The sequence below is a fragment of the Flavobacterium sp. T12S277 genome (assembly GCF_048514875.1).
GTDB lineage: Bacteria > Bacteroidota > Bacteroidia > Flavobacteriales > Flavobacteriaceae > Flavobacterium.
The window spans coordinates 1-115,343 of sequence record NZ_JBLYEG010000002.1; the positions used below are offsets into that span (position 1 = coordinate 1).

Genomic DNA, 115,343 nt, shown 5'->3' on the forward strand with positions numbered 1-115,343 from the left:
GTTTTTAATCGTTAATTAACCACAAAACCTGGTGGTCAATTTGCTCCGGAATCAGGTGGTCAGTTTGCTCCGGAACGGGTGGTCAATTTACTCCGGAATTAGGTGGTCAAATTGACCGGTTTTTCCACATTATCTCTTATTAAAAATCTAGGTTATGTTTAAAAATTAAAGTGGTAACCTGTGTCTATTTTTGGCTAATTTATTTTACAAAATAATTATTCTTTAAATACTTTATTAAAGTGTATATTATAATTATTGAAAAGCATAATACGCTTAAAATTAATAAGTAGTTAGTTAATTTGCTCTCTATTTCAAACATTTTTGAAATAAAAAAAATCGCTATTGATAACGTGCCGATTATTCTCAAAAATAATCTTATTCGTTTTTGATTTTTATTCATAATAAAAAATTATTGGTTTCTTGGTGTGTTTTGATCGTCATTCCCACGCGGTCCCATATATGGTTCTTGCCAAATTTGCATTGTAGGACTTCCTCCAAACTTATTTGTTTTGACATATCCAGTGTATGACACAGAGTTTGTACTATTAAGGGTAAATGAACCTATGCCTATTGAAGTCGAAAATTGACCAATTGCTTCGAAAACTATCATATTGCCATAGGTAGTTATATTTACTGCTGTCTGGGAGTAATCTCCCGCCATATCATAACCATATTTGTATGTTGTTACAGATGATTCACTAACATTACCATTAGCATCTAGATTATAATCGATTCTAACAGCGATATTTGCTGCAGGAAAACTGTTGTCAAAATAAAGTGTAGAGGAATATTTGTATGGCGGATCATCACTAGTATCAGCATTTTTACTAGTTTTGTTGTTTTTTAAATTGTCCTGCAATATTTTTTTCCATTTCTGAGATCCTAAATCGTCTATCGTAGAAATATCATTTGAGCTTTTCATTTTAGAGGTCTCAAAATTAGTTTTAAGTGATTTTAATGTAGTTTCTAATTCTGCTAAACTTGATGTCTTATAAATTGGTTTCTGATTATTTGCTTTCTTGCTATTTGAGTTTTCTAAAGTGTATCCATAAGTGTCAGCTAAAATCTTAATTTGGTTATCTGAATTTATTTGTTTCTCGGTATTTTCTATTTGGTTGTCGCTATCGCAACTTGTTAAAGTAGCAACTAGAATGAGAACTAGAAGAAATAGGGGTTTTTTCATAAAATTGATATTTTTTTTTGTATTGAGTAACTGTAGATTCATTAAAAAAGTTTTTTAAGTTAAAGTTATAAGTTGCTCAAAAGTAAGAATTTTTTAATAAAAAAGAATAATTAAAATAGATAATGATTACAATAAGAATAAATTATCGCTACATTAAAAAGAAGTTATTAGTGGATAGTAAACGGCAACAAAAACGGCAACAAAAAAATAAAAAGCCTGTAAACGTTGAGTTTACAGGCTTTTTTGTGGAGTCGCCGGGATGATGCTGGCGATAAGTTCGATAGTAGGAGGTTTAAATGGCCCCATTGCACAACTGATAGAATTTGTCAGAGAGCTTCAGGATGCTAAAATATCACTGGCCAGATTATCTGAAATTCATGAGAAAGAAGACGAAGCACAACAGGAAGTCCATCAGACCAGTGATGTTCCTTACGATTCAGACATCGATATCCATAATCTTTCCTATCACTATTTAGGTTCCGATATTCCTGTTTTGGAGGATTTAACATTGAAAATTCCCGCGAATAAAGTCACTGCAATAGTAGGTGTCAGCGGAAGCAGAAAAACAACCCTGATGAAACTCCTCCTTAAATTCTATGAACCTGAAAAGGGAGAGATAAACATTGGAAATGCACAACTGAAAAATATTTCTCAACGAGCGTGGCGATCGAATATTGGGGCTGTTATGCAGGAAGGTTTTATTTTTAGTGATACTATTGCCAATAATATTGCGATTGGTATTGACAAGGTCGATAAAGAAAGTTTAGTTTATGCTGCTGATGTTGCGAATATAAAAGAATATATAAGCGGTTTACCGTTAGGTTACAATACAAAAATTGGCGCTGAGGGATTAGGAATGAGCACGGGGCAAAAGCAGCGTTTGTTAATTGCAAGAGCAGTTTATAAAAACCCGGAAATTTTGTTTTTTGACGAAGCTACATCAGCTTTGGATGCGAATAATGAAAAAGAAATAATGCAAAAGCTGGATATTTTCTTTAAAGATAAAACGGTAGTAGTTATTGCACACCGCTTAAGTACCGTTATGAATGCCGATCAAACTGTGGTTTTAGACAAAGGGAAAATCATCGAAATTGGCAGTCATTCTGTGCTGGTACAGCAAAAAGGGAATTATTTTGAACTGGTTAAAAATCAATTACAATTAGGAAATTAAGTCATGGCGGAAGATACTACATTCGAACTAAGAAGTGAAGAAATTCAGGACATTCTCACCAAAGTACCGCATTGGATGATACGTTGGGAACCGTTTTGATATTCGTCATCATTTTTATGCTTTTTTTATGTCCTGGTTTATCAAATATCCGGATGTTGTTAATACCGAAATTGTAATTACTACCAATATTCCGCCAAAGAAAATAGTCTCTAAGTCTTCAGGACGTATTGAAGCAATTCTGGTAAAAGACAAATCTGTTGTTTCAAAAAATACTACACTTGCCATTATCGAAAATACGGCCAACTACAATGATGTTTTTTTGCTAAAAAAGATCGTTGAAGAATATAATATCAATAATCCGAAGAAAGCCTTTCCTTTTGAATTGTTGAAAAACGCACAATTGGGTGAGATCGAAAGTGCTTTTGCTGTTTTTCAGAAAGATTATCAGGCTGAACAATTAAATAAAGACTTGCAGCCTTTTGCTGTTGAAAACAGAGCTCAGGTTTCTGAAAAGGTTCAGATTAAAGAAAGACTGGAAATTTTGCAACAGCAAAAAGTAATTAACGAAAGCGAATTACAGCTTCAGAAAAATGAAATTGCAAGATTTGAAACGCTATTCAATAAAGGAATCAATTTCTGCACAGGAGATGGAAGCCAAAAAACTGGGATTTCTTCAGGCACAAAAGAATTACAAAAGCCTCCTGTCTTCTATTTCTCAGCTAAAGTCAGCTTTGATTGATAACTCTAAGTTAAGTCAGAACTCGCAAATTAGTGGTACTAAAGAAGAAGTTACATTAGGAAGGAATATGGCACAGTCTTTTTATCAGCTCAAAAAAGTAATAAAAGATTGGGAGCTGGCCTATACTTTAAGATCATCGGTGAGCGGAGTGGTTACTTTTTTGCAGGTTTGGACAGAGAATCAGACAATTAATGTTGGCGATAATGTCTTTTCGATTATTCCCGATACTAAGAATGGATTTGTTGGAAAAGTAAAGGCTCCGGCTTTAAATTCCGGAAAAATAAAAGTGGGCCAAAAGGTAAACATCAGACTGGCAAATTTCCCCGACAGAGAATTCGGGGTGTTAAAATGAAAGATCCGCAATATTTCTCTTGTCCCTGATAAAGATGGAAATTTACTGTTGGATGTAGCACTTCCAAACGGATTGGAGATCTCCTATAAGAAAAAAATCATATTTCAGCAGGAAATGAAAGGAAACGCCGAAATCGTAACCGAAGATTTGCGTTTAATCGAGAGAATCTTGTATCAGTTTAAAAGTATTTTTGAGCAAGTTTAGAATTTCAGATGGTAGTGTCTCACTAACTGTGTAAGTTAAAAAAATGATGGGGTTATTAAACCACCATCATTTGCTTTCTATTGAGTTTACATAGGCTTTTTTCATAAGTTTTTTAGTTTCTTTATTGTTATTATCATACATATACTCCCAAGCTTTTCTTATCCTATCATTTTGAATTTGTTGCATTTCAATTTCTTTATTATTATCGTTATAATGTATTCCCCATCTGTAAAGATTGCTTAGGGCTACCATTATAGCAAGCCATAAAAACCACCTACTAAAAACAATTTTATAAAACAGTTTTGCATCCTGTTCAGGAAAGAACAAAATCTGGAATTTCCTAACGATACTTTTTGGTTGCCTACCAATCATATATTTTATGTCTAAAAACCCTTTTTGAAGAATAGCCTCAATTTGCTTAATATCCAATTGTTCTGAAACATTTTTTTCTATTTTATGTTCCTTTTTAGACGCATCGATTTTATTCTCTACGTTTTTAACTGCAGTAATAAGCACCTCAATATGCTGATTATTTGTTTTCTGTTCCAGTGTAAATTCCTCCAGTACTAATTGTAATGTCTCTCTTTCTATATGACCTTTGTCTGTATTTGAATTTGTTTCCATATTTTTTATTTTTTAATATCATCTCCTTAATACTGATTTCTTCTTTTTCTTTTGAGGAATTCTCTGTAATTCCGGATCGATATAATCCGGCTCATATTCAGGATTCATTAATTGTCCTATAACTCCTAAAACCTCTTTAACAACTGTTTCTCCTGGTCTTTCTAAACTATAGCTTTGCTTTTCTTTGTTTTGTTTTTCAGTGTTAAAAGAATTAGATACTGACTGAATATCTCTGCCATAATTTTTTTCTTTACCAGCATTTTTCATGACATACTGTTGTTTCTGATGCAATATCTTTTCAATTTTCATCAATGAAAAACCAACTTCGCTTCCTTTTATTTTTACTTTTTTATCATCTATAAAAGAAATCCCCCTGCCCTTAAGAACTTTATAACCCAACTCCCGCATATGTCTTTCAAATGCTAAATAGGAACTGGCATACTTTAATGTCTGTTGAATATCTGCTTTTATTTTTTCTTTTCTACTGTCATGACGAGGCAATAACCTGTCTTTAGGGGACAGGAATGCTCTTGGGCTTAATACTTCCTGAAGACCGTATTTCTTCTCAAGACGACGACAAAGTTCAGCCATGCGTTTATAGCTATTGCTATCATTGGCAACTTTGCCGTCAAATCCAACACGATTGGCTGCAATATGAATGTGTTGCTCTTTGGTATCCTTATGCAGTACACAGATATATTGGTTGTCTGCTATACCAAACTCCTTAGCGCATTCCCTACCAACTTCTCTTAATTGTTCTTTGGTCAATGTATCTTCTGGGGCTAAACGTAAAGTCAGATGCAACATTGGTTTTTCAACACGCCTGCTTAATTTCCTAACATCCTTAAACTGTCCAGTAAGCTCATATTTGTTTCCGAAGCATTTATTATATTCTAATACTTCTGCACGCTCTTTATGCTGCAAATGGTCTTGCATTGCAAGTGCAAGCTTTTTCTCGTCGGACAATTCTCTTTTATCTTCCAGACAGTAGCTAATGCAATGGTAAAAAGAGCGGCCTATACTTACATGACCTATCATGACATAAAGTTTTTAATTTGGACAGCAAGATCTTTAACCTGACCTGACTGCACTTTTAATTCTGCCCGTTCAAGCGGGCTTAATTCATCATTGCTATTTCTCTTTTTAGCTATTTGATTCAGGTTGGCTGCCATGTGGTTGAGTACTCCGGTAAAGCTTAGGATTTCTTTCGGAAGGGCTTTATTTCTGTAATCAATCTCTGACGTTAATCCGATTTCACGAAGATATTCGGAAACGCTAAGATTTAATTTTTTGGCTTTGGCTTCAATTATTTTGCGCTCGTAGAGCGTACATTTAATTGCCATAAGCTGATCTCTTTTTACAGCCTTTTTGGGTCTTCCTCCTCTGTTCTTTTTTATTTCTTTCTCTTCCATAGTCTCTTATCATTTATTTTTTGAATGCGGATGCATGAAAAAAATCCCTCTCAACGAATGCGGCAGCATGAGGGGAGCCAGCGTTTTGGTTTTACCAAAACATAGCTGGCTACCACTCGGACGTTATATAGATCGCCTAAAACTATGACCTCGATTAACTTGCTGTTTCTGATTTAACCATTCATTTAAATCTTTCTTTTGCTCATATAAAAAACTTTGGTCGGTATATTTTGTAGAATCTCTTTGGAGGGCTTCACGAGTAAATTTCAAACCTCCGGAATCTCTGTCTAAATAAAGATCGACTCTCTCATGTTTTTCCATTAACTGTACCGACTTGTTAAAAAAAGATAGTGAATTAAGTATCAAGGAATTTGTTTGTAGGTTAACCGATTTTTGATTCATCATTTTATAAGAGAGATAATCAAAAAAGCCTTCAAAAACAACAACTGATTTTGCTTGGTTATCTATGAAAGTGATATCTTTTGGTGAGCTGCTACCCTTAAAATTTTCATTTCGGAGTTCATACCCTCCTGAAATATTCTGAAATCCAATTGCAGTATGCTTTCGATTATTTAAATAAAAATCAATCTCTTTACAATAGTGTCTTGCAATCTCTTGTGAAATGCTTCGTTTATCTAAATAATCCAGTAGTGCTTTACTTTCCAATGTGCGTACATCAACAATGACAATTTTATCAAGGGGATTATCTTTCTTTTCATTTGCAATTCTTGAATTTGAAAACTGTCGTTTGTCATTCTTAGATGACAAACTTACACCGGAGGAAATACTGTTACCATTTAAAAGTTGTAAAAATTCAGAAACAGTGCATCTAAAATATTCAATCCCAAAATCGACTACATTTCCTCCTTTGCCTATTCCATGGTCATACCATGAATTTAATTTTTGATTCACTTTAAAAGAGGGTGTGTTTTCATTTCTGAATGGCGATAGATACCAATAATCCTGATTTTTTATTTTTAATGGCTCATATCCTAGTGTTTCAAGATACTCGACTAAATCAATTTGATTTGCAATTTTACAATTGAACTTTTCCATAAGTGTTTTTTTTAATAAATCTTCAATTTGATTTTGTGCAAGTCTGTTTTTTGCTAATGAAAAAAGAATTATATTTTTTGCTTTTTTTTGATATTTTGATGCAAATTCCACATAATCCATTGATTATATTAAGATTACACTGCATCAATAGCTACATCAGTGCATCACTTTATTTTTGTCCTGCATCAGTTTTGCATCAAAAAAGAGTCTTTTTTAGTTTGATGCAAGCTTTGATGCAGATCTATTTAACTCAATTACAAGACTTTATACTAATTTTGCATCAAAGCATCAAATATTTTATAATACAAAATCTTTTTAATGGTATAAAAACGCCCTCTTCGATCTACTTTTACGTATTCACCATGCGACAATAATTCAATTCCACAATAAGACTTCGTATTGTCTTCGGGTGTAAAACCCCATCGTTTGAGAATATTTCTTATTTCATTAGCAGAAATATTTATTCTGTTATTTTGCTTCCTCAGTAGAATAAAAATATCATTAGGAGCTAATTTCAACTCATCCTCATCCATTTTCTCAAAACATTCATGTATCAATTCAAGAATAAGTATTTCTTCTTTATTTCGATTTACAAGCTTTAATAAGGAAGCTGTCATAATCTGTTCGGGTTTAAACCACATTCTTGTTTTTTGTTGAGAAAAATAATTTCTCATTTGCAGGTACTTTAAGAAATACGGAATTTCTTTGTTCAGTTTTTTAAGAAAAAATACATCTTCTGTATTTATAGTACATATTTTACGAATCCAAAAACGGATTTCTTCTTCATCTATTTGAATAAAATTATCTTCATTATTAGAACAAAGAATAAATTTTGCAAAGAATTCAATTTCTTGTCGATCCTTTCCTTTTGCTTCTATTTTATCTTTGTCAGTTGTAGAAAGATACTTCAATCGTTCTGTAATCTCCTTTTTATCAAAAAAGACTTCATCAATCGCTACGAGCAACATACTTGCCCAATCAGAATTAAACTGCGAACCAAATGAATCGCCTTTTATGTAAGTCATATTCATTCCAAAAATTGCTTTCAACCACTTTATAAAAGAGCTTTTTCCTGTCGATCGCTCTTTACTTACTAAACAAAGAATTGGCAATGTTTGCGTAGGTTTTTCATATAAAATTTTTATATAGTCTAAGCCTAATTGCGTTTGGTCTCCAAAAATATGTTGAATAAATTGTAATGAATTTGGAATCAATTTTTCGAGTTCATGAATTGAAAATTCCTTAGAGATCGGTTGGCTAGGGAGTTCATGATAGGTATTATAGAAATCATCTACAATTTGCTCGTAACCAAAATGATTAGGAATACAGCAAAATCCATCTAATTTAAGTATGCTATTCAAAAATGATTTTCCATGATCTGAAATGATTGTTTCACGATTCCACCGAACCATTACTTTTACTTTATCGCCAGAGATTAAAGGTTTATCAATAATTTTGAAATAGGAAGTCCCTACTCTGATATAAGGAATATCTAAGTCCATAAGATTCAAATTATAATCCTTACAATCTTGTCATAAGAATTTGATTAAAAAATAAAAGATTTTTATGCGTTCATTTTACGGAAGTTGAACGCCTTATTTTTTCCACAAAGTAGCATTTGTGTTCTCAAGATCTTCAGAAGTACTAATGATTTCTCCGTTTAAATAATCAAGAAGATCTGCTTTTCGAAAATAGATTTTCTTTTGACCTTTTTTCTTGGAATATCTAATCTTTCGTTGGTGGGTAAGCTGATAAATGTATTTGACCTCTATAGATAAAAACTCGGCAGCTTCTTCAGAGGAATAAACATCTTTACTATTTAAAGATAGTTTCATTAATGCCTTTTTAATAAACGCATCTTGTTTCTTTGCTAGTTCCATTACGATCAATTCCAATCGATCAATTTTGGAAGTAAAATTGCTTGCATCCATGTTTCTAATTTTTAAATTATGAAACAAGTTTACGGAGGTTTGGCTATGTAAAAAATCGTGTAAAAACAATTTACATATTTAAAATAACTAATAATAATAAATTCTCAAACAGAACAAATCACTTTAGCTTATTTTATCTTTAAAAAACATATTTGAGTAATCAAATATTACATAGCGATCAAGGCAATTTTTCAAATAATCGTGTAAAATCGTTCATGTGTAAAATTTTATCTCCCTCATTTATTGTAATATACTTATTCAAAAAATCAATAATTTTGGTGTTTGTTTTATCTTTAATATGAGAATTCCAATTTTTTTGAATATTGAAAAGTGATGTCAATATTTCAATTATGTTCTGTTTTGAATTTCTTTTATTATTTATTTTTATTAAAATTGACCCTTCTTTTATTTCTATTCCATTGCATAACTTATAAAGATTTTCAATTGAAGAACTATCTCGAAAAATATTAATATACTTCTCTATTACTAAATCAAACTCCCTTCGATGAACCTGCTTAATAATATCTCCATTGGTCAAATTTATGGCATCTTTAAAATTCACACCATTCTGATTCATTGATCCAATTACATCACTTTCTTCAAAAACAACTTCTCTTTGTTTAAATATTTCGCTAGGGTTTTCAAGACAATCTTTTACTATTTTAAAAATACTGCTAGGTGTTTTTATTTCAAACATATAAAACAATAGAAACTGGGTAAAAACAAGCAAAAAGAGATTTAATAAGATTTTGTAAGTTTCTAAAACACTCAAAACTTCTTTACCAAGAAAGACTCCTAATAAAAATGATAAAAGAAAAATTAAAACCAAGATCAACAACCTACTTTTATTGATTCCTACATAATATCTAAATTTCTCTTCAAAATATAAATTTACAAATAGAGGTTTAACTATGAAAAACAATCTAAAAAGCAGATATACAGGAACAACAATTCTCGCAAAAATTAGAATAAATGACAAGATGTAGGTATAAATGGTCATATTATAATTAATTAAGTTATATAAAAGTAAACAAAACTAATTGATTATAAAACAATTGATGTTCGTCAAATGCTCGTCATAAGAAAATAAAAAAGCCTTTACATCACTGTAAAGGCTTGATTTTATTAGTGGTCCCACCTGGGCTCGAACCAGGGACCACCTGATTATGAGTCAGGTGCTCTAACCAGCTGAGCTATAGGACCGGTTTGAGGATGCAATATTACTACTATTTTTCATTCACTCCAAATATTTTGGGAGATGATTTGTATTTAATTTCAAACAACACCCTATGTTTCTTGAAACACAATTGATTTTCAACCGCTTATTTCCAATCCAAAAAAGATTTTTTTTTATCTAATTTCCTGGCAAAGCTCCACCAAAACACCATTTGTATTCTTTGGATGTAAAAAAACCACCAACTTATTGTCGGCACCTTTCTTCGGAACGTCATTAATCAACACAAAACCTTCATTTTTCAATCGGGCAATTTCGGCATGAATGTCTTCGACATCAAAAGCGATATGGTGAATCCCTTCTCCCTTTTTCTCCAAAAACTTCGCAATTGGACTTTCCGGATTGGTTGCCACCAAAAGCTCAATTTTGTTGGTTCCGGTTTGGAAAAACGAAGTTAAAACCCCCTCACTCTCTACCGATTCCATTTTATAAGACGGAACTCCTAATAATTTTTCGAACAGCACATTGGCATCTTCCATATTCTTCACCGCGATTCCGATATGCTCAATTTTATTTACCATAACCTCTAAAATTTAATTCCAATTATTGATTTACATACGTATTAAAGTAACCACATTCAGCAATAACATCCTGATAGTACTTCGTATCCGAATAGTCTTTTTTCAAGGCTTTAAAACCGCTCCAGGCAAGAAAATTAATTTTGTCCTCGTCGGCTTCCCACCAGTTTTTAAGATTGTTGTACTTGTTATTATAGTATTCGTTACGCTCACATTTTGCCAGCATATAAATACATTTTGCTTTTTGCTCTTTTGTGGTTGCCGCTTCCAGTGCTTTTTGATAGTACATTTTAGGAAGATCGCAATTGGTAATCATTCGCTTCATTGAATCTCTAAACGAATACGGACTTGAACCATAGCCCACAATAGTCGTTTCATAAAAAGTTCTCGCGTTTCCAAAATGGGTAATGTTGTAAAAGGCATTCCCCAGCAACAAACTATTGGTGTACACCTCTTCTTTTTGAGCCAGCTTGTCCTGCATGGCTTTAATAGTATTCAGAAACTCAATTTGAGAATATTTCTTTTTCTGATTCGCCGTATGATCACAATCGTGACAGTCTTTGATGTTTCCATTAAACGGATTCCCTAAGAAAACCGCATACTGCACAGAATCTGCCTGTTGAATAAATGTGATTGCCTCAGCAATTTTATTTTTGTACGTCGCCTGAACAGCCTGAAAACTATTGATATCTTTTAATTTCAGATAATAAATTCCTACTCCGATCTTCTCTATCTCAGATTTGTTGGACTTGGCCAAAAATGCTTTCATGTCGAGTAAATTCTTTTCGTTGTCATAATAAGCATTTCCTCCACCCCAATAATAAGAATTAGAATGCGAATCACCACCAAACAATTCTACCATCACCGGATTTGATTTTCCTCTGTACAACGTAGCCAGATAATTTTTACTCCATTGCGCTGCATTTTGATAACGAAACTCCTGTCCTTTATAGGTTTTAGGAAGCTCCTGATACAGCCAGTTCAAATCGGCCAGAATCGTCTTTTCATTTTTATCGGTAAGCTTATCAATTTTGCTCAGATTGTTTACAAAACGAAGCAACCTCAACTGATAGCTTGCCAATTCTGTTTTAGGCATTGTCTTCTCTGCTTTATTAAGATTGCTATCGGCCGCAGCATAATCTCCTTTTAAGGTTTGCAAATACCCCAATGAAATATCCCATAAATAAGGCTTCTCTGTATTTCCGGCAGCTGCAATTTTTGCTACCAAATCAAAAGCTTTCGTTTTAATCACGGCTTTATTGGCCTCCCTGTTTTCTACAATGGTCTGCTTTACCGCTGGTGCGTTGTAGTCGTCAGAATTGGTTTTTACTTCAAACGAATTATTAATATCCTGCTCCTGTTGGTTCACCAATCGCGTTAACAGGTAATTCAAATGTTCGCTTTTGGGATCTAAGTCGTAGATTTTTGCGATTGCTTCCGCCTCATCTTTATAAAAACCATGAACGGCCCAAAGTGCTGCTTTTTCTTTATTGTTTTTAGCCATCGCCAGTGACTTAATCCAATCGGCATCGTTTTTCGGTTTAAAACAATAAGCCGTAACCGTTCGCAATTGCGGACATTTATCAAACACTTTTGCGTACAAATAATTAGAGGTTGCAAACTTATTTTGCTGATGATGAACTCCGGCCACATACGAAAGCGCACGATAGTACAATACATTTTTAGGAACCGAAGCTTCGGTTTTATTAAAAAATTCAATTGTTTTTTTCTTATTGCTGCTATAAAAATAAGCCTTCGCAGTAAGAAACCAATACCTGTTTTTCAAAAACGGATCGGCAGTTGTATTGTACACATTTTCAATGGACTGAATCATTTTCAGATCTTTAAACGTTTTTGCCACAGCCGGATCGTAACTCCAGTAATCTTCACCAATAGAAACGGTTTCGATTTTTTGCGCCAGATACAAAAACTCTATAAAACTCTTAATTTTAGCCTCTTTCAGGTTGATTTTTTTCCCCCATTTCAAAGAGGTCTGATTTTCTTTCTTGTTCTTATAAAAAACATGAAGCTGTGTAATATCGGCTTTATTTTGAGCCGTTTTTTTCTCTGAAGAATACATCGGTGTTTTCTCTCCAATTAAAAAATAATTGACTGTTGCAGTATCTGCCTTGCCTTTTAAATAAGTCTCCCAATCGGATTTTATATCTTCATTAAATCTGGAATTATGCTCAGTATCAAAACCAATTCCATAAAAAATATCACCCGATAAGAAAAGCGGGGCATACGATTTATCTGCAAAAGCTTCAGGTGTAAAATTGGAATTGTAACCAAAAAAGTCCCAATCATCCCCGCCTCCACAGGCATAGATTATCCCATATACAAAAAGTAAAGCGGCACTAGAAACAAGAAACAACTTGTTCAAAAATATTCTTTTCATAGTTTTTTAAATTGAATTCGTCTAAATCGTAAAATATAATTTCTTTTGGCTTTTGAGCTACATTTTCTTCCAGCTCTTCTGCCATTTGTTTTAAATCTTCTGCTGCAATCGCCTCTATTTTCAACAGATCATTTTCTTCGTAAAATACTCCGTTTTTATAATTGGATTTTTTTACTTTAAAAAAGATCTTGCTCAACTGCTGAAAATTTGGATCGCTTTTAAGTTCGCTCACATTCATTTTGGATCGCAAACCAATCACTCTTTGGTTCCGGATGTGCACTCCCCAGGAATATATTGGCAAAGCAAAATCAAGGTGCAGCGGGTAATTTTTAAGGCTCTTCAAATACCGTGCAGCGATTTTCTGATCGTATATCGAGTTTAGCGAATCGGGAGCAATGGATCCCATATTGTAATACATCAAAACTCCGGAATCCACATTCGGGATTTTGGTTTTCTTAAAATATTTTACCTGATGCAAACGAATTGTAGCCGAAAGTTTTTGCTTTGAAAGTTCTTTTACACGCTCTATAAACTTAAGGTAGTTGTCTTTGCTCTTCAACGTCCAGTCACAATCGATTTGAATTTCATGAGAGGCGATTTTATTCTTTGTATTGATTTCTTCTACCAGATGAACTGTTTTTTGAGCCAAATCATTAACATCAAGACGAGGCATAGACATCACTTTGTTTTGAATAAAAACTACCGGAACGACTTCAAAAGCTTTGATATTTTCCTGAAAGCGAATAGGACTTAACGGAATAGGTTCCTGCGTTTGAGGATGCAGGCCAATATCAAAATACCGGATATAAAGTTTACTAACATCATTATCCTTCAACAGCTGTTTTTCTGTTTCAGATAGTTTCAGGATGGTTTTCCAATAATAAAAAGCAACAATTGGCTTTTCATTTTTACTGCAGGAAATCAGAAAAAAAATCAGGAAACCAATAAAAAATCTTTTTATCAAAACTCAGGAGAAATTATATTTGAACCCAAAAGTAAGAAATTATATGCTGTTATGGTCTTGAAATTTCAAAAAAACAGCAATTGGCGAAAGCTGTAAATCCTAATAAATGGATAAAAAATTTCAATTAAAGCAAATATAATCGTTATTTTGTGCTATTAAATTTTAGAAACCGTTATGTTGAAAAACAACCTCAGATATATTGCATTTTTATTGGTCTTTTTTATGTTGAGCTGTGCCAAACGAGGCAGCATTACCGGTGGCCTAAAAGACACTCTGGCTCCCGTTTTAAGATACAGTTCGCCTAAAAATTTCAGTACTAATTTTACAGGAAATGAAATTATTCTGGGATTTGATGAGTACGTAAAACTTAAAAACCTCAACAAACAGCTTATTATTTCACCTCCGATGAAACGTGAGCCGTTAATTTTACCCACTACTGCCAGCAAAGTAATCACTATCAAAATAAAAGATACTTTACAGCCTAACACGACTTACAGTTTTAACTTCGGACAAAGTATTGCAGACAATAATGAAGGGAATTCTATGAACCAGTTTAAATATGTTTTCTCGACAGGACCCCATATTGACTCACTTTCGATAGGCGGACAAATTAAAGATGCGTATGAAAAAAACGTTGATAATTTTGTTTCGGTAATGCTGTATGAAGTCAATGATACTTATAAAGATTCTTTGATTTACAAACAGAGTCCACGTTACATCACCAACACTCTGGACAGTTTGCGTACTTTTAAATTAGAAAATTTAAAGGCCGGAAAATACCTGTTAGTAGCCCTGAAAGACAAAGGAAACAACAACAGATACAACCCTAAAGACGACAAAATCGGGTTTATCAAACATTATATCACCGTTCCGAACGACACTATTTTTGAGCTCGAATTGTTCAAGGAAACACTTCCTTTTAAAGCAGTAAAACCCATACAGGCATCGGGAAATAAACTCTATCTTCCTTATGAGGGCAAACAAAATTTTAAACTTTCCAAACCAAAAGTTGTCCTGAAACATGGCAATGAAACTTTGGAAACGATTGTTACGGCTCTTCCTAAAAAAGATTCGTTACAAATTTGGTACAAACCTTTAAAAGCAGATTCTTTAGCTGTAGAAGTAAGCAAAGAAAAATACAACAAGAGGTTTAGTTTAAAAGTGAAAGACCAAAAGAAAGACACGTTAAACATAACTGCTGTACAAAACGGAACCATCAATTTCAGGGATCGTTTTACCTTAGAATCGGCCACGCCACTGGTAAAGTTTGACAAAGCAAAAATCCAACTGACCAATAAAGATTCACTTGGGGTAGCTTTCACCACAGAATATGATGAATTTGAACAAAAGTTCTATGTTGATTTCAAAAAAGAACCTCTTGAAAAATACACTATGACCTTTTTACCGGGCGCACTGACTGATTTTTATGACAAATCGAACGACACCCTGTCTATCAAACTAAGCACAAAAGAACCTGCCGATTACGGGAATCTTGTTTTGAACCTGCAGAATGTAAAACGTTTTCCAATTATAATCGAAGCTACTAACGCAAAAGGCGATGTGGTATATGCCAGCGATTACTCGGAAGGCAAAACTAAAATTGAATTTAACTTATTGGTGCCTGATAAATTTACAATTCGAATAATCTACGACGACAATAAGAACAAAATTTACGATTCGGGAGATTTCCTAAATAAAAAATATGCCGAAGAAGTGTTCTATTTCCAAACCAGTGTAGACGTCCGAACCAACTGGGATGTCGATCAGGCCATTGATTTAAGTGTTCCGTACAATCCTGAAGTGGAGAAAAAACAAATCGAGAAAAAGAAAAAAGAGGAAGAGAAGAAAAGAAAAGCATTCTAGATTTTAATCCCTGAGTACCGCGCTATGGAAAACGATTTGGTTGAAAAAGAAAACTGGCTGAAAAGAAACTGGAAATGGTTTTTACCCTCCACTCTTTTCTGTATCCTTTTGATAGCGCTTTTGGCCAGCTCAACTTCTAAAGAAGGCATAACCGATATCGCTCAGGCCTATTCAGACCAGCTGCTTTTTGAAAAGGCAATTGATAAGGCCAATGAGAATCCAAACACTCTTGAAAACATAGGAAAAATTGAGCCACTCGACAAACTCGCTATCCTCGAAGGAAACATCGTTTATTCGAACAACCACAATACAGTCAACTTGTCTGTGAGGATTAAAGGAACCAAAAAGAAGGGCAAGCTAGACATAGCTGCCGTTAAAAAAGGAGCAGAATGGGAATACAAAAAAATTACTATCCGCACTAAAAACCCCGAAAATGAAATCGTAATCTTAGACGAGCTTCAAAAATAATCTTTACAATTAGCTTTAAAAATCAATACTAAACTGGTCTTTATCGCTTAAAAAATCGAGTTTTTTTCGGGTTTCCAACATCACATTTTTATCCAGTTCAACCACAAAAACAGCTTCGGTTTCCTGTGGCTCCAGAATGTAATTTCCTAAAAAATCAATCGCTTGTGAGTGTCCGATATGCTCGTAATTATTGGCATCCAAACCTACGCGATTAACTCCAACCACATAACTTAGATTTTCGATCGCACGCGCTTTAAGCAAAGCATCCCAGGCATTGGTTCTTACTTTTGGCCAGTTGGCCACATACAGCAACAAATCATAGTTCTCGACATTTCTGGCAAATACCGGAAATCTCAAGTCATAACAAACCTGCAAACAAATCTTCCAACCGAGATATTCTACAATTACTTTTTCGTTTCCGCTGGTATAGAACTGATCTTCTCCTGCAAGTGAAAACAAATGACGCTTGTTGTAATACTGAATTTCGCCTGACGGAAAAACAAATACCATCCGATTGTAATACTTCTCATTTTCAACAACAACCAGACTTCCCGCGATAGCAACATTTTTCGTTCTCGCCAAAGACTGGATCCACGAAATAGTCTCCCCCTGCATCGTTTCGGCAACTGCAGCGGCGTTCATCGTAAATCCCGTTGAAAACATTTCCGGCAACACGATCAAATGGACTTCGGAATCGATTTGATTGATTTTGGACTCAAACTGCTTTTTATTTTCTAAAGCATTTTCCCAATAAAGATCTGATTGTATAAGTGCGATTTTCATAAAGTAAAAATACTTTTTTTTAAACAAAATGCCCAATTAAGATTTAGGTTTCAAAAAATTCAGGCCAAAGAGCCGCAAACCCAGTAAATATCGGATTTTTCAGAATAAAAAAACATTATCTGAAAAAATTATGCGAAAATATTGCACAAATTATGCAAAAATATTGCTATCAATGAATATAATTTATATATATTTGACCGCTGATTAAAAAACACAACATCCTAAAAAACACTTAATTATGAAAAAACTCCCAATTTCAAAGGGCGCACCGCCACCACTATTTCTGACAAAACTCAACAACTGCAATGCAATAAAAAAGCAAAAAACTAAAATACCATAAACCTATCCGCCATTTTTTTAAGTGTAGTACTAAAATTACAATCAAAACTAAACCACTAGTAAAAGTACCACATTTCCGTTTGCAATAATTCGTCGTCAGGAAACGAATTAAAGCTCCTTCACTTTTCACTTTTCGGTGAAAGCAATAAAAAACAACCAATCATTAACCCTCAACTAACTAAAAACCACAAAAGAATGAAACAAACTATTTTATTATTTATGTTCTTTTTTACGCTGCAGGTCACACTGGCGCAAGTAAAAACAATCAAAGGAACAGTTACCGACACTAACGGCATATCGATACCCGGAGCATCGGTAACCATAAAAGACGAAAGAAAAGGCACCACTACCGATTTTGACGGTAAATTCACTATTGATGTAGAAAAAGGAAAAACCTTAGCCATTTCGTTCTTAGGACTAGAAACACAAAATATTCTTATAGGCGACTCCAACACTGTTACTGTAAAATTAAAAGAAGCTGCTGCTACAGCACTTTCGGGAGTTGTCGTTACCGCATTAGGCATAAAAAGAGAAAGAAAAGAACTGGGTTATTCCTTTCAGGACGTAAAAGGAAAAGATTTGGCCGACAACCCTACCTTAAGTGTCGCTCAATCTTTATACGGAAAAGTAGCAGGGGTTAACATTTCTCAAACCACAGGAGGTTTTGGGGGTAGTTCCCGTATTGTGATCAGAGGAAACCGATCGATTAGCGGTGACAACCAGCCTTTATTTGTGGTTGACGGTGTTACTTTAGGAAATACCGGACTGGCCGCAATAACCGATTCTAAATCGGGACGATATTCAGAAGGGGCCGACAATGGAGACGGGTTATCGAGTTTAAATATGGATGATATCGAAAACATTTCGGTACTAAAAGGAGGAGCCGCAAGTGCGCTTTACGGCGAACGTGGCGCCAATGGAGTTATCGTTATTACCACCAAAAAGGGAAAAAGAAGCTCTTTAAAAGCCGAATATAACGGCACAACTACCTTTGACCAAATCAATACAACGTATAAAGATTTCCAAAGAGAATATGGCACAGGATCCAACGGAGTACTTCCAAATCCAAATGACATTGCGAATGGAAAAAATGCCACTACCAGTGCTTGGGGACCAAAATTCGGGTCGGCCGGCAACACTACAACAAGAATTTTTGACGGCTCTTACAAACCTTATGAAAATGTAAAAGACAACATTAAAGATTTTTTCAGAACCGGAGTAAGCGTAAACAACAGCTTTAGTTTATCAGGAGGAGGGGACAACACCAGCTTTAGATTAAATTACTCTAATCTTGATGCTACTGACATCGTTCCTAAAAGCGGCCTGAAAAGAAACACTTTCACATTAGGGGTTAACTCTCAAATACAAAAGCTAACACTAGATGCTAAATTTAGCTATGTTACAGAAAACACCGACAACAGACCTTCTTTATCAGACGATGCCGGAAATCTCGGATTATCTGTAGCCGCCATAGCCCCAAACATTGATCAGGCCTGGTTAAAAAATTATGAAGATCCAAATGGCGTATATTACCCATGGAACGCAGACGCCAACAGGTTAAATCCTTATTTTGTTATAAACGAAAATAAAAATGAAACCAAAAAGAACAGAATACTGGGTAATTTCAGTGCCACCTATGCCCTTACCAGCTGGTTAAGCGCTACCGCAAGAGCCGGAATCGACCGCTTTACATTTGAAAGTTCCGATTTTGTCAACGCCGGAAGCACCTGGTTATCCAGACAAAACGGATCTTTAATAAACAGCAACACTACCTTTCAGGAATACAATACAGAAGCCTTATTGAACGCTCAAAAATCGTTTGGCGATTTTAACGTAACCTTTGGTGTTGGAGCCAATCAAAGAAATTCTCAAAGAATCGTTTCCGGAGTTGCGCTTACAGACATGATTACCAACGGAATCAACAAACAAGCCAACTTCCAGTCCAGCATTCTAAATCCGAAAACAAACGACGAAATTCTGGTACGCTCTGTATACTCGTATTTAAGAACCAACTACAAAAATTATTTGTTTTTAGATTTCACCGGGCGTAACGACTGGAATTCAACCTTAGCCTCGGCCGTGAGCTCCTCTAACAACAATAATTACTCTTACTTTTATCCTTCGGTATCTTCCAGCTTTATCTTTACGGATGGTTTCGATATTAAAAGTGATGTTTTAACTTTTGGAAAAATCAGAGCTTCCTGGGCAGGAACCGCAAAAGCACTGGAAACACCATACAGCACAGCACTTAATTACAACATACAAACGAAACCGCTTTTAGGAAACCCCATAGGTTCAGTAGCCAACAGTATCATTCCAAACAACACCTTAAAGCCAGAATTCACGACAAGCTACGAAGCGGGAGTTGACTTAGGTTTTTTCAAAAACCGTTTACAACTTGATTTATCTTATTATTATACCAAAACAAAAAACCAGTTAATTGTATTAAATACTTCACAAACTTCAGGTTTTGTTGGCGCCAATGCCAATGCGGGTACCGTTGAAAACCAAGGTTTCGAAGCCTTAATAACCGCCGGAATTTTCAGAAACCCGGAAGGATTCAATTGGGACATTACCTTAAACTTTGCAAAAAACGAAAACAAACTACTGGAATTAACCGACAAAACCGACCTTCAAGTGATCTCGAATGCACGATGGGCCGGAGCACAAATTGTGGCCAAAGTAGGAGAAAGTTCTACGGAAATCTACGGAAGAAAATTCCAAAGATCGCCTGATGGCCAAGTAATCATAGGAGCAAACGGGCTTCCACTGTTAACCGATGGCTATGAAAGCTTAGGAAAAACCGCCCCAGACTGGATTGGAGGCGTTACCAATGAGTTTTCTTATAAAGGAATTAGTCTTAGAGCCAATTTCGACATGAAATTTGGAGGCAAAGTATACTCTATGACCAATGCTTATGCAGCCTACAATGGACTATCAGACGAAACTATTGAAGGCAGAGATGGATATAATGCCTGGGTTGCCGCACAACTTGCAGCTGGAAAAACGCTAAATGAAATAGGGCAATTAACCCCAACCGCCGGACTTATTGTAGAAGGTGTAACTGAAATCAAAGACGGTAGCGGTAATGTAACCGGATACCAGAACAACACACGTTATGTTAACCCTCAAACGTATTGGAGAAGTCTGTATGGAGATAATACTACACCGGAACCTTTTGTTTACGATGCTTCTTACGTTAAACTTAGAGAAGCCTCTATAGGTTACGATTTTCCTAAAAAGTGGTTAAAAGGAACCGGACTTGACCGATTTAAATTTTCGGTAATTGGTAGAAACCTGTGGAATATCTATTCTAAAGTTCCAAACATCGATCCGGAATCTACTTACACTAACGGAAATGGACAAGGCTTTGAATACGGTTCTTTGCCTTATCGAAGATCTTATGGTTTTAATCTACAATTATCCTTCTAACCCTCAAATTTGATTCAAATGAAAAAATATATAGTACAATTAACAAAATATACGCTCGGTGCCATAGTACTCCTTAGCACAACTAATTGTGCCGACGACGAACTTTTCAGGGAAACCAATACCAATCCTGAATCATTCGTAACCATAGCTCCTTCAGCACAATTAACCGGTGTTGAAGCTTCCTTCTCAGGTGCAATCTTCGAACAATGGAGAGCCAATCTTATTTACGGAGAAGGATTCATTCAGCATCTTGGGGCTGCCTGGGCAACAGCAACTTTTGGTTCTTTTTACGCAAGCAGCACCGAATACCAGGGAGCGCTTTGGAATGCAAATTATGGCGGCGGACTGATACGCAACGTTATAGACCTCAATGAAAGAACCAATGGGAAAGCAGAGTTCACCAACCTAAATGCAGTCGCAAAAACATTGAAAGTTATGGCTTTTCAACGTCTGACAGATTTATACGGAGACGTTCCTTACTCAGAAGCCGGTTTGGGGTACTACCAAAATATCTTCTATCCGAAATACGACAGTCAAAAAGATATTTACACTGACTTTTTTAAAGTTTTGGATGAGGCTTATAATCAAATACAATCCGGAACCGATCCCATAAAAGGAGATATATTTTATGCAGGGGATGTCTCTAAATGGAAAAAAATGATCAGCTCCTTAAGACTGCGCTGCGCGATGCGAATTTCAAAAGTAGATCCTGCCCTCGCCAAAGAGCAAATTCAAAAAGCAGTTGCAAATGGTATCTTCACAAGCAACGATGACAATTGTTATATGAAACACGACGCCACTCTTCCGGAAACAGTCGGAGCGGTGAACAACGGTAACGGACTGTCTCATGCCTTAAAAGGCAACGAACTAACAGACCGTCCTACTACCACCCTATTTGATGCATTGGGAGACGATCCGAGAAAAAAAATATGGTTCTTACCTGCTCCTAACGGTAATTATGTGGCTATTAATCCGAACATGTACGGCTACAATTTCCCAGGCGGAGGCGGTAATATTTCAAGATTGCAGCCCTATTTATACGAGAACAGTGCTCCATACCTGCATCTTACTTATTCAGAAACACAACTGCTTTTGGCAGAAGCTTCTTTTAGAAATCTCTATACAGGCGACACCAAAAATCTTTACAAAAAAGGAATTGAAGCCGGAATCAGACAATGGGTTATTTTTAAAGACGCTTCCATTATCGACAACAATGCCATTACCGCCTTCTTAGCGACAAAAAACCTGACTCCCGGAAAAGAGCTGGAGGAAATTGCCACACAACAATGGCTTACTTTATTTTTAAACGGAATGGAAGCTTACAGCAATCACAGGCGAACAAACTTTCCGGTTTTGGTCAAAATAACAAATGTAGGATCAACCACAAACGGAGTTATGCCTACCAGAATGCCTTACCCTCCTGAAGAATCCACAAGTAACAAAGAGAATTATTTAGCGGCAGGTGCCAAATACAACAATAACAGCTGGCTTGCTAAAGTTTGGTGGGATGTAGATTAAACTGCTAAATTGCATCAAACACAAATCCTTTCATGTTGACCATAATACCATTCGTAATTCATATTGAATTATGGATGGTATTTTTTTAGGCTTTCGCGATCCAAAACGAACTGAATTCCCCAAGCGGCTTATTCTAAAAATACGAATTTTAAGATTAAAACCCGTTCCTTCCGGAAAAGCTTATTCTGCAAAAATTTCTCAAAACACCTTTAGAAACCTCATTTCTTTTGGATTATAAAAATACTTTAGAAAAAAATATTGCAAAAAAAATGCACTTTGTGCAAAAAAAATGCAAACGAATGAAAATAATATATATATTTGATCGCCAATAAAACCAAAATAAAACATGAAAACCAAAGTATTATGAAAACAAAGCTAATTTCATTAGTATTTATTGGGGGAGTAATCTTCTCAGCAAATGCAAAAGAAGCTGCAATTAAAACGCATCTTTTTGAACAAAAAAGCAGTCAGATTGAAATTTCAGGCCAAATCATTGGTCAGGATGATGGAATGCCAATTGCCGGAGCAACAATTTATGCTAAAGGCAATAACAAAATAGCAACGATAACAGATGAAACCGGAAAATTCAAACTAAATGTTCCGGAAAACGAAACTCACATTGTTGTTTCTTATATGGGTTACGCTACATTAGAATACAAACTGGATCAGGTTAAAGATTTAATCATAAGCATGAAACCTGCTGAAAATGTATTGGATCAGGTTTTAGTAACTGCACTGGGAGTTAAAAAAAGCACAAAAGCAATTTCCTATGCGGTAACCGAACTTAAAGGAACTGAATTTACAAAAGCCAAAGAAACGAATATCACCAATGCCCTGGCAGGAAAAATTGCCGGTGTAAACGTGAGCGGTACTGCAACAGGGCCAACCGGATCTACCAGAGTAGTCATTCGTGGAAATGGTTCCTTAAACGGAAACAATCAGCCTATGTATGTGGTAAACGACCTTCCAATCGACAATACACAACTGAATTTACCGGGTACCGGAAATGCACCGGGATCACCAAGAATTAACGTAGACCGAGGTGATGGAACTTCTGTTATCAATCCTGACGACATCAAAAGCATCACCGTATTAAAAGGAGGAACCGCTGCCGCACTATACGGTGCAAATGCAGCAAATGGTGTGATCTTAATTCAAACTAAAAGAGGATCTGCTCAAAAAGGAATTGGTGCAGAATACAACACTTCTTTTACTTTTGAAACTCCGGCTATTAAACCGGACTGGCAATATGAGTATGGCGCAGGAGCTTTGGGTAAAAAACCTACCACACAAGCGGAAGCAATAGAATTTGGACGCTGGTCATGGGGAGCCAAAATGGACGGAACAGACGTGGTTCAATTTGACGGAGTAAAAAGACCTTACTCTCCTCAAAAAGACAACATTAAAAACTTCTACCAAACCGGAACTACTTTTATCAACTCTCTTGCTTTATCAGGAGGAAGCGACAAAGCAGCCGGACGTCTATCGTTCATGAATATGGATAATCAGGGTATTGTACCTAATTCCTCTTTCAACCGAAAAAGTGTCAACATTGCCGGTAATGTTAACTTAACTGACTGGTTAAAATTTGACGTTGTCGCACAATACAATATCGACAAAACAGAGAACAGAACAACAGTTTCTGATGCTGAAGCCAATCCAAACTGGGCAACTTATATGATCTCCAATACGGTCGACATCCGAAATCTTGCTCCGGGTTATAATGCAAATGGTGTTGAAATTCCATGGAATCCTGTTGCAGTAGCCACCAATCCATATTTTGCCGTTAACAAGATTAAAAACAACGACACCAAAAACCGTTTTATCGGAATGCTGAATGTAAAAGTAAATTTTACTCCTGAATTATTCCTTCAGGGAAGAATCGGACAAGATTACACCAATTATGATTTTTACGGATACATTCCTAAAACGACTTTAAACAATCCTGTTGGAAACGGACAGGGTTCTAAAGTAAAATTATCGAACCTAAATTCTGAAGCCATTCTGAACTACACCAAGAAAAACATTTACAAAGATTTCTCTTTAAACGCTTTACTTGGAGTCAATTCCCGTACCAATATAAGAGACGAAGTTAGAATAGACGGATCTAATTTTATATTAGACGACTTCTACTCTTTAACCAACTTAGCCACTATAACCTACAGCTATCCTTACGGAAAAACAAAAACAAACTCGGTATACGCTGCCGCAGATTTAGATTATAAAAACATTGTTTTCTTAAACTTCACAGGACGTCAGGATTGGTTCTCGACCCTTTCAAAAGAAAACAACACGATCTTTTATCCATCAGTAGGTACAAGTGTTATCCTATCTGATATTGTTACAATGCCGCAATGGATTTCATTCAGCAAAGTAAGAGCTTCCTGGGCACAAGTTGGAGGAGCTACTCCGGACCCGTATGCCTTAAACCAATCTTATTCTATGATTCAGGGCGGACATCTAGGTCAGCAACTACAAAGTACAACAGGTTCAAGAGTTCCAAATTCTACTTTAAGTCCGTTAACTTCAACAACTGTAGAGATCGGAACAGACATGGGCTTTTTTAACAATCGCTTAAATCTTGATTTTGCATGGTACAACCGTGAAACTACAAATGACATTGTAGAAACGACTATCTCTAATGCATCGGGAGCAAGAACAGCTTTACTGAACCTTGGAAAAATGAAAAATACCGGAGTGGAACTTTTAGTGAGCGGAAAAATCATTAACAACGATAAATTCTCATGGGAAGCCAGCATCAACGGATCCTATAACAAAAACACAGTTGAATCGCTTACAGGCCAATTGAACTCCCTTACGATGGCAACTTCTGTAAACGGATATGTGACCATCAATAGCGATGTAAACCGTCCGTACAGTATCATCAAAGGTTACAAACCACTTAAAGACGCCAATGGAAATACGGTATATAATGTAAGCAGCAGTAACGCTGCAACTGTAGCACAGGGTCCGCTTGAAGAATTGGGTCAGGGTGTTCATCCGTGGTCAGCTGGTATCAGCAATGAATTCAAATACAAATCAGTATCCTTCAGCTTTTTAATTGACGGAAAATTCGGTGGAGATTTATACTCCGGAACAGACTTATACGGAACTCGTATGGGACTAACCAAACTTACGCTGGAAGGTCGTGAAAACGGATTGCCAATCTCAGGTGTTGACACTAAAGGAAATCCTGTAAATATGACAATCGCACCTGAAAACTTAAGAACGTACTACGATGGTTTAAGAAACATCTCTTCTTATTTCGTTTACGATGCCAGTTTTGTAAAATTAAGACAGGTAATTATTGGTTATCAGCTGCCAATTGAAAAATTTGGATTTTTATCCAAACTTCAGGGAGCCTCTGTTTCTTTTATCGCAAGAAACCTGTTTATCCTTTACAAGAAAACACCTAACGTAGATCCTGAATCTGTATTTAGTGCCGGAAACGCACAGGGTATAGAACAATTTGGAGTACCTAGAACAAGAAGTTTCGGACTAAGTTTAAACGTTAAATTTTAAAGAACAAAATCATGAAAAAGAGAAGCATTTTATATATGGCAGGGATACTTTTAGGAAGTATGACCGCCTGCACCAAAGATTTTGAAGAAATCAACACCAACCCCAATTCTGTCGAAGTACCCAACGCTAACTTTATTTTTAGTCAGTCACAGCTTGACGGTGTAAGCAACAACTACTTTTTTACAAATGTGCTGCAATGCGGAGGTATGATGCAACATTATGCGACCTATAAAGAAGCATCGGGTGTTGGAGACAAATACTTAAACAACGAATCTTACTATTCGGCTTACTTCAACAGAGGTTATCCAACCGCGGTCAATGAAATTCAAACGGTAATTAACACTTTAAAGGACAATCCGGTGGAGAGCAACAAACTCAACATCGCAAGAATCTGGAAAGCGTACATCTACCACCGTATGACCGATTTATATGGAGATGTTCCGTATACCGAGGCAGCAAAAGCCTACACTAACGAACATTTTCTTCCAAAATACGACAGTCAGGAATTGATATATAAAGATTTATTAAAAGAACTGGATGAAGCAGCAGCAGCATTAGACCCTGCTAAGGCAAGTTTTGGCAAAGCCGATTTTATCTATGAAGGTAATATCGCCAAATGGAAAAAATTCTCTTACTCTTTAATGCTTCGTCTGGGTTTACGACTTTCAAAAGTTGATCCTGCCTTATCTAAAACCTGGGTAACAAAAGCCATTACTGGTGGAGTAATCGTAAACGGAACTGACAATGCGCTTATTAAATACACGGATGGCCCAAATGATTTCAACAGAAATCCTGCCGGTATTGACTCCAGAAGTCTTGACTTTGCGAAAGATTCCTTTGGACAAAAAAATACAGAAGGCGGAAAACTAGCCAAAACTTTTATCGATGTACTAAAAACTACAGCCGATCCAAGACTTAGTGTTTATTCAGGAGTTTGGCAGGGGACCGTACAAAATTCTGATCCTGCTGTACAAAAAGGTTTTCCTAACGGAACCAAAACGGCTCCGTCTCCGGCAGAACAAGGTACTTACTCTGAGCCTAACCAAAGTACCGTATTCAGATATGACGCTCCGATGATAATCCTGAGTAATGCCGAGACCAACCTTTACCTGGCCGAAGCAGCCATAAGAGGATGGTACACCGCTGAAACCGATAAAGATTTATACGAGAAAGCGGTAAAAGCATCTTTCCTGAACATGGGAATTTACGGTGCCGCCTATGCCATTACCGATGCAACTCCTTACCTAACGTTGAACCCTTATAATGTGGCGGGAACTTTTGATCAAAAAATGAGTCAAATACACAGCCAGATCTGGATAGCGCTGTTTGTAGACGAACAGGAAATTTATGCCAACTGGAGAAGAACCGGATACCCTGCATTAGTCCCGATAAACTTCCCTGGAAATGTTACAAACGGAACCATTCCAAGACGTATCAAATACCCTGTAAGCGAATATTCAGTGAATTCAAGTAACTTAGCTGAAGCGATAAAACGTCAGGGTGCTGATGCTTTTACAACAAGAATCTGGTGGGATAAATAAAAACAATAACCGTTGATACAATTCATTTAAACACATAGAGGCATAGCTCCTGCAATCCTGAAAAGGAGTTCCACTTGCAGTAACACTAGTCACTATGTGTTTGATAAAATGTATACGAATTACTCGCAACGGAGTTAATAATACAAATAGATAAATGAGCATTTTAATTCTTACGGCATGCATTGCGTTTTTAATCATCCAGATCGCCTGGCTTAAAATCAATCCGTTTATTGCCTTTATCATTACAGCTTTATTAGCGGGCCTTTTTTTAGGCCTGCCGATAAACACTTTGTCACAAACGGTACAAAAAGGACTGGGCGAAATGTTAGGATCTATTACGCTGATTATTGTTTTCGGAACCTGTATTGGTAAACTTACCGTTTCATCAGGCGCTGCCAATGTCATTGCCAAAACTGTTATGGGATGGACGGGTAAAAAATACGTTCGCCTTGGCTTAATGATTACCGGATTTATTGTTGGGATACCTCTATTTTATAGTGTTGGTTTTGTTTTGTTAGTACCCTTAATCTTCTCAGTAGCCCACCAATTTAAACTGTCAAAAGTATATCTCGGTATTCCAATGCTGGCGTCGCTTTCAGTAGCACACGGTTTCTTACCCCCACATCCGTCTCCAATGGCTTTAAGCAGCATTTTTAATGCCGATATCGGACTCGTTTTAGTCTACGGAATTATCATTGCGATTCCAACCATTTTTATTGCAGGTTTGTTGTTTTCGAATTTACTCAAAAACATCAAAACCGAATCAGATCACGAGATTTTAAATGTCGAAGAAATCGCAAACGAAGGCAAACTTCCCAGCTTTTCCCTTAGTCTGTTCTCCGCTTTATTTCCGGTTTTTGCTTTAACACTGACTTCGATATTGCCTATGATTTCTAAAAATGAAACCTTAGCGGATATCTGCAAAACAATTGGAGAACCCAGTATAATCATGCTGATTTCTTTATTGATCTGTACCTATACCTTAGGGATCCGAATGAACCGAAGCATCAGTTCGGTAATGGACGACTACGCCATTGCCATAAAAGACGTTGCCTTAATTGTTCTGATTGTTGGAGGAGCCGGCGGTCTGAAAGAAGTAATGATTGTAAGCGGCGTAAACGAAACCATCGTTGCAGCTTTAACACAAATAAACATTCATCCTTATTTATTGGCCTGGATGATGGCGGCGATTATTCGCGTTTGTGTAGGCTCGGCGACAGCGGCAGGACTAATGACCGCCAGTGTTTTACTCCCGTTATTACAATCAACCGGACTTGATCCCAACTTATTGGTTCTGTCTGTTGGAGCAGGAAGTTTAATGTGCTCACACGTAAACGACCCAAGCTTCTGGATGTTCAAAGAATATTTTAACATCAGCCTGAAAGATACTTTTAAATCATGGACCGTTATGGAATCCTTAGTATCTGTTTTAGGAATCATTTTCGTTTTTATTTTAAACTCTATAATACATTAATATCATGAATTTATTACCACAAGAAAAATTTGAAACACTTGGTTTGTCTCTTCCACCGGCGCCTCAGCCTTTGGGTATTTACAAACCCTATTTGGTTGATGGTAAATATTTATACCTTTCAGGTCACGGGCCTGTTAGAGACGATAAATCCCTGATCATTGGCCGAATTGGCGATGACATGGACATCGAAGAAGGAAAATTAGCAGCAAGACAAGTCGGATTAACAATGCTTTCTACAATTGTAACCAATTTTGGAAGTCTGAACAAAGTAAAAAAAGTGATAAAAGTACTCGGAATGGTGAATTGCAATGGCGATTTCCTGAGACATCCCTATGTAATAAACGGCTGTAGTGAATTATTTGCCGAAGTCTGGGGACAGGAAAACGGAATCGGAGTAAGAAGTGCTGTAGGTATGGGATCTTTACCGGACAATATCCCTGTTGAAGTAGAAGCCGTTTTCGAATTATATTAAAAAAGTTATGCCACAGATTTAGCCGATTAAAATGATTTTTTTTCGCCACGAATTCACTAATTCACTAATTTCATCTCTACAGGAATAAATTAAAAATTCGTGAATTCCCGGCTGAAAAAATTTAACCGTAACTTTAATGAATCCTTGAAATCCATATAAGCTGTGGCAAAAAAACATTAAAAATGAATACAAATACCTCACAAACCAGAATTGCAACCTTTGGAGAATTATTACTCCGAATGAATGTTGCAGACGGAAACCGATTTACGCAGGCCAATGAAATAAAAATTTACGTTGGCGGTGCCGAAGCAAATGTTTGTGTTTTACTTTCCCAACTCGGCATACCTACCGACTACATTACCCGATTACCTCAAAACGACTTAGCACAACTGGCCCTGAATGAACTTCACAAATACAAAGTAAACACCTCGAAATGTGTTTACGGCGGCGAACGTTTGGGATTGTATTTTGTCGAAGCCGGCAATCAAATCAGGCAATCACAGGTAATTTACGACCGAAGCAATTCGTCTTTTTCTACCATCCAAAAAGATCAGATTAACTGGGAGCTGGCTTTAGCCGATGTAAACCATTTTCACTGGTCCGGAATAAGTCCGGGAGTTTCGGAGGAAGCAGCTCAGGTTTGTAAAGAAGCTATTTTGGCTGCGCATCAAAAAGGGCTTCCAATTTCTTCCGATTTTAACTACCGCTCTAAATTATGGCAATACGGAAAACATCCGTCTGAGATCATGCCCGATTTGCTGCAATACAGCACCATTACCGTTGCTGATTTAGATGCGATTGAAATTTATTTCGGAATAAAAACAGACCCAAAAGAAGCTGATGCCGATCGTTTTCAAAAAACATTCGAATTGTTAAAAGCAAAAATGCCATTCCTAAAAACACTGGCAATGAGTTTCAGGAAGTCAGACGGACCGGCGCATTTATACAAAGGATTACTGATTCACGAAGGCAACTTTTATCAGACACCCGAACACAAAATACACGTCGTAACAGACCAAATTGGTTCCGGAGACGCCTTCAACGCAGGGTTATTGTACGGATTGACCCATAAATTATCCGGTCAGGAATGCATCGAATGGGCAACTGCCTGCGGTGTAATCAAACAAAGTATTCATGGAGATTTTGCCATAAGCACTCTTGATGAAGTAAGTCATTTTATTAAAAACGGCTCAAGTAATAGAATTAACAGATAAAATAAGAACATGTACAGCATATTAAAAACGCAAGGTGTACTTCCGTTAGTAACACAAATCAATATTGAAACAGCCCAAATAGTCTTGCAATCGGCGGCTGATGCTGGCATAAAAATTATCGAGTTTGCTGCTCGTGCAACGGATGCTAAAGAAGTTTTTAGCCAAATGATGGCCTTTAAAAAAGCAAATAATCTGGATGTTAAAATAGCCGTTGGATCTATTTTAAGTGTTCAAGATGCCGAAACGTTTCATCAGCTCGGAGCAGATTGTATTGTTTGCCCTCACACCGATTTAGAAATTGGAAATTATTGTTTTAAAAACAATATTTACTGGATTCCCGGAGCTGCAACCTTAAACGAAATCTTGCATGCCAATAAATTAGGAGCCGAAATTGTAAAACTTTTTCCTGCCGATAAAATTGGTGGTCCCGGATATGTAAAAGCCATTAGGGCACCTTTTCCAAATTTAAAAATAATGCCAACCGGAGGAGTAACCTTAGAAGAAAGCAATTTAAAATCCTGGTTCAAATCCGGAGTCGTTTGTGTTGGAATTGGCTCTAACTTATTCACCAAAGAAATGATGCTGGATTTAAGTTATGAGCAATCGCTTCGGGCTTTTCAGAATTTAATTGAAGTTGTCAAAAAAACTAAAAACTAAGTCATGCAAAACAATTGGTGGAAAATTAATTCCGAAGTCCGTATTGACACTCCTTTTTTGGCTGTTTACGAAGATCGTATCCAGTCGAATATCGAGCGTTTGATTGAATCTGTGAATGGTGATACCCAAAAATTAAGGCCACACATCAAGACACATAAAAACGGGGACATTCTGGATTTATTCAAAACCTACAACATCAACAAAGTAAAATGCGCAACAATTGCCGAAGCGGAGCTTGCTGCCATGCACGAAATTCCGGATGTACTGCTCGCCTATCAGCCTGTTGGAATCAAAAAAGAAAGATGGATTTCGTTACTTAAAAAATACCCATCTATCGCTTTTTCCACTATCGTTGACGATTTTGAATCGGCGAAAGCACTAGATACCATTGCGCATAAAAACAACTTAACCCTTACCGTTTATCTCGACCTGAATACGGGAATGAACAGAACCGGAATTTCTATTTCTAAAGATTGGGGAGCCCTAATTGATGAAATTGTCAAACTAAAAAACCTTCATTTTGCCGGCATCCACATTTACGACGGTCATTTAAAAGGCGATGTGGAACACCGAAATTCGATAGCCTCCAATATTTTTTTCAGCATCAATGAAGAAATCGGAACGATTCAGGAAAAACTGGGCTATGAACTAAAAATTGTTGCGGGCGGGTCCAACACCTTTCCGTTTTATGCCAGTCAGAAAAAGGTAGAATGCAGCCCCGGAACCTTTGTTTTCTGGGATGCCAATTATCAAATTCATTTACCGGAGCAAAATTTTGAATCGGCCTTAGTAATTGTCGGAACTATAATCTCAAAACCAACCGATACTACTTTTTGTATTGATATTGGATACAAAGCCGTTGCTTCTGAAAATCCCATCGATAAAAGACTCGTGATTTTAAATGATGAAAACCTAATCCCCGTTTCGCATTCAGAAGAACATCTGATCATCGAAAACCAGGGGAAAAACAACTATGCCATTGGCGATACGATTTATGCGCAGCCTTACCATGTTTGTCCTACCTGCGCACTGTACGATTCTGTTCAGGTGGTCAATAGCGAACAGCAGATTTGCGATCAATGGTTCATTACAGCCCGCAGCAGAAAAATTACGATCTAGCAGCAGAAAAAAAGAATAGAAAATAGAGCGAAGAAAAAAGAGAATAGAGCAAAGAAGAAAGATTATAGACCTTGTAGAAAACCTTTGTCCCTTTGCACCTCTGAACCTTTTAAACCTTTACCCCTTAAAAATAATACTATGTTTATAATAGACGCCCATTTAGACCTTAGCATGAATGCGATGGAATGGAACAGAGATCTAAGAAATAACGTTGCCACTTTACGTCATTTAGAGAAAGGGATGACAGACAAACCGGATCGCGAACGTGCAACCGTTTCTTTCCCTGATTTGCGAAAAGGAAATATCGGAATTGTGGTTGCCACTCAAATTGCACGATTTGTAAAACCCGACAGCATTATTCCAGGATGGAATTCTCCTGAGCAGGCTTGGGCACAAACACAGGGGCAGCTTGCCTGGTACAAAGCCATGGAAGAAGCCGGAGAAATAACTCCAATTACAGACAAAAAATCATTGCTGCAACAGATTGATTTATGGAATGACGGAACACCAAATGACAAAAAACCCATTGGTTATATTTTGAGTTTAGAAGGTGCCGATTCTATCATCGACATCTCGTATTTAGAAAAAGCACATCAATACGGATTAAGAGCGATTGGTCCGGCACATTACGGCCCGGGACGATATGCAAACGGAACAGATGCCACCGGAAAAATGCAGCAAAACGGAATTGATTTGCTAAAAGAAATGGAGCGTCTGAACATTATTTTAGATGCAACACATTTATGCGATGATGCGTTCTGGCAGGCATTGGATCACTATAACGGACCTGTTTGGGCAAGTCATAACAATTGCCGAAGTCTTGTAAATCACAACCGTCAGTACAGCGACGAAATGATCAAAGCCCTGATTTCAAGAGGAGCGGTTATCGGAGGAGCTTTAGATGCATGGATGCTGGTTCCGGATTGGGAAAGAGGCGTTTCGACCCCACAGGGAACGAACTGTAATCTTGAAACTGTTTTCAGACACATGGATCATATTTGCCAATTGGCCGGAAATGCCAATCACATTGGTGTAGGTTCTGATCTTGATGGAGCTTTCGGCACAGAGCAATCGCCATACGATTTAAATACCATTGCCGATTTGCAAAAATTAGTTCCGATTTTTAAAAGTCATGGGTATTCGGATGAAGATTTAAACAAAATTTTTCATCAGAACTGGATTAACTTTTTAGTAAAAAACTGGGATTAAATAAAAACTAAACTGGGAACTGCCTTCTTATACGCCTGTAGTTTTTCGTGATCAGGATCAACTTCCGTCACCACATAATCAACCTCGGATAAGTTGGCAATTTTCATTTTTAGAACCGTATCCAATTTTTCAGAAATGGTAAGAATCGCTGTTTTTTCAGAAGCCTGAATCATTGCTTTTTTTACCTGAACCGTTTCCCAGTCCGAATCTGAAAAACCGCCTTCGATATCTAAGGCATTGGTTCCTAATATTAATAAATCAACTTTAATATTAGCCAGCTGATTGTAGACATCGCCGCTCACACACATTTGGCTGTACGATGAAATGCTGCCGCCAATCATGATAATTTTAACATTGGGTTTGTCCAGAAGTTCCACCGCTGATAAAACAGTAACGGTAAAAATGGTCAGATTTAAAGTATCGGGAATCAGTCGGATAAATTCTCTGATGGTTGTTCCACCACCAATTAATAAAACCATTCCGTCATGAAGTAAACCTAAGGTTTTTTGTGCAATGGTTTGTTTTGCTTCACCTGCATAAGTCTGATTGGAGGAAGAATGGTGATAGGCTTTTGTCATCGCACCACCTTTTACTTTTATCAATAAAGATTCTGATTCAAGTTCATTAATATCTCGTCTCACAGTATCTTCTGAAACAAATAATTTAGCCGAAAGGGTTTCAAAACTTACACGGGTGTGCAGGTTAATCTCTTTTAAAATAAGATTTTTACGTTCTTCCTTGGTGTAATTAACCACTTCATTATCATTATTCATGCAAGTTCATTTTTAGTAAAGCAAATGTAAACAATTAATGCAATATTATTGCGAAACAAATTATAATACAATGTAATAAAAAAGTTAATTCATCTACTATAAAGACTTTTAAAAGCAAATCGCTTCTGCAAAAAAAATGCAACTCAACCAACAAACCTTATATTTGTTTAACAAATTCAAAAAAGTAACCATGCAAAAAAGTGTTTTTCTTCTTTTACTATTTTGTTATTCCTTTGGAAGTGCTCAAACTTCCACAACTAACAATTCGATCATTCCGGCACCCAACTCTTATAAAACAACCGGAGACAGCATTCGTTTCAACGGACAGATTAAAGTGCTGTTTGAAAAGAATAAATTTAGTACTAAAGAACAAAAAACGGCTCAGCTGTTCGAGTCTGCCATAAACGCAAACACACCGAACAAAAAAAGCAATATCAATGTTGTATTTATTGCCCAAAACCCTTCGCAATCTTTAAAAAAGGAAGCTTACAAAATTGAAATTACGCCCAAAAAAATAACCGTTACCGGAAGTGAAGAAGGATTGTTTTATGCGGTTCAGAGTTTACTGCAACTGCTTCCGAACAAACCCAAAAGTCAGGAAATAAAACTCCCTTGTGTAACCATCGAAGACGAACCAAGATACGATTACCGAGGCTTGCATTTAGATGTTTGCCGTCACTTTTTTTCTGTTGATGTCATAAAAGATTTTATCGCTCAGATGTCCAGCTATAAATTAAATAATTTCCACTGGCATTTAACTGACGATCAGGGCTGGAGAATCGAAATCAAAAAATACTCGAAACTAACCGAAGTAGGTTCAAAAAGAGCACAGACTCTCGTAGGAAACAAGTTTGAAAGATTCCCTTATTTTTTTGACGGAAACCCGTACGGTGGTTTTTATACTCAGGAAGAAATCAAAGACGTTGTAAAATTTGCCGAGGAGCATTATGTAAACATTATTCCGGAAATCGAAATGCCGGGACATGCCACAGCAGCTGTTACTGCTTATCCAAATTTATCCTGTTTCCCGGATCGTTCCTATAAAGTTATTGAATACTGGGGCGTATTTGAAGACATTTTCTGTGCCGGAAAAGAAGAAACTTTTACTTTTCTTGAAGACGTGCTAACCGAAGTTATGGCCTTATTCCCGAGCAAATACATCCACATTGGCGGAGACGAATGTCCAAAAGCAAGATGGAAAGAATGTCCGCATTGTCAAAAAAAGATCAAAGACTTAGGTTTAAAAAACGAGCATGAATTACAAACGTATCTCACCACCCGAATCGAAAAATTTCTGAATGCCAACGGAAGACAAATTCTGGGCTGGGACGAAATGCTGGAAGGCGGACTAACTCCAAACGCAGCAGTAATGTCGTGGCGCGGAGAATCGGGTGGGATTGCTGCCGCCAAACAAAAACACTTCGTCATTATGAATCCGGAGCAGGTTTTGTATCTCGATTACAATCAGGCCTATTCTCCTAATGAACCTTTAACCGTTGGAAGATTAGTGACCGTCGAAAAAATGTACCAGTACAACCCCACTCCGGTAGACAGTCTGACGATTGATGAACAAAAATACATTATGGGCGTACAGTCTAATTTGTGGTCGGAGTATTTAACGAGTCCGGCCAAATTAAACTACCAGCTTTATCCCCGAATGTTTGCTTTGGCAGAGATTGCCTGGACAGAACCACAAAATAAAAATTACGATAATTTTGTGCTGAATCGCATGCCGCATCATTTAGAAAAATTAGAAGCACAAAAAAGGCTCTACAAAGTCCCAACCCCTTTTGGCGCAAACGAAACGGCTTTGATTAGCTCAAAATATACCCTGGATCTGAAACCAACCATCAAAAACGGGCAGATTTTTTATACCATCGACGGCTATAACCCGGATGAAACAGCAGAACTTTATACCAAACCTGTAGCGATCAATATTCCAAAAGGGGAATTCAGAACCATCAAAACCGTTCAGATTAGCCCGGGTGGAAGAAGAAGTTCTATCAACAAAATAATAATCCGAAATCCGGAATTAAAACCGCCCTTAACACTAAAGCCTACCAAGCAGGGGTTAAAATATGAGTATTTTACAGGAACACTATTCCAGCAGGTTCAGGATTTAGACTTAGCAAAACCTGTGAATTCGGGAATCTTTGAAGGCACCGTGAGTAGTGAAAAATGGAAAACGAAAAAAGAGCGTTATATTGGCTTAAAATTCGACGGATACCTCTATATCCCGGAAACCGGAAATTATACATTTTCAACGCTTTCAGACGACGGATCGAAGCTTTTTATCGACAATGAGCTAATCGTCAACAACGATGGAATTCATTGGCTCAACGAAGCCTACGGAACTACAAAGCTTGAAAAAGGTTTTCATAAGATCAACATCAGTTATTTTGATCAGATTGGCGGAACTACTTTAAATTGTTTTATCCAACTTGAAGGAAAAGAAAAACAAGAAATAAGTGCCTCGCAGTTGTATTACGAATAAAAGCACAAAAGAGATACCCCAAAATAACAACTCCTTTGATTGAACAAAAAAATCTAAAAAACAACAACAGCAAGGCCCCAGCGGGGTAATATATTTAGAGAATCTTAACAATACCAATAAAAAAAGCTCCAGAGGAGCGATATGTATTAGATTGTAAATATATATCGCTCCTCTGGAGCTTATGCAAACAGCTGTTCTTTCTGTAAATATTTCGCTTCTCTGAAGCTCACAAAAAAAAAGCATCCGCCATATAGGGGATGCTTTTTATATAACTAAAAAGATATGTTTTAGATTATCCTTTCAAACTTGCTGATAAATACTCACGGTTCATACGTGCGATATTTTCAAGAGAAATTCCTTTAGGACATTCAATTTCACAAGCTCCTGTATTGGTACAGTTACCGAAACCTTCTAGATCCATTTGGTGCACCATGTTTAAAACACGATCAACAGCCTCTACTTTACCTTGAGGTAATAAAGCATATTGAGATACTTTTGCTCCAACAAACAACATTGCTGATGAGTTTTTACAAGTTGCCACACAAGCTCCACAACCGATACAAGCTGCAGCATCAAATGATTTATCTGCATCGTGTTTGTTGATTGGAATTGTATTCGCATCAATTGTATTTCCTGAAGTATTTACCGAGATAAATCCTCCTGCATGCTGAATTCTGTCAAAAGAACTTCTGTCAACTACTAAATCTTTAATTACCGGGAAAGCTTTTGCTCTAAATGGCTCGATAAAAATCGTGTCACCATCTTTAAACATACGCATGTGTAACTGACAAGTAGTTACTCCTCTATCCGGTCCGTGTGCTTCACCATTGATGAATAATGAACACATTCCGCAAATTCCTTCACGACAATCGTGGTCAAAAGCAACAGGCTCTTCACCTTTATTGATTAATTGTTCGTTAAGAACGTCAAGCATTTCAAGGAAAGACATATCTGGTTCGATTCCGTCAATTGGGTAATCAACTATTCCTCCTTTATCTTGGGCGTTTTTCTGACGCCATATTTTTAATGTAAGTTTCATACTGTTTTAGTTTGAAGGTCATAAAGTCGAAAGTCGAAAGTCAGTTAACATGGAGCCATTTGACTTTAAGACTTTTGTCTTTTGACTAATTGCTATTTGTAACTACGCTGTACTAATTTAATGTTTTCGTAAATTAGAGGTTCTTTGTGTAATACGGCATCACTTGGTTTTCCTTTGTATTCCCAGGCTGCAACGTATGCAAAGTTTTCGTCATCACGAAGTGCTTCTCCCTCTTCTGTCTGATACTCCTCACGGAAGTGACCTCCACAAGATTCGTTACGGTGTAAAGCATCTTTCGCGAACAATTCTCCTAATTCTAAGAAATCGGCAACACGTGTCGCTTTCTCTAATTCCTGATTAAATTCGTTAGCGCTTCCCGGCACTTTTACATCTTTATAAAACTCTTCACGTAAAGCAGCAATTTCTTCGATAGCCTCAGCTAAACCTTTAGCATTACGAGCCATACCAACTTTATCCCACATGATTTTTCCTAATTTCTTATGGAAATAATCTACAGAATGAGTTCCTTTATTATTGATAAATCTGTCGATTTGATCTTTTACTGCTTTTTCAGCTTCTAAGAATTCCGGTAACTCTGTAGAAATTTCTCCCATTTTAATATCCGGAGCTAAATAATCTCCAATAGTATAAGGTAATACGAAATATCCATCAGCTAAACCTTGCATCAAAGCAGAAGCTCCAAGTCTGTTTGCTCCGTGATCAGAGAAGTTAGATTCTCCAATTGAGAAACATCCCGGAATTGTAGTCATTAAGTTATAATCAACCCAGGTTCCCCCCATAGTGTAGTGAACTGCCGGATAAATCATCATTGGCGTTGTATAAGGATCCTCATCAACGATTTTATAGTACATCTGGAATAAGTTTCCGTACTTACTTTTCACGATCGCAGCTCCTAATTTAGTTACCAAAGCAGCATCTTTATCGTCTAAACCTTTTACATAAGCATCTTCTGTTCCGTAACGTTGAATTGCTGCTGCGAAATCCAGGTAAACTGCTTCTCCGGTTTTATTAACTCCAAAACCAGCATCACATCTTTCTTTTGCCGCACGAGATGCTACGTCACGAGGTACTAAGTTACCAAAAGCAGGATATCTTCTTTCTAAGAAATAATCTCTTTCTGCTTCCGTTAAATCAGTTGCTTTTTTCTTTCCTTCACGAATTGCTTTCGCATCTTCTAATTTTGCAGGAACCCAAATACGACCGTCATTACGTAACGATTCCGACATCAAAGTCAATTTAGACTGGTGATCTCCCGAAACCGGAATACAAGTTGGGTGAATTTGTGTGTAACAAGGATTCGCGAAAAATGCTCCTTTTTTATGTATTTTCCAAGCTGCTGTTGCGTTACTTCCCATAGCATTTGTAGATAAGAAAAATACGTTTCCGTATCCTCCTGAACCTACTACTACCGCGTGAGCAGAGTGTCTTTCAATTTCTCCGGTAATTAAGTTACGAGCGATAATACCTCTCGCTTTTCCGTTCACGATAACAATATCAAGCATTTCGTGACGGTTGTACATTTTTACTTTTCCACGACCAATCTGACGGTTCATTGCAGAATAAGCTCCTAACAATAATTGTTGTCCGGTTTGTCCTTGTGCGTAAAAAGTACGGGAAACCAATGTTCCTCCAAAAGAACGGTTGTCCAATAATCCACCATATTCACGAGCCAATGGCACCCCTTGAGCCACACACTGGTCGATAATATTAGCAGAAACTTCAGCCAAACGGTGAACGTTTGCCTCACGTGCACGGTAGTCACCTCCTTTTACAGTATCATAAAACAATCTGTAAACCGAGTCACCGTCACCTTTATAATTTTTTGCTGCATTGATTCCCCCTTGTGCTGCAATAGAGTGCGCACGACGTGGTGAATCCTGAAAGCAGAAAGCTTTTACGTTATATCCTAACTCAGCCAAAGTAGCCGCAGCAGAACCTCCAGCCAAACCTGTACCAACGATAATAATATCTAAATTACGTTTGTTAGCAGGGTTTACTAAATTAATATGATCTTTATAATTTGTCCATTTGTCCGATATTGGACCATTTGGAATTTTTGAATCTAATGCCATTATAATTGATATTAATTATTGAAATGATGAAATAATGCGATGATAACGAAAAGTGCCGGTACTACAACCGCAAATCCGTAACCAACTTTACTTAAGAATCGGGAATACTTATTGTGCATCCCTACAGATTGAAGAGATGAACTGAATCCGTGCCAAAGGTGAAATCCTAACAACACAAATGATACACAATAGATACCTGTACGAATTGGATCATGAAACTTATGCACTAACTCTCCATAATATCTTGTTGCGTCTGGTGCTGTACCTACAATATATTTGTAAGTAACTTCAGGAAACCAAAAATCATAGAAATGCAATCCTAAGAAAGCCAAAATAACCAACCCCGAAATAATCATATTTCTAGAAGTCCATGAAGCATTAGTAGCTCCGTTGTATTTTGCATAAGCAATTGGTCTTGCCGCGCTATTTTGAGCAGTCAATACAAATCCCATTACGAAATGGAAAATTACTCCGATTGCCAAAACAGGTTGCATTACATATTGAATCAGCGGATTGTATCCCATAAAGTGAGAAGCTTCGTTAAAAACGTCTTCACTAATAATAGAAATAAAATTTAAGGAAACATGCAGCGCTAAAAACGTGATTAAGAATATTCCCGAAAGAGCCATAGCCACTTTCTTTAAGATGGAAGCATTCAATAGTGCAGATTGTGCCATAAGTGTTAAAGTAGTTTGTTTTAAAAAATTAGACAAAAATAAAGCAATTAGACATCAACTACAACCATTTCGCTCTTATTTATAATGATTTTAAAGAGCTTTCTCCGATATTATTGCAAATTATTTAAAAACAAGAAAATAGAAATTTTTCGCAAGCCATTTTAACGAATTCTTAATTTTTATGTAATTACCAAATTGCTATTTTTTGCCCCTTTTTGAGTTATTTTCCTCAAAAATAAAGCGATCCCGAATTTTATTGAATCAAAACAAGCGAATTTTAAGAGCATAATTTTACCTTTATCCGCTTCAAAAAAAATGATAATGAAAACAGGAATCGACGCTATTTCTTTTGATGTAGCCAACATACATTTGCCCATAAAAACTTTGGCTGTTGCCAGAAATATAGAACCTGAAAAATTAGAAAAAGGCCTCGGACTAATTAAAATGACTTTACCCGATGTTCATCAGGATGCGGTCGTTTTTGGAGCCAATGCTTTAACCAAACTTATTCTTGACCACAATATCAATCTAAACGAAATTAGCCGGATCTATGTGGGTACCGAAAGTGCCATCGACAGTTCGAAACCTATTAGTTCTTTCTTAATTAGTTTGATAGAGCAAAAATTTGGTGAAGATACTTTGGCCGAATGTGATGTAGTCGATTTTACTTTTGCCTGTATTGGTGGTGTTGACGCTTTGCAGAACTGTATTGATTTTGTAAAACTGAATCCAGCCAAAAAAGCAATTGTCGTAACAACCGATTTTGCCAAATACGATTTAAACTCCACCGGAGAATATACCCAAGGAGCCGGAGCATTAGCAATGCTAGTGACTTCAAACCCAAGAATCATTGCTTTTGACAACAATTGGGCGACAAGTACAAAAGGTGTTTTCGACTTCTTCAAACCCTACCGAAGCATTTCAAAAGAAGCGATCACACAAAACACAAACAACGATTCCTGGTTTGATAATTTAGAAGCTGAAATCGAAATCCATAAAGACCAGCCTGTTTTTGATGGTCAGTACTCGAATCAGTGTTATATGGATCGTACACGATCGGCCTACTTTTCGTTCAAAAAACTAAAAAACACCTCCGAAACTTTATACAATTCCTGGAAAAGTATCATCATGCACCTTCCGTACTCTTTTCAGGGACGTAGAATGCTGTCTGAAATTTATGCTTTAGATCATGCCGATAAAATTATTCCGGAGCATATGGAGCCAGCCGATTATCAAACTAAAATTAAAGAAGTTGCAAAATCGGAAGAATACAGAAATTTTGTAAGCGGGAAGTTACAGCCTGCTGAATTGGCTTCGTCTTTAATTGGAAACCTTTATACCGGTTCTATTTTTATGGGACTGTTATCGACTTTGGCGCATTATTATGACACCAAACAAGAAGTTGCCGGAACTACATTCGGATTCTTAGCTTACGGAAGCGGATCGAAATCGAAAGTTTTTGAAGGAACCATTCAACCGGAATGGCAATCGGCATTAGCCCAAGTAAAACTTTTTGAAAATCTGGAAGAAAGCCTTGAAATTCGCTTTGAAACTTACGAAAGCCTTCACAAAAAGGAACAAAAAGAAAGCATCAGAACCCCTAAAAACGAATGGGTTTTGGATCGAATTGAAAAAGAGATTCCTAATTTGATTGGGGCGAGATATTATAAATGGGTAAATTAAAATTCCAATTTTTGAAATTCCAAATTCCAATAAAAAACCGAAGCAAACTGCTTCGGTTTTCTTTTTTACCCCCTGTTTGTCATTTCGAGGCACGAGAAATCACACCAGAAACTCCACACAGATTGTCGCCAATCTTTGTCGATTAACGCATGTGATTTCTCCTTCGTCGAAATGACAAGATTGCGCTAAAAAACTTTGACCAAGTATTTCCTAATGATCTCATTGACCAATTCTCTAATTAAAAACATCAATCCTTCTTATGCTGTTCTGTATAGTTTTGATTTCCTTTAAGAGCTTCGTCATGTACATTCATTCCGTGTGACATTCCCAACATGAAAGCGGTTATTATTACTATGAATTTTCTTTTTATCCAATGAAGTGGTCGCTTAGATTGCTCTAAACGTTTTTTATTATTTTGTTTATACATTTTGAAAATGATAAATGATTAGACATTATTTTATCATCGTATGCGTTGAAGCGCATCAAAACTTAAAAGAGAATCTCTTTAAGCTATGTATAAACTTGTTTTAAAATTTGCAGAATTGATCGTTTCATTTACAAAGACTGCTTGCTTTATAAACGAACTTAATTTTTGAAAAAGAAATAGTTGCAGATTTTGAACACTCCTAATTTGAAGACTGAAAACATCTTTTAAATCGAGATACTTCAGAACAACCGAAAACAGAGCCTTTACCCTGGAAACAGACTGAACAAATTGGTAAGAACGAGAATTGGAAAATTCTAATTCCTCTCTTAAAATTACAAACGAAGATTGATAATACGCTGCCGATTTTGATGGAGAAACTAAAAGTCCATCATTCGCAATCACGACAAAAGCCAGAAAGAGCGAAAGCAGGTATTTCGTGTAATTTTTCAATTTTGATTTGATTTAGTATAATTTCATTTCCATAATAGGAATAAACCTGTTTTTTATTGAAGTTTCGAATGATCCAATTTTCACAAAACCCATTTTTGAATAAAACCCTTCAGCATTTGGTTCTGAATCGAGCTGGATGATTTGAACTCCAGCCTCTTTCATTCGGTTTAAAAAATCAAGAAACAGGTATTTCCCAAAACCTTTTCCAATATATTCAGGCAAGATAAATAAATTATCCATTTTGACGGTCTTATCCTCTTCAAAAAAATAAGAATAATAACCTACTGTCACCTCATTCTTTACTAATTTAAACACATCATGTTCTCTAATGTAATCTGAAGAAATAGTAAGATTCACCTCCCACTTTTGAATTTGCTCTGCCGAATATCCCCAATAAGCTTTTGACTTTTTGGTTATTTGCGTTAGAATTTCACTATCGGTTGTATTTGCTTTTTCTATCGTCATTTGTACAAAAGATGAAAGCGAAGATAGGAATTAAAACAGAAGTTCTCATCCGGTAATAACTACACCTCAATTGTTTTATACTATCTCTGCTTTTAAATTTTCCTTTCTAAAAAGAAGCAAACCTAATCCCAGCAGAAAAACAACACAGCTCACTAACATATAAACACCATTTTTTAAGGCAAAAAACGAAAAACCAATTGCAGGTGCAGCAAGAACAACCATTAAAACAAGGATCAAATGAGTTTTTATAAAGTTTAAAGCATGGATCGCCAAACCTATAAAAAGCAAAGAAGGTCCAACAATAATAAACGGATATAAAATTGAAGGCGTATTACTAATTTGAATACTTAATGCTTCCCTGGCGGCGTCATTTTCCCCAAAACTCGACATTATAAAATCGATTGTGCAAAGACCAATGTGCGCAATAACCCCCAGAGTTGTTACAAAAGAGGCAACAGTATTCAACTTGTTTTTAGGAAACACATGATTGAATGATCCTAAAAAACAAGCTCCGACAAGATTGAACCAATGTGCAAAATCGATGGGACTGTGAATGTCCGGCAAAACTTTAGAAAATAGTACATAACTGATCCCGAAAAATAGCAACCCGATAAGGCAAAAGTGTTTTGTTTTCATAATTTATTTTAAAAATTGAAAAAACAAAACTAAAACGAAAAATCAGCGTAAATACCTATTTTACTGACTTTGGTACAAAACATATGATTTTAGGTACGAAATTACAAGCTCGATAAATTTTCTTTAAAACTCTTAGAAACCGGAAGTTCAATTTGGGTTAACATGATCGTATTTTGATTTCTCCAGGACTTAAAATGCAATGGATTTATCAAATGCGAACGGTGTATCTGGACTAAAAAAGCAAAATCGTCCTGAAGTTTTTTGAGCGAAGTACGAATCAATTTTGAACGCAGCTGGTCATTTTCGGTATAAAAAATCTCCACATAGTTTTGCGCATTTGAGATGCAAACCAAATCGCTTGCTTTGATTTTCAAAATATCCCGTTTATTATCCCCTTTAAAAATCAGTACGTCTTCTTTTACCGGGATCAGTTTAAGCAAATATCGTCTGGCCAGAACAATTACAGGCGTTAAAACCAATGCCACTTTGATAAATATTAAAACGAAGAACTCCGTAAAACGATACCCTCCGTTTAAAATCGGGCTTTTGTAATATGCATAAACTGCAAAAAAATAGATCCCGTAAAAAAAGATCAGACTTACTACTTCGAGACCAATGTTCCACTTTGCTGTTTTTTTGTAAACGCTTCTTTGAGCAATAGCTAATAAAGCATAACACACAAATGCGGTTACACTAAATCCGGCACTCATTAAAAGCCATGTCCGGAAATTCAAGGTTCCGTCATCAAAAGGTTTTATGATAAACGCAAAAACAAAAATCCATAAGGCAAAAAGCAAACCTACTATCAGATTGTGTTTTAGGGAGGAATTTAGTTGTTTCATCTTTTCTCAAAGCAATTATTACTATACAATATTAGACTTTAATACAACTTGCGGCAAGTAGGCCCAACATTTTTTCATTTATTCTCCAAACTAACTATTACCATAAAAACACAAAAAGAAGGAAATTACCCCAAATTTTCTTTAAAAGGAGAAAAAGGTTGCCGATTCCTAAAAAATCAATTCGAATCGAAAGTCTTTTACTTTTGTAAGTATTTATCTAAAAATAATTTATATTTTTATCAAAGTGGTATCCGAAAAACTTATAGAGTAGGAAAATCAAAAAACAAAAAACACTTATGAAAAATTTCCAAAAATTAACCAAAGAAGAATTAAAATCAATTAACGCGGGTACTGGAAACTGCGTACCATATCCTCTATGTAACGGCGAACAAGTTACTCCTATTGGGCAAAACTCATGTGGTTGGTATTTATACAAAACGGCATCAAATAGTACTTGTATGGAATACGGATTATCATAACAACATACTCCTCAATTTATTAAAACTGCTATTCACAAAAATAGCAGTTTTTTTATACTCCGTCTTTTCACTACCCGAAAGCTTACTTATAAATCGTAAACTTATTGTGCGTTAAACCAAAACCAAGATTCTCGTAAATCAATACGTTTTCAACCCGTCTTTTATTGGTGGTAACCTCAATACTTTTCAAATTATTCTGATCGGCATATTGCAGGATCTGATTTATTAGTTGTCTTCCAATTCCCCTACCTCGATAATTTTGATGAATAAAAAATTCCTGAATTTCACCCACTAATCCGCAATGATGAAGGAGATTTTGCGTGTGAAAACTAATAAAACCAACACCTTCTTTCCCAATTTCTGCGACCAGATAAAAATTCTTTGGGTTCGAAATATTCTCATCAAATATCTGACTAAATACTTCAAAATCTAAAACTTCATTTTCAAGTTCGTTTATGGTTTGGTAAACAAAATCTAAATCCTGTTTTTCTACTTTTCTGATTTTAATATTTGATTTCATGATTTCTAAATCCATTTAAACTGACAACCATTCTAAAGCTATAAATTTATCACAATCATCTTTCCAGTCAGGAGTCCAGTCTAGAAGTATCGCACCACCTCCTTTTTTAATCTCATTCCTAACTATATTGCAAACTTCTTTTGCATCATCAGATCCTTGTCCTGCTAATTCAAAAACTATATATTTTGTTTTAGAAAATGTCGCATATAACGAAAGTAATCTTTTAGTATTCCAATAAAGCTCATTAATTTTCGTCTTTTTATTAATCCATGGTATTTCATAGATTTTCTGAATAAATTTACTTTCCAAATTTGCTTTTTTCCTTAAATACTCGTCAACTCTAACCGGGAAAAACAAACTCCTGAATTTTGATTCTCTAAAATAATCTACATAAGTTAAAGACTTTGTCACAATTACATTTTCATTTTTTATTCTTCCTGCAAAAATAGCCATCAACTGCTCCTTTAAATCATAAAAATGAGTTCCTCCTCCTAAATAAATAATAACCAATTCTCCTTCTCTTAATTCAAAAGGCGGTATAAAATAATGATCTGTCTTGATCCCTTTACTTTCAATTATAAGTTCGTTCATTTTATCAGAATAAATATTCATTCAACCCAAGACGCTCAAATTTAACCTTATATTTTTGAACATAACTACTCCACTCCCTCTGGTTTTTACTTTCATAAACAAAAGCAGCATAATCAGCAACTTCTTTACTAAAATGATTGCCAAAAACAGGGTCAAGATGTTCTATTCCGGAATCAATTACTCTTTTTAAAATTGATAATTTGTCCCTGCCATTTTCTTTACAAACCTTATCAAGCCATAATCCTTTGCCTATTTTTACATATGCTTCGAGCAGACTATCCGTGATAAATTCAGAAGGGACATCATTAATATTCGGTTCATTTCTACCTTTTTTAAAAGTCATTATAATGAGTTCTTCAGTATAAAAACGCACTGGAATCAATGAAACCAATGTTCCACTCTCCGCTGCTTTCCAACAAAGTTCTTCGGTTATAAAGGAATCAGTAATTACCTGGAGCGCAAAACCATCCTTACTGACTAATTTCTCTCAAAGTTCAGATGTAATAAATTCTTCCTCCACAAACGGTAACGCATGATAGGTCCAATTCAGCGCCATCTCACACAATGCTGTCGTTTTAAATTGATGCGGAACTATTTTTAAATCTCTGTAATTTGACGACACTCTCTTTTGCCAATATTCCTGATTTTTCTGCGGTGGATTGCTTTCTTTTAAAACCAACTCGCCTTCCTCCAACTCTCTTTTCAGTTCTTCAAAAGTGGTTATGAAAGGATTATCAAGATGCTTGCGCAATTCAATCGAAATAACTTCTTCATCACTGTCCTCATCATATTCAGATTCGTCTTCAGGATCCATGTCGTCTGTTTTATCATTATAGTAGAACAAGTCATTTTTGCGATCGGCCACCGTTGTATAATGATCTTCGACTATAAAAACCGGAGCTTCAATACAGCCCGAACATTTAAAATTACCATGATTATAGGAGGTCATTACTACTTCTTTGGCTGTAACGTTGCCTTCAATTTCGACGTAGGATCCTCCCAACAACATACTTTGACAATTCACATCTCCTTTAATAAAAACATAAGGTCCGTAATCGCCTTCGGCATTTATAATCGTTCCGCCTACGTAGAGATTCCCATTTATTAAGACCCCTTCTATCCTAAGGTCATCCATTTCTTTTAAAGGAACACCCAATACATGAGCAAGCCATTTTTTCTCTTTATCTTCATAAAGATCCAGGTAAAAGTTCCCTTCAAAATTCACACTTTCGTGTGCAACCAAAAAGAGATCTCCTTCTTCCCATTCATCAAAATGGTCGAAACCTTCATGATCGATTAAAAATGGATACTGCAATTTAACTTCTTTGATTGTAATTAATTTAAAACCTGAATGATGCATTTTATTGTTTTATTGGGCTATTATTTTTATGCTAGATTATACAATATTACGCAATCTTGTCATTTCGACGAAGGAGAAATCACACACACTGATCGACAAAGATTGGCGACCTTGATTGCGGAATTTCTAATGTAATTTCTCCTTCGTCGAAATGACACGGATTGCGTTTCTTCAGAAAAAAAAGCAGTAAGAAAAGTTACATTTTGACAACATTGGAAAAACAATTTACAAAATGTATCCCACAAACCCAACGAACTATCCAGAAATGTTAGGCTGTATTTGGGGGCATTTTTATAAAGTAAAAAATCAAATACAATTATATATGACAAAACCCGACAGGTTTTGAAAACCTGTCGGGTTTAATGGAGGTTCCTCCTTCGTCGAAAAAACCTATACGGTCAGCAACTTCCAAATAATCTTATTTATTTATCGTTTAGCCGATTCCATCTTTTTTATTTTAGCTTTTAACAACTTTAATTCTTGAGCTTGCTTCTCACTTCTCTTATTTTGAATTTCAAGTTTTTTATTTTGTTCAATCGTATATAAAGTAAGTTCTTCAATTTTCTGTAGTAATTTCATTTGAAATTCTTTCATCTCAAGTCCGTTTGCAATCATCTCTTTTTCAGATGCAATTTCGGGAAGATGTTTATTTCGAGTTACAAATTCTTCCAACTTGTTCAAATCCATCAATTTGTAATCATCTTCAAAAACAAAATCGCAACCTCCCCGTAACTCAACTTTTATCTCGTTTGCCCTAATTGTTCCACAAACATCTAGTTTATAACCTGGAGAAATGGTACCAATTCCAACAAGCCCTTCCCCGGTAATAATCATTCGATCATAATTACTTAAATCTGAACCATTCCATGTTGTAGTATGAAAACGAATGTCTCCATAAAGATAACTCCCCGCGGGATTAGGATTTACAGAATAAATTCCTGAACCACCTCTTCCAAAACTTAATCCTCCTTTATAGGTAACTTGTCCTCCAGTGGCTGGAATAAATGTTCCTGAAGTTTTTTCACTAATAACCAATGTTGGTTCTTTACCATTAGGAAGAAAACCATTAACCGTTGTCCCGGAATAAGAAGCAAAATCACTATAAACTGCAGAATTCCCTCTTACTTCAAACTTTGCGCTGGGAGTATCAATCCCAATACCAACCTTTCCATCGTTTGGTTGTATCACTGTACCACTCTTAGGATTTTCATACCCACCATCGATAACAATACCTGTTCGAAAGGCTAATTTTAGTTGTTGATAATTTGGTGCATCCCATGGACCACTTGTTCTATATATACCATAACGCAAAGCATCTGGCTTGAACCAAGTAATTCCATCAGGGACATTACGTCCATCATTAACATCGTTAAAATTTATAGAATTATGCAATTCATAAGTCTGTGCATTCGTTAGCTGAAACACTATCAGCGAAAAAAATAAAATCAGTTTAAGTCCTTTCATTGTCAAGATAATATTATAATGGTTAATTCTTCACAACATAAAAGTAACGGACAGTTCAATCCAAAACAATTAATGTTGCATTTTTTATACTAATGCGAAAGTAGTATTTCAAATAACACATTTCAATTGAATTAAAGAATATTTCTGTTAATATATAAGTTGTAAAAAACTATCTTTTTTATGAACTAAAAACCACACAACACAAAACCCGACAGGTTTTAAAAACCTGTCGGGTTTAGTAGCGAACCAACCTGCCAAATCTGCGAGAGAAAAAATCTCCAACAAAAAATAAAACTTTAAGAAATCAATTTCATGCTGTTTGCTTAAAAAACGTAATTTTGAAATTCGAAGTTCAAAAAAGAAATTATCATGAAATATCATCAAATAAACAGCGCTCTTTTTGTAAAAAACCGCAAAAAATTCACGGCAGAAATGAAACCAAACAGTGTTGCCGTTTTCAACTCTAATGACATTTACCCTGTTAGTGCCGACAGTACTTTACCGTTTGCACAACACAGAGATATTTTTTATCTGAGCGGTGTAGATCAGGAAGAAAGTATTTTGCTTTTGTTTCCGGACGCGCCTTATGAGAGCCAAAAAGAAATTCTTTTCCTAAAAGAAACCAGCGAACACATTGCCATCTGGGAAGGTGAAAAACTGACTAAAGAACGCGCTTTTCAGGTTTCAGGAATCAGAACCGTTTATTGGTTACAGGATTTTCATAAAATTTTGAACGAAATGATGACCTATGCCGATACGATGTACATTAACACTAACGAACATTATCGCGCGACTGTTGAAACAGAAACCCGTGAAGCTCGTTTTGTAAAATGGTGGAAAGAACGTTATCCGGCACACAACGTAGCCAAAAGTAACCCAATTTTACAACGCCTTCGTTCTGTAAAAGAAAGTGAAGAAATCGATTTGATTCAGCAGGCTTGCGACATTACCGAAAAAGGTTTCCGCAGATTATTATCGTTTGTAAAACCAAATGTAACCGAATACGAAATCGAAGCCGAATTAATTCACGAATTCGTACGCAACCGTTCTAAAGGTTTTGCTTACACTCCAATTATTGCTTCGGGAAACAATGCGAATGTTTTGCATTACATCGAAAACAATCAGCAATGTAAAGACGGAGATTTAATTTTATTGGATGTTGCTGCCGAGTACGCGAACTACTCCAGCGATTTATCGCGTACAATTCCGGTTTCAGGAAGATACAACGAAAGACAAAAAGCAGTTTACAATGCCGTTTTAAGAGTTAAAAACGAAGCTACAAAAATGCTGACTCCAGGAACTCTTTGGAAGCAATATCATGTTGAAGTGGGTAAAATCATGACCTCTGAATTGCTTGGTTTAGGTTTGATCGACAAAGCTGATGTTCAGAACGAAAATCCGGAATGGCCAGCATACAAAAAATATTTCATGCACGGAACCTCTCACCACATGGGACTAGACACACACGACTATGGATTACTTCACGAACCAATGAAAGCCAATATGGTTTTTACTGTTGAGCCTGGAATCTACATCCCGGCCGAAGGATTCGGAATCCGCTTGGAAGACAATGTTGTGGTACAGGAAAAAGGAGAACCTTTTAACCTGATGCGCAATATTCCGATTGAAGCAGATGAAATCGAGAGTCTGATGAATTCTTAAAGAAGAAAGACAATAGAATATAAACTGCGGCTGACAGAAATGTTAGCCGTTTTTTTATGCACGAAATAAACCCTTAAAGACTAGATTAACTATTTTTCTTTACCCTGAATGAACTTATACTTTTTATATGCTTTTACCTTTTCCTATCTTTGCCAACCACAATTAAAATGTCATTTTGAAAAATATTCTATATAAAAACACCCGAATTTCTTATACTGATTCAGGTCAGGGAACTGCAATTATATTTCTTCACGGCTTTTTGGAAAACAAAAAAATGTGGCAGGATTACATTGCTCCTTTCTCTGAAAAATACCGCGTGATTACAATTGATTTATTGGGTCATGGCAAATCGGATTCTTTGGGATATGTACATGCGATGGAAGATAATGCCAATGCTGTTCATGAAGTATTAAATCATCTAAAAATTGAGAAAGCTACAATCGTCGGACATTCGATGGGAGGTTACGTAGGTTTGGCTTTCGCCGAATTATTTCCAAAAAGTATCCGAAAACTGGTTCTACTGAATTCTACTTCAAGAGCAGACAGTGCCGAAAAAAAAATCAACCGAACACGCGCTATCAAAGCGGTCAAACAAAACTACATAACCTTTGTAAGCCTTGCCATTGCTAATTTGTTCAGTGAAAACAATCGAACCCTACTAAAAGACGAAATTGAGAAAGTAAAAATTCAGGCTTTAAAAACTCCTTTACAAGGAATTGTTGCCTCTTTGGAAGGAATGAAAATCAGAAAAGACAGAGAAGCGCTACTGCATCAGAATTTGTTTCCGGTTTTATTGATTTTAGGTAAAAAAGACCCTGTTTTAAATTACGAAGACAGCATCACCCAAATCAATGACACTACTGCCGAATTGGTTTCTTTTGAAGACGGACACATGAGCCATATTGAAAACAAAGAAGCATTAAAAAATGTACTGTTTGGTTTTTTCGAATAAATCGGAAAAACCAACACTTCGTTATAAAAACCAGATGAAACAGCAAGCTTTAAAAGTTCAGATCTGATTCTCTAATTTATTTTTTCCTCGAAAGGAATATCCATATTAAAGATTTCTTTTAACAATACAACAATCTCCTCCAGATAATTCTTTAAGATCTCATTCGTTACAGTAACATTCAACTCTTTATCCTCTTTAAACCCAAAAGGCAAGAATCCTGATTTTAGATTTTTAAAAGAGATAATTCCAACTTCAATCGGAATCTCGCCTGCTTCTTTTTCAAACATGAACGCGTAAGCCAAAACCTGAATGATTTTGTCGTTTTTAAGCTCCTGAGTCAATCCATTCCAGGATTTAAGCACTACGTTCGTCTTTTCAACTTTTCCGGTCTTATAATCAATAATTCGAATTTTACCGTTGCGCAATTCTATTCGGTCCACATTTCCTTTAATCAAAACCGGAAATGGCAGGTCTGGGTGATTCAATTCCCGTCCGTACGTTTCTTCCAGGGCCATGATCTTAACAGCATCTCCATTCTTAAGAGACTCCAATTCCATTTTTAAAAAATTAGAGACATTTCGTTTCGCTACTTCAAAAGCCAAAAGATTACGTCCTTTTTTAATTTCTCCTTCTTTATAAACCAGTTTAAATTGTTTCAAGACTTCATCGTCTAGTAATTTAAAACAATTTTCAAGATCTGCTTCCGAAATAAACTTACCGATAAAAGGTTCGTACAACGTTTTTAATGTTTCATGAATTATGGTACCAAGCGTATTCAAAGCGATGTTCTCCTCTACTTCTTCAACCTCCCGAATTCGAAGTATTTTCTGAAAATAAAAGTCAATCGGATTTCGGATATAACTCGTCAAAGCTGACGGCGAAAAACCCGCAATCGCAATTTCTTTTAAACGATCCAGTACAGCCTCTGATTTTGGAACCACCATTGGCTGATAAGCTGTTGTTGGCAAAACCGGGTTATAGATATCAAAAGTCAAATTGTGTTTAGACTGTTTTTCTACTTCCAGCTGCGTGATAAAACGGCTGCGCTCTCCAGCATCCAATCCGTCATTTTCGGTATTATAAATCAAAAAGATGTTTTTAGCCCTTTGCAATAAGTGATAAAAGTGGTAGGTATAAATAGCATCTTTCTCTTTAAAAGTCGGCAAACCTAGTTCGTTTTTAACATCATAAGGAATAAATGAATTCTGAGATTTTCCGGCGGGAAATTTCCCTTCATTCATCGACGTTACAATTACGGTATCAAAATCAAGCACACGACTTTCAAGAACCCCCATAATCTGTAATCCGCGCAAAGGTTCTCCCTCAAACGAAACTTCAGCAACATCAATAATCTGCTTGTAGATCGCATGCAAAGTATCTATATTGTCAATATGATTGTGTTTTGTATAATAATTAATCAGTTTATTGATTACTTTAAAAACCGCATAAACAAAAGCTTTGGCTATTTTTTCCTCCTCATTGTCATTGCTGAAATTTTCTTTTATCAAAAGTAAAAGCGCTGAAACATTTTCAAGAACAGCAATCGATCCGTTCTCCCACTTTTGGAAAAGCAATTTAAATAATGGCGATGGATTCAAATTAAGCTCTAAAACCCGGTTATGTGTAATAAAAGTATAATTATTCTCTTTGATAATCCGCACTAAATTACCGGCATTCGCATACGGTTCAACCAGCGGATGGGTTAGAATATCCAATATATCTTTATAGTAAAAAACATAACTTTCCCCTTTGCGCGAAAGCGCATTGGTATGCATTCTAAACAATTTTGCAATTAATATCTGCGAAGGGTTGTTCTTTCCGGAATACCCCATGGTAATATTCAAACTTCCAACCGAAGACGGCAGGGAATATAAAACCGGCATCAGCAAATTCTCCTCACCCAGTACAATAGCCACTTTATCTAGAGCAGTCGTTGGATTTTCTGCAATAATATTTTCGATAATACTACCCGCCAGTTTTGCCTGACCGATTGTTTTAGGGGTCCCAATGATCTGAATGTTTTTTGACTGCGAAAAATCGTCTACAATCCACTCAAACGGATTGGCTTTATAGTGTTTCCAGTTTTCTTTAAAACGCCTTACAAAGAGCCCGGCATCATGATAAGGATCGTTCAGAAAAGTCTGATCGACATCCCAATAAATTTTAGCCTGATCTAAAGCCAAAAGATGCTGAACAATTTTTTCTTCAGCCGCATTTAAAGCGTTAAATCCTGCAAAAATAAAACTTCGATTTGCAACTGTGTTCGAAAAGTGATTCAGATTATTTACAGCCTCGCGATAAATCAATCCCTGATAGCCAATTGCTTTATGAAGCAAATGATTGTACAACGAATCGTAATATAAGGGAAGTAGTTTCCAGAAATCAATATAATTCTCTAAAAGTTTGGTTTTATTCTCGACTTCAATCCCCCATTTTTTGATATCTTCAATATCACTCAAATACGACAAAACATGCGAAGGATCTAAAAGATAACGATCGATTTCATTAAAATCCTGCAGTAGTGTTTTCGCCCAATTGGCAAATAATTCAAAAGACTGCTGTTGTTGTTTTTCGGTTACAGAAAGATAAACTTCATAAAACTCAAACAAAAGCTCAATTGAATCAACCGACCTAATCGAAGCCACATCCTGTACAAAATCTTCAATGCTAATAATTTCAGGAGAGAGTATTGTGGTTTTAGTCTCATTTTTCAAGGCTTCAATTAAAAAAACTTTCGCTCTTTTATTAGGCAGAATAATGGTTGTTTCGGCAAGTTTAGCCGAATAATCCTGAATTATAACAGTTGCTATTTTTCCGAGAAAGGAAGTATTTATCATTTGATAAAAATAAAAAAAGCCATTCAATTAAGAATGGCTTTTAGTATTTATTTAGACAGTAAATTAGATTTTACCTTGGTATTTAGAACCAATGTGTTTAATTTCTGTTCTTCTGTTTTGTGCTTTACCTGCAGCAGTTTTGTTACTTGCAACTGGTTGAGAAGATCCAAATCCTTTAGACTCTAAGTTTTCTGGATTAACACCTCTTTCGATTAATGCATTTTTCACAGCGTCAGCTCTTTCTTGAGAAAGTTTGTCGTTGATTTTTGCAGAACCTGTACTATCTGTGTGTCCTTCAATAGAGAATTTCGCGTTTGGATAGTTTTTAAGGATTTCTTTAATTGCATCTAATCTAGCTGGAGTTTCTTTGTCTCCTGTTTTGAAAGTTGCTTTACCTGAGTTAAAGTAAACCGCTCTAGCTTGAACTTTAAGATCTTCTAAAGCTTCAGTAGTTACTTCAGGACAACCTCTGTTAGAAGCAGGACCAGCAACTGTAGGACAATCATCATCTTTATCAGCAACACCGTCTTTGTCAGCGTCTAAGAAAGGACAACCACCATTTTCTCTTGGACCAGCAACTGTAGGACATTTGTCATCTTTGTCAGCGATACCATCACCGTCAGTATCAGGGCAACCTTTTAAAGCAGCTAAACCAGCAACATCTGGACAAGCATCATCTTTATCAGCAATTCCGTCTCCGTCAGTATCAGGACATCCGTTTAATGCAGCTAAACCAAATACATCTGGACAAGCGTCAGAAGCGTCAACAATTCCGTCTCCATCAGTATCAGGACATCCGTTGAATTGTTTTAAACCAGCAACATCTGGACAAGCATCATCTTTATCGTAGATTCCGTCTCCGTCAGTATCTTTACCTCCGAATTTGAAAACTAGACCAGCAGTGTGTTGAAAGTGAGATCTATCTGCAACTTTAGAATCATTAGGAGACACAAGCCATTTGTATCTTGTACCAAGTTCAAGACCAATAGCATCAGTAAACCAGAAAGTAAGACCAGCACCTGGATTAACTGTTCCAAAGCTACTATCTCCGAAGAAAGTATAACCTCCACCAACAGATAACGAAGGATCAATCACTTTAGATTTGATCAATTCCTGGAAGCTATATTTAATAGTAGCATCAATTCCGTAATACATCAAATCACCAGGATTAGTAACTACATTACCTCTACTATCATGCCCTACAGCAGATGGAGCGAAAGTAACTAATTTATCAATCTTGTTTACAGATCCTTGTAAACCAACAGAGAAACCGTCACCTACATATCTACTCACACCAATGTAAGATAAAGAAGGAAGGATGTTCCAATTGTCTTTTACAGCGAACGGCTGAGAGAAGTGTTGATCAAAGAAACCACTTCCTGATCCAGAACTTGTTCTAGTATCAACGGCATTAACTCCAAAAGAGATAGCCCATGGATTGTTACTGTCTTGTGCGTGAGAACTTAAACCCATCACCATCATCACAGCAACTAAAAGTTTGTTAAGATGTTTCATACTTAATTTTTTTAATTACAATTTAGTTAATTACAAGCAAAAGTAACACCAAAATTTTTAAATACAAAATGAAATGTTAAAAAAAACCTACAAAAATTTGACCAAAGTGGGAATTATATAACTTTTAACATTTGTCCGACAACTATAAATGCGTCTATAGCCCTGTCTAAGTGCTCTTTTGTATGCGCAGCCGATAATTGCACTCTAATCCTTGCTTTTTCTTTCGGAACTACAGGGAAGAAGAATCCGATTACATAAATGCCTTGTTTCAATAGCTCGTTCGCCATGGTTTGCGACAATTTTGCATCGTATAACATTACCGGAACTATCGCTGAATCGCCGTCGATGATATCAAAACCGGCTTTTTTCATTCCTTCTTTAAAATAATTAGTATTCCATTCTAATTTATCTCTTAAAGTAGTATCTTTTTCCAACAGCTCAAACACCTTTATGGAAGCCCCAACAATAGCCGGTGCCAGTGAATTTGAAAACAAATATGGACGTGAACGCTGACGCAATAACTCGATGATCTCTTTCTTCGCGGTTGTATAACCTCCCATTGCCCCACCTAAAGCTTTACCAAGGGTTCCGGTTATAATATCAACTCTTCCCATAACTCCTTTTGCTTCGAGGGTACCTTTTCCTGTTGCTCCAATAAATCCGGCAGCGTGACATTCATCCACCATTACCATAGCATCGTATTTATCGGCCAGATCACAAATTTTATCCAAAGGCGCTACAAGACCGTCCATTGAGAAAACCCCATCGGTAACAATTAATTTGAAACGCGCACCAGCCTCATTGGCTTTAATTAATTGCTGCTCCAAATCCTCCATGTTACTATTTTCATAACGGTAACGCGCTGCTTTACACAAACGAACCCCGTCAATAATAGAAGCATGATTCAAACTATCTGAAATAATAGCATCGTTTTCTCCTAACAATGGCTCAAAAACACCACCATTTGCATCAAAAGCAGCAGCATAAAGAATGGTATCTTCTGTACCATAAAAATCTGCAATCTTTTTCTCCAGAGTTTTATGAATATCCTGTGTTCCGCAAATGAAACGCACCGACGACATTCCGAAACCATGTGTATCCATAGCATCTTTTGCCGCCTGAACTACTTCCGGGTGTGATGAAAGTCCTAAATAATTGTTGGCACAAAAATTCAAAACTTTTTCTCCTGTCGAGATCGTTATTTCCGCATCCTGTGCTGAAGTTATAATACGTTCTTTCTTGAAAATTCCATTTTCTTCAATTGTTTGCAACTCGTTTTGCAAATGTTCTTTTATTTTACCGTACATTTTAATTTATTTAAAACATTAAAAATTAACAACTTAAGCCAAAAATACCCAGTCAAATCTTTAACACCTGATTAATTTTTTCACAAATTTACTACATCGATTTCTGATCCGATGTATACCAGCGCTTTTTTTAACACTTTATACCCTAAATCCTCAATAGCCTCCTGATACTCCTGTATTTGTCTCGTATATTTTGGATTTATCGCTCCCGTTTTATAATCCAACAAATACGCTTCTTTGTTTGTTGTTAGAACAATTCGGTCGGGTTTTAAAATTCTTCCTTCTTTCTGAACAATGGTTTGCTCGTTCAAAACGGTATCCTTTCCGTCAAAACAAATACTCAACTCAGGGTGATTGACAATTTCCTGAAGTGTCTTCAAAACCATATCCACCTGATCATTCGTAATCAATCCGTTTTCGATACCTTTAGTAACCGCCAGATCAACATCCGTTTTGTCTTTAACAAAAGCCAAAATCTCATGAACAATATTCCCATAAGCAATTGCCTCTTGCTGATGTGTTCCCCACATCAAAGCCTCTCGCTGCGCAATTTTAATATTTTTTGGGTTTAAAACTTCTGAGACCACAGGAATCACTTTGACCAGATCAACTGACTTTACCGAACTTGAAAGTCTAACCTTATTTCCAAATTCATACTCCAGTCTCTCTGCATCATAAATTCCCTTATGCATCAAATATCGGATAAAAAAAGAAGCCATATTATTTGGCAACTCTCCATCTTTCCTCTCTTTTATGGCTTGTGACACGATATACAATTGTTCTTCTGCACGCGTTAACGCCACATACAAAACATTGATATTATCCAAAAGTTCCTCTTGTTTTTTCAAATTAAAAACCGCCGAAGCACTTTCTCCAAAACCTTCAACCGCACTGCTATTATCAATTAAAGCTTTTGGAACATCCAAATTCGCATCTTCGGTATCCAGCCATAATTTATCTTTTGGCTTTCGATTGTAATCTTCCTCCGCAAACGGCATAATCACAACCGGAAATTCCAATCCTTTTGATTTATGAATGGTCATGATTCGAACCGCATTGTTTCCTTCGGGAGACGGAATACTAAATTTCTCCGCATTTTTATCCCAATAACTTAAAAAATCAGCTATTCCTGCCTGATTTCTCATGTCCCGCTCCAACACAATATCCAAAAAAAACTGAACGTATGCATTCCCCTCATCAGGAAGAACAAATTTCGAAATTATAATTTCTACCGCTTCGTACAGTGATTTTTTACGAACATCTTCAAAAGAAAACGCAACATCAAAAGTCAAGAGCCACTTTTCAAAATCACCTTCCCATTTTTGAGCCATTCCCAAAGCAATGAAATCATGAATGGGCATCTGAACCTCTTTGTTCGATCCTAAAAAATGCAGAAAATTAGCTTTTGACTCTAAATCAGCACTATTGTTTAGGTATTTCAACAAATGAACAATCAAACGCACTTCTGTAGCATTCTGAATCATTAAAGTTTCAGAGGACAAAAGCGGGATATTTTGTTCTGTTAAGTAATTCGCAATTGCAATCCCCTGATCTCTTTTTCGGGTCAAAATCACAATATCCTTGTACTCAAAACCTTCCCTGACTACTTTCTGAATTGTATTTAATGTCGCCAAAACATACAAATCCAATTTCTCCACCACCTCTTCTTCGTCTGCAAAATCAGATTTCTCTATTATAGGCAGAAAAGAAATATTGACATAGCCTCCTTTTTTCGAATTTGTATTCTGAAAACTATGATTCTCATAAAGATCTTTATAATCCTCATTTGTAAATTCGGTCGAAATTAATTTAAAAAAATCATTATTAAACTCAATTACCTCACTATAACTGCGGTAATTTGTATCCAAATGTTTGACTACTTTTTCGTGATTAAAAAAAGAAACTTCTTCTTTTCCTAATTCAATAAACTGCTCGGCTTTTCCACCTCTCCATCGATAAATAGATTGTTTGGGATCGCCCACGATCATCAGGGTTCCTTTGTTTCCAAAATCATCCTGACCCGAAAGGGAGTTATGTATCAGCGGAATCAGATTCTGCCATTGCATTTCGGAAGTATCCTGAAATTCATCAATAAAAAAGTGACGATACTTTTCTCCTAAACGTTCATAAATAAAGGGCGCTGGTTGATTTTGAATTTCACGATGAATGATCGCATTAAATTCAGAGATCGACAGCACATTTTGCTCCGATTGAATTTTCGCCAATTCGTTACTAACGGTATTTAAAAGCGAGAGCGGTGTAATATTTTTCAGGAACGCTTTGTAAAAATCTCTTTTTTCAAAGTTCTTATAGATTTTTTCCAGAATCTGAAGCAGTTCCGGAATTATATTTTCGATTAACGCCCTGTCTTTTGCCGTTTTATTGATCGCAATATCATCGAATTCATGAAAAGTTTTATTCCGAGGATTAAATTTCCCATCGCGAATACTCTCTAAATGATTGGGAAAGGTTCCGCGTGAAAATGATTTTAAATCAATTCCGTTTTTATCTATTAAAGCAAGTGCTTCTGTCGCAAAGTTTTCGTTTTCGACTTCCAGCTCTTTACACAAAGTCTGCATTTTCTTTTTGATGACAACAAACTCTTCAATAGATTTATCCTGAAAATGAGAGATCTCATTCCGGTTGTTTTCATTCAAAACTAATCTTCCCGTTTCTAATATCTCACGGGAAACATCCCAACTTTTATCATCGTCGGTTTTTTCCATAGTAAAATCGACCAGCAATTTAGTCAGTGTTTCGTCCTGACCTGCTTGTGCAATAATAGCATCGACTGCTTCAACTAGCAAATTTTCGGTATCCAAAGTGACTTCAAAAGTCATTGGCAAATTAAGATCGTGCGCAAAAGCACGAATGACCTTATGGGTAAATTTATCAATGGTAGAAATATCAAAAGCAGCATAATTGTGAATCAGATGCTTGATAATATTCTGAGATTTTACTTTGATCTTAATAACAGAAAGTCCTGTATCGCGAGACAAGTCCTCCATCAAATCGACTGCTTTCTGCGAAGGTTCTTCTTTTGCAAACTCTGACAAGCTTCCCACAATACGGCTTTTCATTTCATGAACCGCCTTATTGGTAAAGGTAATGGCCAGAATATTTCGATAGGCGTCATTTCTTGGAGAAGAAAGAATAATTTTGAGATACTCTTTTACCAAAGTATAGGTCTTTCCAGAGCCTGCAGATGCATCATAGATAGAGAAAGACGGACTTTGCATGAGTTTAGTTTTTCGTACGGTAAAAATAACACATTAAAATATGAAATCCCAATAAAGCAAAAATTCCAAATTCCAACAACTAACTCTTTTATTAGGCAGCTATTGGAATTTGGAATTTCAAATATTTCAGTTTTTCTACAACAACTAGGCAGTTTTAGGAAAGGCTCTTTTATTAAAAACCAACAATATCCCCACTCCTGTAGAAATTGCTACATCGGCAACATTAAAGATCGCATTAAAAAAAGAAACATCTTCACCACCCCAGTAAGGGAACCAAGACGGTAAAGTACCTCTCCAGATTGGAAAGTAAAACATGTCCACCACTAAACCATGAAACCATGTTCCATAAGGTTCTGGTGAGAAAAGGGTTGCCAGATTACCATGACTGTCATCAAAAACAATCCCATAAAATACAGAATCAATTATATTTCCGGCTGCTCCCGCAAAAATCAAAGCTATCGCTACAATTAAGTAATTTGAATAACGCTTCTTAACCGAATCTGCCAACCAGTAACCAATTCCTACTACAGCAAAAATTCTAAAAACAGTTAAGAACAGCTTACCATATTCACCAGGTATCTTTGTCCCCCAGGCCATTCCTTCATTTTCAATAAAGTGAATTCTAAACCAGTCAAAAATTACGACTTCATCACCTAAAACAAAGTTTGTTTTTACATAGATTTTCGAAAGCTGATCGACAATTAAAACTAAAAATATAAGGAAATACGCTTTTCGTAATGACATTTTATTAAATTTTGATGGGGCAAAAGTAACAATTTAATCAAAAAAAACGCCCCTAATAGAGCGTTAATTGTTTTTGAAGATAATCCAGCAATCACCAGAGCATTTTGGCCCTTTAACCGAGGCTCTATTTTTTAACATTTGGCTGAACGGTTTTTTTAGGCGGATCCGCAAAAAATTCGGAAATCGATTTAAGCAATCCTTTACCCTCTTTTCCAGCTGCCGCATTCTTGGCTTCAGCCTTCTTTACCTGAGTTTTAAACTGTATACGAATCTTTTCAAATTCTTTCATTCGATGCTCAACATCGGAGTTCACTTCTTTGAATTTCAACACTTTAGCCATTTTATAAGATTTTTATGTTAAATAAATAAAATTATAATGATTTGATATTACAATGATACATAATTTAATTTATATTTGTTAATAAAAATTAACACTTGTTTAGACTAAAAAATCATATTTATCTCTCACACGGTATTAAAACGAAAAGAATTTAACAACTTTCCTAAATCTTACAAAATATGAATGAAATCACAACTACTCTAAACGATTTTCTGCTTTCTACCAAATCTTCCGCAGCATTAATCATTAATGGGAAAGGAAAATTAATCACATCACTTCATTTAGACTACGCGGATAGTATTGCCGCAATGAGCTCGGCCATCGTATCGATGAGCGACAAACTTTTATTAGATCTCGAAAAAGGCTCTCTGAAACAACTCTTTTTAAAAACCACAGAAGGAGTTGTTGTTGGGAACAAAATAAGCGGCACAAATTTTATCATTACCTTTTCAAGAGACGGCAGCAACCTTGGTTTATTACTACGATCGACCGAAGAAACTGCTACAGAACTGAGCAAAAATTCTTTGTTAAAATAACATATTTCTATTAACACCAAACCCCGAAAACTATGAGTAATGACTTTTTAAACGTTTTTTTAAATGAAATGAAAACTAACGTAAACGGCTTTATTGCAGTAGCTGTAACAGAAATCGAATCAGGATTAAGCTTTGGAAACCTGACAACAGATCCGGCATTTGACCCTGAACTTGCAGCGGCTTACAATCTCGAAGTTGTGAAAGCAAAATTAAGTGCAGTAAAAGCTTTAAATTTAAACCAGGAGATCGAAGACATTTTGATTACGCTATCCAATCAAATTCACATTATCGACATTTCTCCCAACAAAAAGTTCATGATCTATCTTGCGGCAGATTCAACTAAAGCAAATTTAGGAATGACAAGAGCCGTTTTAAGAAAACACAAATTAGAATTAGAAAAAAACTTAGCTTAAACTCAAGCTTATTTTATTAATTAGAACTGTCTTCTTTACAGACAGTTCTAATTGATATTATTTCTTTCCTACGTAAAAACTCTTGTTTTTAAAATTCTTACAAAAATAAACAACCCAATTTTACTACATTTATGTTTTAATGTAGTAAAATTCTTCATGTTTAAATCTATCATTACTTCAACAAAACTGCTCAAACATTAAACAAAAAAAACGCCCCTAAAAGGAGCGTCTATTTTTTTATGGAGTATAAAACCCGGAATTATCTCTGCAAGTTTTTAGCTTCGATACTCATTGTAGCATGAGGAACGATTTTAAGCCTTTCTTTGCTAATTAATTTACCAGTTACTTTACAAATACCATAGGTTTTATTTTCAACACGGAATAGTGCGTTTTTTAGATCGCGAATAAACTTTTCCTGTCTGATAGCCAACTGTGAGTTTGCTTCTTTAGACATCGTTTCGCTTCCTTCTTCAAATGCTTTAAAAGTTGGAGAAGTATCATCTGTTCCGTTATTCAAATCATTCATGTAAGCACTTTTAATTAAATCCAGATCGGCTTGTGCTTTTTGTATTTTATTTTGAATTATTTCTTTGAACTCTGCTAAATCAGCATCAGAGTATCTTGTAATTTCATCTATCATATTATACTTATTTTGAAATTAATATCACTGTTTTAATATCATCAAATTCAATTTCTGTGCCGTTTTCCAACGCATCTACAAAAACCAAATCATCAGTTAATGTCTCAGACTTAATATAGTCTTCATTTTTTAGAATTGCCTCTTCTAAAAGGCCACTTCTTTTTATTTGAACTTTAATCTTATCGGTAACTTCAAATCCTGAATCTTTACGGATGTTTTGGATTCTGTTTACCAATTCTCTTGCGATTCCTTCGTTTTTCAATTCGTCAGAGATTGTAATATCAAGCGCAACTGTAATTCCGTTTGAATTTGCAACCAGCCAACCTTCAATATCCTGCGAGGTTATTTCTACATCTTCTAATGATAAAGTTACAGTATTTCCTGCAATTACAATATCCAATGCACCCTGCTTGTCTAATTGATTGATCTGTTCTGCCGAAAAAGACTGTATCTCTTTGGAAATCAGACACATATCTTTTCCAAAACGTGGCCCTAAGGCTTTAAAATTAGGCTTAATCTGCTTCACCAAAATACCCGAATCATCGTCTAAGAGCACAATTTCTTTCACGTTAACTTCCGCTTTTACAAGTTCAGAAATAGCTTCAATTTCAGCTCTCTGATTCTCGTCAAGTACCGGAATCATTACCTTTTGCAAAGGTTGACGCACTTTAATCATTTCCTTTTTACGAAGTGATAAAACCAAAGACGAGATGGTTTGCGCCTTCTGCATTTTGCTTTCTAACGTTTTATTAACAAAGTTTTCGACAAATTTTGGAAACTCTGCCAAGTGAACACTGCTATATTGCTCGGTTTGCGTAGAACCTGTTAAGTCGCGGTATAATTTATCCATGAAAAAAGGAGCGATCGGTGCACTTAATTTACTTATCGTTAATAAACAAGTATAAAGCGTTTGATACGCTGCTATTTTATCATGAGCGTACTCCCCTTTCCAGAAACGACGACGACACAAACGAACATACCAGTTACTCAGATTTTCCTGAACGAAGTCAGAAATAGCTCTTGCCGCTTTTGTAGGCTCATAATCTTCATAACATTCATCCACAAATTTTACTAATGTATGCAATTCCGACATGATCCATTGGTCAATTTCCGGTCTTTCGTTTAATGGAATTTCTGCCTCAGCATATTTAAATCCATCGATATTGGCATATAACGAAAAGAAGGAATAGGTATTATACAGGGTTCCGAAGAATTTACGACGAACCTCAGCAATTCCTTCAATATCAAACTTTAAGTTATCCCAAGGATTTGCGTTAGAGATCATGTACCAACGTGTGGCATCAGGACCATATTCCTTAATTGTTTCAAAAGGATCTGTCGCATTCCCTAAACGCTTCGACATTTTTTGTCCGTTTTTATCCAGAACCAAACCATTCGAAACTACATTCTTGTACGCAATTTTATCAAAAACCAAAGTTCCGATTGCGTGCAGTGTATAAAACCATCCACGAGTCTGATCGACACCTTCTGCAATGAAATTTGCAGGAAAATCTTTATTCTCGTCAATTTTATCTTTATTTTCAAAAGGATAATGCCATTGTGCATAAGGCATTGCTCCTGAATCAAACCAAACATCAATTAAATCACTTTCGCGTTTCATTGGCTGGCCTGAAGCTGAAACCAAAGTGATCCCGTCTACTACATTTTTATGTAAGTCGACTAAATCATAGTTTGATTCAGACATATTTCCGATTTCAAAACCTTTGAATGGGTTTTCTTTTTGAAAACCTGCTTCGATAGATTTTTCGATCGCATTGTACAATTCTTCAACAGAACCAATAAGAACTTCTTCTTTTTTGTCTTCAGTTCTCCAAATTGGCAACGGAATCCCCCAATATCTAGAACGAGATAAGTTCCAGTCGTTGGCATTTTTCAGCCAGTTTCCAAAACGTCCTTCACCAGTAGACTTAGGCTTCCAATTGATAGTTTCGTTCAGGTCGAACATTCTATCTTTTACATCGGTTACTTTAATGAACCATGAATCTAGTGGATAATATAATAACGGCTCATCAGTTCTCCAACTGTGTGGATAACTATGTACGTATTTTTCAACCTTAAAGGCTTTATTTTCTTCTTTTAATCGAATAGCAATTTCAACATCTACAGAACGCTCTGGCGCCTGACCTGCATCATAGTACTCATTCTTTACATATTTCCCGGCCAAATCGCCCACATGTGAAGTAAATCTTCCCTGCAAATCAACCAAAGGAACTGCTGTACCATTTTCGTCTAAAACCAACATTGGCGGCACTTCCGGTTTTGCTTCTTTGGCTACTTTGGCATCATCAGCACCAAAAGTAGGAGCGGTATGTACAACTCCTGTTCCATCTTCTGTAGTAACAAAATCTCCTGTGATTACTCTAAATGCATTTTCAGGATTTTGATAAGGCAATACATACGGCAATAGTTGCTCGTAACGGATCTCGGCCAAATCAACACCTTTTGCTTCTGCTAAAATTTTGTACGGAAGCTGTTTGTCTCCATTTTTTACTTTATCAAAATCAGCATCTTCCTCGCTGGCAAAAAATCCTTTTCCGAATTGTTTTCCCACTAAGTTTTTGGCCAAAACGACATTGATTGGCTCAAAAGTATACTGATTGAAGGTTTTTACTAAAACATAGTCAATCTTTGGTCCAACTGTCAAAGCTGTATTCGATGGTAATGTCCACGGAGTTGTCGTCCAGGCTAAAATATGAACATCTCCAAACCCCTGTAAAAAGGTTGGTAATGTTTCGGGTAATGTTTTAAACTGTGCTACGATCGTAGTATCAGTAACATCACGATAAGCACCGGGCTGATTTACTTCGTGAGAAGATAATCCGGTTCCGGCTTTAGGTGAATAAGGCTGAATCGTGTATCCTTTGTACAACAAACCTTTATCATAAATTTGTTTCAAAAGCCACCAAACAGATTCCATATATTTAGGCTTATAGGTTACATATGGATCTTCCATATCTACCCAATATCCCATTTTTTCGGTCAAATCATTCCATACGTCGGTATAACGCATTACGGTTTTTTTACACGCTTCGTTATATTCTTCGATAGAAATTGTTTTACCAATATCTTCTTTTGTAATTCCAAGTTCTTTTTCGGTTCCTAATTCTACAGGTAAGCCGTGAGTATCCCAACCCGCTTTTCTTTTTACCTGAAAACCTTTTTGAGTTTTATAGCGACAAAAAATATCTTTAATCGCACGCGCCATCACGTGGTGAATACCCGGCAATCCGTTTGCTGAAGGCGGACCTTCAAAAAACACATAAGGCTCAGCACCTTCACGGGTACTTACGCTCTTTTCAAATATATTTTCTTTCTTCCAAAAATCAAGTACTTCTGATGCTACTGTTGGCAAGTCAAGTCCTTTGTATTCAGTAAATTTTGTGCTCATTTTATCCTTTTCTTAAACGAGGTGCGAAAGTAAGAAATTTTAAGGAAACATGAAAGGGAATAAAAAAAAGACGAAAACACAAAAAATCCATACAATTTAAATCAAAAAAACAACTGTAAAACCAACACATTAGCATCAGCAAAATACTGAATACAAAATAATTACCCTTTTAATCAGCTCCAAAACCAACCAATATAAACCCAAATTATCTTATTAAAAAAGCTCAAAAAGCCATTATTACCTGAAAAATGCGAAGTTATTATTGTAGTTTTATCCCAACTTTAAAAGACATTTATGAAAACAAAATTACTTATTCTAGCCCTCCTGGTAACAGGTATGGCGCAAAGTCAAAACCTTCTTCAAAACGGTAGTTTTGAAAATTTTACGGCTACAACTCCAAACTCATGGACACTTACTTATGGTACCTCAGACAAAGAAAGCACAACATTCAGTGATGGGGCATCTAGTTTAAAAGCAGTTCCAACAAGTCCACAACCCTTCTTTACGCCTATTTTTTGGGCTACTCAGGATTTTACATTAAGTGATACTGAAACTTACACTGTAAAATTTGATTATTTCATTGCTGGTACCCTGCCAACTAATTACATAAGCAGGATCGGATTCGAACTAAGTTTGATAAATCAATCAGATGCCTATTTCTTCCCTCAAAATTACCCTTCTACTCCCGTAGTTTACGGCTCATGGAAAACGGTGACCTTCGATTTTAAAATACTCCAATTTAAAGCACCCGCTACCTCTGCAGCATTAAAACTTACACTACAAGCTGGGGCTGATAATGGTTCTAACACTAGTTACGTTTATTTTGACAATGTAAGCATCGTTAAAAAAGCCTCTTTAGGAACAGTAGATTTTGACAAAAAAAGCAATCCTATTGCCTACATTTCAAAAAACGAAATAAAACTAAACAGCGACTACAAAGATTCTTCTTATGTAATCTATTCTGTTGAAGGTAAAGCTGTAAAAAGAGCTAAAAACAACTCTTCTGAAAGCATTGATACTTCTGAATTAACTACCGGAGTTTATTTCTTAAAATTAAACGATGCCAGTACTTCTGTTAAGTTCATCAAACAATAAGCAATTGTTGTAATGAAAAAAGGGATGCATTTGATATCAAATTCATCCCTTTTTTTATGCCCACACTTTTTCAAAAACTTAAGAAAAGATCTCTTTTAAAACCTCTAAAGATTTCGGTTTTTTGAATCCATCCAAATGAAAGCTATAGTAATCGATCAGGATTTTGAGCAAAATTTGCCTTTCTGTCACATGAAAAACTTTTTGATCGTTTTCAAATTTCAAATCAATTAGTTTTTTTAAAAGACTGGTTTCATGTTCCGTCAAAGCAGTCGCTCCATAAAACACCGTAAAAACACCCTCAATCATTTCAAAATAAGGAAGTTCCATTTCTGAAATATCCGGATAAAAGCCCAGGTATTTTGTTGCTTCCAGAAGCAATATCAAATGAAAATTTGAGATTTCATCATGATGATCCAGCCAGCTCAGTGCCGTCTCTAAGAACACAAAAAACGATTCGTTTTTCTCTTCCTCCTGAATAGAGTAATGGAGCATTTCAGACAAAAACATGACCATAGTACTTTTTACAAGATCGGTATGAATACTTTGAAAAGGTACTGCTGTTTTTATTTCTTTGAAAGTCTCCAAAGTTCCTTTATTCTTGTGCATCGCCTCAATTTCAAGAATAGACAAAGGCTGAAAATAAGCAATTTTCTGACTCGCTTTCCGACTTGAAAAAGCATCACGCACAAAATAAGATTTCAGGCCGTTTGAAAGCGTAAAACACTTTACAATCAAACTTTTCTCCTGAAACTTTAACGATGAAATTACTATTGCTTTGGTTTTGATTAACAAAATTAGATTTTCTTAGAGATTAGACTATCTTAGACTCACTTAGACTCCTTAGACTCCTTAGACTCCTTAGACTTCTTAGATTTAACAATTACCACATTATCTAATTATCATCACTTTTTTCACTTTAGTTTCACTGCCATCCTCGGCCGAGATAAAAACCATATAGACTCCCGAAGCTACTTTGTATTTTCCAAAAGCGGTTGTATCCCATTCGATTGTTCCGCCTGACGAAGTAGTTTCGTAAACCAGATTCCCTTCGATATCTGTAATTTTAATATTGGCTTTATCAATAAGTCCTGCGACTTTTACGGTTCCGGCATATGATGGACGTACCGGATTTGGATAAACATATACATTGCTCAAATCTTCATTTGCTCCAGTTGCTATTCCTTTAAAAGAAATCATTCCTTTATTGGTCGCAATAAAAACTTCTCCGGTTACACTATTGATTTTAACATCGTTTACGACATTACTGGGCAAAGGTGAATTATTTATGGTAAAATGATACTTTGTTTCCTGTCCGTTAGACGACACCATAAATATTCCGGAATCAGCTGTACCAATCCATTTGTTATTAGCACCGTCGACCGCGATTGATGTGATAAACTGCTCATAAAGTAATTCCTGAGCCAAATTATCTTCCATAATTATAATTGGGTTTGCCTTTAACTGACTTTCTGTTTGAAAACCTCCCACATTAGACAAAACTCTTAATCCCTTAGTGGTCCCAATCCAAAGTTGATTTTTCGTATCAAGTGCTACGGCTCTTACATCGGCAGCTGGCAGATTCCCCAAATCAGCTCCAAAAGCCATCTTTTTAAAGGTGTTGTTGCTTTCGTTAAAAGCAATTACCCCGTCATTACTCGTGGCAATCCATTTTGTATTGTTTTTATCAATAACGATACCGGCATAGCTTGTTGCTTCTGCATTTATAAGAATTGTGGCTGTGGTATAACTTTGCCATTTCCCGTCGGTTTTCAGTACTTTTAAACCGTTCTTAACCCTGCTGTTCGTCACCCACAAATTACCTGATTTATCAAAAGCAGTTCCGTTAATACGAACATCAATATAATCGGGCCCTACGTAGCTTATAGACTCTAATCCGCTATTTTTTTCATTGTATAAAAAGACCGGAATATCATTTTCTATTTTTAACAATCCGGAAAAGAAAGAACTCGCAAAAACCTGTTTCTCATTCGTCGGATTTACAATCACCCGGCTGAGTGATTTTGCCTCTAAAACCTTCGAATAAGGAATATTCAGCCAACCTGAGGCATTGTATTTACTAACACCATAACTATCTAAACCATAAGGATTATAAGAAAGATCATAATCGCCATAGACTGCCCAAAGCACATCAGAACTGACATCCATAGAAAAAATATTGTTTCGTACCGGCCCCGAAGGCGTATTTTCCTGAAAAGCAGAATTCCCAGAAAGCGCAGACGAGAACAGTCCTTTTTCTTTTGTTCCAATATAAAGCTGATCCCCGATAAGGGTTGCACAACTAAAAGTTATAGTATTATCTAAAACCTGAGTATTTGCAATCTGGCGAAGCAGTACCATTTGATTGTTATAAACATAAACCACATTGGGTGTTGTGACTATTAAGTTATGATTTGCAGCACGCAAGTCTGTTGAAGGTCGCGGAAGCTGAAAAAATCCAACAAATGAATTTGAATTGTAGCGATGAATGTATCCTACTGAATTTATCGCAATAAGCTCTGTATCCAATGGCTCAACACTGGCCCAGTCACCCGCAGTAACCAAGCTCCATTGGTTAAAATCGATCAGATTACCATTGGTACTGTTGGCTCTTTTGATTCCGTTTGAAGTTGCGGCGTAGAAAAATCCATTAAAATAAGCCGTTTGCCTTACTTTAACTTCGGCACCATTATCTCCGATAAAATAAGTATCTCCGAATTGTAGAGTGGTTAAATTGAACTGAACAATTCCAAAATCACAGGAAACATAAACCATTCCGTTGTGCTCCATCAAGTGATTAATTCTCTTTAGATTGGCTGGCAATTGTTTGTTAATGATGTCGATCACCTTTAGAATAGTGCCATCGGTATCATTTACCACGATCATTAATCCGTTTTCGTATCCAATTACTGTTTTCTTAAACCCTTCGCTATGGTATAAAGAAGAGATCGTCTGTCCCGAAAGACCATCGACCGTTGTGGTGGTTTTGACTGTATTCAGGGCTGCATTTTTAGAAAAAAGAGCATTCTCTGAGGCCGCAAAAACGGTAGTTGAAGATTGCGAGAGATCTTTTACTTCATTGAATGAAAAATACCCCTGCCAGGACAATTTATTCTGAGAAAAACAAAATTGCACTGCCACCAAAACCAAAACGTAGAAAAACCTTCTTTTCATTATTTACTAAATTCAGATAGACAAATATACTACAAACGAAAGTATTTGATTTTTGTTCTCTTGCAAATAAAAAAATGCCTCCGATTTATCTTTATAAAAGACAAATGGAGGCACTAAAAAACTATAACTAAAAAATTATACTACACCTTGTGCAAGCATAGCATCGGCAACTTTAACAAATCCTGCAATGTTAGCTCCTTTTACGTAGTCAACATAACCTGATTTATCCGAACCGTATTTTACACATGAAGCATGGATTGCTAACATGATTCCTTTTAATCTTTCGTCAACTTCTTCAGATGACCAGCTTAAACGCAATGAGTTTTGCGACATTTCAAGACCTGAAGTTGCAACACCACCAGCATTAGAAGCTTTTCCAGGAGCAAATAAAATTTTTGCATCAAGAAAAACAGTAACAGCTTCCGGAGTAGATGGCATGTTTGCTCCTTCTGCAACGGCAATACATCCGTTAGCTACTAAAGCTTTAGCCTCATCACCATTTAATTCGTTTTGAGTTGCACATGGTAATGCTACATCACACTTAACTTCCCATGGACGTTTTCCTTCTACGTATTTCGCATTTGGATATTTTGCCACGTACTCGCTGATTCTTCCTCTAAGCTCATTTTTTAACTCCATTACGAAAGCTAATTTTTCAGCATCGATTCCATCTGCATCATAAATATATCCTGCAGAATCAGACAATGTAACTACTTTTGCTCCTAATTGAGTTGCTTTTTCAGTTGCATATTGTGCTACGTTTCCAGAACCTGAAACAGCAACAATTTTTCCTTTAAAGCTATCTCCTTTAGTTGCTAACATACTTTGAGCAAAGTAAACTGCTCCGTAACCTGTAGCTTCAGGACGAATTAATGATCCTCCGAAAGAAATTCCTTTTCCGGTTAAAACTCCGGTAAATTCATTTCTTAATCTTTTGTACTGACCAAACATATATCCAACTTCTCTACCTCCTACACCGATATCTCCGGCAGGAACGTCAGTATCAGCTCCAATATGTTTTGAAAGTTCTGTCATAAAACTTTGACAGAATTTCATAATTTCATTATCTGATTTTCCTTTTGGATCAAAATCAGAACCTCCTTTACCACCACCCATTGGTAATGTTGTTAAGCTGTTTTTGAAAGTTTGCTCAAAAGCCAAAAACTTCAAAATACTCAAGTTAACAGAAGGATGAAAACGCAAACCTCCTTTGTAAGGTCCGATTGCTGAATTCATCTGGATACGATATCCTTTATTAACCTGGATCTCACCTTTGTCGTTCAACCAGTTCACTCTGAACAGGATAACACGCTCTGGTTCTACCATACGCTCCAAAAGCATTTTGTTCTGGTATTTTTTATTTTCTTCAATAAAAGGAATTACCGTTTCGGCAACTTCTAAAACTGCTTGTAAAAACTCTGATTCGTTCGGGTTTTTTGCACTAACCGAATCCATAAAAGCGGTAATACTTTGTGACATGATTATTAGATTATTAACATTTAAGAAAACGTTTTCGTTATTTAAGACAAAGGTAATCGAAAATGGTATTTATTGAATATTTTTTTAAGAATCTCTTAAACTTTTATTTATAATACAGCTAATACAGAAAAAAGATATTTTAGGTTTTGCGTTTTGCAGTAAATTACTACCGAAATATTTAATAATTTAATATTTTTAATAAATATTCATCAATACAGCTGTTTATCCTTTTTAGTTCCTTGTGTTTTTATATATTTGCCGGGATTTGAAAGCCCAACCCCCATGCTTAAACCTATAGTACTCACGTTATTTGCCTTTTTTGGCATCTCAACAATTTCGACTGCACAATCACTGGCACACGAAGTTGGAATAATATTCGGCCCTGTTACTTTTCAATCTGATTTTGGTGAAAGAAATAATCTGGATACAAATCTTGGAAACACCGGATTTGGTGTCGGATTGGTTCATTTTGTCAATTTCTCTACCAACAGCAACCGGGAAAGCTTCTTTTCCGAACATTTCAAAGTCAGATCAGAACTCTCTTTTAATAGCTCAAAACTGAATCATTTTGGTGAATGGACGGAGAAAAAACCTGCTACATTAGGAGTTAAGCAACTTAAAGCCATGCACGGAAAATCGACTGTAATTAGTTTTGGATCGCAGCTCGAATTTTCTCCGGTAAAGATCCACTATTACGAAACTTCTATAGGCGCTTTCAGCCCTTATGTAAGTTTAGGTTTTTTAGTAAGTTACTATACAACAGAAGTAAGCTCTGAACTTGGTAAACTGGGAACTCCCGACACTACACTTCCAAAATACCTGACTCCTTCAGACGGCCGTCAATTTGGTTTTTCAAGTGAGAATGGTCTGGTTTTATCCGGTACTGCCGGCTTAGGTGTTCATTACAAATTAGGCCGCATGAACGATTTAATGTTCGAAACCCGTTTTCAGGTTTTCAACTCCGACTGGGTTGACGGACTAAATCCAAACAAGAAAATTTACACAGAAAACAAATCAAACGACTGGCAGGTTTGGTTTAATGTAGGATATATTCAATACTTGTAATTTTAGAAATTCCAAATCTCAAATTCCAAATCTCAAATTCCAAATCCCAAATTCCAAAGTATTACAATTGGAGTTTGGGATTTTTTATTTGAAATTCATTTATTTTTTTCAACTCCGCCTGGGTTGACGGACTAAATCCATACAAGAAAATTTACAACTAAAACAAATCCCAAATTCCAAAATGATTAAAATTGGAGTTTGGGATTTGAGATTTGGAATTTATATATTTTTATGCCAAAGCTTGCTCTAAGTCAGCAATTAAATCTTCGGCATCTTCAATACCAACACTTAATCGAACTAAGTCATCGGTGATACCTACTTCAGCTCTTTTGTCTGCCGGAATTGAAGCATGTGTCATCAAAGCCGGATGATTGGCTAAAGATTCCACTCCTCCTAAAGATTCAGCCAGCGTAAACACTTTAAGTTTTTCTAAAAAGGCAATCGAATCTTCTTTTTTCCCTGATTTAAACGTAAAAGATACCATTCCACCAAAAGCTTTCATTTGCTTTTTGGCAATTTCATGAAAAGGATGACTTTTTAAACCCGGATAATAAACCGTATTAATTTTAGGATGATTGCTCAGATATTCTACTACTTTTTCTCCATTTTCGCAATGTCTCTGCACTCTCAATGAAAGTGTTTTGATTCCTCTTAAAACCAGGAAGCTATCCATTGGTCCTAATGTTGCTCCCGTTGCAAATTGCTGAAAATGCAATTGGTCTCCTAAAGCCTCATCTTTTACAATTAAAGCTCCGGCAATAACATCTGAATGTCCGCCCAGGTATTTTGTTGCAGAGTGCATCACAATATCAGCTCCCAGATCAAGTGGTTTTTGTAAATAAGGTGTCGCAAAAGTGTTATCAACTGCAAACAAAATATTATTCGCTTTGGTAATTTTAGCTACTTCTTCGATATCTGCTAATTTCATCAACGGATTGGTTGGTGTTTCAACCCAGATCAGTTTCGTATTTTCATTGATTAATGATTTCAGTTTTTCGATATCGGTCATATCCACAAAATGAAATTTAATCCCTGAATCTTTATAAATTCGGGAGAACATTCTGTAGGTTCCTCCGTATAAATCATCCATTGCGATAATCTCATCACCAGCTTTAAACGATCTTAAAATACAATCTGTAGCCGCCAAACCTGATGAAAAAGCCAATCCACGAGTACCATTTTCAATACTAGCCAAAGCATTTTCTAAAGCTGTACGGGTTGGATTTGACGCTCTGCTATACTCATAATCCGCCAAAGGTTTTCCCGGACTGGTTTGTATAAAAGTTGAGGTTTGATACACCGGAGGCATAACAGCTCCTGTAGCTGGATCATGATGCTGACCACCATGTATTACTTTAGTATTGAATTTCATAGAGTTATATTTTTAAAATGCATAATTATGGTACAAATTTACCGTTTAATTTATTTTAATCCTGACACAACTTCTTACCTTTGTATATAATTAACACTTTTTGACATGAAACAATATCCTTTTTTAATCTTTTTGCTTTTGACATTTGTAAGCTGCAGCAAAGAACTTTCGTTTGAAAATGAGACATTTGAAAAAGAATCTACATTGCCTTGTGAAAAGGACTGTCCGAAAATAACCATTGATGTTCCTATCGCAAAAAATATCCCTATTGTAGCCGATAGTATTAATAAAAAAGTTTTTGCGGTCATTAAAGAAATCGTCTATTTTGAAGAAGACCCGAAAAAAGCCAATGACTACAAAGCGCTGGCGGCATCTTTTATTGGCTCATATGAAGAAATGCACAAAAAATTCCCTGGCGAAACTTTTGGATGGGAGGCAAAAATTAAAGGAAATGTCGAATTTGAATCCGATCAGATTATCAACCTGAAAATTGACCACTATACTTTTACCGGAGGCGCTCATGGCTATCAGGGGTATCGTTCTTTACTGTTCCATTCTAAAACAGGAAAAACGATTTTTATCGATCAGATTTTTAAAAATGAAAAAGAGTTTTTGGCTTACGCTGAAAAAGAATTCCGTAAAAAATATAAAATCCCCGAAAAATCAAACATCAATGCAACAGGTTTAATGTTTGAAAATGACAAATTCCACCTGCCACAAAACATTTTTTACACCAAAGAAGGATTGCTTTTATACTACAACTCCTATGAAGCCGCTTCTTATGCCGATGGCCCAAAAGAACTGTTGTTCCCATATGATGAAGTCAGTAAATATTTAAAATATCAATAATTTTAGGTCTGAATTAAACCAAAGCTGCATAACTAAAAAACCTTTGAGCCTTTGTCGCTTTGAGCCTTTGCCCCTTTACTCAGAACCTCAGAATCTTAGCAACTTAGCCCCTTCTATTTAGCTCCTTCCTGAAAATCGTATTTCATCTTACGCAAAATTCGAAGTGCTTCTTTAAAGGACAAATAAATATTTCCAAAAGGTTTTAAAAGCAGTTTGGCATCAATTAGTTTTTGTTTAGCATCGTCAAAACCATTCAAATAACAAATCATAAAAGTAGAAGGCAGATTTTCCAGATCTTTCAATTCACGCCCCGACAAAGCGATCCCACGCTGCAATTTTTGAAGCAGGGCCATATTCGAATTGTAAATATGATACAGCATTTTACGGTTGAATTCAGGAGGCTGAAAAAGCATTTCGCTGTCAATTTTGTAGTAACCGTTGTCAAAAAAATGAATGGTTTGTTTTTCTAACGGATAATAACTGGTTTTGTCGTTTAAGCCCAGCGGAACATACTCTGTTATGGTAAAACTATCCTCGTCATAAACAATCGTAACCACATCCTGAGCGGAATAAAAGAGTTTAATCTGTTCATTGATCAGCTCAATATCAACACGGGATAAGAAGGTTTTATCTCTGGATTTTTTAGGAACTCCTGCCCAGCAAATTACAAACAATTCTTTAAAAACATGATATTTGGGTGACATGTCTTTGTGCCTGAAATTCATAAAATCAATCACACCGTCGAGAGTGTACTGAATACTGTTTCTCGAACTGTTTTCGATCCCGATAACGGTTTCTGTGTTCTGGTAGTTTTTTTCGATTTCGCCCTCAACGGGAACCGAATTACTCCCGCGGCGCATAAAAACACTATTGGCAACAATCGTATGAATTCCTTTTTTGAAATAGGAGATTTTGCTTTTAGGTTTAATCGTCACCAATCCGATTACCTTATCTTTTGGAAGATTCGGAAAGGGCACATTTTCGTATTGAATTCTGGGTGGATTTTCTAAAAAGGCGTTCACCAGATTCTGGATTCGGCTGTCATCAAAGAAATCATCGCCTACAATTTCGTTGTCGTGATCCTCTACTCCCACCACGATATAAGAATTATTCGTAGGATTTGAATTCGACAAAGCACAAATGTGTTTCAGGAACTTCCCTTTTCCTTCACGGGAATGCAGGTTCAATTGCCTTTTTTTATCATAAAAACTGCTCTCGTCGTTATGAGCGAGCAGGTTTTTTATTAAAAGGCGTTTATTGATCATTTTTTTTAGATTGTTAGACTGACTTAGACTTCTTAGACTAGCTTAGATCTTTAGACATTCTTAGAATGTTAGATTATAGAGTTGGGAAACAAATTGCCAAACTTCTCAGACACCTAAATTAATCTAAAAATTCAAGAAGTCTGTCAACCCAATTTTAAGATTACCCACTTAGGGTAAAAAATCTAAGCAAGTCTAAGTTAGTCTAAAATTCTAAGAAGTCTAAACCAGTCTAAGAAAAGTCTATAAATCTTTTTTAACAATGGTCGATGAAGCCTGCGCTGTACTCATGACCACTAAATCGGCAATATTAACGTGGTATGGTCTTGAAATCACAAAATGAATAATATCGGCGATATCTTCTGCCTGAAGCGGATCAAAACCTTTGTACACATTCGAAGCTCTTTCGACATCACCCTTAAAACGCACTTCACTAAATTCGGTCGCTACCATCCCGGGATGAATTCCTCCAACCCTGATTCCAAACGGATTTAAGTCGATTCGCATTCCGGCAGTAATTGCGTCAACGGCATGTTTACTTCCGCAGTACACATTTCCGTTTGGATACACTTCTTTTGCAGCTGTTGAACCAATGTTTATAATATGTCCGGATTTTTTAGCAGTCATTTTCGGAATCACTGCTTTCGAAACATACAAAAGTCCTTTTACATTAATATCGATCATCGCGTCCCAATCGTCTAAATCTCCGGTTTGAATCGGGTCCAAACCATGTGCATTTCCGGCATTGTTTATCAAAACATCAATATCCGAAAAGGAAGCAGGAAGCGCCTCAATTTTTTCAAGAACCTCCTTTTTGTCCCGAACATCAAATGACAGGGAATGTACTTCTGTAAATGCCGAAAGTTCTTTTTCAAGTTCGCTTAAACGGTCGATACGTCTTCCGCAAAGCACCACTTTAAAGTTGTTCCTGGCCAGTATTTGTGCGGTTGCTTTTCCAATTCCGCTTGTGGCACCCGTAATTAAAACTGTTTTTTTCATTGTATATTTTTATTTTTATGCCACTGATTAAAAGATTTTCACAGATTAATCAATCCTTTCTAATCCATTAATCTGTGGCAAAATATTTTTAGCATTTTCTCTGAATACTGAAATCTGAATAATGAACACTAAGCAACATCGTCGCCCATACTTTCCGTCCAGATCGCGAACCAGTCTTCTTTATCCATTTCCAATTCTACTGCTTTCATTAGCGATTGAATTCGGGCAACATTTACAGTTCCGGCAATCGGAATTACTTTGGCCGGATGTTTTAAAATCCATGCCAGTAAAAGAGTATCTGAACCAAAGCCATATTTTTTAACTAGTTCGGCCAACAGCTTTTTCAAACGGCGTGTTTTTTTAGTGTCTTCTCTAAAAACCGTTCCAAGCGGATTCCATGACAACGGACGAATTCCGTGTGTTTGCATATAATCAAAACTTCCGTCAACCATAGGCTCAAAATTCGTTGCTGAAAACTGCACCTGATTATAGCTCACTTCTGTTTTCTGACGAATCAACTCGGTTTGTGAACTGGTAAAATTAGAAAGTCCGAAATCGATAATTTTACCTTCTGATTTTAGCTTTTCAACGGCTTCTGCAATTTCATCGGCCTGCATAAGCGGACTAGGTCTGTGCAGTAAAAAAACGTCAACATAATCTGTTTTCAGTTTCTTCAATGATTCTTCAACAGACCATACAATATATTCTTTAGAGTAATCGTAATGTTTGATTCTATTTTTACGGCTTTCAGCAATCATCTGAATACCGCATTTGGTGATTAATTGTAATTTTTCACGCGAAATTTTACTGGCCTGAAATGCTTTTCCAAAATCGGCTTCCGTAGTATAAGCGCCGTAAATATCTGCGTGATCAAAAGTAGTTATTTTGTTTTCGATACAAATCTGTATCATGTTTTCCATTTCTTTAAGCGTTAGGTTTTTATCCCATACACCCCAATTCATAGTGCCCGAAATAATAGGCGATAATGCTGTTTTACTCATGGTTTTATTGCGTTATTTTTGGTAATAAATGTGCTTTTCTGAAGCATAATCACCAAAGTTCTTAAAAATATAAAAATAGATTCCCAATTCGTCCTTAAAATTAGGTCGTTGGTCGAAGTTTTAACCATTCTTTAACATCTTACTTCTCAAAAAATATTCAATTTGCACTCTCAAAAGTTAGGCATAAAAATCAACGTTTTAAAAAGGTTTTAAAAATATTTATATGGAAGAAAATACAACGACTTTAGACATTAGAGCGATAAATGAAAAAATTGAAAGAGAAAGTGCTTTTATAGACCTTCTTACAATGGAAATGAACAAAGTTATTGTGGGCCAGAAACATATGGTCGAGCGTTTACTAATCGGACTTTTGGGACAGGGGCACATTTTGCTTGAAGGTGTTCCGGGATTAGCCAAAACTTTAGCGATAAATACTTTGTCGCAGGCAGTTCAGGGTTCGTTCAGCCGTATTCAGTTTACTCCAGACTTATTGCCTGCCGATGTTGTTGGAACGATGATTTACAATATCAAAGCCAACGAATTTTCTATTAAAAAAGGGCCAATCTTTGCTAATTTCGTCCTTGCCGATGAGATTAACCGTGCTCCGGCAAAGGTGCAATCTGCACTTTTGGAGGCGATGCAGGAAAAACAAGTTACCATTGGCGATACCACTTTCAAACTAGATCGTCCATTCTTAGTACTTGCCACCCAAAACCCGGTAGAACAGGAAGGAACATACCAGCTTCCGGAAGCGCAAGTCGATCGTTTTATGCTTAAAACTGTAATTGACTATCCAAAAATTGACGAAGAGCGTTTTGTAATTCGCCAAAACCTAAAAGGAAGTTACGAAAAAGTAAATCCTGTAGTTTCTGTAGAGCAAATTTTGCGTGCGCAGGAAGCTGTTCGTGAAGTTTACATGGACGAAAAAATCGAAAAATATATCTTAGATATCATCTTTGCTACCCGTTATCCGGAGAAGTACAAACTTGCCGACTTAAAACCTCTTATCAGTTTTGGAGCATCACCACGTGGAAGTATCAATTTAGCGAATGCAGCAAAATGTTACGCTTTCATCAAACGTCGTGGTTATGTAATTCCCGAAGATGTTCGTGCAGTTGTACATGATGTTCTGCGTCACAGAGTGGGTATTACTTATGAGGCCGAAGCCGAAAACATTACTTCTGTAGACATTATCAACAAAATCGTAAACGAGATTGAAGTACCTTAAAAATAGTTTTCAGTTTTCAGTCACAGTAAACCCCTTATTAAGTAAACTGCGACTGAAAACTGCGACTGAAAACTAAAGAAATGGATACAAAAGAGCTTTTAAAAAAAGTACGGAAAATAGAAATCAAAACCAAAAGACTGAGCAATCATATCTTTTCGGGAGAATACCACTCTTCCTTTAAAGGGCGAGGGATGACTTTTAGTGAAGTACGTCAATACCAATATGGCGATGACATTCGTAACATCGATTGGAATGTAACGGCGCGCTACAATGAAGCCCACGTAAAAGTTTTTGAAGAAGAACGCGAACTAACCATGGTTTTAATGGTGGATATTTCGGGCTCTGAAGGTTTTGGTTCAAAAAGTCAGTTTAAAAAAGACATCGTCACCGAGATTGCGGCAACGATGGCTTTTTCGGCTACACAAAATAATGATAAAATTGGTTTAATATTATTCTCTGACAATGTAGAGTTGTATATTCCCCCAAAAAAAGGACGTTCTCATGTACTGCGAATCATTCGTGAGTTAATTGAATTTGAACCTAAAAGTCACAAAACCGATATTTCACAAGCTTTGAAATTCCTGTCCGGAACACAAAAAAAGAAAGCTATCGTTTTTATGATTTCCGATTTTATGTCTGAAAATTATGAGCAGACTTTAAAAATTGCTTCTAAAAAACATGACATAACCGGCGTTCGCGTATACGATATCCGCGAGGAAAAAATTCCAAATCTAGGGATGGTGAGTATGCTTGATGCTGAAACAGGGAAAGTACAATTGGTCAATACCGGTTCAAAAACGGTGCGACTCAATTACGAAAAACATTACCAGGAGCGCGTAAACTATTTCAAAGATATTTTCAGCAAATCGGGAGCAGGAGTCGTAAATACAAGAGTCGACGAAAATTATGTGACCAAATTATTAGGTTATTTCAAATCAAGATAATTTAGATATCTGATTAACGATTTTTGATTAACGATTTTTGATTTATGAAGGAGTGTGATATTTAAGATATTAGAAGATGACTAAACAAGAATTAGAAAACAGATTAATTGATTTTGCTGCAAGCATAATATCACTAACCGTTAAACTTGAAAAAAACTACGCCGGAAATCATTTACTTGGACAAATAACGAGATCGGGGACATCACCAGCTTTAAATTATGGTGAAGCACAAAGTGCAGAAAGCAAAAAAGATTTTATACACAAGATGGGTATTTGCCTGAAAGAGCTGAGAGAAACCTTAGTTTGTCTAAAAATAATTGAAAAAGCAAATTTATCAACAGATTTAGAAAATCTAACTAAGGCAAAAATAGAAGCCAATGAATTAATATCCATATTTGTAGCAAGCATCAAAACATCAAAAAATAGTTCATAAAAAATAAAAGATTAGAATTTTAGGAAACATCAAAAATCTTTCCATTTCGGACAAAATCCGAAATCAAAAATCGTTAATCTTCAATCGTTAATCCTAATGAAATTAAAATTTTACATATTTTTATTTTTACTTTCTTCCGCTGTTTTTGCGCAACAAAAACAAGTAGAGACAAGCATTGATACTACAAAAAATAAAATTGGCGCCGAATTTAAACTAACCTTAAAAACGGTTGTAAGTTCGAAGTCTACCGTTGTTTTTCCGAAACTAAAAAACATAGGTCCTTTAGAGGTGATTCAATCGTATCCTATTGATACCGTAAAGAAAAACGACACTTACGAACTGATCAAAAAATATGGTTTAACACAATTTGATTCCGGAAAATATACCATTCCGGCGATTAAGATTTTAATTGACAAAAAACCTTACTTAACAGATTCTATTCGTGTTGAAGTGGCGAATGTAAAAGTCGACACCCTGCAACAAAAAATGTACGACATCAAAGACATCACCCCAGCCGATAGCGGCATGGGCAATTGGTGGCTTTATCTTTTAATTCTGATTGTAATTCTGGCCATTGGTGCTTTTGTATATTGGTACGTTAAGAAACACCAAAAGAAAAAGATAGAAGAGGAAGTTTACAAAACTCCTATCGAAAAAGCGACCAGCTTACTAAACAATCTGGAGCAAAAAGAATTGGTACAAAAGGGCGAAATTAAAGAATACTACAGTGAACTAACAGATATCGCCCGAAACTATATCGAAGAAGCCATTCACATTCCGGCTATGGAAAGCACCACTTCTGAACTGATTCAGGCCATCAGAACGGCTTCGACCAAAAAGAAAATGACTTTAACTCCGGAAACCGTTGAAAACCTAGAACGTGTGCTGCGTCAAGCGGATTTGGTAAAATTTGCGAAGTCTAAACCTTTAGAGTTTGAAATTACGGAAGACCGAAATAAAATTCAAAAAGTAATCTTAACCCTTGATAATGCTATTCCAACCGAAGTTCCCACAGAGGAAGAAGATCAATTGTTGAACGAAGCACAAAAACAAAAGCAGATTAAGCTGCAGTTGTTAAAGAAACGCAACAAACGCATTGCGATTTCGGTAGGTTCTGTTTTGTTTTTATTAATAGCTACTACAGCCTTTTTTATCGTTACCAAAGGTTTCACCTATGTAAAAGATAATGTAATCGGACATCCGTCGAAAGAATTATTAGAGGGAGAATGGGTAAAAAGTGAGTACGGAAATCCGGGCATTTTAATCGAAACGCCAAAGGTTTTAAAACGTATGGATACACAAAAAGTGCTTCCGAAAGAAACCATGGCGCTGATCAAAGAAATGCAGCTTTTTGCTTATGGAAGCATGGTGGGTAATTTCTATGTAACCGTTTCAACAAGCAAATTTAAAAATCCGGTAGAACTTGATCTGGCCAAAGCATTAGAAGGTTCTCTAAAAGTTATTGAAGCTCAGGGCGGACAAAATATTATTGTAAAACAAGAAGATTTTCAAACCAACGAAGGGGTTCAGGGACTAAAAGGATACGGAACCATGACGGTCTTCAACCCGGTTGACAAAACAAGCTCAAAAGCATATTATGAACTTTTACTCTTTAAACAGGATCAGGGATTACAACAAATCCTGATTTTACATGAAGAAGGAGACACTTATGCGAATGATATTACAACCAGAATATTAAATTCTGTCGAACTTAGAAAAGCGAGTAACTAATGAATAAGATAACTTTTTTAAATCCGGAATTCTTTTGGTTATTTCTGTTAATTCCAATTGCGATCGCCTGGTTCTTCTGGAAACGCAACCAGCAGTCGGCGACTTTAAAGATGAGTTCCACGCAGGGTTTCAAAAACAGCGAATCACTGCTGACCAGATTAAAACCTTGTTTATATGTTTTCAGGGTTATTGCCTTAAGCTCTTTAATCGTTGCTTTAGCAAGACCAAGAACGGTGGACATCAGCAATCAGACTAAAACCACAAAAGGGATCGATATTGTAATGGCAATTGACGTTTCGGGTAGTATGCTGGCCAAAGATTTAAAGCCAAACCGTATGGAAGCTTTAAAAAGAGTGGCTGCAGATTTTGTTGAGGAAAGACCTAATGACAGGATCGGATTGGTTTTATATGCCTCAGAAGCCTACACCAAAACTCCCGTTACAAGTGACAAAGCCATAATCTTAGAAGCCATAAAAGGAATCAAATACGATACGGTACTGCAAGACGGAACCGGAATTGGAATGGGATTGGCAACAGCCGTAAACCGCTTAAAAGACAGTAAGGCAAAAAGCCGTGTCATTATTTTAATGACCGATGGTGTAAACAATGCCGGTTTTATCGAGCCTGAAACCGCTTCAGACATTGCAAAACAATACGGAATAAAAGTATATACCATTGGAATTGGTACCAACGGAATGGCTCTGTCTCCATATGCATACGCGCCAAACGGAGGTTTCTTATTTAAAATGCAAAAAGTAGAAATCGACGAACAACTCATGAAAAGCATCGCCCGTAAAACAGACGGAACTTATTTTAGAGCCACAAGCAACGATCGATTGGCCGAAATATACAATGCAATCAATAAGTTAGAAACCACCGAAATACAAGAATTAAAATTCTACGATTACGATGAAAAGTACAGAGGATTTGTTTTATTAGCAGCCTTTTTACTATTATTGGAAGTAGGTTTACGAAATACGGTTTACAGAAGCTTTATTTGATTTTGGAAAAATCAAAAAATTCCAAAATTTAAATACCAAATAACAAAACTGGAATTTGGAATTTAAGTATTGAAAATTAGAAAAAAGTTGGAATTTGGAATTTATCCCCTCAACGATGGGATTGGAATTTTAAAAATTATATGGAATTAGACGAAAAAAAATATTTATACCTTTTATTCTTACTCCCGATTGTGGCGTGTATTTTCCTTTTCAATATGTATTGGAAGAAGAAAAAGCAACGCGAATTTGGTGATCTTGAAATGGTAAAAAGACTGAGCCCTGAACGCTCTGTTTTTAAACCTGTATTAAAATTATCGGTATTGCTTTTGGCACTTGCCTGTTTGATTATTGGATTGGTGAATCCAAAGATTGGGACCAAAATGGAAACTGTAAAACGTGAAGGTATCGATATTGTTTTTGCCGTTGACGTTTCAAAAAGTATGCTTGCCGAAGATGTTGCACCAAGCCGTTTGGAGAAAAGCAAGCAATTGGTTTCCCAAATCATCAACAATTTAGGAAGCGACAGAATTGGAATTGTGGCCTATGCCGGAAGCGCTTTCCCGGTTTTACCGATTACCTCCGATTATAGCGTAGCCAAAATGTTTCTGCAAAGCATGACTCCTGATATGGTTTCTTCACAGGGAACTTCGCTGGACGAAGCCATTCGATTGTCTTCGACTTATTTTGACGAAAAAAGCAAAACCAGCAAACTGTTGATTTTGATTTCGGACGGAGAAGACCACTCTGAAGGTGCCTCAGCCGCTGCCGAAGAAGCCAATAAAATGGGAATGAAAATCATTACCGTTGGTGTTGGAACAGAAAAAGGAAGCACCATTCCGTTAAAAGAAAACGGAGTAGTCAGAAGCTATCAAAAAGACCAAAACGGAGAGACGGTTATTACAAAATTAAATCAGGAAGGTTTAAAAACTATTGCAAAAGCGACTAAAGGTGGCTATGTTTACGGCGGGAATACAAAGGAAGTTCTGGAATACGTCAAGAATGCCCTGAACAATATCCAGAAAACAGAATTTGAAGCTACTCAAATGGCCGATTTTCAATCCCAATTTCAGTGGTTCATCGGATTCGCCTTTCTGCTGTTGTTTTTAGATATTTTCCTTTTAGAAAGAAAAACAAACTGGATTAAAGAGTTGAATTTATTTAACGAAAAGAAATAATTAAAGCTAGCCACTAAATACACAAAGGAAAAAAGGTCTTTGTGAGATTCAAAAAATAAAGAACAATTAAATTAGTGCCAATTGGTACAATTTGTGGCCCACTAAAAACATAAAAAATTAGAATGAAAAATTTACTTCTTTATATTTTACTAACATTTTCTTTGGCCGTTTCTGCTCAGGAGAAAGACAAAACATTGCCTGACGCCAATGAGGAATATAAGCAGAATAAATTTACTGATGCCGAAGCCAACTACAGAATTTCAGAGTCAAAATTCCCAAAACGCGCGACTGCCCCTTACAATCTGGGAAATACAATTTACCGACAAAATCAGGCTTCTGAAGCCAAGTTTGCTTACGCGAAAGCCATCAAAAATTCAAAAACAAGACCTGAAAAACACAAAGCATTTCACAATTTAGGAAATGTTTTCATGAAAGAGAAAAATTACACCCAGGCCGTTGAAGCCTACAAAGAAGCTTTGCGCAACGATCCGACTGACGAGGAAACACGTTACAATTATGCTTTGGCCAAACAAAAATTAAAAGAAAATCCTCCGAAAAACGATAAAAACAAAGACAAGAATAAGGATAAAAAGAACGACAAAAAAGACGATCAGAAAAAAGACGGCGACAATAAAGACAAAAAGGACGGAAAAGACGATCAGAAGAAAGACGATAAAGGCGACAAAGACAAGGATAAAAAAGACGGCAAAAACGACCCTAAGAAAGATGACAAATCCGACAACAAAGGGGAGCCAAAACCAATGCCGGGAGGAATATCCAAAGAAAGAGTTCAGAATTTACTAGATGCGGTAAACAACGAAGAAAAGAAAATTCAGGACAAAGTAAACGCCCAAAAGGTAAAAGGTAACCCTAAAAAAACAGAAAAAGACTGGTAGACCGATTGTTTGTCGTTTATAGTTTATAGTTCTTAAACCAACCATAAACTACAAACAACCAACAACAAACTATAAACAACAAACCGATTAAACAAGTAATGAAAAGATATTTAATTCTATTACTATTCACTTTTCAGGGGCTTATGGCTCAGGTTCAATTTGAAGCCAAAGTAAGCAAGAACACGCTTGGCGTGAATGAAAGACTGCGTATTGACTTCATCATGAATGTGGATGGAGACAACTTTGACCAGCCTACATTTGATGGTTTTAAAATTGTAGCCGGACCCAGCCAGCAAATAAGTCAGTCCTGGATTAATGGAAGAAGTTCTTTTCAAAAAATCTATTCTTATATTTTACAGCCCGACCGCAAAGGGACTGTAACGATCAAACAGGCCGCTATTGAATACAATGGTCAGGTTTACAAAACGGCACCTTTAAAGATTGTGGTAACCAATGCCGTTGCACAGGAAAGAGATCCGAATGACAGACCTCAAGGATCAAGTACAGGCGATGAAATGCTGAATCTTGTAGCCGAAATTTCAAAGACAAATCCATATCTGAATGAGCCAATTACCGTGGTGTACAAATTGTATTTCAATTATATCAATGTAACAGGCTTCAAAGAACTGGCAAAACCTAAATACAACGACTTCTGGAATCAGAATATCGATATCAAACAACTGGCTGTTGAACAGGGAAGTTATCAGGGGCAAAGATGTTATTATGTCATCTTAAAAAAGACCATTTTATATCCTCAAAAATCAGGAAGACTTACGATTGAACCGCTTTCACTGGACATAGGTGTGCAGCTGCCAACCAACCGTCGTGATATGTTTGGTCAGATGATTGTAAGCGACGACAACAAAGTGGTTTCAGCAGGTGCTAAAACAATTAACGTACGTCCTTTGCCGGAAGCTACGAAACCTGAAGGTTTTGGAGGTGCGGTAGGTAAATTTAATTTCACGGTGACCCCTTCTAAAACAACTTTGAAGAACGGAGAAAGCCTTGACTTGTTTGTGAGTGCCACCGGAAACGGGAACATGAAGTTGTTTACATTGCCAAAACCTGTCGTGCCTAATGCCTTAGAAATGTACGATCCTGTACACGACGAAAAGGTAACCACTTCACTGTCGGGAATGTCTGGAAAAATTAGCGACAAATACACCATCATTCCACAATACAAAGGGAAGTATGCGATCAAACCGATGCAATTTTCTTATTTTGATTTGAGTACCGGTTCCTATAAAACGATCACTTCTCAGGAAATTATGATTGATGTTTTAGACGGTCCGATGCAGGCAGAAGCAAATGCTACGGCACACGCCTCTAAAAACGTAATTGCAAAAACAGAACAATTTAAATACATCAAGCCTAAAACAACTTTAGTCGCTATTGCTAAAAACGATTTCTACGGCTCTAATTTGTATTATATTTTATTGTACCTGCCTTTCGTTATTCTTCCAATTATTATTCTGGCTAAGAAACGAAAAGAAGCCATTGATGGTGATGTAACCGGAAACCGTATTAAAATGAACAACAAGCTGGCGAAGAAATATTTATCTGAAGCTAAAAAACAGTTGAACAACAAAGAACCATTTTATATCGCGCTGGAAAAAGCAATGCACAATTTCCTGAAAGCGAAACTGCATATTGAAACCTCAGAAATGAGTAAGGATAATATTCGCGAATTGTTACTGTCCAGAAGTGCCAACCCGGAATCTGTACAGAGTTTTATTGATCTGACTGAAAACTGTGAATTCGCAAGATATGCTCCGGCATCAAGCGCGTCAATCCAGCAGGATTTCGACAAAGCAGTTTTGATCATTTCGGATTTAGAAAAACAAATTGTTTAAACTTAAATAAACTCAAATCCGACTGGTTTTAAAAACGGGTCGGGTTTAAAAGAAATAAAATGAAAAACATAGTCTTGTACCTTTTTTTATTAATTACTCAGGTTTTCTTTGCTCAGAGCAGCTTTGAAAAGGGAAATGCGTTGTATCAAAAAGGACAATATCAACAAGCCGTTGATGTATATGAAAGCATTATCAAAGAAGACAAACAGCAATCGGCAGAATTGTATTTCAATCTGGCAAACAGTTATTACAAATTAAACAAAGTCGCTCCTTCGATCTATAACTACGAAAAAGCACTGGTCTTAAAACCACATGATCCGGAGACCTTAAACAACCTGAAATTTGCCAAGAAACTAACCATTGATGAAATCAAAGAAGTTCCAAAAGTAGGTTTCGCCAAACTGATTCAAAACTTTACCGGTATCTTCAATTACAATACCTGGGCTATCATTTCGATCGCAATTGCCTTCGCCTTTTTATTGACTTTTATTGGCTATTACTTTTCTCAGCTGACCCTTTCGAAAAGAATTTACTTCATCGGAATGTTTGTTCTTTTGGTGGCTTTGCTTTTAAGCGTTTCGGCAGGTATGTCTGAAAAAAATCATTTTGACAACGATCGTCCTGCAATTGTTTTTGCCGAATTGAGTGAAATTCGCAGTGAACCACAAAAAGCAGGCTCTGCCATTACTTTGTTACATGAAGGAGCCAAAGTCTACGTTTTAGAAACTGTTGGAGGCTGGAAAAAAATCGAATTAACCGACGGAACAGAAGGCTGGATTGATGCTTCAACCATTAAAGAAGTAAAATAAAATTTCTCTAAAACTCAAATAAAAAATCCCAAAACCAATTTTAAAATGGTATTTGGGATTTTCATTTTAGGCTCTAATTGTTTCAAAATCACATAAGTGATATAAGAATAATTAGATTTAAGACTGTTTAAGCAATAAACTTACTTATATCAATTTTACGGTTTACAATCAAAAAGTATAGGTTTTTAAAGGCGTCACACAGTAATCCAGCTTCACATCTGATTCAAAGACATCTGCAATCTGATCCTCGGCTTCAAAAAAGGAAAGTCCAATCTTGATCGTCTCCGGTTTGCATTCCGCGAGAAACTTATCGTAAAAACCTTTTCCATAACCTACCCGATTTCCAAAGCTATCAAAAACTAAAAGCGGCACAAAAACCACTTCAATCGTTTCAGACGGAACAGGCAAACCATTTACGGGTTCCGGAATATTATATTCGTTTTTCTTGATTCTCGTATTGTCTGTCAATAAAAAATGGGTCATGCCCCGGGTTTCAAAATCACTTTTTGAAACCACTATTTCTTTGTCTTTTCCCGAAAGCAAATGCAAAACATATTCGGTATTGACTTCCCGCTGTTCTTCAATCGGAAGAAAAACGTGGTAATAGGTTTTATCCCAAATGGGCAATTGGATTAAGGCATTGGCAATAGCCAGACTTTTTTCTTCGATATCATTTTCCGAAAGTTCTTTTCGAAGACTTTTATAGTGTAATCGTAACTCTTTTTTATTCGTCGGCATGTTCATCACTGTTTTTAGACATATGGTAAATGGCGTCCCCTTCGTACACAATTGGCGAGTGATTGGCGTTAATCACAAACCCATCATGAGGTGCTTTTACTTTTTGTTCAAATTTACCAAACGGATCTGTAATAATAGCCAGGATAGTCCCTTTGGTTACAAAACGTCCAATCCTGTTATAATCGTGCAGCAGGCCTGAGCATTTGGCACGCAGCCAAACCGAATTTTTAATATAAATAGAAGGCTCATCCTCTGTTTCCACCAGCTGTTTGGAATCCAGCATTTTTAAATAATTCAGTAAACGCTTTGCCCCCTTTACGCCTTCATTTGCAACAAAATCGTTAATATCCAGCGATTTTCCTCCTTCAAAAAGTAGCATTTTTACATTGGCTTTTTCGCAGGTATTTCGGAACGAACCGTTGATATTTTTAGAGTATAAAGTAAAAGGTGCGTTAAACACATCGGCAAGTGTTTTCAACTCGGGATTGTTTTGTGTGATTCTAATTTGCGGGGCATTAAAACGACTTGCTCCTCCGGCATGAAAATCAACTGCATAATCGATAATCGGTAAAATTTCGGCCACAATATGATAAGCAAAACGGCTTGCCAGAGAACCTTTTTTACTTCCCGGAAAAACCCGGTTCAGGTCACGCCCGTCGGGAAACTCTCTTGATTTATTTACAAAACCATACATGTTGATAATGGGAATGCAAATGATAGTTCCTCTTGAAGGGCGATTGATTTTTTTGCTGATAATTTGTCGGACCACTTCGACACCGTTGATCTCGTCGCCGTGAATTCCAGCCGAGAATAAAACAACCGGGCCTTCTGTTTTAGAACGACGTACAATAACCGGAATATTAAGTTTTGTGGTGGTGTGGAGGCGCGCAATTTCAACGTTTATCGTTTTACTCTCACCCGGCAAAATTGCTTCGCCAAAAATAATCAGGGGTTTACTGTTTTTCATGTAGAATTATAAAATCTAAATATAGAAATTATTCTTTTGATTTCGTAAATTTGAAACTAAATCAATGTTAAGGTTTTTAAACGCCGAAAGGTTCTTTAAAAAGCACAACCGCTATCTTCAGAAATAAAACAGAATGCATAAACCGTCCTTAGATCTTCAAATCCAAACCTTGCCTGACAATCCGGGCGTGTATCAATATTATGATAAAGACGGGAAGATTTTATATGTTGGAAAAGCCAAAAACTTAAAAAAAAGAGTTTCCTCTTATTTCAATAAAATACACGATACCGCCAAAACCAATGTGCTGGTTAAAAAAATTGTAACCATAAAACACATCGTGGTTCCCACAGAAACCGATGCGCTTTTATTGGAAAACAACCTGATCAAAACCCTGCAGCCACGATACAATGTGCTGCTTCGTGACGATAAAACTTACCCTTGGCTCTGTATCAAAAAAGAACCTTTTTCGAGAATATTCTCTACACGAAAAATGGTCAAAGACGGCTCTGAGTATTTTGGCCCATACACCAGTTTCAAAACCGTACATACCATACTCGATTTAATCAAAGAATTGTATCCTTTAAGAACCTGTAATTTCGATTTGAGCCAATCCAACATCGATTCAGGAAAATTTAAAGTTTGTCTCGAATACCACATTGGCAATTGCAAAGGCCCTTGTGAAGGACTGGAATCTTTGGAAGACTATCAGCGGCAAGTCGATGCGATTCGCGAAATCCTGAAAGGAAATTTCAAAGAAAGCATGAAAGACTTCAAACGACTGATGAATCAATATGCAAAAGATTTACGTTTTGAAGAAGCTCAAAAAATAAAAGAAAAAATTGATGTCCTCGAGAATTACCAGTCGCGATCGACCATTGTAAATCCGAAGATTACCAATATTGATGTTTTCTCGATTGTTTCAGATGAAAGTGCCGCCTATGTTAACTTCCTTCAGATTTCGCACGGATCGATTATACGTTCGCATACCTTAGAAATCAAGAAAAAACTGGACGAAACCGACGAAGAATTATTAGAACTTGCCATTATAGAACTTCGCGAGCGTTTTCAGTTGCTCTCCAAAGAAATCATCGTTCCGTTTGAAATGGATCTGGGCGAAAACATTAAAACTACCGTTCCGCAACTGGGAGACAAAAAACAAATACTGGAGCTCTCGATTCGAAATGCAAAGTTTTACCGAATTGAACAACTCAAACAGTTACAAATTATAGATCCCGACCGACATGCCAACCGAATCATGGCACAAATGCAAAAGGATTTGCGATTGCCTGTTGAACCACGTCATATTGAATGTTTTGACAACTCAAACATTCAGGGAACAAACCCGGTGGCAGCCTGTGTTGTTTTTAAAGACGGGAAACCAAGTAAAAAAGACTATCGCCATTTTAACGTCAAAACCGTTGAAGGCCCTGACGATTTTGCTTCGATGACCGAAATCGTATACCGCCGTTACAAAAGACTGTTAGACGAAAATGAACCTTTACCACAATTAATCATTATTGACGGTGGAAAAGGACAACTCTCTGCCGCATTAAAAAGTATCGATGCCTTAGAACTTCGCGGCAAGATTGCAATCATTGGAATTGCGAAACGACTCGAGGAATTATTTTATCCGGGCGATTCAATTCCGTTATATCTCGATAAAAAATCTGAAACTTTAAAGGTAATTCAGCAATTACGAAACGAGGCACACCGCTTTGGAATTACTTTTCACAGAGACAAACGAAGCAAGGCAGCGCTCAACTCTTCTGTAGAAAGCATACCCGGCATTGGCGAAAAAACGATGCTCACGTTAATACAACATTTCAAAAGTGTTAAAAGATTGAAATTAGCGACTGAAAAAGAAATATCCGATATCATAGGAGTATCAAAAGCCAAAAAAATTGTCGACTTTTACAAAACCAACTAGTTATCTTTATGCGTACTGATCGACTGCCCCACGAAAATACCACATCGAAACGTTCTTTTTCTTCACTGGAAAAAGATTTTTCTAAAGTTGCTCTTTTCTTCCAGAAAGGAAAGGCGCTTTGTATTTCGCAGTTGTCCTTTTCCATGTGGAGTGCAAGCCTCTTACTTTTTGTAGTATTGCTGTTCAATCCGCAAAAAATACTCTCGCAGGAACAAAAAAAAGACAGTCTGAAAAGACCAAAAATCGGATTGGTTTTAAGCGGTGGAGGAGCCAAAGGATTTGCACACATTGGAGTGCTAAAGGTTCTCGAAGAAGCCGGAATCAAAATCGATTTTATTGGCGGTACGAGTATGGGATCTATAATTGGCGGACTTTATGCTTCCGGTTATAATGCAACACAAATCGATTCCATTTTCAAAAAGACCAACTTCGACGAACTCATCAACGATTACATTCCGCGTTCGTCCAAAAACTTTTATGGTAAAAAAAATGACGAACTATACGCCATCGTTTTGCCTTTCAGCAACTTCAAAATCGGAATTCCGGAAGCGCTTTCCAAAGGAATGTACAACTATAATTTGTTAAGCGGTCTTACGAGAAATGTACGTCATGTACGCGATTTCAACAAACTCCCGACCCCCTTTTTGTGTATTGGTACCAATATTGAAACTGGGGAAGAAGTATTACTGAACAAAGGAAACCTCGTTCAGGCCATGATGGCAAGTGCAGCATTCCCTTCCCTGTTCACCCCTGTTGAAATTGATGGCAATTTACTGGTTGATGGTGGTGTGGTCAATAACTATCCCATCAAAGAAGTGCGCAACCTGGGTGCCGATATTATTATTGGTGTAGATGTACAGGACGATCTTATGAACCGCAAAAACCTTAAAAACGCAACTAAAATACTGGTACAGATTACCAATTTGCAATCTATTGATAAAATGAAAAGTAAAATCAAGGATACCGACGTTTACATCAAACCGGACATTCGTGATTATGGCGTAATTTCATTTGACAAAGGAGAAGAAATCATCCGAAAAGGAGAAGAAGCAGCCTTTGCCGTTTATGAAAGAATTAAATCTTTGACCGATGAAACGCATTTTTATAAAAAACCAAAACTAAAAATCGTCACCGACACACTCGAGATCAAAGAAATAAACAGCGAAAACCTTGAGAATTACACCAAAGAATACATTCGCGGAAAACTTCGTTTTAAACCCGGAAGCACCATCACCTACAACGATCTTAAAACCGGAATCAATAATCTGAATGCTACTCAGAACTTTAGTACCATATCGTATTGCCTGGAGCCGAATGAGCAGCAGGACAATCTTGATATCGTTTTGAAAGAAAACCCAACCCAGACTTTTTTAAAACTGGGCCTACATTATGACGGACTTTACAAAAGTGGTATCCTGCTCAATCTTACCCATAAAAAAACCTTCTTAAAAAATGACGTTACTTCTATTGACGTTATTTTGGGAGATAACTTTAGGTACGATTTCAATTATTATGTAGAAAACGGTTTTAATATCAGCTTTGGATTTCAGTCCCGATTGAACCAATTCAATCGAAATGTTACCACAAGCATCAGCACCTTAACCACACAGACTCCAAATATAAACCTCATTAACGTTGATTTCTTAGACATCACCAATCAGGCTTATTTTCAAACCATCTTTGTGCAAAAATTCCTCATGGGCGGTGGTTTTGAACACAAATATTTAAAAATCAACTCGCCTACACTTAACACTACAGGGAACATTATCGAAAAGAGCAACTACTTTAGCCTTTTTGGTTATTTAAAATACGATTCGTTTGACAAAAAGAGTTTTCCACACTCAGGCTTGTATTTCTCTACTGACTTGCAAACCTATCTGGCGTCATCCGATTACACCCATCAGTTTAAACCGTTCTCGATTGCACAGGCCGAAATTGCATTTGCAAAAACACTGTTCAGAAAAGCTACCGTAAAAATTGAAGCCGATGCCGGATTTAATATTGGCAGCGACAGCGTTCCGTTTTTCGATTTTATCCTTGGAGGGTATGGCTACAGCAAAATCAATAACTTCAATTATTTTTATGGATATGACTTTCTAAGTATAGCCGGAAATAGCTTTATCAAAACCGCTATTACCTTAGATTATGAAATTTTTAAAAAGAATCACGTTAACTTATCTGCCAATTTCGCCAATTTAGGAGACGATATTTTTACTAAGGTCGACTGGATTTCGATGCCAAAATACTCCGGATACGCGGTTGGTTATGGATTAGAAACCATTATTGGCCCAATCGAAATCAAGCAATCCTGGTCGCCTGAGCTGTCTAAAAGCTACACCTGGTTTAGTATTGGATTTTCATTTTAGCACTAAGGCCAAGAATAATTCAATAAAATTGTACTATTTTTTTGCCATTTAAAAATTATATCAAAAAAAAGTAAAATAAATCATGTTTATAAATGATATAATTTATAATTTTACTCAGCAAAAATTACGACATTTGTTATAATGAAAACAAAATGGACAGGTTTATTAGAGTATCTTCAATTCCTCATCAAGAGAAATCCTGAGTGAAGCTATCGAATTGAGATAATTAGTCAATTATAAGAATTGAGCTGATTATCTGTTCACACAATTCAAATTTTTCAAATTATCTAATTTTCAAATTATCTAATAGAAAAGCCATGCCATTATATCATAAACTTGGAGACTTCCCTCAAAAGAGACATACACAATTCGAAAAACCTAACGGAGGTTTCTACTACGAACAATTATTTGGAACCGAAGGTTTTCACGGACATTCTTCATTGTCGTATCACGTACACCGACCTACTCAGGTAAAAGAAATTTTAAACTCTTATTCCGTTGAGCCTAAAATTGCCATCGGAAAAAACATAAAATCATTACTTTTTAAAGGTTTTGAATTAAAACCGGAAAATGATTTTCTGGACAGCCGAAAAGCCATGATGGTCAATAAAGACTGTATTATTGGATTGGCTGCGCCTAAAGAATCGCTTCGAAATTATTTCTACAAAAATGCCGATGCCGATGAGATGCTTTTCATCCACAAAGGAAAAGGAAAATTAAGAACCATGTTGGGAAACATCCCATTTGAATATGGAGATTACCTAATTATTCCACGAGGCATTATTTACCAAATAGAATTTGAGACGGAAGAAAACCGACTTTTTTATGTCGAATCGTACTCTCCTTTTTACACCCCAAAACGTTACAAGAACCAATCTGGACAACATTTAGAGCACTCGCCGTTTTGCGAACGCGATTTTATTTTGCCAAACGAATTGGAAACACATGACGAAAAAGGTGATTTTTTAATTAAAATCAAAAAAGAAGGCATGATTCACGAAGTGGTTTACGCCACACATCCTTTTGATGTAGTGGGTTGGGACGGTTACAATTTCCCATACGGATTCTCCATTCATAATTTTGAGCCTATAACGGGACGTGTTCATCAACCGCCTCCGGTACACCAAACATTCGAAACGGCCACTTTTGTCGTTTGTTCTTTCTGCCCAAGACTTTACGATTATCATCCGAAAGCAATTCCGGCACCTTACAACCACAGTAATATTGATTCTGATGAAGTACTTTATTATGTGGACGGTGACTTTATGAGCCGTAACAACATTGAGCAGGGTCATATCACTTTACACCCAAAAGGAATCCCACACGGTCCCGCGCCAGGTGCGATGGAACGCAGCATTGGTCACAAAGAAACTCAGGAATTAGCCGTTATGGTTGATACTTTCCGTCCATTAATGGTTACTGAAGAAGCCATGGGACTTGATGACGGTCAGTATTACAAGTCCTGGACGGAGTAATTCCACTTTCGATCTAACCGCAAAGTTCGCAAGGATTTTACGCGAAGATCGCTATAACAACTTTGCGAACTTTGCGAAATAACTTCGCGTGCATTGCGGTAAAAAACAAATCTTAAAAACAACACTTCGGTTCAATCAATTAAACGGTTAACCGGTTAAACAAATAAACATCATGTCAAAAGAAGTAAAATCAGTAGAATACGGATTAGAAAAAATATTTGAAGGAGCACAGGATTTCCTTCCATTATTAGGAACCGATTATGTAGAATTCTACGTTGGTAATGCCAAACAATCGGCACATTATTACAAAACGGCTTTCGGGTATCAGTCATTAGCTTATGCCGGACTGGAAACCGGAGTAAAAGACAAAGCCTCTTATGTTTTAAAGCAGGACAAAATCAGAATCGTTCTAACAACACCTTTAACACAGGATTCACCGATACACGAACATCTTAAAAAACACGGTGACGGTGTAAAAGTAGCAGCTCTTTGGGTTGAAGATGCCAGAAGTGCTTATGAAGAAACGATAAAACGTGGCGCCCGTTCTTTTATGGAGCCAACGGTTGAATCAGACGAATTTGGAGAAGTGATCCGTTCGGGAATCTATACTTACGGAGAAACGGTTCACATTTTCGTAGAAAGAAAAAACTACAACGGTATTTTCCTTCCGGGTTATAAAGAATGGAAATCGGATTACAATCCGGAACCAACCGGTTTAAAATACATCGACCATATGGTTGGAAATGTAGGCTGGAATGAAATGAATACCTGGGTAAAATTCTACGAAGACGTTATGGGATTCGTAAATTTCTTGTCATTTGATGACAAACAAATTACCACAGAATATTCAGCATTGATGAGTAAAGTAATGTCGAATGGAAATGGAAGAATCAAATTCCCTATTAATGAACCGGCAGAAGGAAAGAAAAAATCTCAAATCGAAGAATATTTAGATTTCTATGGCGGTCCCGGAATCCAGCACATTGCCATTGCTACAGATGACATCATTAAAACCGTATCACAATTGAGAGCAAGAGGTGTTGAATTTTTATCTGCTCCCCCTCACACCTACTACCAGGCAATTCCTGAAAGACTAGGCGTGCATATGGACATGATGAAAGAAGACATTAACGAAATTGAAAAGCTAGCCATCATGGTCGATGCAGACGAAGACGGTTACTTGTTGCAAATATTTACGAAACCTGTTCAGGACAGACCAACCCTATTTTTCGAAATTATTCAAAGAATGGGCGCAAAAGGATTTGGAGCAGGAAACTTTAAAGCCCTTTTTGAGTCAATCGAAAGAGAACAGGAATTGAGAGGAACGCTATAAAAACGCATTTTTTTTACATTATGCAAAAAAATTCTCTGTAAAACGATGGTTTTTATGCAAATGTTATGTTAAACTCACTTTTTAACATTTATTTTTTGAACTTTGTATCTATCTTTGCACTCGCAAATCAGGAAGGGGTGGTTTCCTTCCGAATTGATATAAATTTCATAATTTATAGTTTTTTGGTTAGTTAATAGCATAAAAACTCCGTCATTCCTTGACGGAGTTTTTTTGTTTTGGTACATTTGGAATAAAATTTGCATTTATTTATCTTTATAATGGAATGTAAAAAATGTACTATGAAAAAATTAGTTCTACTCCTATTAATTCTCACTACCTTAAGTTTCGACACTCAAAAAGAAAATGCTTTTGATACTGGAGAATACTTCAAATTCAGAATCCATTACGGAATTATCAATGCCGGCTATGCGACACTCGAAATTAAAGATGCGACAATCAACAATAAAAAAGTGTTTCACGCTGTGGGAAAAGGATACACTACCGGAATGTCAAAATTTTTCTTTAAAGTGGAAGATCTTTACGAGAGTTATTTTGACAAACAAAACGGAGACCCTTATCGCTACGTACGAAAAATAAACGAAGGCGGTTACACCAAAAACCAGGAAGGCTTTTTCGATCAGCCCGAAAGCAAGGTTTTGGTAAAAGATTACAAACGAAAAACAGAGAAAACGATAGTAATTACTCCTAATGTACAGGATATCATCTCTTCTTTTTATTACCTGAGAAACCACCCAAGTATCGACAAATTAAAATCGGGAGAAGCCATTACAATTGATATGTTTTTTGACGATGAAATCACAAAATTTAAGTTAAAATATGTAGGCCGTCAAGATATTACAACTAAATTTGGCACCGTTTCTACGATGGTCTTCAAGCCTTTAGTACAAACAGGAAGAGTTTTTAAAGAAAAAGAAAGCGTAACACTCTGGATCACAGACGACGACAATAAAGTTCCGATACGCATAAAAGCAGATCTGGCTGTCGGATCGCTTAAAGCGGATCTTGACGAATACAAAGGATTAAAAAATCCATTTAAAGCAAAAAAATAATGAACCCTACTGATCATTCAGAATCAATTTTAAAAGAGATTGACCTTAAATACCAAGCTATAAATCAAAAAACTGATGTACAATTAGAAGGATTACTTTGGTCAAAACCAATCACCTACTGGGATTACATTCAGACCGATGCACTCTTAAGCTTACAAACACAACGCACTACACTACCTGACGAGATGGTTTTCATCATGTACCATCAGGTAAACGAGTTAATTTTTAAAATGATTTTGTGGGAAATTGATCAAATTGCCGATACACAAAACATTCAGGTTGCCTTTTTCAGCGAAAGACTTTCAAGAATCACCCGATACTTTGACATGCTGACCAATTCATTCAGCATCATGGAAAACGGAATGGAAGTTGACCAATACATGAAATTCAGAAATACACTGACTCCGGCCAGCGGGTTTCAAAGCGCACAATACAGATTAATTGAATTTGCTTCGACCGATGTCATCAATTTAACCGATCGCAGATACAAACCCAACTTTGACGAAAACACTCCGTTAGAAACCAGCTTCGAACATCTGTACTGGCAGGCTGCCGGAAAAGATTATCAGACGGGTGAGAAATCATACCTGCTTCAGGAATTTGAAAACAAATACAAAGACCAGTTTTTGAGACAGATGTCTACTTTTAAATCAAAAAACATCTGGCAAAAATTCACGCAATTACCTTTAGAAGATCAACAAAACCAAGAGTTAATTGATGCCATGCGTCATTACGACAAAACGGTAAACATTACCTGGGTCATGCAGCACCTAAACACTGCAAGAAAATACATACTGGAAAGCGGAAAAGGAAACGGAGAAGCTACCGGCGGAAGTGATTGGCAAAAATATATGCACCCAAAATACCAAAGACGCATCTTTTTTCCTAAATTGTGGGCCGAAGAAGAATTGTCCAATTGGGGAAATGAAGCAGCCAATTAATTTCCTAAAAAATTTAAAAGTTTGAAAAAAGCATTCGTAATTATAATCGTTTTATTCTCGATATTTTCATGTAACAAAACCGCTGAAAAAGTTGAAACTAAAATCACTAAACCAAAAACTAAAAAAGTAGAATTTGGTTTTAATTACGCCGACTTCAATGTCATTCACGATACCATTAAAAAAGGAGACTCTTTTGGATCTATCATTCAGGGGCAAAATATCGGAGATAAAAAAGTCTACGATGTTGTAGAACAAATTAAAGATTCTTTTAACGTAAGAACCATTCGATACAACAAACCTTATACAGTACTTCGTTCTAAAAACAAAACAAACAAGCTGCAGGTTTTTATTTATCAGCCGGATGCCCTTACCTATTATGTGATTGACTTTAGAGACAGTATTGCAAAAGCATACAAAAAAATAAAACCAGTCATTTTAAAACGCAAAATCATTGGGGGAGTTTTAAAAAGTTCACTATCTGAAACCTTAGGAAACGAAAGTGTAGAAGCAGCACTTGCCGGCAGAATCACCAAAGTATTCTCGTGGTCTATTGACTTTTTTAAACTTAAAAAGGGAGATCGTTACGGTTTAATTTTTACCGAACGTTTTATCAATGGCAAAACCTATGATGGCGTTGAAGATCTTCAAGCCGCTTTTTTTGAGTACAAAGGCAAAATCATCTATGCTTTTCCTTTTGAAAGAGATACAACTTTAGGGAAAATTGAATATTATGACGATCAGGGAAAAACACTGAAAAACTTTTTCTTAAAAACTCCGATTAAATTCAGCCGAATCACTTCCCGATTTACCGCAAACCGATTTCATCCGGTACAGCATACCTGGAAAGCACACAAAGGAACCGACTATGCCGCTCCAACGGGTACACCAATTTCGACAACTGCGTCGGGAACGGTAGAAGCAACAGGATACACCGCAGGAAATGGAAATTTTGTAAAAGTAAAACACAACGGAACTTATTCCACTCAATATTTACACATGTCCCGAATTTTAGTTCGACGCGGTCAGCGTGTTACTCAGGGACAAACTATCGGACTAGTGGGCAGCACCGGTCTTGCGACAGGACCCCATGTATGTTACCGATTCTGGAAAAATGGCGTTCAGGTTGATGCTTTGAGACTCAACTTACCAACCGGAGAGTCTTTAACAGGAAATGCCAAAACCCGTTTCTTCAAACAAATCGAACCTTTGAAGAGAGAACTGGACAGTATTGGAAATCTATAAGAATCCGTATTTATCTTTAAAATAGAAGTAAACATGAAAAACAAACGCATTAAAGACATTCTTGATGAAACTTTTTCAGATTTAAAACTATTCTACAGAGACACTACTTTAAACGACAACTTAGTTGCCGCTTATCAGATTGGGCAAATACTAAAAGAAAAAGATTTTACAGACATGTCTTTTCTTGGCGGCGGGCTTTCGGGCAATTGCAGATTTTTGATCGCAAGCGCCGGAGCGAGAGACTTATCCAAGTTTAATCCTGATTCGGTAAAAAACGGACATGCTCTTTTAGACGACAATTCTTTCTTTAAAGTATTAGACATTTATAAGATCGGCAACAAAACCCAAATCTTCCTGCTGAACATTCCCGGAAATTCGCTTCCACTTTTCAAAAATTCAACTTCAAATCTTGAAGAAGAAATTAGCGAAAAAGCTAAGCAAAAATTTGCCGCTAAAATCAACTCGTCTTTAATACCCGAACTTCAAACGGAGGATTGGAAAGAAAAAACAAAAGCCCCTGTTGGCATGAGCAGTACCGGCGAATTCTATTTTGATGATTCCACCATAAAAACCGAAGCCCCAAAAAGAATAGAAATCAACAAAGCCAGGAAACAAATTGAAATCAATAAAAAGCCCTGGTGGAAAATATGGTAAATAACACTGCTGTTTCAAACATTATCTCACCACTTCATACTTCCCGAATGAAACAGATACTATTATTACTTTCTTGTGCAATAACAATAGGCTGCTCCAATAACCCCCACACTTTTATTTTAAGCGATAAAAAAGAAAACAAATACTTTGTTGCGGAATCAATCCACCGGGCATTTGAAGAAGATCTAATCGAAAAATCGCCTTTAATCGTCATAAACGGAGTTCCTTTTAGGTACAACAAAAAACAAGACACCATATTATTACCTCTTAAAAAATCTGACATTATTAGTCTCGATTTTCTAAATAAAAACAGCAGCCGCATCATTTACAATGAAAAAGAAAACAATGGTGCTGTCATCATAATGGCAAAAAATAAGACCAAATAAACACATATATCGTTTTCGTAACTAATTGTTATATAATCGTGAAGCGTTACACTATTAAAAACTAATTTCAGTATTTTTGTTTTTTATAACCGCATTCTCAATTAAACAAAAAATGGCTTTAAACACAACAAACCCAACCGGGACTGAAGCGTGGAAAAATCTACAAAACCACTATAACGCAATTCACGAAACTACGATACAAGAATTATTTCAACAAGACAAAACTCGCGTTGAAAAGTTCAATTTACAATGGAATGACTTCCTTGTTGATTATTCTAAAAACAACATCAGCCAGGAGACCATTTCTCTTTTATTGGAATTAGCCAACTCGATTGGATTAAAAGAAGCCATCTCACAATATTTTGGAGGAGAAATCATCAACCAAACCGAAAACAGAGCCGTTTTGCACACTGCATTACGCGCACCGGAATCGGCAATTATTAAAGTAGATGGTGAAAATGTAATTCCGGAAGTTTACGAAGTAAAAAACAAAATCAAACAATTTAGCCACGAAGTAATTTCAGGAGAAAGAAAAGGTTTCACCGGAAAAGCCTTTACAGATGTCGTAAATATAGGTATTGGAGGTTCTGATCTTGGACCTGTCATGGCAGTTGAAGCCTTACAGTTTTACAAAAATCACTTAAACTTACATTTTGTATCCAATGTTGATGGCGATCATGTAAACGAAGTAATCAAAAAGCTGAATCCGGAAACGACTTTGTTTTTAATTGTTTCCAAAACTTTTACTACCCAGGAAACTTTATCGAACTCTGAAACCATTAAAGAATGGTTTTTGAAGTCGGCTTCTCAGGAAGATATCGCCAAACATTTTGTTGCTGTTTCTACCAACATCCAAAAAGTAACCGAATTTGGAATTAATCCTGACAATGTATTCCCAATGTGGGATTGGGTTGGAGGAAGATTCTCTTTATGGAGTGCTGTTGGTCTAAGCATTTCTTTGGCAATTGGTTTTGACAACTACAACGAAATGTTAAAAGGAGCCAATGAAATGGATGAACATTTCAAAACAACAGCTTTCGACGAAAACATCCCTGTGATTCTGGCCTTACTAAGCATTTGGTACAATAATTTCTTTGGTGCTGAAAACGAAGCATTGATTCCATATACCCAATACCTTCAAAAATTAGCCCCTTACCTGCAACAGGCAACCATGGAAAGTAACGGAAAAAGTGTTGGACGCGACGGAAAACCAGTAAACTATCAAACCGGAACAATCATCTGGGGAGAGCCGGGAACAAATTCTCAACATGCGTTTTTCCAATTGATTCATCAGGGTACAAAATTGATTCCGACAGATTTCATCGGATTTGTCCAACCATTATACGGAAATGAGGATCACCACAACAAACTAATGTCAAACTTCTTTGCTCAGACTGAAGCTTTGCTGAACGGAAAAACAGCCGCACAGGTTCAGGCAGAATTTGACAAACAAGGATTATCGGCCGAAAAAGCTTCTTACTTGTTACCTTTTAAAGTTTTCACCGGAAACAAACCAACAAACACGATCTTAATACAAAAACTAACTCCGAAAAGTCTGGGATCACTGATCGCTTTGTACGAACACAAAATTTTCGTGCAGGGTATCATCTGGAATATTTTCAGTTATGATCAATGGGGAGTAGAATTAGGAAAACAATTGGCGAATTCTATTTTGGATGAAATTAACACCAAGACTGTAAAAAATCACGACAGCTCGACTTCTTTTTTGTTAAATCACTTTTTGAAGCACAAAAAAAATTAACAAAAGCCCTCTAACGCAACATACTGAAACGCCTTGATTTAATAAAAATTAAGGCGTTTTTTCGTACAAATACAGCTCAAAAACGGCCTAAAGTACTGGTTCTTGCAAGTTTAGCACTACAAGACTATTACAATTATTACGATTTTAACAAAATCAATGCCTAAAAATTTAAAAGAAGTACATTTTATCTAACAAAAAATAGAAAAATCATTTTAATGCGCAACACATTATATAAAACTTAATTTTCTTAACATTTTGATAACACTATCTGATTTAATTGTTATAATTTTGCCAAAAACAATAAACTAAATAACAAATGAAGACAATGAAAAATTGGTTACTTACTGGACTATTGTTCATGATAGTTTCAACCGCATTTTCTCAAGGAAAAATTTCTGGTATGATTACCGATGGGGTAGGCTCATTACCAGGAGCAAACGTAGTCATTAAAGGATCTACAGTTGCTACTTCTACAGATTTTGATGGTAAATTTACTCTTAATGCAACAACAAGTACAGGAGAAATCGTTATTTCTTTTTTAGGTTACGAAAACAAGACTGTAAAATTTTCAGTATCGGGTGGAACAGCTAACGTAGGAACCATCGTTTTAACTTCTAATTCTAACGAATTAAGCGAGATTGTTGTAAAAAGCACTATCGTCGACATCGCAAAAGACAGAAAAACGCCTGTAGCAGTATCTACAATTAAAGCTGCTGAAATTCAGGAAAAACTTGGAACTCAGGAATTTCCGGAGATCTTAAGAAACACACCTTCTGTATACGCTACTAAAGCGGGTGGAGGTTTTGGAGATTCAAGAATCAACATTCGTGGTTTTAACCAAAACAATATCGCTGTAATGATCAACGGTATGCCGGTTAACGACATGGAAAATGGTTCTGTTTACTGGAGTAACTGGTCTGGTTTATCTGAGGTAGCTTCTGCTATTCAGGTTCAAAGAGGTTTAGGAGCTTCAAAATTGGTAACTCCATCTGTTGGAGGAACTATCAACATTGTAACTAAAGCTTCTGACAGAAAAGAAGGAGGATCTTTCTCTTCTGGTTTCGGAAACGGAAGAAACTTCAAAGTTCAAGGTTCATACAGTACTGGAAAATTAGCAAATGGTCTTTCTGCTTCTATCTTATTGTCTCAAACAATGGGAGACGGATACGTGAACGGAACTGAATTTGAAGGTTCTAACTACTATGTAGCTTTAGGATACGGAACAAAAAACGACAAGCATGACTTCCAACTTACAGTAACAGGAGCGCCACAATGGCACAACCAAAGATCTACTGTACCTACGATTGCTACTTACCAAAAATATGGTATCAATGGAGATCCAAACATCAGATATAACGCTGACGCAGGATTCTTAAATGGTGAATCTTACAACATCAGAAAAAACTACTACCACAAACCGGTAGCTTCTTTTAACTGGGACTATAAAATCAATGAAACTACTAAACTTTCAACTGTAGTTTATGCGTCTATGGGACGTGGAGCTGGTGCAGGAGCAACAGGTGGTATTGGTGGAAACACTTACAACAGTGCAGTATTCTTAACACCTAATGGTTTAGTTGATTACAACAAAATCCAAGCTTGGAACAACGGTACCGGACAAGTTAACTTTAACGGTGCAAACAGAACAAGAACACAAATTGGTGGTGTTTACCAAAACAGTTCTTCAACTGGTAGAACTGGAGCAGGAACTACTGCATCTCCATATGTTTACAACACTACATCAGGTATTTCACAAACTTCATCTATCAACTCTCATGACTGGTTTGGAGCGGTTATTAACCTGAACAAAAAATTATCAAACACACTTACTTTAGATTTCGGTCTTGATGCAAGAACATATACTGGATACCACTTTACTGTTGTTAACGACAGATTAGGCGGAGGTGAATTCTTTGACAACACCATGGCAAGTTTGAAACCAACTGGAAGACGTCTTACAACTACAGCTGCTACAAACGTACAATGGAATATTTTTGACAAAAGACAATATGACAAAATTTCATTCAACAGTACTGGAAAAGTAAAATGGTATGGTGCGTTTACTCAATTAGAGTACTCTAAAGACAATTTAACTGCATTCGTACAAGGAGCAGTTTCTCAACAAGGATTCAAAAGAGAAGATGACTTCGTTTACTTACCAACTGATCCATTAGCTTCTACTCCTTACAAAAACATCTTAGGAGGAAACGTAAAAGGGGGTGCTAACTACAACCTTAGCGAAAAAAGTAATGTTTACGTAAACGCTGGTTACTACTCAAGACAACCATTCTTTAACTCAGTTTATCCAAACAACAGATCGACAGTAAACCCTAACCTTACTAACGAGAAAATTGTTGGATTTGAGGCTGGATACGGTTTCCGTTCAAGATTCTTTAACGCTACAGTTAACGTTTACAACACAACTTGGAATGACAGATACTTAAAAGGTAATGCATTGCCAACTGACCCAAATACTTACACTGAATACTTAGGATTAAACGAGGTACACTCTGGAATTGAAGTAGAAGGAAGCTCTAACATCACTGACAGATTAAAAGTAACAGGTATGATCTCTTACGGAATCTGGGAATACAAAGGAAATGCTACTGTTAACGCATACAATCAGGCAGATAACTCTCCTGTAGTTGGATACACTGCTGCAACAGTATACATGGACAAAGTAAAAGTAGGTGATGCTGCTCAAATGACAGCTTCATTAGGTGCTGCTTACGAAGTTTTAACAAGAGTAACTCTTGATGCAAACTACAACTTTAACGATAAATTGTACGCTGGATTAAGCCCGATTAACTTTGCAGATCCAAACAACAAAGGAGCATTACAATTGCCTTCTTACGGTTTATTAGATGCTGGTTTTTCATACAAAATGTTAGTAGGAAAAGACAAAGACAAATCAGTTAACTTCAGATTAAACGTTAACAACGTATTAGACAAACTTTACATTGCTGAATCAAGAACTAATACTTTTGCTGACGACAACCTTCCTGTAGCTACTGGTCAACCAGCTGGTTCAAAAGGAACTTACGCTTCTAACGGAATGCTTTACAATGGAGTTGCAAACGTAAACCAGGTTTTCTTTGGTTTCGGAAGAACATGGAACTTCTCTCTACGTTACGATTTCTAATATTTAGAATCTAAATAAATACCAAAAACGGCATTGACTTTTAGTCTGATGCCGTTTTTTTTATGCCTTTTTTGCTATATTTGTTTTAACAAAAAATTCAATTTATGTACTATTTTCTACAAAAGTTCCATTCAGGTTGGGCTTATTTAGCACTGTTGCTTTTATTAATTGCTGTTGTAAATGCCATCATCGGTCTTACTTCTAAAAAAGACTTTACTGGCAAAGACCGCAAAATTGCACTGTTTGCTTTGATCGGAACTCATACACAATTACTGATTGGTCTTATTCTTTATTTTGTATCTCCTTTAGGAAAAGCTGCCTTTGGACAAATGTCTAATGCAGAACTTAGACTTACCTCATTAGAGCATCCTTTAATCAACATTATAGCTATCATTTTGATCACTATCGGGTGGTCTAAACATAAAAAATTAGTGAATAGCGAAGCGAAATTTAAAACTTTCGCTATTTTCTACGGATTAGGATTATTACTTATATTAAGTAGAATCCCATGGAACCTATGGTTCTAAAAAAAACCAATTAAAGCCCTAAAATTAGGGCTTTTTTTATCTCGGCATATTATTTGTACAAACTCCCAAGTCTGAAAAAAAATAAAACATGAGAAATAAAAAATATATTTTACTCACTTCACTTACTATCACTTTTTTAAGTTGTTTTACCTATGTCATAAGTCAAACAAAACCAGCTACTGAACCTAAAATCACTCAGGATACTGTCAAAACTGCCAGACCTAATTTAATCGCAATACCAACCGATTCTGTTTTTACTGATAAAGGTTTAAAATTAAAACCTTACAAGAAGAATGCACATGCCTCCTACTACGCTGACCGTTTTAACGGTAAAAAAACAGCCAACGGAAGCCGATTCAGCAACAGCGCTTATACTGCAGCACACAAAAAACTGCCATTCGGAACCAGAATAAAAGTTACCAATGAGGCCAATGGAAAATTTGTAATTGTAAAGGTTACAGACCGCGGTCCGTTTGTGAGAACAAGAGAACTCGATTTATCTAAAAGAGCCTTTATGGAAATCACTAAAAGCAAAGGAAGTGGTGCTATGAAAGTGACTATTGAAACGATAGTAGAGTAATAAAAAATTTAATATTCAAACCCGACAGCTTTAAAAACTGTCGGGTTTGTTGTCTTTTAAGGTCTAGACAAACTTGCGGATACTCATTACAATTCCGGTATGCACGCCTTCGTGATAATTATTAAAATCTAATGCCCCGTTTATGTTTTTCAGGGTATATCCTAAGCTGGTTGTGTATTCGTTGTACTGAACAAAAATACCTGCTGCAAAATCATTTTCAACCTGTTCTAAAGTAGTCGAAAGCAACGTACGTATTTCATCTACTTCTGCCTGCGACACGTCTCCTTCCGGTTTAGTATCTTTTCGGTACTTGGCAATAAACGCTTCCGAAATGGTAACCGGCAAACCCGATAATTTATAAACCAGAGCCTGCTGTGAAGCAACGCAATGTGCAATATTCCAAATGATATTATTATTAAATCCCGGCGGAATTTTGTTTAACTGTTCTAATGAATGATGGTCTAAAACTTTCAAAAGAATCTCTCTAATGGTCTTTTGTACTTCAAAAACTGAGTTCATATATTTATTTTTTTTCTAAAATTAGGCAATTTTAAGTTTCAAATGAATTTTCTTTGTAGTCTCTTAAATTTAAAATTATGAACAAAATATACTACCTGGCTTCCTGCGACACTTGTCGAAAAATCATTAAAGGTTTACCCAAAGACAACAATCTCGTTTTTCACGATATCAAACAAAATCCGATTACTACCGAAGAACTTGAAGAAATGTACCAGCTTTCGGGTAGCTACGAAGCTTTATTCAGCAAAAAAGCACAATTGTACAAGTCAATGGACTTAAAAAACAAGTCTTTAACCGAGGCCGATTTTAAGAAATACATCTTAGAACATTATACTTTCTTAAGTCGTCCGGTTTTTATCATTGATGGCAAAATTTATATCGGCAACAGCCAGCAAAACATCCTGCAGGTAATGAAAGCTTTAGAGTAAAAAAGTTAACCACAAATTGCGCAAATTTTCAGTAATTACATGCAACTTCATTTTCTCCAATTTGTTTCAAATTTGAGGTTCGTGTTATTCCGGCATTTAAGCTCCGGAATTTGTGTAAATTTGTGAAATTTGTGGTAAAAAACTTTAAAAAGCTTTACGCTTAACACTTTAGCATTTTACAGCCAAACACTGCAAACTTTTATTTATCTTTGCGCCTTTATACTCAATTATATGATACAATCTATGACAGGGTTTGGCAAAGCTTCTTTGCAATTGCCTACAAAAAAAATTACCGTTGAAGTAAAATCCTTAAATAGCAAAGGTTTAGATTTAAATGTTAGAATGCCTTCGCTTTACCGCGAAATGGAATTAGGTTTAAGAACTCAAATCTCTACCAAACTAGAAAGAGGAAAAATTGATTTCGGAATTTACGTTGAAAGTACTTCTGAACAAACCTCAACTAAAGTAAATGTTCCTGTTGTAAAAAACTACATTGCTCAGCTAAGAGAAGTTTACCCGGATGCCGACGAAACTGAATTAATGAAGATGGCCGTTCGCATGCCTGATACACTAAAAACAGAACGTGAAGAAATTGACGAAAATGACTGGGAGCAAATCCAGGGAATCATTGAAGAAGCCTTAGAAAACATTCTGACTTTCAGAAAAGACGAAGGCGAATCTCTTGAGAAAGAATTCAATCTTAGAATATCGAATATCCGTCAATATATGAACGACGCTCTGGCACTTGATCCGGAACGTGTAAAAGCCATCAAAGACCGTTTACAAACTGCTATTTCAGAATTAAAAGTAAATGTGGATGAAAATCGTTTCGAGCAGGAATTGATTTATTATCTGGAAAAACTTGATATTACCGAAGAAAAAGTTCGTTTAACCAATCACTTAGATTATTTCCTTGAAACTATTAAAGGTACAGAAGCCAATGGTAGAAAACTGGGATTTATCACTCAGGAAATGGGTCGCGAGATCAATACCATGGGTTCAAAATCGAATCATGCACAAATGCAAAAATTGGTTGTAATGATGAAAGATGAACTGGAAAAGATTAAAGAACAAGTTTTAAATGTACTTTAAAAGCCATAAGCTTTAAGCATTAGGCTATAAGCAAAAAAAACATAAAGTAAGAGAGCTTAAAGCGTACTGCCTAAAGCCTAAAGCATAAATTAATGAATAAAGGAAAATTAATTGTTTTCTCAGCACCTTCGGGATCGGGAAAAACAACTATAGTAAAGCATTTATTAGGGAAAGAAGATTTAAATTTAGAATTTTCAATCTCGGCAGCTTCACGCGAACCACGCGGAGAGGAAGAACACGGAAAGGATTATTATTTTATTTCGTTGGAACAATTCAAAAAGCACATTAAAGCAGAGGAATTCCTGGAATGGGAAGAAGTGTATCGCGATAATTTTTACGGTACTTTAAAATCGGAGATTGAAAGAATCTGGGCTTTAGGAAAAAATGTAATCTTTGATATTGATGTGGCAGGCGGACTGCGTATCAAACACAAATTTCCGGAACAAACTTTAGCGGTATTTGTAAAACCACCAAGTGTTGACGAACTAAAACGCCGACTAAAACAACGTTCTACAGAAAGTGATGACAAAATAAACATGCGAATTGCAAAGGCTTCGGTTGAACTGGCAACAGCACCGCAATTTGATACGATTATCAAAAATTACGATTTAGATACCGCTAAAGAAGAAGCATATCAATTGGTAAAAGATTTTGTGAACAAATAGTTTGTTTAGTCCTCAGCTCTTTAGCCGTTAGTCCTTAGTCTTTTGTTTTGACGCCAAAAACGAAAATTTAAAATCTAATTTTACATGAGTGGAGTTAAATCATATAAAGAATTACTTATCTGGCAAAAAGGGATCAAAATTGTATTCTTAGTTTATAAGCTCACAATGGATTTTCCGAAAGAAGAGATATATGCACTGACAAGCCAATTAAAAAGAGCTTCTGTATCGGTTCCATCAAATATTGCAGAAGGTTTTGGACGTCAAACGGATAAATCGTTTAATCATTTTTTAAGCATTTCTAAAGGCTCATTAAATGAAATTGAAACACAGTTAATTATCGCAAAAGAATTACAATTTATTTCTAATGACGTTTTATATAATGAAATTATGTTTCTAATCGAAGAAGAAAGTAAAATGATTAATGCCTTTTCAAGAAATCTAAAAAACTAAGTACTAAGAACTAAGCACTAAGGACCAAGGACCAAGTACTAAGGACTAATCACTAATTACCTATTACTAAACTATGAAAATAGGCCTTTATTTCGGAACGTATAATCCCATTCATGTTGGTCACTTAATTATTGCCAACCATATGGCCGAGTTTGCCGATTTAGATCAGATATGGATGGTCGTTACACCACACAATCCGCTTAAAAAGAAGTCTACCCTATTAGACGATCATCAACGTTTGCAAATGGTTTATTTAGCTACGGAAGATTATCCGAAAATAAAACCTTCAGACATAGAGTTCAAATTACCCCAACCCAATTATACCGTTAATACGTTGGTTCACCTGCATGAAAAGTATCCAACGCATGACTTCTCTTTAATTATGGGAGAAGACAATTTGAAAACGCTTCACAAGTGGAAAAACTACGAGGTCCTTTTAGCGGATTATGATATTTATGTTTATCCCAGAATTTCAGAGGAGGAGGAAAATATCGAATTAAAATCGCATCCAAAGGTTCATATTATTGATGCTCCAATTGTAGAAATCTCTTCTACCTTTATCCGAAACAGCATTAAAGAAGGAAAAAACATTCAGCCACTTTTGCCTCCAAAAGTTTGGGAATATATCGATCACAATAATTTTTATAAAAAGTAAATGTCTTTCTCTGCTTCGATTTTTTATCCAAAGAAATCCAGACAATTTGATTTTACTTTATCTGAAAAGCTAACTTATTATTCTTTAATTGCTAGTGTTTCATATGTCTTATTGCTTGTATTTATAGAAACTTCATTTGGATTTAAGATTTCAGAATATGCTTATTATTTGCTTATCATTCCTGTTATAATTTATTTCATTGGTGGCGCCATCAGACTAAACGAATATGAGAACCTAAATGGTTCTTTTATGGGAATAATTTCCTTTGAAGATGATTTTTTAGTTATTGATGCCAAACAATATCACTATAATAAAATAGAAAATTTAATTCTATACGGAAACTCTTATTCTGGTCAAAGAAACGAAAACACAAGATCTGGTCCGGTATACAGCAACGGAATAAACAACTTGATTTCTTTTAATTATGAAGGTGAAAAAATCTCCCTAAATTTCAAATTAGATTCTGAAAGACATATTGATGAACTGCAATTCGCTTTATTGGACATTATTACCAATGAAAAGATTCCATACCAAAGAAAGTATTTAAATTTTATAAATATGGAACACCGCTCCTACACAAAATTTGAGTTATTCGTTGCAAAATTGATCAAAGAAAAGAGGGTGGAATGCACGGAAGGATTGCTATTAATAGGATATGATTCTGATAATGAAGCAAAAGAATTAAGAGCAAAATACTGTTGCTAGAAAACATGACGACAATCACAAAAAAAGCCTGAATTTTCAAATTCAGGCTTTCCTTTTTAAATACTAGTTGCTTTATAAACAACTCCAGCGGAATATCATCAAAACAATTGATATATCATCCCTCGGGGATTTAGTAATTCAATTAATAAGTATCTGCAACAATACTATTAATTTTAACTCGAGATCTAATATCTGCTAAAGACTGCTCTACTAAAAGTTTTCCGTCTCTGAAAACTTCCTTCAATTCGCCTTGTTTTTCTTCTTCCCAGAAAACATTATCCGTTAAATGATATACACCATCAATCAAATCAATTTTCATCAATCCTTTGGCTGATTTTTTAGTTCCGTCATCTGTGATCGGATCTTTAAAAATAGCTCTTCCTTCTCCGTCAACTTCTCCATAGGTGGCTTTCATCGCAAAACCAAAAGTATCTCTGGTGTTGTATTGATACGTGAATGAACCAATTCCCAAAACAACGTTGGTAGAAGCAAAACCTTTTTCTTTTAATCTTTCGCCAATCTGAGTTGCTCTGGCTACGGTAATACTATCCCCGTAAATAGCCCCAATTTGAGGAATAAGCTCTTTATATCCTTTTGCATTAACAACGCCTCCAAAAACGTCCCAAAGCAGCTCAATTACCCCTTTTTTCTCTTCTTCGGTTTTTCCGTTTGGATTACCGCAAATAATATCCACCGGATCTCCACTATCAGGACGGATCACTACTTTACCTTCTCTGGCAACTATATCTTCTTTTAATCGCGGCAAATAATCGGTAAGCACTTTCCATAAGTCCCAGGTATCCGAAACGATAGAAACGATTCCTTTTGGATATACTTCTGTCACCAATCTTTTGAAAGTTTCGCATTCGCCTTCGGTCGTTCCCATGCACATTACAGAATGCTCTGTTGCCGCAACCGAACCTGCGATTAATTCCGTATCGGAATTAGCCTTGTAATATTCTTCAAAAAAGTCAATCACCGGAATGGTGTCTGAACCTGTAAAGCTCAACAAATGTCCAGCAGCAGAAGTAATTGCAGCTTCAATTCCACCCATTCCTCTCATAGAAAAATCATGTGCCTGCCAGTCTACAAATTCAGGAACAGAAGAAGTTTCGTCGGCAAATTTGTCCAATACTTTTCGATATTCTTTAGCAATCGTAGCAGAGTTACAAGGCAGCCATACTACTGCAGACAATAAAGTTTCAAAATAATTCGTCAGCCAGAAAAATTCCGGAAGTGTGTTGTACATGGTAAACATTGGCACTCTTAAAGGTACGCTTACCCCTTCTGGCAACGCTTTAAATACCATCGGAATATATCCTAAATCGTGTAAATCCTCGATATGTTTGGTTCCAACCTGATTTTCACCTAAATAATTATTGATTCTGCGAGCGTATTTTTTAACCACTTCCTCTTTAGGCTGTTTAAAAAAATCGGCTTCAAAATCATGAATAATATATTTTTTGATGAAATATTGCAATCCGAAAAACACAACTTCTTCCAAACCTTCGATTCTTGATTTTCTTGGTGTCCAGTTGGAGTATACTAGTGTGGTTTTATCCGGATATTGTCTTCTGTGGTCAACTTTGTAACCGTCGGTTAATAATAATGGGTTCATAAAATTTCTTAGTTATTTTTTAAATTATTTATTTCTTCCTTTTTCATTTGAATAAAGCTGTTGTACGATATCACTTTGCCAATATCTTTTTGTTTCGACATCAAGACAGGTTAATTTACCATAAAAACCAGCCCCGGTATCAACATTCCACACATTGCAACCTTGCATTGGAATCTCTATATTATAATGAAGGGTTGGCGTGTGACCAATATAAATCTCGTTATAAAGTAATAATCTTTTCGGATAGGAAAGCGAATTTTTTTGAATTCTCTTATCCATAGTCAAAGCCATTTCCCACAACGTCCTATCCCACGAATAATTGGTTTTGTAATGTTCTTTCTCCGGACCATGCATCGATGAAAAACCGGCATGAATAAATAGATTGTTGTTTTCGTCTACAAAGTAATCCTTCATGGTATTGAAAAAATGACGATGTTTTTCTTTTTCTGAAAATTCAATATCGACATAACTCTCTATAGTCGATTTTCCTCCATGCAAAAACCAAATATCGTTTATAACCTCATCCTCTAACCATTCCTGACACCAGACATCATGATTACCTTTGATAAAAATACACTCCTGTTTTTCAGATAAATCAATAAGAAAATCAATTACTTGTTTTGATTCACTCCAGCCGTCTACATAGTCTCCCAGAAAAACAAACCGATCCTTTTCTGACCCATCCATTCTTTCCAATAACTGAATTAATGCTTTTAATCCGCCGTGAATATCCCCAAAAACAAAGGTTCTTTTC

Annotated in this window: 98 protein-coding genes, 1 tRNA gene and 1 pseudogene (1 of these 100 running past the window's edge); 54 read left to right on the forward strand and 46 right to left on the reverse strand. The window is 36.3% G+C overall.

Annotated features, from left to right (window positions below; genetic code table 11):
- Positions 1-409: 409 nt before the first annotated feature.
- A complete protein-coding gene (locus ACN1CN_RS04220; RefSeq protein ID WP_419134766.1) occupies positions 410-1,183 on the reverse strand; it encodes a hypothetical protein in 774 nt (257 codons plus the stop codon).
- Positions 1,184-1,439: 256 nt separating this feature from the next.
- Between ACN1CN_RS04220 and ACN1CN_RS04225 the strand changes: the two are divergent.
- The 4 genes and pseudogenes from ACN1CN_RS04225 to ACN1CN_RS04240 all read left to right on the forward strand — a co-directional run.
- Positions 1,440-2,354: pseudogene (locus tag ACN1CN_RS04225) on the forward strand (peptidase domain-containing ABC transporter); the annotation flags it as partial.
- Between the two features lie 127 nt (positions 2,355-2,481).
- Complete coding sequence (locus tag ACN1CN_RS04230; protein ID WP_419134767.1) at positions 2,482-3,093, forward strand: hypothetical protein; 612 nt, start codon at positions 2,482-2,484, stop codon at positions 3,091-3,093.
- Positions 3,086-3,445: an HlyD family efflux transporter periplasmic adaptor subunit gene (locus ACN1CN_RS04235; protein WP_419134768.1), complete on the forward strand. Its 360-nt coding sequence runs from the start codon at positions 3,086-3,088 to the stop codon at positions 3,443-3,445. The genes ACN1CN_RS04230 and ACN1CN_RS04235 overlap by 8 nt, the downstream gene beginning before the upstream one ends.
- Positions 3,446-3,493: 48 nt before the next feature.
- The gene (locus ACN1CN_RS04240) at positions 3,494-3,649 is read left to right on the forward strand and encodes a hypothetical protein (protein WP_419134769.1); all 156 of its coding nucleotides are present in this window, start codon (positions 3,494-3,496) and stop codon (positions 3,647-3,649) included.
- Between the two features lie 66 nt (positions 3,650-3,715).
- Here the strand turns inward: ACN1CN_RS04240 and ACN1CN_RS04245 are convergent, their stop codons facing one another.
- The 11 genes from ACN1CN_RS04245 to ACN1CN_RS04295 form a co-directional block, all read right to left on the reverse strand.
- Positions 3,716-4,273 carry a hypothetical protein gene (locus ACN1CN_RS04245; protein WP_419134770.1) on the reverse strand — a complete coding sequence of 186 codons (558 nt, stop codon included), beginning with the start codon at positions 4,271-4,273 and terminating at the stop codon, positions 3,716-3,718.
- Between the two features lie 18 nt (positions 4,274-4,291).
- Entirely contained in the window at positions 4,292-5,311 is a 1,020-nt protein-coding gene (locus ACN1CN_RS04250; protein WP_419134771.1) for a relaxase/mobilization nuclease domain-containing protein, read from the reverse strand.
- Positions 5,308-5,685 (reverse strand): plasmid mobilization protein, encoded by a 378-nt coding sequence (locus ACN1CN_RS04255; protein ID WP_419134772.1) that lies wholly within the window; start codon positions 5,683-5,685, stop codon positions 5,308-5,310. The genes ACN1CN_RS04250 and ACN1CN_RS04255 overlap by 4 nt, the downstream gene beginning before the upstream one ends.
- 123 nt (positions 5,686-5,808) lie before the next feature.
- Positions 5,809-6,861, reverse strand: a complete 1,053-nt coding sequence (locus ACN1CN_RS04260; protein ID WP_419134773.1) for a toprim domain-containing protein — start codon at positions 6,859-6,861, stop codon at positions 5,809-5,811.
- A gap of 149 nt (positions 6,862-7,010) precedes the next feature.
- A complete protein-coding gene (locus ACN1CN_RS04265) occupies positions 7,011-8,243 on the reverse strand; it encodes a primase-helicase family protein (protein WP_419134774.1) in 1,233 nt (410 codons plus the stop codon).
- A 93-nt stretch (positions 8,244-8,336) separates the two neighbouring features.
- Entirely contained in the window at positions 8,337-8,672 is a 336-nt protein-coding gene (locus ACN1CN_RS04270; RefSeq protein ID WP_419134775.1) for a helix-turn-helix domain-containing protein, read from the reverse strand.
- Positions 8,673-8,850: 178 nt separating this feature from the next.
- The gene (locus tag ACN1CN_RS04275) at positions 8,851-9,672 is read right to left on the reverse strand and encodes a hypothetical protein (protein ID WP_419134776.1); all 822 of its coding nucleotides are present in this window, start codon (positions 9,670-9,672) and stop codon (positions 8,851-8,853) included.
- Positions 9,673-9,801: 129 nt separating this feature from the next.
- Positions 9,802-9,875 (reverse strand) — tRNA-Ile (locus tag ACN1CN_RS04280).
- A gap of 147 nt (positions 9,876-10,022) precedes the next feature.
- A complete protein-coding gene (gene mce, locus ACN1CN_RS04285; protein WP_264525545.1) occupies positions 10,023-10,427 on the reverse strand; it encodes a methylmalonyl-CoA epimerase in 405 nt (134 codons plus the stop codon).
- Between the two features lie 22 nt (positions 10,428-10,449).
- Complete coding sequence (locus ACN1CN_RS04290; RefSeq protein WP_419134777.1) at positions 10,450-12,822, reverse strand: hypothetical protein; 2,373 nt, start codon at positions 12,820-12,822, stop codon at positions 10,450-10,452.
- Positions 12,782-13,786 (reverse strand): hypothetical protein, encoded by a 1,005-nt coding sequence (locus tag ACN1CN_RS04295; protein WP_419134778.1) that lies wholly within the window; start codon positions 13,784-13,786, stop codon positions 12,782-12,784. The genes ACN1CN_RS04290 and ACN1CN_RS04295 overlap by 41 nt, the downstream gene beginning before the upstream one ends.
- Before the next feature lie 174 nt (positions 13,787-13,960).
- On the opposite strand from ACN1CN_RS04295, the gene ACN1CN_RS04300 reads away from it, so the two are divergent.
- Entirely contained in the window at positions 13,961-15,649 is a 1,689-nt protein-coding gene (locus ACN1CN_RS04300; RefSeq protein ID WP_419134779.1) for an Ig-like domain-containing protein, read from the forward strand.
- A 24-nt stretch (positions 15,650-15,673) separates the two neighbouring features.
- On the forward strand, positions 15,674-16,117 hold the full coding sequence (locus ACN1CN_RS04305; protein ID WP_419134780.1) for a cytochrome c oxidase assembly factor Coa1 family protein: 444 nt from the start codon (positions 15,674-15,676) through the stop codon (positions 16,115-16,117).
- Between the two features lie 15 nt (positions 16,118-16,132).
- Here ACN1CN_RS04305 and ACN1CN_RS04310 read toward each other — a convergent pair whose 3' ends face one another.
- Positions 16,133-16,900, reverse strand: coding sequence for an amidohydrolase (locus ACN1CN_RS04310; protein WP_419134781.1), 768 nt, complete (start codon positions 16,898-16,900; stop codon positions 16,133-16,135).
- 534 nt (positions 16,901-17,434) lie between these two features.
- On the opposite strand from ACN1CN_RS04310, the gene ACN1CN_RS04315 reads away from it, so the two are divergent.
- The 10 genes from ACN1CN_RS04315 (at position 17,435) to ACN1CN_RS04360 (ending at position 33,397) form a co-directional block, all read left to right on the forward strand.
- Entirely contained in the window at positions 17,435-20,671 is a 3,237-nt protein-coding gene (locus tag ACN1CN_RS04315) for a SusC/RagA family TonB-linked outer membrane protein (RefSeq protein ID WP_419134782.1), read from the forward strand.
- Between the two features lie 18 nt (positions 20,672-20,689).
- Positions 20,690-22,189: a SusD/RagB family nutrient-binding outer membrane lipoprotein gene (locus tag ACN1CN_RS04320; protein WP_419134783.1), complete on the forward strand. Its 1,500-nt coding sequence runs from the start codon at positions 20,690-20,692 to the stop codon at positions 22,187-22,189.
- Positions 22,190-22,552: 363 nt separating this feature from the next.
- Positions 22,553-25,711, forward strand: coding sequence for a SusC/RagA family TonB-linked outer membrane protein (locus ACN1CN_RS04325; RefSeq protein WP_419134784.1), 3,159 nt, complete (start codon positions 22,553-22,555; stop codon positions 25,709-25,711).
- 11 nt (positions 25,712-25,722) lie between these two features.
- A complete protein-coding gene (locus ACN1CN_RS04330) occupies positions 25,723-27,252 on the forward strand; it encodes a SusD/RagB family nutrient-binding outer membrane lipoprotein (RefSeq protein ID WP_419134785.1) in 1,530 nt (509 codons plus the stop codon).
- A gap of 154 nt (positions 27,253-27,406) precedes the next feature.
- On the forward strand, positions 27,407-28,726 hold the full coding sequence (locus ACN1CN_RS04335; RefSeq protein WP_264525555.1) for a GntP family permease: 1,320 nt from the start codon (positions 27,407-27,409) through the stop codon (positions 28,724-28,726).
- Between the two features lie 4 nt (positions 28,727-28,730).
- On the forward strand, positions 28,731-29,198 hold the full coding sequence (locus ACN1CN_RS04340; RefSeq protein WP_173966313.1) for a RidA family protein: 468 nt from the start codon (positions 28,731-28,733) through the stop codon (positions 29,196-29,198).
- Between the two features lie 182 nt (positions 29,199-29,380).
- Positions 29,381-30,412 carry a sugar kinase gene (locus ACN1CN_RS04345; protein ID WP_264525556.1) on the forward strand — a complete coding sequence of 344 codons (1,032 nt, stop codon included), beginning with the start codon at positions 29,381-29,383 and terminating at the stop codon, positions 30,410-30,412.
- A 9-nt stretch (positions 30,413-30,421) separates the two neighbouring features.
- A complete protein-coding gene (locus ACN1CN_RS04350) occupies positions 30,422-31,069 on the forward strand; it encodes a bifunctional 4-hydroxy-2-oxoglutarate aldolase/2-dehydro-3-deoxy-phosphogluconate aldolase (RefSeq protein WP_419134786.1) in 648 nt (215 codons plus the stop codon).
- A gap of 3 nt (positions 31,070-31,072) precedes the next feature.
- The gene (locus ACN1CN_RS04355; RefSeq protein ID WP_419134787.1) at positions 31,073-32,188 is read left to right on the forward strand and encodes a D-TA family PLP-dependent enzyme; all 1,116 of its coding nucleotides are present in this window, start codon (positions 31,073-31,075) and stop codon (positions 32,186-32,188) included.
- 138 nt (positions 32,189-32,326) lie between these two features.
- Positions 32,327-33,397, forward strand: a complete 1,071-nt coding sequence (locus tag ACN1CN_RS04360; protein WP_419134788.1) for a dipeptidase — start codon at positions 32,327-32,329, stop codon at positions 33,395-33,397.
- Here ACN1CN_RS04360 and ACN1CN_RS04365 read toward each other — a convergent pair.
- Positions 33,394-34,170: a DeoR/GlpR family DNA-binding transcription regulator gene (locus ACN1CN_RS04365; protein WP_264525560.1), complete on the reverse strand. Its 777-nt coding sequence runs from the start codon at positions 34,168-34,170 to the stop codon at positions 33,394-33,396. The two genes, ACN1CN_RS04360 and ACN1CN_RS04365, sit on opposite strands and share 4 nt — an antisense overlap.
- A 190-nt stretch (positions 34,171-34,360) precedes the next feature.
- Between ACN1CN_RS04365 and ACN1CN_RS04370 the strand changes: the two genes are divergently transcribed.
- Positions 34,361-36,664, forward strand: a complete 2,304-nt coding sequence (locus ACN1CN_RS04370; protein ID WP_419134789.1) for a family 20 glycosylhydrolase — start codon at positions 34,361-34,363, stop codon at positions 36,662-36,664.
- Between the two features lie 292 nt (positions 36,665-36,956).
- Here ACN1CN_RS04370 and ACN1CN_RS04375 read toward each other — a convergent pair whose 3' ends face one another.
- From ACN1CN_RS04375 to ACN1CN_RS04385, 3 genes are all read right to left on the reverse strand, one after another.
- Positions 36,957-37,703, reverse strand: coding sequence for a succinate dehydrogenase/fumarate reductase iron-sulfur subunit (locus ACN1CN_RS04375; protein ID WP_173966306.1), 747 nt, complete (start codon positions 37,701-37,703; stop codon positions 36,957-36,959).
- A 92-nt stretch (positions 37,704-37,795) separates the two neighbouring features.
- Complete coding sequence (locus tag ACN1CN_RS04380) at positions 37,796-39,796, reverse strand: fumarate reductase/succinate dehydrogenase flavoprotein subunit (RefSeq protein WP_264525562.1); 2,001 nt, start codon at positions 39,794-39,796, stop codon at positions 37,796-37,798.
- A gap of 11 nt (positions 39,797-39,807) precedes the next feature.
- The gene (locus ACN1CN_RS04385; protein WP_419134790.1) at positions 39,808-40,473 is read right to left on the reverse strand and encodes a succinate dehydrogenase cytochrome b subunit; all 666 of its coding nucleotides are present in this window, start codon (positions 40,471-40,473) and stop codon (positions 39,808-39,810) included.
- Positions 40,474-40,794: 321 nt separating this feature from the next.
- Between ACN1CN_RS04385 and ACN1CN_RS04390 the strand changes: the two genes are divergently transcribed.
- Positions 40,795-42,156, forward strand: coding sequence for a hydroxymethylglutaryl-CoA synthase family protein (locus ACN1CN_RS04390; protein ID WP_419134791.1), 1,362 nt, complete (start codon positions 40,795-40,797; stop codon positions 42,154-42,156).
- Positions 42,157-42,661: 505 nt separating this feature from the next.
- On the opposite strand, the gene ACN1CN_RS04395 is transcribed toward ACN1CN_RS04390, so the two are convergent.
- The 4 genes from ACN1CN_RS04395 to ACN1CN_RS04410 form a co-directional block, all read right to left on the reverse strand.
- Positions 42,662-43,033 carry a hypothetical protein gene (locus tag ACN1CN_RS04395; RefSeq protein ID WP_419134792.1) on the reverse strand — a complete coding sequence of 124 codons (372 nt, stop codon included), beginning with the start codon at positions 43,031-43,033 and terminating at the stop codon, positions 42,662-42,664.
- Positions 43,034-43,045: 12 nt separating this feature from the next.
- Positions 43,046-43,498: a GNAT family N-acetyltransferase gene (locus ACN1CN_RS04400; protein ID WP_419134793.1), complete on the reverse strand. Its 453-nt coding sequence runs from the start codon at positions 43,496-43,498 to the stop codon at positions 43,046-43,048.
- A 75-nt stretch (positions 43,499-43,573) separates the two neighbouring features.
- On the reverse strand, positions 43,574-44,134 hold the full coding sequence (locus tag ACN1CN_RS04405) for a hypothetical protein (protein ID WP_419134794.1): 561 nt from the start codon (positions 44,132-44,134) through the stop codon (positions 43,574-43,576).
- 101 nt (positions 44,135-44,235) lie between these two features.
- Complete coding sequence (locus tag ACN1CN_RS04410) at positions 44,236-44,976, reverse strand: LytTR family DNA-binding domain-containing protein (RefSeq protein ID WP_419134795.1); 741 nt, start codon at positions 44,974-44,976, stop codon at positions 44,236-44,238.
- A gap of 296 nt (positions 44,977-45,272) precedes the next feature.
- Between ACN1CN_RS04410 and ACN1CN_RS04415 the strand changes: the two genes are divergently transcribed.
- Entirely contained in the window at positions 45,273-45,455 is a 183-nt protein-coding gene (locus ACN1CN_RS04415; protein WP_413614372.1) for a bacteriocin-like protein, read from the forward strand.
- 82 nt (positions 45,456-45,537) lie between these two features.
- On the opposite strand, the gene ACN1CN_RS04420 is transcribed toward ACN1CN_RS04415, so the two are convergent.
- The 5 genes from ACN1CN_RS04420 to ACN1CN_RS04440 form a co-directional block, all read right to left on the reverse strand.
- Positions 45,538-45,975: a GNAT family N-acetyltransferase gene (locus ACN1CN_RS04420; RefSeq protein ID WP_419134796.1), complete on the reverse strand. Its 438-nt coding sequence runs from the start codon at positions 45,973-45,975 to the stop codon at positions 45,538-45,540.
- A 15-nt stretch (positions 45,976-45,990) separates the two neighbouring features.
- Entirely contained in the window at positions 45,991-46,566 is a 576-nt protein-coding gene (locus ACN1CN_RS04425) for a hypothetical protein (RefSeq protein WP_419134797.1), read from the reverse strand.
- 4 nt (positions 46,567-46,570) lie between these two features.
- Entirely contained in the window at positions 46,571-46,909 is a 339-nt protein-coding gene (locus ACN1CN_RS04430) for a hypothetical protein (RefSeq protein ID WP_419134798.1), read from the reverse strand.
- Positions 46,910-47,053: 144 nt separating this feature from the next.
- Entirely contained in the window at positions 47,054-47,926 is an 873-nt protein-coding gene (locus ACN1CN_RS04435; RefSeq protein ID WP_419134799.1) for a polymer-forming cytoskeletal protein, read from the reverse strand.
- A 426-nt stretch (positions 47,927-48,352) separates the two neighbouring features.
- The gene (locus ACN1CN_RS04440; protein ID WP_419134800.1) at positions 48,353-49,390 is read right to left on the reverse strand and encodes a hypothetical protein; all 1,038 of its coding nucleotides are present in this window, start codon (positions 49,388-49,390) and stop codon (positions 48,353-48,355) included.
- Positions 49,391-49,759: 369 nt separating this feature from the next.
- Here ACN1CN_RS04440 and ACN1CN_RS04445 point away from each other — a divergent pair, with 369 nt between their 5' ends.
- Together ACN1CN_RS04445 and ACN1CN_RS04450 are read left to right on the forward strand one after the other, a co-directional pair.
- Positions 49,760-51,052 carry an aminopeptidase P family protein gene (locus ACN1CN_RS04445; protein ID WP_419134801.1) on the forward strand — a complete coding sequence of 431 codons (1,293 nt, stop codon included), beginning with the start codon at positions 49,760-49,762 and terminating at the stop codon, positions 51,050-51,052.
- 175 nt (positions 51,053-51,227) lie between these two features.
- Positions 51,228-52,004, forward strand: coding sequence for an alpha/beta fold hydrolase (locus ACN1CN_RS04450; protein WP_419134802.1), 777 nt, complete (start codon positions 51,228-51,230; stop codon positions 52,002-52,004).
- 71 nt (positions 52,005-52,075) lie between these two features.
- On the opposite strand, the gene ACN1CN_RS04455 is transcribed toward ACN1CN_RS04450, so the two are convergent.
- The 6 genes from ACN1CN_RS04455 to ACN1CN_RS04480 all read right to left on the reverse strand — a co-directional run bounded on the left by ACN1CN_RS04455 (position 52,076) and on the right by ACN1CN_RS04480 (position 61,986).
- Complete coding sequence (locus tag ACN1CN_RS04455; RefSeq protein WP_419134803.1) at positions 52,076-54,841, reverse strand: PD-(D/E)XK nuclease family protein; 2,766 nt, start codon at positions 54,839-54,841, stop codon at positions 52,076-52,078.
- Positions 54,842-54,904: 63 nt separating this feature from the next.
- Positions 54,905-56,356, reverse strand: a complete 1,452-nt coding sequence (locus ACN1CN_RS04460; protein WP_419134804.1) for an OmpA family protein — start codon at positions 56,354-56,356, stop codon at positions 54,905-54,907.
- A gap of 113 nt (positions 56,357-56,469) precedes the next feature.
- On the reverse strand, positions 56,470-57,663 hold the full coding sequence (kbl, locus tag ACN1CN_RS04465; protein ID WP_264525577.1) for a glycine C-acetyltransferase: 1,194 nt from the start codon (positions 57,661-57,663) through the stop codon (positions 56,470-56,472).
- Positions 57,664-57,743: 80 nt separating this feature from the next.
- Complete coding sequence (locus ACN1CN_RS04470; protein WP_419134805.1) at positions 57,744-60,902, reverse strand: UvrD-helicase domain-containing protein; 3,159 nt, start codon at positions 60,900-60,902, stop codon at positions 57,744-57,746.
- 144 nt (positions 60,903-61,046) lie between these two features.
- Complete coding sequence (locus ACN1CN_RS04475) at positions 61,047-61,646, reverse strand: lipoprotein signal peptidase (protein WP_419134806.1); 600 nt, start codon at positions 61,644-61,646, stop codon at positions 61,047-61,049.
- 124 nt (positions 61,647-61,770) lie between these two features.
- Positions 61,771-61,986: a hypothetical protein gene (locus ACN1CN_RS04480; protein ID WP_264525580.1), complete on the reverse strand. Its 216-nt coding sequence runs from the start codon at positions 61,984-61,986 to the stop codon at positions 61,771-61,773.
- 179 nt (positions 61,987-62,165) lie between these two features.
- On the opposite strand from ACN1CN_RS04480, the gene ACN1CN_RS04485 reads away from it, so the two are divergent.
- Positions 62,166-62,522: a roadblock/LC7 domain-containing protein gene (locus ACN1CN_RS04485; RefSeq protein ID WP_264525581.1), complete on the forward strand. Its 357-nt coding sequence runs from the start codon at positions 62,166-62,168 to the stop codon at positions 62,520-62,522.
- Positions 62,523-62,554: 32 nt separating this feature from the next.
- The gene (locus ACN1CN_RS04490; RefSeq protein WP_017497678.1) at positions 62,555-62,935 is read left to right on the forward strand and encodes a hypothetical protein; all 381 of its coding nucleotides are present in this window, start codon (positions 62,555-62,557) and stop codon (positions 62,933-62,935) included.
- A gap of 259 nt (positions 62,936-63,194) precedes the next feature.
- On the opposite strand, the gene ACN1CN_RS04495 is transcribed toward ACN1CN_RS04490, so the two are convergent.
- Both ACN1CN_RS04495 and ileS read right to left on the reverse strand, forming a co-directional pair.
- A complete protein-coding gene (locus tag ACN1CN_RS04495) occupies positions 63,195-63,575 on the reverse strand; it encodes a TraR/DksA family transcriptional regulator (protein WP_026983623.1) in 381 nt (126 codons plus the stop codon).
- Between the two features lie 7 nt (positions 63,576-63,582).
- Entirely contained in the window at positions 63,583-66,984 is a 3,402-nt protein-coding gene (gene ileS / locus ACN1CN_RS04500) for an isoleucine--tRNA ligase (RefSeq protein ID WP_419134807.1), read from the reverse strand.
- 294 nt (positions 66,985-67,278) lie between these two features.
- Between ileS and ACN1CN_RS04505 the strand changes: the two genes are divergently transcribed.
- Entirely contained in the window at positions 67,279-68,079 is an 801-nt protein-coding gene (locus ACN1CN_RS04505) for a T9SS type A sorting domain-containing protein (RefSeq protein ID WP_419134808.1), read from the forward strand.
- 78 nt (positions 68,080-68,157) lie between these two features.
- Here the strand turns inward: ACN1CN_RS04505 and recO are convergent, their stop codons facing one another.
- From recO to gdhA, 3 genes are all read right to left on the reverse strand, one after another.
- A complete protein-coding gene (gene recO, locus ACN1CN_RS04510) occupies positions 68,158-68,871 on the reverse strand; it encodes a DNA repair protein RecO (RefSeq protein ID WP_419134809.1) in 714 nt (237 codons plus the stop codon).
- 96 nt (positions 68,872-68,967) lie between these two features.
- Positions 68,968-71,250, reverse strand: a complete 2,283-nt coding sequence (locus ACN1CN_RS04515; protein WP_419134810.1) for a T9SS type A sorting domain-containing protein — start codon at positions 71,248-71,250, stop codon at positions 68,968-68,970.
- Between the two features lie 135 nt (positions 71,251-71,385).
- On the reverse strand, positions 71,386-72,729 hold the full coding sequence (gene gdhA / locus ACN1CN_RS04520; RefSeq protein WP_173965045.1) for an NADP-specific glutamate dehydrogenase: 1,344 nt from the start codon (positions 72,727-72,729) through the stop codon (positions 71,386-71,388).
- A 282-nt stretch (positions 72,730-73,011) separates the two neighbouring features.
- Between gdhA and ACN1CN_RS04525 the strand changes: the two genes are divergently transcribed.
- Complete coding sequence (locus ACN1CN_RS04525) at positions 73,012-73,794, forward strand: THC0290_0291 family protein (protein ID WP_264525587.1); 783 nt, start codon at positions 73,012-73,014, stop codon at positions 73,792-73,794.
- A gap of 229 nt (positions 73,795-74,023) precedes the next feature.
- Here ACN1CN_RS04525 and ACN1CN_RS04530 read toward each other — a convergent pair whose 3' ends face one another.
- Positions 74,024-75,166 carry a cystathionine gamma-synthase gene (locus ACN1CN_RS04530; RefSeq protein ID WP_291286115.1) on the reverse strand — a complete coding sequence of 381 codons (1,143 nt, stop codon included), beginning with the start codon at positions 75,164-75,166 and terminating at the stop codon, positions 74,024-74,026.
- Between the two features lie 105 nt (positions 75,167-75,271).
- Between ACN1CN_RS04530 and ACN1CN_RS04535 the strand changes: the two genes are divergently transcribed.
- Positions 75,272-76,015, forward strand: coding sequence for a DUF3298 and DUF4163 domain-containing protein (locus ACN1CN_RS04535; protein ID WP_264525589.1), 744 nt, complete (start codon positions 75,272-75,274; stop codon positions 76,013-76,015).
- A gap of 113 nt (positions 76,016-76,128) precedes the next feature.
- Here ACN1CN_RS04535 and ACN1CN_RS04540 read toward each other — a convergent pair whose 3' ends face one another.
- From ACN1CN_RS04540 to ACN1CN_RS04550, 3 genes are all read right to left on the reverse strand, one after another.
- On the reverse strand, positions 76,129-77,280 hold the full coding sequence (locus ACN1CN_RS04540) for an ATP-binding protein (RefSeq protein WP_264525590.1): 1,152 nt from the start codon (positions 77,278-77,280) through the stop codon (positions 76,129-76,131).
- A 240-nt stretch (positions 77,281-77,520) separates the two neighbouring features.
- Positions 77,521-78,276: an SDR family NAD(P)-dependent oxidoreductase gene (locus ACN1CN_RS04545; protein WP_264525591.1), complete on the reverse strand. Its 756-nt coding sequence runs from the start codon at positions 78,274-78,276 to the stop codon at positions 77,521-77,523.
- 128 nt (positions 78,277-78,404) lie between these two features.
- On the reverse strand, positions 78,405-79,277 hold the full coding sequence (locus ACN1CN_RS04550) for an aldo/keto reductase (RefSeq protein ID WP_419134811.1): 873 nt from the start codon (positions 79,275-79,277) through the stop codon (positions 78,405-78,407).
- A 223-nt stretch (positions 79,278-79,500) separates the two neighbouring features.
- Here ACN1CN_RS04550 and ACN1CN_RS04555 point away from each other — a divergent pair, with 223 nt between their 5' ends.
- From ACN1CN_RS04555 to ACN1CN_RS04595, 9 genes are all read left to right on the forward strand, one after another.
- A complete protein-coding gene (locus tag ACN1CN_RS04555) occupies positions 79,501-80,505 on the forward strand; it encodes an AAA family ATPase (RefSeq protein WP_007807095.1) in 1,005 nt (334 codons plus the stop codon).
- A gap of 80 nt (positions 80,506-80,585) precedes the next feature.
- Positions 80,586-81,449 (forward strand): DUF58 domain-containing protein, encoded by an 864-nt coding sequence (locus ACN1CN_RS04560; RefSeq protein WP_264525593.1) that lies wholly within the window; start codon positions 80,586-80,588, stop codon positions 81,447-81,449.
- Between the two features lie 76 nt (positions 81,450-81,525).
- The gene (locus tag ACN1CN_RS04565; protein WP_419134812.1) at positions 81,526-81,882 is read left to right on the forward strand and encodes a four helix bundle protein; all 357 of its coding nucleotides are present in this window, start codon (positions 81,526-81,528) and stop codon (positions 81,880-81,882) included.
- A 96-nt stretch (positions 81,883-81,978) separates the two neighbouring features.
- The gene (locus ACN1CN_RS04570; protein WP_419134813.1) at positions 81,979-83,613 is read left to right on the forward strand and encodes a hypothetical protein; all 1,635 of its coding nucleotides are present in this window, start codon (positions 81,979-81,981) and stop codon (positions 83,611-83,613) included.
- Positions 83,613-84,614: a vWA domain-containing protein gene (locus tag ACN1CN_RS04575; protein ID WP_264525595.1), complete on the forward strand. Its 1,002-nt coding sequence runs from the start codon at positions 83,613-83,615 to the stop codon at positions 84,612-84,614. Before ACN1CN_RS04570 ends, ACN1CN_RS04575 begins: the two co-directional genes overlap by 1 nt.
- 140 nt (positions 84,615-84,754) lie before the next feature.
- Complete coding sequence (locus ACN1CN_RS04580) at positions 84,755-85,789, forward strand: VWA domain-containing protein (RefSeq protein WP_264525596.1); 1,035 nt, start codon at positions 84,755-84,757, stop codon at positions 85,787-85,789.
- A gap of 122 nt (positions 85,790-85,911) precedes the next feature.
- The gene (locus ACN1CN_RS04585; protein ID WP_419134814.1) at positions 85,912-86,685 is read left to right on the forward strand and encodes a tetratricopeptide repeat protein; all 774 of its coding nucleotides are present in this window, start codon (positions 85,912-85,914) and stop codon (positions 86,683-86,685) included.
- Positions 86,686-86,783: 98 nt separating this feature from the next.
- On the forward strand, positions 86,784-88,538 hold the full coding sequence (locus ACN1CN_RS04590; protein WP_264525598.1) for a BatD family protein: 1,755 nt from the start codon (positions 86,784-86,786) through the stop codon (positions 88,536-88,538).
- 59 nt (positions 88,539-88,597) lie between these two features.
- The gene (locus tag ACN1CN_RS04595; protein ID WP_264525599.1) at positions 88,598-89,347 is read left to right on the forward strand and encodes a tetratricopeptide repeat protein; all 750 of its coding nucleotides are present in this window, start codon (positions 88,598-88,600) and stop codon (positions 89,345-89,347) included.
- A 168-nt stretch (positions 89,348-89,515) separates the two neighbouring features.
- Here ACN1CN_RS04595 and ACN1CN_RS04600 read toward each other — a convergent pair whose 3' ends face one another.
- Positions 89,516-90,085, reverse strand: coding sequence for a 5-formyltetrahydrofolate cyclo-ligase (locus ACN1CN_RS04600; RefSeq protein WP_264525600.1), 570 nt, complete (start codon positions 90,083-90,085; stop codon positions 89,516-89,518).
- Positions 90,072-91,052: a succinylglutamate desuccinylase/aspartoacylase family protein gene (locus ACN1CN_RS04605; RefSeq protein ID WP_419134815.1), complete on the reverse strand. Its 981-nt coding sequence runs from the start codon at positions 91,050-91,052 to the stop codon at positions 90,072-90,074. The genes ACN1CN_RS04600 and ACN1CN_RS04605 overlap by 14 nt, the downstream gene beginning before the upstream one ends.
- A gap of 133 nt (positions 91,053-91,185) precedes the next feature.
- Here ACN1CN_RS04605 and uvrC point away from each other — a divergent pair, with 133 nt between their 5' ends.
- From uvrC to ACN1CN_RS04670, 13 genes are all read left to right on the forward strand, one after another.
- Entirely contained in the window at positions 91,186-92,979 is a 1,794-nt protein-coding gene (gene uvrC / locus ACN1CN_RS04610; RefSeq protein WP_419134816.1) for an excinuclease ABC subunit UvrC, read from the forward strand.
- 8 nt (positions 92,980-92,987) lie between these two features.
- On the forward strand, positions 92,988-95,345 hold the full coding sequence (locus tag ACN1CN_RS04615) for a patatin-like phospholipase family protein (RefSeq protein ID WP_419134817.1): 2,358 nt from the start codon (positions 92,988-92,990) through the stop codon (positions 95,343-95,345).
- A 317-nt stretch (positions 95,346-95,662) separates the two neighbouring features.
- Positions 95,663-96,820, forward strand: a complete 1,158-nt coding sequence (locus ACN1CN_RS04620) for a homogentisate 1,2-dioxygenase (protein ID WP_264525603.1) — start codon at positions 95,663-95,665, stop codon at positions 96,818-96,820.
- A gap of 172 nt (positions 96,821-96,992) precedes the next feature.
- Positions 96,993-98,153, forward strand: coding sequence for a 4-hydroxyphenylpyruvate dioxygenase (gene hppD / locus ACN1CN_RS04625; RefSeq protein ID WP_264525605.1), 1,161 nt, complete (start codon positions 96,993-96,995; stop codon positions 98,151-98,153).
- A 299-nt stretch (positions 98,154-98,452) separates the two neighbouring features.
- The gene (locus tag ACN1CN_RS04630; protein ID WP_264525606.1) at positions 98,453-99,223 is read left to right on the forward strand and encodes a DUF3108 domain-containing protein; all 771 of its coding nucleotides are present in this window, start codon (positions 98,453-98,455) and stop codon (positions 99,221-99,223) included.
- Positions 99,223-100,164: a tryptophan 2,3-dioxygenase family protein gene (locus ACN1CN_RS04635; protein WP_264525607.1), complete on the forward strand. Its 942-nt coding sequence runs from the start codon at positions 99,223-99,225 to the stop codon at positions 100,162-100,164. Before ACN1CN_RS04630 ends, ACN1CN_RS04635 begins: the two co-directional genes overlap by 1 nt.
- A gap of 21 nt (positions 100,165-100,185) precedes the next feature.
- A complete protein-coding gene (locus ACN1CN_RS04640; protein WP_419134818.1) occupies positions 100,186-101,406 on the forward strand; it encodes a peptidoglycan DD-metalloendopeptidase family protein in 1,221 nt (406 codons plus the stop codon).
- A gap of 33 nt (positions 101,407-101,439) precedes the next feature.
- On the forward strand, positions 101,440-102,060 hold the full coding sequence (locus ACN1CN_RS04645) for a hypothetical protein (protein ID WP_419134819.1): 621 nt from the start codon (positions 101,440-101,442) through the stop codon (positions 102,058-102,060).
- 47 nt (positions 102,061-102,107) lie between these two features.
- Positions 102,108-102,446 (forward strand): hypothetical protein, encoded by a 339-nt coding sequence (locus ACN1CN_RS04650; RefSeq protein WP_419134820.1) that lies wholly within the window; start codon positions 102,108-102,110, stop codon positions 102,444-102,446.
- 112 nt (positions 102,447-102,558) lie between these two features.
- On the forward strand, positions 102,559-104,208 hold the full coding sequence (pgi, locus tag ACN1CN_RS04655; protein ID WP_419134821.1) for a glucose-6-phosphate isomerase: 1,650 nt from the start codon (positions 102,559-102,561) through the stop codon (positions 104,206-104,208).
- Between the two features lie 316 nt (positions 104,209-104,524).
- Positions 104,525-107,350 carry a TonB-dependent receptor gene (locus ACN1CN_RS04660; RefSeq protein ID WP_419134822.1) on the forward strand — a complete coding sequence of 942 codons (2,826 nt, stop codon included), beginning with the start codon at positions 104,525-104,527 and terminating at the stop codon, positions 107,348-107,350.
- 104 nt (positions 107,351-107,454) lie between these two features.
- Positions 107,455-107,877, forward strand: coding sequence for a hypothetical protein (locus ACN1CN_RS04665; protein WP_264525613.1), 423 nt, complete (start codon positions 107,455-107,457; stop codon positions 107,875-107,877).
- Between the two features lie 88 nt (positions 107,878-107,965).
- A complete protein-coding gene (locus ACN1CN_RS04670) occupies positions 107,966-108,457 on the forward strand; it encodes a septal ring lytic transglycosylase RlpA family protein (RefSeq protein WP_264525614.1) in 492 nt (163 codons plus the stop codon).
- Positions 108,458-108,520: 63 nt separating this feature from the next.
- Here the strand turns inward: ACN1CN_RS04670 and ACN1CN_RS04675 are convergent, their stop codons facing one another.
- A complete protein-coding gene (locus tag ACN1CN_RS04675; RefSeq protein ID WP_419134823.1) occupies positions 108,521-108,976 on the reverse strand; it encodes a DinB family protein in 456 nt (151 codons plus the stop codon).
- Between the two features lie 77 nt (positions 108,977-109,053).
- On the opposite strand from ACN1CN_RS04675, the gene ACN1CN_RS04680 reads away from it, so the two are divergent.
- From ACN1CN_RS04680 to ACN1CN_RS04705, 6 genes are all read left to right on the forward strand, one after another.
- Complete coding sequence (locus tag ACN1CN_RS04680) at positions 109,054-109,404, forward strand: arsenate reductase family protein (protein WP_291286098.1); 351 nt, start codon at positions 109,054-109,056, stop codon at positions 109,402-109,404.
- A 231-nt stretch (positions 109,405-109,635) separates the two neighbouring features.
- Positions 109,636-110,496: a YicC/YloC family endoribonuclease gene (locus tag ACN1CN_RS04685; RefSeq protein WP_264525617.1), complete on the forward strand. Its 861-nt coding sequence runs from the start codon at positions 109,636-109,638 to the stop codon at positions 110,494-110,496.
- Positions 110,497-110,588: 92 nt separating this feature from the next.
- Positions 110,589-111,161, forward strand: coding sequence for a guanylate kinase (gene gmk, locus ACN1CN_RS04690; RefSeq protein WP_263362153.1), 573 nt, complete (start codon positions 110,589-110,591; stop codon positions 111,159-111,161).
- Positions 111,162-111,245: 84 nt separating this feature from the next.
- Positions 111,246-111,611, forward strand: coding sequence for a four helix bundle protein (locus tag ACN1CN_RS04695; protein WP_419134824.1), 366 nt, complete (start codon positions 111,246-111,248; stop codon positions 111,609-111,611).
- 73 nt (positions 111,612-111,684) lie between these two features.
- The gene (nadD, locus tag ACN1CN_RS04700) at positions 111,685-112,266 is read left to right on the forward strand and encodes a nicotinate (nicotinamide) nucleotide adenylyltransferase (RefSeq protein WP_263362154.1); all 582 of its coding nucleotides are present in this window, start codon (positions 111,685-111,687) and stop codon (positions 112,264-112,266) included.
- Positions 112,267-112,971, forward strand: a complete 705-nt coding sequence (locus ACN1CN_RS04705) for a hypothetical protein (RefSeq protein WP_419134825.1) — start codon at positions 112,267-112,269, stop codon at positions 112,969-112,971.
- Between the two features lie 142 nt (positions 112,972-113,113).
- Here the strand turns inward: ACN1CN_RS04705 and ACN1CN_RS04710 are convergent, their stop codons facing one another.
- Together ACN1CN_RS04710 and ACN1CN_RS04715 are read right to left on the reverse strand one after the other, a co-directional pair.
- Complete coding sequence (locus tag ACN1CN_RS04710; RefSeq protein ID WP_419134826.1) at positions 113,114-114,589, reverse strand: nicotinate phosphoribosyltransferase; 1,476 nt, start codon at positions 114,587-114,589, stop codon at positions 113,114-113,116.
- A gap of 24 nt (positions 114,590-114,613) precedes the next feature.
- Positions 114,614-115,343, reverse strand: the 3' portion of a protein-coding gene (locus ACN1CN_RS04715; protein ID WP_419134827.1) for a metallophosphoesterase family protein. 2 nt of this gene lie beyond the right edge of the window; only the last 730 of its 732 coding nucleotides appear in the window; its start codon straddles the right edge of the window (only 1 of its three bases is visible, at position 115,343); its stop codon occupies positions 114,614-114,616.

Bases quoted from the DNA above. Each gene is read 5' to 3' on its own strand.
- ACN1CN_RS04220 (WP_419134766.1), bottom strand. From the start codon at position 1,183: ATGAAAAAACCCCTATTTCTTCTAGTTCTCATTCTAGTTGCTACTTTA.
- ACN1CN_RS04230 (WP_419134767.1), top strand. From the start codon at position 2,482: ATGTCCTGGTTTATCAAATATCCGGATGTTGTTAATACCGAAATTGTA.
- ACN1CN_RS04245 (WP_419134770.1), bottom strand. From the start codon at position 4,273: ATGGAAACAAATTCAAATACAGACAAAGGTCATATAGAAAGAGAGACA.
- ACN1CN_RS04250 (WP_419134771.1), bottom strand. From the start codon at position 5,311: ATGATAGGTCATGTAAGTATAGGCCGCTCTTTTTACCATTGCATTAGC.
- ACN1CN_RS04255 (WP_419134772.1), bottom strand. From the start codon at position 5,685: ATGGAAGAGAAAGAAATAAAAAAGAACAGAGGAGGAAGACCCAAAAAG.
- ACN1CN_RS04260 (WP_419134773.1), bottom strand. From the start codon at position 6,861: ATGGATTATGTGGAATTTGCATCAAAATATCAAAAAAAAGCAAAAAAT.
- ACN1CN_RS04265 (WP_419134774.1), bottom strand. From the start codon at position 8,243: ATGGACTTAGATATTCCTTATATCAGAGTAGGGACTTCCTATTTCAAA.
- ACN1CN_RS04270 (WP_419134775.1), bottom strand. From the start codon at position 8,672: ATGGATGCAAGCAATTTTACTTCCAAAATTGATCGATTGGAATTGATC.
- ACN1CN_RS04275 (WP_419134776.1), bottom strand. From the start codon at position 9,672: ATGACCATTTATACCTACATCTTGTCATTTATTCTAATTTTTGCGAGA.
- mce (WP_264525545.1), bottom strand. From the start codon at position 10,427: ATGGTAAATAAAATTGAGCATATCGGAATCGCGGTGAAGAATATGGAA.
- ACN1CN_RS04290 (WP_419134777.1), bottom strand. From the start codon at position 12,822: ATGAAAAGAATATTTTTGAACAAGTTGTTTCTTGTTTCTAGTGCCGCT.
- ACN1CN_RS04300 (WP_419134779.1), top strand. From the start codon at position 13,961: ATGTTGAAAAACAACCTCAGATATATTGCATTTTTATTGGTCTTTTTT.
- ACN1CN_RS04305 (WP_419134780.1), top strand. From the start codon at position 15,674: ATGGAAAACGATTTGGTTGAAAAAGAAAACTGGCTGAAAAGAAACTGG.
- ACN1CN_RS04310 (WP_419134781.1), bottom strand. From the start codon at position 16,900: ATGAAAATCGCACTTATACAATCAGATCTTTATTGGGAAAATGCTTTA.
- ACN1CN_RS04315 (WP_419134782.1), top strand. From the start codon at position 17,435: ATGAAACAAACTATTTTATTATTTATGTTCTTTTTTACGCTGCAGGTC.
- ACN1CN_RS04320 (WP_419134783.1), top strand. From the start codon at position 20,690: ATGAAAAAATATATAGTACAATTAACAAAATATACGCTCGGTGCCATA.
- ACN1CN_RS04325 (WP_419134784.1), top strand. From the start codon at position 22,553: ATGAAAACAAAGCTAATTTCATTAGTATTTATTGGGGGAGTAATCTTC.
- ACN1CN_RS04330 (WP_419134785.1), top strand. From the start codon at position 25,723: ATGAAAAAGAGAAGCATTTTATATATGGCAGGGATACTTTTAGGAAGT.
- ACN1CN_RS04335 (WP_264525555.1), top strand. From the start codon at position 27,407: ATGAGCATTTTAATTCTTACGGCATGCATTGCGTTTTTAATCATCCAG.
- ACN1CN_RS04340 (WP_173966313.1), top strand. From the start codon at position 28,731: ATGAATTTATTACCACAAGAAAAATTTGAAACACTTGGTTTGTCTCTT.
- ACN1CN_RS04345 (WP_264525556.1), top strand. From the start codon at position 29,381: ATGAATACAAATACCTCACAAACCAGAATTGCAACCTTTGGAGAATTA.
- ACN1CN_RS04350 (WP_419134786.1), top strand. From the start codon at position 30,422: ATGTACAGCATATTAAAAACGCAAGGTGTACTTCCGTTAGTAACACAA.
- ACN1CN_RS04355 (WP_419134787.1), top strand. From the start codon at position 31,073: ATGCAAAACAATTGGTGGAAAATTAATTCCGAAGTCCGTATTGACACT.
- ACN1CN_RS04360 (WP_419134788.1), top strand. From the start codon at position 32,327: ATGTTTATAATAGACGCCCATTTAGACCTTAGCATGAATGCGATGGAA.
- ACN1CN_RS04365 (WP_264525560.1), bottom strand. From the start codon at position 34,170: ATGAATAATGATAATGAAGTGGTTAATTACACCAAGGAAGAACGTAAA.
- ACN1CN_RS04370 (WP_419134789.1), top strand. From the start codon at position 34,361: ATGCAAAAAAGTGTTTTTCTTCTTTTACTATTTTGTTATTCCTTTGGA.
- ACN1CN_RS04375 (WP_173966306.1), bottom strand. From the start codon at position 37,703: ATGAAACTTACATTAAAAATATGGCGTCAGAAAAACGCCCAAGATAAA.
- ACN1CN_RS04380 (WP_264525562.1), bottom strand. From the start codon at position 39,796: ATGGCATTAGATTCAAAAATTCCAAATGGTCCAATATCGGACAAATGG.
- ACN1CN_RS04385 (WP_419134790.1), bottom strand. From the start codon at position 40,473: ATGGCACAATCTGCACTATTGAATGCTTCCATCTTAAAGAAAGTGGCT.
- ACN1CN_RS04390 (WP_419134791.1), top strand. From the start codon at position 40,795: ATGAAAACAGGAATCGACGCTATTTCTTTTGATGTAGCCAACATACAT.
- ACN1CN_RS04400 (WP_419134793.1), bottom strand. From the start codon at position 43,498: ATGACGATAGAAAAAGCAAATACAACCGATAGTGAAATTCTAACGCAA.
- ACN1CN_RS04405 (WP_419134794.1), bottom strand. From the start codon at position 44,134: ATGAAAACAAAACACTTTTGCCTTATCGGGTTGCTATTTTTCGGGATC.
- ACN1CN_RS04410 (WP_419134795.1), bottom strand. From the start codon at position 44,976: ATGAAACAACTAAATTCCTCCCTAAAACACAATCTGATAGTAGGTTTG.
- ACN1CN_RS04415 (WP_413614372.1), top strand. From the start codon at position 45,273: ATGAAAAATTTCCAAAAATTAACCAAAGAAGAATTAAAATCAATTAAC.
- ACN1CN_RS04420 (WP_419134796.1), bottom strand. From the start codon at position 45,975: ATGAAATCAAATATTAAAATCAGAAAAGTAGAAAAACAGGATTTAGAT.
- ACN1CN_RS04425 (WP_419134797.1), bottom strand. From the start codon at position 46,566: ATGAACGAACTTATAATTGAAAGTAAAGGGATCAAGACAGATCATTAT.
- ACN1CN_RS04430 (WP_419134798.1), bottom strand. From the start codon at position 46,909: ATGACTTTTAAAAAAGGTAGAAATGAACCGAATATTAATGATGTCCCT.
- ACN1CN_RS04435 (WP_419134799.1), bottom strand. From the start codon at position 47,926: ATGCATCATTCAGGTTTTAAATTAATTACAATCAAAGAAGTTAAATTG.
- ACN1CN_RS04440 (WP_419134800.1), bottom strand. From the start codon at position 49,390: ATGAAAGGACTTAAACTGATTTTATTTTTTTCGCTGATAGTGTTTCAG.
- ACN1CN_RS04445 (WP_419134801.1), top strand. From the start codon at position 49,760: ATGAAATATCATCAAATAAACAGCGCTCTTTTTGTAAAAAACCGCAAA.
- ACN1CN_RS04455 (WP_419134803.1), bottom strand. From the start codon at position 54,841: ATGATAAATACTTCCTTTCTCGGAAAAATAGCAACTGTTATAATTCAG.
- ACN1CN_RS04460 (WP_419134804.1), bottom strand. From the start codon at position 56,356: ATGAAACATCTTAACAAACTTTTAGTTGCTGTGATGATGGTGATGGGT.
- kbl (WP_264525577.1), bottom strand. From the start codon at position 57,663: ATGTACGGTAAAATAAAAGAACATTTGCAAAACGAGTTGCAAACAATT.
- ACN1CN_RS04470 (WP_419134805.1), bottom strand. From the start codon at position 60,902: ATGCAAAGTCCGTCTTTCTCTATCTATGATGCATCTGCAGGCTCTGGA.
- ACN1CN_RS04475 (WP_419134806.1), bottom strand. From the start codon at position 61,646: ATGTCATTACGAAAAGCGTATTTCCTTATATTTTTAGTTTTAATTGTC.
- ACN1CN_RS04480 (WP_264525580.1), bottom strand. From the start codon at position 61,986: ATGGCTAAAGTGTTGAAATTCAAAGAAGTGAACTCCGATGTTGAGCAT.
- ACN1CN_RS04485 (WP_264525581.1), top strand. From the start codon at position 62,166: ATGAATGAAATCACAACTACTCTAAACGATTTTCTGCTTTCTACCAAA.
- ACN1CN_RS04490 (WP_017497678.1), top strand. From the start codon at position 62,555: ATGAGTAATGACTTTTTAAACGTTTTTTTAAATGAAATGAAAACTAAC.
- ACN1CN_RS04495 (WP_026983623.1), bottom strand. From the start codon at position 63,575: ATGATAGATGAAATTACAAGATACTCTGATGCTGATTTAGCAGAGTTC.
- ileS (WP_419134807.1), bottom strand. From the start codon at position 66,984: ATGAGCACAAAATTTACTGAATACAAAGGACTTGACTTGCCAACAGTA.
- ACN1CN_RS04505 (WP_419134808.1), top strand. From the start codon at position 67,279: ATGAAAACAAAATTACTTATTCTAGCCCTCCTGGTAACAGGTATGGCG.
- ACN1CN_RS04515 (WP_419134810.1), bottom strand. From the start codon at position 71,250: ATGAAAAGAAGGTTTTTCTACGTTTTGGTTTTGGTGGCAGTGCAATTT.
- gdhA (WP_173965045.1), bottom strand. From the start codon at position 72,729: ATGTCACAAAGTATTACCGCTTTTATGGATTCGGTTAGTGCAAAAAAC.
- ACN1CN_RS04525 (WP_264525587.1), top strand. From the start codon at position 73,012: ATGCTTAAACCTATAGTACTCACGTTATTTGCCTTTTTTGGCATCTCA.
- ACN1CN_RS04530 (WP_291286115.1), bottom strand. From the start codon at position 75,166: ATGAAATTCAATACTAAAGTAATACATGGTGGTCAGCATCATGATCCA.
- ACN1CN_RS04535 (WP_264525589.1), top strand. From the start codon at position 75,272: ATGAAACAATATCCTTTTTTAATCTTTTTGCTTTTGACATTTGTAAGC.
- ACN1CN_RS04540 (WP_264525590.1), bottom strand. From the start codon at position 77,280: ATGATCAATAAACGCCTTTTAATAAAAAACCTGCTCGCTCATAACGAC.
- ACN1CN_RS04545 (WP_264525591.1), bottom strand. From the start codon at position 78,276: ATGAAAAAAACAGTTTTAATTACGGGTGCCACAAGCGGAATTGGAAAA.
- ACN1CN_RS04550 (WP_419134811.1), bottom strand. From the start codon at position 79,277: ATGAGTAAAACAGCATTATCGCCTATTATTTCGGGCACTATGAATTGG.
- ACN1CN_RS04555 (WP_007807095.1), top strand. From the start codon at position 79,501: ATGGAAGAAAATACAACGACTTTAGACATTAGAGCGATAAATGAAAAA.
- ACN1CN_RS04560 (WP_264525593.1), top strand. From the start codon at position 80,586: ATGGATACAAAAGAGCTTTTAAAAAAAGTACGGAAAATAGAAATCAAA.
- ACN1CN_RS04565 (WP_419134812.1), top strand. From the start codon at position 81,526: ATGACTAAACAAGAATTAGAAAACAGATTAATTGATTTTGCTGCAAGC.
- ACN1CN_RS04570 (WP_419134813.1), top strand. From the start codon at position 81,979: ATGAAATTAAAATTTTACATATTTTTATTTTTACTTTCTTCCGCTGTT.
- ACN1CN_RS04575 (WP_264525595.1), top strand. From the start codon at position 83,613: ATGAATAAGATAACTTTTTTAAATCCGGAATTCTTTTGGTTATTTCTG.
- ACN1CN_RS04580 (WP_264525596.1), top strand. From the start codon at position 84,755: ATGGAATTAGACGAAAAAAAATATTTATACCTTTTATTCTTACTCCCG.
- ACN1CN_RS04585 (WP_419134814.1), top strand. From the start codon at position 85,912: ATGAAAAATTTACTTCTTTATATTTTACTAACATTTTCTTTGGCCGTT.
- ACN1CN_RS04590 (WP_264525598.1), top strand. From the start codon at position 86,784: ATGAAAAGATATTTAATTCTATTACTATTCACTTTTCAGGGGCTTATG.
- ACN1CN_RS04595 (WP_264525599.1), top strand. From the start codon at position 88,598: ATGAAAAACATAGTCTTGTACCTTTTTTTATTAATTACTCAGGTTTTC.
- ACN1CN_RS04600 (WP_264525600.1), bottom strand. From the start codon at position 90,085: ATGCCGACGAATAAAAAAGAGTTACGATTACACTATAAAAGTCTTCGA.
- ACN1CN_RS04605 (WP_419134815.1), bottom strand. From the start codon at position 91,052: ATGAAAAACAGTAAACCCCTGATTATTTTTGGCGAAGCAATTTTGCCG.
- uvrC (WP_419134816.1), top strand. From the start codon at position 91,186: ATGCATAAACCGTCCTTAGATCTTCAAATCCAAACCTTGCCTGACAAT.
- ACN1CN_RS04615 (WP_419134817.1), top strand. From the start codon at position 92,988: ATGCGTACTGATCGACTGCCCCACGAAAATACCACATCGAAACGTTCT.
- ACN1CN_RS04620 (WP_264525603.1), top strand. From the start codon at position 95,663: ATGCCATTATATCATAAACTTGGAGACTTCCCTCAAAAGAGACATACA.
- hppD (WP_264525605.1), top strand. From the start codon at position 96,993: ATGTCAAAAGAAGTAAAATCAGTAGAATACGGATTAGAAAAAATATTT.
- ACN1CN_RS04630 (WP_264525606.1), top strand. From the start codon at position 98,453: ATGAAAAAATTAGTTCTACTCCTATTAATTCTCACTACCTTAAGTTTC.
- ACN1CN_RS04635 (WP_264525607.1), top strand. From the start codon at position 99,223: ATGAACCCTACTGATCATTCAGAATCAATTTTAAAAGAGATTGACCTT.
- ACN1CN_RS04645 (WP_419134819.1), top strand. From the start codon at position 101,440: ATGAAAAACAAACGCATTAAAGACATTCTTGATGAAACTTTTTCAGAT.
- ACN1CN_RS04650 (WP_419134820.1), top strand. From the start codon at position 102,108: ATGAAACAGATACTATTATTACTTTCTTGTGCAATAACAATAGGCTGC.
- pgi (WP_419134821.1), top strand. From the start codon at position 102,559: ATGGCTTTAAACACAACAAACCCAACCGGGACTGAAGCGTGGAAAAAT.
- ACN1CN_RS04660 (WP_419134822.1), top strand. From the start codon at position 104,525: ATGAAGACAATGAAAAATTGGTTACTTACTGGACTATTGTTCATGATA.
- ACN1CN_RS04665 (WP_264525613.1), top strand. From the start codon at position 107,455: ATGTACTATTTTCTACAAAAGTTCCATTCAGGTTGGGCTTATTTAGCA.
- ACN1CN_RS04670 (WP_264525614.1), top strand. From the start codon at position 107,966: ATGAGAAATAAAAAATATATTTTACTCACTTCACTTACTATCACTTTT.
- ACN1CN_RS04675 (WP_419134823.1), bottom strand. From the start codon at position 108,976: ATGAACTCAGTTTTTGAAGTACAAAAGACCATTAGAGAGATTCTTTTG.
- ACN1CN_RS04680 (WP_291286098.1), top strand. From the start codon at position 109,054: ATGAACAAAATATACTACCTGGCTTCCTGCGACACTTGTCGAAAAATC.
- ACN1CN_RS04685 (WP_264525617.1), top strand. From the start codon at position 109,636: ATGATACAATCTATGACAGGGTTTGGCAAAGCTTCTTTGCAATTGCCT.
- gmk (WP_263362153.1), top strand. From the start codon at position 110,589: ATGAATAAAGGAAAATTAATTGTTTTCTCAGCACCTTCGGGATCGGGA.
- ACN1CN_RS04695 (WP_419134824.1), top strand. From the start codon at position 111,246: ATGAGTGGAGTTAAATCATATAAAGAATTACTTATCTGGCAAAAAGGG.
- nadD (WP_263362154.1), top strand. From the start codon at position 111,685: ATGAAAATAGGCCTTTATTTCGGAACGTATAATCCCATTCATGTTGGT.
- ACN1CN_RS04705 (WP_419134825.1), top strand. From the start codon at position 112,267: ATGTCTTTCTCTGCTTCGATTTTTTATCCAAAGAAATCCAGACAATTT.
- ACN1CN_RS04710 (WP_419134826.1), bottom strand. From the start codon at position 114,589: ATGAACCCATTATTATTAACCGACGGTTACAAAGTTGACCACAGAAGA.